Source organism: Paenibacillus sp. SEL3 (genome assembly GCF_054602585.1).
Map to the genome: position 1 here is coordinate 576,715 of NZ_CM137725.1, position 115,343 is coordinate 692,057.

Here is a 115,343-nt window from a genome sequence, read left to right on the forward strand (position 1 = left end):
ATCAAAAATATCGCCAAATCCGCCACCGAAGTCGGCACCACCACCGAAGCCGCCTCCCATGCCCTGGTTCGGGTCTACATGACCGTACTGGTCATATCTTGCCCGCTTCTGACCATCGCTGAGAACATCGTAAGCTTCTTTGACTTCTTTAAATTTAGTTTCCGCGTCCGCAGCCTTGTTCACGTCCGGATGATACTGACGCGCAAGCTTACGGTAAGCCTTTTTGACTTCATCATCCGAAGCGCCCTTCGCGACGCCCAGCACCTCATAATAATCACGCTTATCAGCCAATGTTCCACCCCCATGCCTACAACGTGTCTGCACTACATATAAAAGGAAAGCCAAAGGCACGGGATGACCCGGCTTTGACCTTCCCATCATTTCAAGGCAGTACAACCCGTAATATGCTTATTTATCTTGGAAATAACTGTTACCCTTCGGCTAATTGTTATTTATCAAGGCAGCTACGCTGCAATTACTATTCAGTATATCATAACGCATCGGTGTACCGTAAAGCTACCACTACCCGATCCGTAACTTAGTCTTTCTTCTGGTCTTCGTCAACAACTTCATAGTCCGCGTCAACCACATTGTCACGGCCTTTGCTGTCTGCTGCGCCGTCTTGGCCTTGTTGAGCCTGTGCTTCTTGAGCAGCTTGCTCATACAGCTTCACAGACAATTGCTGAACGATTTCAGTCAGTTCTTCAGTAGCCTTTTTGATATCTTCCAGGTTGTCGGTTTCCAGCGTTTTTTGCAGATTTTCTTTTGCTGCATTTGCTTTTTCGACTTCGCCTGCATCCGCTTTTTCGCCCAGATCTTTAATCGTTTTGTCTACAGAGTAGATCAGTTGATCCGCAGCGTTTTTCGCTTCTACCAAATCTTTGCGTTTTTTATCTTCTTCCGCATGCAACTCGGCATCCTTCATCATACGTTCTACTTCCTCGTCGCTCAAGCCGCTGGAAGATGTGATCGTAATCTTTTGGCTTTTGCCTGTGCCTTTATCTGTAGCGGATACGTTCACGATACCGTTCGCATCCAGATCAAAGGTAACTTCGATTTGTGGTACACCACGTGGTGCTGGAGGGATATCTCCCAATTGGAAACGACCCAATGTTTTGTTGCCTGCTGCCATTTCACGTTCACCTTGCAACACGTGAATTTCTACGCTAGGCTGATTGTCGGCATATGTCGAGAATACCTGCGATTTGCTCGTAGGGATCGTCGTGTTACGATCAATCATTTTAGTAAATACGCCGCCTGCAGTTTCAATACCGAGGGACAGTGGAGTTACGTCAAGGAGTACAACGTCTTTCACATCACCAGTCAGTACACCCGCTTGAACTGCCGCGCCCAAAGCTACCACTTCATCAGGGTTTACGCCTTTGTGAGGCTCTTTACCTGTCAGCTTTTTGATTGCTTCTTGTACAGCCGGAATACGTGTGGAACCGCCGACCAGAACGATTTTGTCGATGTCGCTAGCACTCATGCCTGCATCTTTCATCGCTTGACGAGTAGGTCCCAAAGTACGTTCTACCAGACCTTCAGACAATTCTTCAAATTTCGCACGAGTCAGGTTTAACTCCAAATGCTGTGGAACGCCATCAGCTACTGTGATAAACGGCAAAGAAATCGTCGTTGTCAGTACGCCAGACAGTTCTTTTTTCGCTTTTTCCGCTGCGTCTTTCAGACGTTGTACAGCAGCTTTATCTTTGCTCAGGTCGATGCCTTGATCTTTTTTGAACTCATTTACGAGGTAATCAATAATCACTTGGTCAAAGTCATCGCCACCCAGCTTGTTATCGCCGCTTGTTGCTTTAACTTCGAAGAAACCGTCGCCCAGTTCCAGAATGGATACGTCGAATGTACCGCCACCCAGGTCATATACCAGGATCGTTTGGTCTTCGGATTTTTCCATACCATATGCCAATGCAGCTGCTGTTGGCTCATTGACAATCCGCAGAACTTCCAGACCGGCAATTTTACCTGCATCCTTGGTTGCTTGACGTTGACCGTCATTGAAGTAAGCTGGAACAGTGATAACAGCTTGAGAAACGGTTTGTCCCAGGTAAGCTTCAGCATCGGATTTCAGCTTTTGCAAAATCATAGCGGAAATTTCCTGTGCGGAATATTCTTTGCCGTCGATGCTTTCTTTATGATTTGTACCCATGTGACGCTTGATGGACATGATTGTACGATCCGGGTTTGTAATTGCTTGGCGTTTTGCTGTTTCCCCTACAGTACGTTCTCCATCTTTTTTGAAACCAACAACGGAAGGGGTTGTGCGTGCGCCTTCCGGATTTGGAATAACGACTGCTTCGCCGCCCTCCATAACAGCCACACAAGAGTTGGTTGTACCTAAGTCAATACCGATTACTTTGCTCATCGGACAATTCCTCCTTCTGTATATACGAGGCCCGCAGGCCAGAATGGTTGAATCAAAATGATGTATTTCTAATGTCAGAATTTTGCAAAATTCGATTCCAGTCGCTCCAAAGTGCAATATTGTTCATTGAAAGTCGCTTATGGGATTTTTGCAAAATCCTCATGTATATTGAAAAAGCTACATGCTCACTTTTACCATCGCTGGACGAAGCACCTTGTCCTTCAGCATGTACCCTTTTTGTACCTCTTCAACAACAATGCCTTCCTCATGCTCTTCGCTCTCCACCTGCATAATAGCCTGATGGAAGTCAGGATTAAACGGTTGTCCCACCGAATTCATGGCCGTTACTCCCTCTGCCTGAAGCACACTCTCAAACTGGCGGAAAATCATTTCCACGCCTTTGCTGAATGACTCAGACTCCGCTCCTTGCGGTGCTGTTGCCAGCGCACGCTCGAAGTTATCCAAAACAGGCACTAACTCGGTAACCAGCTTCATAGATGCATATTTGGCAAGGTCTTCTTTTTCTTTCAGCGTACGACGGCGAAAATTATCAAAATCCGCCTGAGCGCGTAAAAACCGTTGCTGATGCTCTTCCGCCTGAGCGCGAAGCTTATTCAGCTCTGTTTCGCTTTCTTGGTCTTCCAGTGCCGCCGCTTCATTAACCGGCTCTTCCTGCTGGCTCGCTTCGGCGGCTTCCTCTGTGCTTACATTTTGTTGTTTTTCTTCTTGGAACGCTTGTTCTTCCTTCAAAATGTTTCACCTCCTTCAAGTCATAACTACCTTTACAAAAACACGCAACAATGCACCCGCGCAGGATACGAGCCGTATCCCGACGCGGAACATGTAGTACCGCAACCTATGCGGCTTTGTTCTATTTAAACCGCTGCGTTAGCATTGCGGTCAAATCCTTAGACAGGATACCCAAAATATTAATAACTCTCGCATATTCCATCCGTGTCGGACCCAGTATGCCTATAGTGCCCAACGCTTCTCCGTCTACTGCATACGTAGCAGTAATCAGGCTGCAATTGGCAAACGCCTCATGATCATTTTCAGTGCCGATGCGGACTTGAATTTCAGGTGCCCCGACAACAGGTGTCATTAGTTTAAGCAGCGTTGGTGTTTCCTCCAGCAGATCGAGAATATGTTTAACCTTTTCTACATCTTTAAATTCAGGTTGATTAAGCATGTTTGTCGCACCGCTCAAATACAAGCGCTGATCCGATTCATTATCCAGTGCTTTATCCAGCACCTTCATAGCGTCCTCAAAATGAGACACATGCTTCTCCATCTCCTGACCAAGTGCGGTGTAAAGGCGTGATTTAAGCTGATAAATCGGCACACCGACCAGCTTGCTGTTCAGTAAATTCACAACCTTCTCCATCTCGGAAATCGAAATTCCCGGTGGAATATCTACCGTTTTATTCTCCACCTGACCGGTATTGGTCACGATTATCGCCACAGCCGTCGTTTCGTTGAGCGGCAGTAGCTGAAAATGACGCAATGAAGTATGAAAAACCTCCGGCCCAAGCAGGATGGAAGTATAATTGGTCATATGGGACAAAATGCCTGACGCATGCTGGATCACTTGCTCCATTACATTCAGCTTTTCGGCATAAAAGGCTTTCAGTTCCCGCATTTCCATAGGCTTCAGTGTATTCAGTGGTACCAGATGGTCCACATAATAACGATAGCCTTTATGAGACGGGATGCGTCCCGCAGAAGTATGGGGTTGCTCCAGATAGCCCTGTTCCTCCAAATCCGACATTTCATTACGGATCGTGGCCGGGCTGAATCCGACATCCTGCCTTTTGGATATGCTGCGGGAACCCACTGGCTCAGCCGAACGAATGTAGTCATCAATAATCGCATTCAGAATGAGTCTCTGACGTTCGGTTAACAAGCGAATCCCCCCTTGTTGTTTATCCATAATAGCATGATTGTTAAATGGAATCATTAGCACTCGTTCGCGTTGAGTGCTAACCGATAATACAAAAATACCAAACCGACCTGATCATTGTCAAGTCAGATCAGTATTTTCAATAAACAAGATTTATCACAACAGTTTAGTTTACTGGAATGAATCCAGAACGTTTACACTTTTTCACGAAAAACCTCAATATCCAGCGTATAAAAACCGTATTTATGTATAGTGACACAGAAAATAGAAAAACTCGAGACTATGTCTCCATACCATTATAACTTCTTTGTCCTTGAGGAGGAATTAAATTTGAGAACTAATCGCCGCAACCTAGCCGCCTTGTATAAATATAAACACCGAGTTCCATTAGACGGCACTGCATATTTTTATAATGATACTGATTATCATAAGGACCATCCCATAAGAAGCCTGAAGGGAATACCTTCCGAGCTGGAGCCTCATCATCAATTCATTTGGTGGTTGCTCAAAACATATGAGAAATAAACCCGCATTAAACAATGTAGGCTGTATAATATACGCATGATTAGGTCCTGATGAAAAAAGAACTAACCTCATTATTGACAGGTCAGTTCAGTACTTTCAACACTGCGATTTCATCACAATTGTTTTGTTTACTACAGTGAATGCAGTCGGTCCATACCTTTTCAGGGAAAATCTCTTTGCTTACTACATCAAAACCGTTTTTTATAAAAAAGGAGACCTCGTAGGTCAATGCCATAATTTTAAGAATACGTTGCCGCCGTGCTTCTATCATAAGGCCCTCCACGAGCTTAGAGCCAATACCCATACCTTTGTGTCCCTCAGAGATGCCAAGGGAGCGAATCTCTACCAGGTCAGCGCCCAATTTGCATAAAGAACCACAACCAACAACTTCGCCGTCCACCTCTGCAACAATAAACAGCTCCAGTTGGCGCGTTAGCACTTCCCTCGAACGTGGCAGCATAATCCCCCGCTCTGCATAGCCGCTAATCATTTGATATAAAGGCTCCACATCCTCAGGAACCGCACTTCTGCACAATACATCTTTACACACTGAAGCCATCTTGCTCTCCTCCTACCGCTTGCCGCATATAATGAATAAATATACAACATCACGCATAGAATCGCAATACTCCATTTACCCTGCTGTGACAGAATGGTGTAATAAAATGATGGTCCCAGCTTACGAAGTTGAAACGCGCTGTATTGAAGCTACGACTTATGAATTTACCGTGATTGAACCAATAAACTCTGCAAATACATCATTTCCGAATAAAATGCCACGTTCACTCAAACGATAACCGTCCTCAATCGATTCGATTAACCCCGCATTGAGCATTTTTCCAAGAGGAGCAGTAAACGTATCCTCCAACGCCTGACCGAATTGAGCTTCAAAGCGAGACTTGGAAACGCCCTCTAGCATTCTCAAACCGACCATAAGAAAATCCTCCATAGCTTCCGCTACTGGCACCTCAAAGCTATCCAGACGTGGCAAACCATTACGACTAGCCTCCACATAAGGGTTAATGCCCTTAATGTTCATATGGCGCTCTCTGCCAACATATCCATGTGCCCCAGCTCCGAGACCGTAATAGTTCTCATTTCGCCAATAGGTCATGTTGTGCTTGCTCCCCAAGCCTGGTTTTGCGAAATTACTAATCTCATACTGTTCATAGCCCGCTTCTTTCATGCGACGCATGAGGAGTAAGTACATTTCCAGTTCGTCATCCTCATGTGGAAGCGGTAGCTGATTTTTCTGGTACAGCGTGTGGAAAAGCGTGTTTTCTTCAACCTTCAAACTGTAGATAGAGTAATGAGGAAGCTCCAGCTCTAGCGCTCTACTGACGCTTTCATGCAGCATCTCCACCGTTTGATTCGGCAAACCGAACATCAGGTCAATCGACAGGTTGTCCAAGCCAACCTTACGTGCGTTTTCCAAACTACGATATACGTCATCTGTACTGTGAATACGACCTATGCCTGTGAGTAGCTCATTCTGAAAAGCCTGTACTCCAAAGCTGAGTCGATTGACGCCGCCTTCTTTCATCACAGAGAGTTTTTCAAAATCAGTGGTGCCTGGGTTGGCTTCCATGGAGAACTCAATATCTTCCGCCCAATGCGGGAAGTAGGTTCGGACGCTCTTCAGGAAATATTCCATTTCTTTCGGATTTAGGGTAGTTGGTGTTCCACCCCCGACAAAAATGGTTTTAATCTCTCCTGGTGGGTGAAGCTTGACTGTATGTTCCATCTCCCGTTCCAGTGCATACAGATATTCCATAACAGGTTGATCCTTGAGCACATAAGAGTTGAAATCACAGTAAAAGCATTTATTCGTGCAAAAAGGTATATGCAGGTAAACCGCTTGAGGCGCGGATGAATGTTCATGTTTTTGTATGGATGCGGTCATGCCGATCCTCCTTGTCAATTCAGGGAATAGTGAAAAAATGCGCCGAGGTCTCGACAACCGCTTCGTGTTCCATTTGATCTTCTGATCGCTGTTACTCCAGATTCAAATGGACCACTCCGCTGCTGCCTACCACCATCGATCATTTTTTTGTGATATAGGTGTTGCAGTAAGAGTAAAGCAACTATAGAAGTACGCTAAGATACTGTTGCTATACTATTTTTGCAACCGAAATAACAAACACTCCATCTCTGGATAGCTTGCTCAAATAAATAACGTCCATTCTCCATGCACGGCAAATGCCCCATGAAAGAATGGACGAATACTTCAAACAACTTTACTCATCTATTTTCAGTACCGCCATAAATGCTTCCTGAGGTACTTCTACGTTACCGACCTGCTTCATACGCTTCTTGCCCTCTTTTTGCTTTTCAAGCAGCTTCCGTTTACGAGAAATATCGCCGCCATAACATTTGGCCAAGACGTTTTTACGCATCGCCTTAACGGTTTCACGCGCCACAACCTTTGTTCCTACAGATGCCTGGATCGGCACCTCAAACATTTGACGCGGAATTAGCTCGCGCAGCTTCTCACAGATAATACGTCCGCGATGATAAGCCCGATCTCTATGCACGATGAACGACAGCGCATCGACCTGCTCGCCATTCAACAAAATATCCATTTTCACCAGGTTGGACTGGCGATAGCCTGAAATCTCATAATCAAAGGAAGCATAACCTTTGGTACTTGATTTAAGCTGATCGAAGAAATCATATACGATTTCAGACAGTGGAATTTGATACGTAATGGTTACCCGTGTCGTATCCAGGTATTCCATATTTACGTACTCACCACGTTTGGTTTGACAAAGCTCCATCACCGTACCTACGTAATCATTAGGGACGATAATGCCTGCTTTTACATAGGGCTCTTCCACATGTTCAATCCGTCCGATTTCCGGATAATTCGATGGATTGTCGATCTGGATCGTTTCCCCATTCGTCAACTTTATGCGGTAAATAACACTTGGTGCCGTTGTAATCAGCGGAATGTTAAATTCACGTTCAATCCGTTCCTGGATAACGTCCATATGAAGCAGACCAAGGAAGCCGCAACGGAAGCCAAAACCCAACGCGCTTGATGTTTCCGGCTCAAAACTGAGCGAAGCATCGTTCAGTTGTAGCTTTTCAAGCGCCTCACGCAGATCGTTATACTCCGATGTTTCGATTGGATACAAGCCGCAATATACCATCGGATTAATTTTCCGATAACCTGGCATCGGTTCTAATGTTGGATTTTTTGCATCTGTCACCGTATCCCCGACACGCGTATCACCCACATGCTTGATACCGGCAACGATAAAGCCAACATCACCGATGTTCAGCTCGTCCACGATGTTCATACGCGGCATAAAAGCACCAACTTCAATAACCTCAAACGTTTTGTCAGTCGCCATCATTTTAATTTTCGAACCGGCTCGGATACTACCATCCACAACGCGAACATATACGATAACGCCTTTATAAGGATCATAGTGCGAATCGAAAATGAGTGCCTTGAGCGGATTATCCGGATTACCTTGCGGAGCAGGCACACTTCTGACCACCTGTTCCAAAATTTCTTTGATGCCGATTCCAGCTTTGGCTGAGGCATGTACGGTCTCGCTCGTATCCAAGCCGATAACATCCTCGATTTCCTGCTTTACCCGCTCAGGATCAGCACTTGGCAAATCAATCTTGTTAAGCACCGGCAAAATCTCCAGATTGTTGTCCAACGCCAAATATACGTTAGCCAACGTCTGTGCCTCGATTCCCTGCGCGGCGTCTACTACCAGCAAAGCACCTTCACAGGCTGCCAAACTACGGGATACCTCATACGTAAAATCGACATGTCCCGGTGTATCAATCAAATTCAAAATGTACTCTTCGCCGTCATCGGCCTTATAAGTGAGTCGCACTGCCTGGAGCTTGATCGTAATTCCGCGCTCCCGTTCCAGCTCCATCTGGTCAAGCACTTGCTCCTGCATTTCACGAGAAGTGAGTGCACCGGTATATTCTAGAATCCGGTCAGCCAGCGTGGATTTACCATGGTCTATATGTGCAATGATACTAAAGTTCCGAATTTTACGTTGTCTTGCCAAAATGTCAGTCATGCCTTACCCCCACACAATGCCTAGTGTCAATCAGCTTATTATAGCAGTTGTAAGGGGGGTCAGCAATATTTCTATTCTGTTACTCCATCAAATACAGATACGACCCATCGAATGCCCTGTCTCGACAGGTTTTGAAGCAACCCAGCTGTTTTGTCCGCCATGGTATCCACCGAGGCTTTCTGTCCCTTGACGGCTAGCAGTTCACGCGGTGTCTCCAGGCCCTGAGTATTGACATGTTGCGCAGTCGTCGAATACCATCTGGATGCTCCGAGCTCCGTCTGTTCCTCATTTTCTTCCCTTCCACCAGCTTCATTTATACTCGCTTCCGCTTTAGGCTCAGCCTTAACATTTCCATTAGTGCTATACGTACCGCTATATGCACGAGTGTTAGCTGCGGGTGTGTCCTCAATAATCGTCTGTTCATATCCAACTTTCTGTTGATTTACCGATTGAATCGTATTCCCTCCGTTCCATTCCGGCCCATACACTGAACGCAGACCAGATCCTGCCAGTTGCATACCAAGAAGAATACCTGCCCCCATAAGCAGTACAAATCCAAGTGCTTTCTTACGAAAATGTCCAGACATTACCTTCCCCCCTTACTGCTACCTCATTTAATTATCGCTGTTGCTCTTTTTTGTATCCGATACATTAGTGCCCGCTTTCTGAGCTTTCTGATCTTCCCAATACACTTCACCGATCATGTCCGCCAAAACGTCCGAGGTCCGTTTCAACTCCTCCTCGGTGTTATCAATACCCCCGATTTCAATTAAAATGCTATGCGAAGACAAGCTTTGATTGTATTCACCGTTGTTGCCTTTGCCACCATCTTTCCCCCATACACCACGTGATACGCCATGATACGATTTTTCCAGCTTTTCATGAATACGAGCAGCAAAGGCTTCATTTTCGCGCCAATTTTTGTTGTCATGTCCGATAATAAAATACACCTTGGCATAAGAAAGTCCATTAATGGTTGCTGTTGTTTTTCCATGACGTTGTGAATCCCGGTGGATATCAAGCAAATAAGTTAAACCTTTATTTCCTGCTAAAGCTTCCTTGACTGTTTCGCGTGAATATTTATAGGAATAGTTCCAATTGTAATTTTGAACTGTAGTAGCATAATCCTTGTTTACATGCAGTGTGGATATCCCCTGCTTTTCCAGCCTCTTCTTTACAAAGTCCCCTACCCTTGACACATTGGCCGATTTAGAACCTGAATTGGGATTGGAACTGGTTTTGCTAAGTAGTGGGTTATATGCTTCTCTGGGATGAGAATGGTAGATTAATATGCGCTTGTCCCCTTTGGCCGTATCACCTGGATGATCCTCACGTACCGGATCTGTTTCCGGTGTTGTCGGAATATTCGGCGTATTAGTCGGTGGGTTCTCAGATGCATCTGAGCCACCAGGAGCATCCGTCGTTCCCTGATCGGGCTGATAATCCGTAGGACCCTCTACCTTGATGTTCCCCGAACCCTTGCGCAGCAAGACAGGTGCTCCTGCAGACATGCCAGGAATCTCACGAGAAATGAGACTTTTGGGATCCTGCGGATTAATGCCTGTAAGCATCTGAAATACAAAAGGCGACCATTGTTCACCCGACAACGAAGATTGCTGCTTCTTTTGTGCCAAATGAGGTACTTCCATACCTAGCATATCCGCAAAAAAACCGCTGGACACCGAGCCTGCCAATCCTTTCATCGAAGAAACAGGAGATGTTTGTAGACGATTTTCTGCCAATCCCCCTAGCCCCAAAATGACAAATAAAAGCGCCGAGCCCATGATCAGCAGCACAAGCGTATGTCCCATCGCCAAAATTTCGATCCCTTTTCTTCTCCATCTTCCGACGTTCCAGGTCTGAATTTTTTTCATGTGAGCCTTGTCCTCCTTCGTCCCGTCGAAACCCGCTTTATATTTGGAACATAGGGTTCCTATCTGCTGCGGAAATCTCTTATATTTCAACTCTATGAACGGAGAACAATTACTAGAACACAAAAAATCTCTACCACAGGTATATCACCTCCCTTTTTGAAAGAGATTAGATTCCTGTTAAATAGAGACTTTTGTGTGAAATACGATTTTATCAACCCTTGATTAATGCGTATATGCGGCGACATTGCCAGGATCCACAGCTTCGTGCAGAGCAGCGTTCAATCCAGTAGCAATGATGTTCGCGATATCTTCAATAAATTCATCGATTTCTTTAGGAGTCACAATCAGATCATGTCCCAGCGGTTGCAGTACCTCTCTCACCAGCCCAAGTCTCTCAGGTTCTGAAATATCGTCCAGCATCCCCAGGATTGCTTTTGTAGAAGCCTTTTCTTTGGTAAAATGTGTTTTCATCAGTTCAATTACGTTATTGACAATGGTCGAAGCGTAGCATACCGTTGGAACGCCGATAGCGATACACGGAACACCCATAATATCCTTGGTGATACCGCGCCGCTTGTTGCCAATACCTGAACCCGGATGTATCCCGATATCGGCCACCTGAATGGTCGTATTGACACGCTCCAGTGAACGTGACGCCAGTGCGTCAATGGCAATAATCAGTTCTGGCTTTGTGCGATCCACGATGCCTTGAACAATTTCACTGGACTCAATCCCCGTAATACCCAGGACGCCCGGCGCAATTGCGCTCACATCCCGATAGCCCGGGTTGATTTGATCAGGTGTCAGTTCAAAAAATTGACGAGTCACCATCAAATTCTCAACGACAAGCGGACCCAGTGAATCGGGAGTGACGTTCCAGTTGCCCAGACCTACCACCAGTACCTTTGCCGTATTAGAAATCCCTATTTTTTGTATAAAATGCTCCATTTCTTTTGCAAATGCAATAGCTACACGTTGCTGGAGCCCCGTATCGCCTTCACGCAAGCCGGGTACTTCCAGTGTGACGTAATGCCCTTGTACCCGCCCAATACGGTTGGCTCCTTCTTCATTCAGTACATCCAACCGTGTGATTTTGATTCCGTTATCTTCCTCCACATTCTCATTTATGCCCGCCAGGGGTACAGGCTGATCCCGTTCAGCCAGTTCTCTTGCCTCTAATGCCAAATCCGTGCGTACCGCATACTTCTGCAAATCTAGATCCATCTTTTAAGCCTCCTTGGATACCATCTTTGACTATAGTGTGCGAGACACCCAACAGCTTTATGCATATCCATTTTCATCCTGTAATTCGCATCGCCTCAGAATGTTTTCTTATTGCAATTTGAGGTGTGGCATGCTAAAATATTTTAAGTTGTGAAACGTTTGTGTTCATAAGTAATGCCTTTACAGGAGGTGAATGTAATGCCAAACATCAAATCCGCTATCAAACGCGTTAAAACTAGCGACAAACGCCGTGCGTTGAACGCTTCCCAAAAATCCGCGCTTCGTACAGCAGTAAAAGCTGCCGATACAGCGTTGGTAGGTAACGAAGCTGAAACTGCTGCTGCTGCTTTCAAAGTAGCTTCCCAAAAGCTGGACAAGGCTGTAACTAAAGGTCTGATCCACAAAAATGCAGCTGCTCGCAAGAAATCTCGCTTGGCGAAAAAACTTAACGCTCTTACAGCTCAAGCGTAAGCAAGAGCTACTTTCATACGTTAATGAAAAAAACCTGACCAGCCTTGGCTGATCAGGTTTTTTTAGTTTATAACTTTTATTCGTTTACAGCATCAGCGTTCTGCGCTACATAAGTTGACTCTATTAGCAGCACATGAGTGGAATTAGATCGAAGCCCCCGCACCCATTTTCATCAAAAATAGCTCCAGTCCCAGTACCTTGTCAACGACACCTGTTTTCATATGATAATCCAGCTCGCCCAATTCGTAGAGAAGCTGACGCAGCTGCTCAGGGCGGAACCTCCGCGCTTGGTCCCCTGCAACTTTCACCCCATAAGGATGCAAACTAAGCTGACTCGCAATTTGTTGCTGGGAATAGCTTTGACCTGCCAGCTCTTTGACCTGCAACATAATACGGAACTGTCGCGTGATCAAAGCGGCAATCTTGATCGGTTCCTCTTTTTGCTTAAGCAACTCATAAAAAATACTGAGCGCCTTATCCAGCCGCAAATTAGCCAGATCCTCAACCATCGCAAATACGTTTTGCTCTGTGTTACGAGGCACCAGAGATTCTATATCAGCGGATGAAATCGTTCCCTGTGCTCCTGCGTATAAACACAGCTTGTCTATCTCGGCAGCCAAGGATTGCAGCCCAGTACCTGTGAATTGAATGAGGCTTTCAGCAGCTCCTGCAGCCAATTGCACTTCTCTTTCTCCTGCACGCTTATGGATCCAAGCCACAAGATCATCTCCACCCATTGGAGCAAAGGCAATAACCGAAGCATCACTTTTTAGCTTTTTGACAATCTTTTTCCGTTCATCCAACTTTTCAGCCTGAACCGTAAAAACGATGACGCTATAGTCAGTCGGGTTATCCATATAAGTCAACAGCGTCTCAAGCCGGTGCTCTATCTTGCCGCTATCTTTGCCTGCTGCAAATACACTGGTATCCCGTACAATAATCAGCTTCTTTGGTACCAGAAAAGGCGCTGTTTCCGCCTCCTCCACAACCACCTCAATTGGCGTTTCGGTTAAATCATAAGGAATGATGGCGAAGTCACGATGCTCCTCTTCCACCACTTTCTCTTTAAGCATCTCAACAAACTGCTTCATTTGGTATTTTTCACTACCGTATAGCAAATACACTGGCGAAATGTCGCCTTTGCGAATAGCCTTAGAGGCTGTTTTTACATCCATTTTCCGTTCCCCCCACCCACTGATCGTACCTGACATCCGAGCGGAAGGCAAGTCATGACACAAACGAAGGGACCCTACCTATAGGCAGGATCCCTTCACCACCATCTATATCAACACGGCAGCAGAAAGCTCTAGAAACTTTCGGCCGTCGGGATACGACGTCGGTTCATATAGTTTATTCCCTGTTTTTAAAAGTGTGTCAACTTACGGAAACTATTTTCCAGTGCTGCGCGGAACGGTGTACGTATATTTACTTGCAGTCCCATCCTGCTCCGTCTCATACATAAAGGTCTGGCTGTCTTCCGACCAGCTTCCTTTGACCCAGGCACCTTTTAGAGTACGGACTTCCAGTGTTGTTCGGTCTACACCGTTATCGGAAAGCTTATACACTTTCAGCTTTTTGCCCTCAATAGCCACCGCATAGCTACCATCAGGCGAGTTGAGCTGATCTGTAGAGGCAGATTGGGCACTATAGTTGGAAGCATTATTGTTGTCCGGAGAGACCAGTGAATTAGATACAAAGCCTTCTTTACGAACCGGGTCTTGTGACACGGATGATTGCTGATCATTAGAAGCTGCATTGCTGCTATCCGTTCCCAAGGCATTGCCCGAATCCTTGGTGATGCTTCTGGAAGTCGCTTCTTTCGACGTTTCATTTGACGCAATTCGATCCTGTACCTTCAAATCCTGACTAAGCGACGAGGATGAATCATTCGTACTTGTGTTACCATTATTATCGTCCTGAGCAGTACCCGTACCCGCTAAGGGTGCTTTTTCCATTTTCGGTTCCAACTGTTCATCAGGAGCAATCGTGGATTGATCAGATTTTTCCTGACTTAGCTGTTTGTCCTCAGATTTAGGAGCATCTCCAGCAGACGGATTTTCCTTTGTCACCTGACGATCCGTACGTAGCTGTCCCTGCCCTTCATCCTGACGAGAAGAATGTTCGGCTGGTGCAGACTTCGTCGAATCTTCCTCCCCAGCTCGCTGATCGTCACGTTTCCCAGCATCCCGTTTGGAAGAGTTCTTTTCATCGTCTGCATTAGTTGCACCTTGTTTGCTCAGGCCAGGATCTTTATCCGCAGGTGGCTGAGATGCATCCGTTTCTTGCCCCTGCTCTGACGGCTGCTTTGTAGAATCCGAACCAATGGCTGTATCATGTCCTCCACTGCCATTGGCTGTACCTGGAAGAGTTTCCGTCTGATTCTGCGGATTCGTCACTTCGGGCGACTGGGTAGTAAGTATGCCTTCCGCATCTTGTACTGTTTTAGGCTCGAAGTTAAATACTACAATCCCCAGTACAACAGCAGCGGCAGCCACGCCTATAGCAGCGCGCCCAGCCATTCGATTCCACCAAGGTATAGGCTGGGTACGTTGTCTAGGCACTGGTCCAGGCTCTACAGCCACAGGCTGCATTTCCTGAAGCGCACTTCCCTGCTCTTCACGTGCGCGGTCAATGGCATCAAGCTGAGGCAGGATGGAATCCACCAGGCTGAACGCCGGGGAAACCGCAGGCAATTCCTCCAGCTCGCGAGAGAGTGTCTGAAGAATAAGAAATTTTTCCGCACAGTCCGGGCAAGTCGCAATATGGTTCATTAATTGGGACGTCTCTTCTTCGCCCAGCTCATGATCCACATAACGCTGCATCCAATCCATCACCTCTTCCCCACACTTCATCCTGATACACCACCTTTCTGATATTCCTGAAGTAGCCCTTGCAATTGCTGTCTTGCACGATATAAGTATGACTTGACCGTATTTAGCGGCAAATCCAGAGAATCTGCAATCTCGTTATAGGAGAAATCCTGCAAATATCTTAAGACAATTACCGTCCGGTGGTGCTCCGGAAGCTGTTGTATAGCCTCACGAACATCCTGTGCCATGTAAGAGGTCAACACCTCGACCTCCACATTTTGGGGATCGTTGAATATCATGTCGTGCTCGTCAATGGAAACCGAGGGCTTCGTTCTTCTGAATTTGTCGATGCATATATTCGTTACAATGCGTTGGACCCAGGTTTTAAACTGCGCTTTTTCCTCATAAGAGTTAATTTTGGAATAGATCCGTATGAGGGCTTCTTGTGAAGCATCCATGGCGTCCTGCTCATTGTTTAGAATGTAATATGCCGTACGGTACACATGCTGTTCTATCTCTCTTAATAGGGTAATGAGAGCGTCGCGATCGCCCGATTGAGCGGCTCGAATGAGTCCCTGCTCTACCACAAAGGATCCCCCTCTCCCTGCAATATTACAGACGTATCCCTTTTACAAATTGTTGCAGGATAGACGTCTGACACTAATTTTATTTTTTCAACAAAAAAAATTATACCAAAAAGCCCAGAATCCCCAGCGTATCCTCCCTTAGAATAACAGAAAAAGGGAAGGTAGTCACCTTCCCTTAGCTCCTACTACATCTAAATGCTAGCCTATCGAGCTGCAAGATCATATTGTTACTTCTTGGAAATCAAAAAATCCGATATGCATTCTAATTAATAAGTCAGAGCAATCGGATCTTGAAAATAAAAATCTTCGATTGAGTATTGATATACTTTACCTGATTTAACGGCAGAAAGGTTCTTCACACGCTTTTAGATAAAATATCTTTTCCTTGGCTGCTCCATCACCTCTAATACCCAACATTAAATAAGAAGAGTAATTGTACCTTTATCACTTTCATATGTACGCGTGGCAGCTTCATCTCCAGTTGATGTGGTCTTGGCAGCAGCCGATTGACCGCTTTCCGTTGCAGTCTCACCCCCACTTGTAGCATTGCGCTCAATACCAGCATTAACGAAATGATGAACAAACAAGCTGAAGCTCTAAATTTAAAATAACTCACAATATTTCCCCTATTAATAATGATTCTCATTTTCATAACTCATTTGATTCTATCAAAGCTTACAGCTACTGTCCATGTAGATTGGATTCAAAGCAAACAACACACTCCTAAGAGTGAGCACCCGTTTTAGTGTGTTGTTGTATTCGTATCTGTTTTGTACTGTTTGCGTTGGTACCGCACACTCAGTTTTCCTTGCTGTGCTCGAATCTGTATCTCTCCCATCGTATCGGTTCGATATATAGCAGAATCAACTGCTGACAAACGTTCCAATACCGCTTCATTCGGATGTCCGTAAGTATTGGTCGCACCGACCGAAATGACAGATACTCTCGGTCGCCAGTAGGATAACCACTCTTCCGAGGTAGAATACTTGCTGCCGTGATGTGCTATTTTCATGACATCTATAGCATTCCTTGCCCCTCCCGTTGCTCCCTCATCTTTCAAACGGAATGAAGAAGGGGTTAATTCAGCAAGCAACAATGACTCTGCTGCATCATCCATATCTCCTGTGAACAAAAAGGAGGCTCCCTCCATCTCCAATATCATGGCAACAGAGTAATGATTTTGTTCCTTCATAACAGGCAGCTGTTCAGATTCGTTATCCGGTAGCGTAAACGGATAGAGAAAGCGGATTTTCGTAGCCTGGTCTGGTTCCCATTCCATGCTATGATGTGCCCCGTACAGCTTGATCTGCTTATCTAAAGCCGTGTTCAACAGCTTACGGAATGGAGCTTTATCTGTCAGGGTACCATTAAAAAACAAGGTAGATACGGGAATCTGGTCAAGCACAGCTTGTAATCCTCCGGCATGATCATGATCTCCGTGTGTTAAAATGACAGCATCTAGTCGATGCACACCTCGTTGCTTTAGTAAGGGTACAAGCGTATCTTTACCTACCTCGTAGGGATCTGCACGCTTGCGCCAAGCATTTTTCCCTGTTGCAAAGTCCATTGTCCCCCCGCCATCAACCAAGATATGTTTCCCGCCCGGCGTTGTGATTAAAATGCTGTCACCTTGGCCCACATCCAGATATTGAACAATTCCCGTATTCCCCTCACCAGGAGATTGGTAACCTGTATACAATATTCCAAGCCAAGCAATAACACTTAGAGCCAGTGCCAAATTACGATAACCATTCCACTGTCGACGCGCAAATCTCCCTGCTCCCTCAGGTTCAAGAGCCGTATGCAATATAGCCGCCCACTCTGAAGAAGCTGCTAATCCTGTATAGATAGTTGATGAATTGGGAGTAGAGTCCAAGACGGTAATGTCGTTCGTTTTTCTGCGGGATGTCAGCCACGTTGTGAGCCAGTACAAAACACTGTACAAAGCTACGTAATACGCTATGACCCACAGAATGGAGGAAGACGGCCAAATACTCACATAAGCATCATCCACATTCAGCCATTTTACTAGTAAAAAGGTCAAATCGTTCAATTGCTCTGCCGGCCAAGCAAAAATGCGAGCCCCATCCCCCCACAAAAAGGCAACTCCCATCGCCACCGTACCCAATGGAAGCACGATATATGTAATAAGGGGTACAAGCACAAAATTGGCCGCAAATGATAGCAGCGAAAATTGATTAAAGTAGAATACCGTCATTGGAAACGAAACAAGCTGTGCCGTAATTGTAATCGCAACTTCACCGCCGATCAGGAAAGGCCATTTGGCGAAAAACGGCTTCATAAGCGGCATATAAATGAGCAACCCACCTGTCACCAAAAAGGAAAGCTGAAAGCTGACGCTAAGTAGATAATATGGATTCCAAATCAGCATGAGCAGCGCAGATATACTTAGAATATTAAGTCCGTCTTTGAGCAACCCTCGTCGGGCTGCAAACAAGCCGATCATCGCCATAATTCCTGCCCTCACAACAGAGGGAGAAGCACCAGTCAGCAGGACATAAGCCGGAATGAGTATCATCACGACCGTAAGAGATGTCTCGCGGCTAACTCGTAACAGCCTGAGTAGATATAATAGTGTAGCTGCATATACTGCCACATGCATGCCCGATATTGCTAAAATATGCGTTAAACCAAGCTGCGTAAACTCGTTATAGGTTGCTGGGTCCAACTCATCTGTTACCCCAAGTACCATTCCTTTCATATATCCTGCGTGATGAAGCGATGTAAATGCCAGTTCCATTCTCTGTCCTAGCTGCTCCCTAAGCTGGTCATTCCACCTGAACAAAGTGTAGCGGTTCCATAGTGAAGCATCCTGCTTCTGTAACGAGGCTGCCCCATCGCCTTTGAAAAGCCAGTGGATTTCCTGTGTGTGCAGGTATTCACTGTAATCAAAGCCACCAAAGTTCCCCGCTTTTGCAGGAGCCTTTAAGGTGCCACGCAGTAGGATCGCATCTCCACGTTGCCATGCTGCCGCAAGTTGCTGTTCCTGCTTGGCAGCCAACTTGATATGAACAATGACCTGTTCAGAAATTGGTGCACGATTCTCGTCCTTGTTCGAATGATTTCCGAAGTGATTGATTGAAGTAACTCTCATCTCAAACTGTGTTCGATCACCATCTACCTGTACTTCAGAAGCGATAAACCCTGCTGCTTGAACAGGCATGTCTTCCACCATAGAAGACGATACATGAAGAGCATCGGGAATACTGCTAACATTATGCATATCATGCCAAAACCAATGAAATCCACCTCCGCTGAATACAAGCCAAAGTAATACCATATGCCGGATGGGGATTTTCATCAATAAAGCTATAAGCGGAAAGATCAGAGTAACCCCCGCCCAAAGCAACAAAAGCATACGTCCAGAATACAGACATGCTCCCGCACTTCCTGTAATCCAACAAACAGTAAGGGTCAATATAGGTCTAGTTAACACAAGCTTAGCTTGAATACGATCACCTTCCGGTAGCAAACATTGCTTTCTGTTCAAAAACACAAAACAAAAAGAACCTCTGACAAAATAGCATTCGTCAGAGGTTCTTCCTCGTTTACTATTTAATTCATAACATCCATCAGCGTTTCTTTTGGTGGATGATAGGTCTTCAGCATACGAAAAGCGATGCCCTTTTCCTCCATCATAGCACGAACCTTGTCGGCATCTTTGGGATAAGGTCGGTGGTATACAATCTCCACAATACCGCTGTTCGCCAACATATTGGCACACGTCCAGCATGGCTGGTCGGTGACATATACTGAAGAGCCTTCACGATCAATTCGGTCAGTAAACAGCAGCAGGTTCTGCTCTGCATGAATAGTGCGAATACAACGCTGCTTTTTAACCATTTCCTCGTGCCCATCACGGTGAACGACCTCATACTCCTCTGAAATCATACAGCCTGCCTCCGAACAGTCAGGCACCCCCGATGGTGCTCCATTATAGGCCGTCCCCAAGAGCTTTTTACCTTGTACAAGTACGGCTCCAACATGACGCCGCGCGCAGCGCGAACGGGTGGATACCATATAAGCGATATCCATGAAGTAGGTGTCCCAGTCCTTGCGTACATCTGCACTCATTTCCATCTCTCCCGTATAAACAAGTTAAAACGTAAACCATATCCGCTACCGCCGTTCTCAGGGTATAAACATTGTAATTATTACATAAGTTACAAGCTGACATACGGCTTCATTTTCGCCAACATTTTAGCTCCGATTCCTTTTACATGATCCAAATCATTCACACGTTTGAACGCCCCGTGCTGATTGCGGTAGTTCAAAATAGCCTCGGCTTTCTTAGACCCAACCCCTGGTAGCTCCATTAACTCGGCAGCAGTCGCCGTGTTGATGTTTACCTTTTTTTCGCCGGAAACGGGTGTAGTAACCGAATCACTTACCGTATTGGTCCTACTCGTCGTTGCACCACTCGAACTGACAATACCTGTGTCTGAGGTCGGATCCGCAACACCTGACTGCTTTACAGCACTCGAATTTCCCGCAATAGAGTTTCCGCTCACAGCAGCAGATACACCAGTAGATATCTGTACAGTATCACTTTTCACTTTGTAAGCGGCTTCGGCATTCCTACTGCGCTCAGCTTTGTCTGAAGGTTCTTTTACAGCAGGCTTTTCCTGGGCATAGTCACTGCTGCGCTGCGACTCATTTGGCTCTGAATCCATCGCCACAGCCTGCTCCACCTTATGGTTAAGTAAAGTCCACTCTTCTTGCGGCTCAGAACGCTGTCCTCCGGCAAATAAAATAAGTCCACTGCCGATTACAGCAAGCGTTATCGCTGTTCCTGTCCATACGCGTTTCATTTCCGTATCGTCCCCTACTCCACATGGATTCGGGAAATTGAGCCGACTGAAAACACCGCCTCTATCAAACAGAGCAAGTCTGTCCAATTCCCGTTTAGCCGGAGGGTGTAAACAACCTCCATACGGTCTCGCTGTGAGCATTTTTACAATAAAGTGATACGACCCCGGGCACGATCTAACATGCTCAGACATAAAATTCGTCATGTCGGCCAAGACCAGGCGCATACACTAAGAAGAATGACAGCTGACAGCACAGCGTCTATACCGCAAAGTATGAAAGGAGGACGTTGAACAATGAAAGTTGGATTTATCGGGACTGGCAGCATGGGAAGTCTGCTAATTGAGTCTTTTATTCATTCTAACGCACTCAAGCCGCAGCAAATATCAGCAAGTAATCGAACGCATTCCAAGGTAACCGAGCTAGCCCGTCGTTATCCAGGTTTGCATGCAGTCCAAAGCAACCGTGAAACGGCAGCGGAAAGCGATGTTCTGTTTATCTGTGTGAAGCCGCTGGAATCAAAAGCCGTAACGGATGAAATACGCAACGTCATTACAGAAGAGCAAATCGTCGTATCTATCACAAGCCCGGTGCAGATTCGTATTTTAGAGCATGCACTGAAAGCTAAAGTGTCCAAAATTATCCCCAGTATCACCCATCAAGTAGGCAGCGGAGCCTCACTATGCATCCATGGAAGCCGGATTACAGAGGAGGACCGCTTCCTTCTGGAAGAGCTTATGTCCCACATCAGCAGGCCGATTCGGGTTAAAGAATCTTATACTCGGATCACGTCGGATTTTTCGAGTTGTGGTCCTGCTTTCTTGGCCTTTTTTATGGACCAGTGGATTCAAGCCGCAGTTCAAGCTACAGGTATGGACCGTACGGAGCTATGCGCACTGGCCGGTGAAATGATCATCGGAACTGGAAAGCTGCTCACGGAAGGCGGGATGACACCAGCCGAGTTACAGGCCAGAGTAGCGGTTCCCGGAGGTATTACCGCCGAAGCTCTCGCACTGTTGGACATCAGCCTGCATAGTGTCTTTCCCGAGCTGATACAGGTAACGCACAACAAATATGAAGAGGACATGCAAAAGATAGATGTCTCCTTCGGCTTAAAGCCAATTAACCGGCAACAATATTAACCAGCTTACCTGGAACAGCAATTACCTTGCGGATCGTTTTGCCGGCCAGTGCCTGCTGAACATTGTCCAACGACACAGCGAATGCTTCCATCGCTTTAGCATCAAGATCCTTGGCAATCGTTGCACGCTGCACAATTTTACCATTCACTTGCACAACAATTTCCACTTCGGCGTCCACCGTCCATGCTTCATCATAAGCAGGCCAAGCCGCGTAGGTAATGCTATCATTGTGCCCCAGCAGCTGCCACAATTCCTCGGCCAGATGGGGTGCAAGCGGCGACAGCATTTGCACGAAGTTTTCCATTGCTGCACGCGGCAGAAGGTCTGCTTTATATGCATCGTTGGTGAAGATCATCAGCTGGCTGATCGCTGTATTGAAGCGCAGTGCATCCAGATCTTCGGTTACTTTTTTCAGCGTTTTATGCCAAGTACGATTGAACTCATCGCTACCGCCGTCATTTGTAATTTTATCGTTCAGGCTACCATCCTCGGAAACAAACAGGCGCCATACGCGGGACAGAAAACGATGTGCTCCCTCTACCCCATTCTCATTCCATGGCTTGGTCGCTTCCAGCGGCCCCATAAACATCTCATAAATACGCAGCGTATCGGCGCCAAACGTATTGACAATATCATCAGGATTAATGACATTACCGCGTGATTTACTCATTTTTTCATTGTTGTTGCCCAAAATCATACCCTGGTTGACCAGCTTATAAAAAGGCTCTTTCGTTTCCACTACGCCGATATCATACAATACCTTATGCCAGAAACGGGCATACAGCAAGTGAAGAACCGCATGTTCAGCTCCGCCAATATACAAATCAACAGGCATCCATTCACGTTGTTTCTCTTTGGATACAAGCTCTTTGTCATTTTTCGGATCAATAAAGCGCAGGTAATACCAGCAACTTCCTGCCCATTGCGGCATTGTATTCGTCTCGCGACGTGCTTTCATACCTGTCTCAGGATCAATGGTTTCCACCCAATCTGTTGCGTTCGCCAGCGGGGATTCACCTGTACCTGAAGGCTTAATATTGTCCATCTCCGGCAGTACGAGCGGAAGTTGGTCCTCAGGAACCGTTTTGATCGTTCCATCCTCCAGATGAATTACCGGAATCGGCTCGCCCCAATAGCGTTGACGGCTGAACAGCCAGTCACGCAGGCGGTAAGTGACTTTGCCGTGTCCTTTGCCCTCGGCTTCCAGCCATTCAATCATCTTCGGAATCGCTTCCTCGTTGGTAAGTCCATTCAGCGGGCCTGAATTCACGTGCGGTCCATCCTCAGTATATGGCTCATTAGCCACATCTCCACCTTGGACAACCTCAATGATATTCAATCCGAATTGCTTGGCAAATTCCCAGTCACGCGTATCGTGAGCAGGTACAGCCATAATCGCTCCAGTTCCGTAGCCTGCCAGTACATAGTCAGCAATCCAGATCGGCAGCTTTTCGCCGTTCACTGGGTTCACTGCATAAGCTCCTGTGAATACGCCTGTTTTATCCTTGGCCAGATCCGTACGCTCCAGATCGCTTTTACGAGCAGCTTGTTCACGGTACTGTTGTACAGCATCCTTTTGCTCAGGCGTAGTGATAATATCCACCAATCCCTGCTCTGGTGCCAGCACACAGTAGCTTGCGCCGAACAGTGTATCTGGGCGAGTTGTAAATACTGTGAGTTGCTCGTCATAGCCTTCAATTGGAAAACGAACCTCTGCCCCGGTAGACTTACCGATCCAGTTCCGTTGCATATCCTTAATACTCTCAGACCAATCCAGTTCCTCCAGATCATCCAGCAGACGATCCGCGTATTCCGTAATTTTCAGCATCCATTGACGCATTGGTTTACGGACGACCGGATGACCGCCACGCTCACTCTTACCGTCAATAACTTCTTCATTCGCCAGCACCGTTCCCAGCGCTGGGCACCAGTTCACAGGTACTTCAGCTACATATGCAAGGCCGCGCTTGTACAGCTGGATGAAGATCCATTGTGTCCATTTGTAATAATCAGGATCCGTCGTGCTGATTTCACGATCCCAGTCGTAGGAGAAGCCGAGCGATTTGATTTGACGGCGGAAGTTATTTACGTTTTTCACCGTAATTTCGCGTGGATGCTCCCCTGTATCCAGCGCATGCTGCTCCGCAGGCAGACCGAAGGCGTCCCAACCCATCGGATGCAGTACGTTGTAGCCGCGCATTCTTTTATAACGTGAAACAATATCCGTAGCTGTGTAGCCCTCCGGGTGGCCTACATGCAGGCCGGCTCCAGATGGGTACGGAAACATATCCAAAGCATAAAACTTCGGTTTGCCCGGCTCTTCCCCGGTGCGGAACGTCTTGTTCTCATCCCAATATTTCTGCCATTTTGGTTCAATACTTTGCGGTTGATAGCCGTGCTTCGGCTGTGTGTCTGTCATTGTCTTTTCCTCCTCAAACGGTATGCAACAAAAAAACCTCTGCATCCCGTAGCGTGTCAGCGCTAGGGACGAGAGGTTATATTCCCGTGGTACCACCCTAGTTAGCAGAAAGCGTTCTTCGCGTTCTACTCCCTTTGCACCTGATAACGGAGGTGATCCGATGCGGGTTAATAACAGGATACAAGCACCAGTATAGGGCGTTCCTGCGTTGGACGCATATCTCCGAGGCGAGTTCACTTTGTGCTGTCAACCGGCTTGCACCACCCGCCGGCTCTCTACATGTCCAGACAAAGCTACTATTCCTCATCAGCGATTGTTTAACCGTTAATAATGGCACTATTATATTGAAAACCGCGAAAAAAGTCAAATAAGGACTACCTTTGGTGTTAAGAACCCTCTCCATACTAAATTTTCATGACACATGCATACGAATGTTTTATAATAATTCCGAGTTAAATCGCTTCAAGCTGAGATGAGTTGAGATAAGAAAGGTGAGCTGAGACATGGCACAGATTAAAATTTACGGAATAAAAGAGACTCTATATCCAATCAAAAAGCAATTTTCAGAGGTGATTCATTCTGCTGTGGTGGATGCGTTCAAATATCCTCCTGACAAGAGGTTTCATCGTTTTTTCCCTATGGATCGGGAAGATTTTATATATGCCGATGGTCGCTCTGAGGCGTACACCATTATTGAAATCAGTATCTTTGAAGGCAGAACGACAGAAGCTAAGAAGCAACTCATTAGCCTGTTATTCCAAAGAATTAACGATCTTTTGGGTATTTCTCCACAGGATCTTGAGATTACTATATTTGAAACACCCAAACAGAACTGGGGCATTCGGGGTGTACCGGGTGATGAGCTTCAGTTGAACTATAAAGTGAATATATAAGTGCAAAAAGACGCCCTTCATGTCATCATGAAAAGCGTCTTTTTTTTCCCATATTCGTTCAATGAATCCATGCTATTTTACAGCAACATAAAACAGTCTCGCCGCGTCATCTTCTGCTTCTACCCATTCAAAATCCGCATATACCTTCACATCGCGAAAACCCGCTTTGGACAATTCTGCCTTCATCCAGTCTGGGTCATAGGCACGTTGTACATGTATTTCCTCGAAACGCTGGTATAGATCGCGTCCTTCATGTTCTGCTTTCGCAAAGATACTAAGATGATGCTCAATTTCACAACGGGGAGTGTCCAACGCACATGTCCAGATATATGAGATAGAGCGTTCGTCCAGTACGAAAGGCTGCTCTTCATCATAACGTAAAAACGTCTGGGGATGATGCACATCGAACAAAAAGGTTCCGCCAGGCTTCAGACCAGCATGCGTTCTGCGAAAAGTAGAAATGATATCTTCTTCCTCCAACAAGTAATTCAGACAATCGCAAAAAGAAATTACAGAATCCACAGGCTCGGGTAAAATCCATTCTCTCATATCCTGCTGTATCCAGCGAACGCTTCCCTCACGAAACAATCGCTGTCCCTGTGGAGTAGTTTCCATTTTGCGACGGGCTACTGCCAGCATGTCAGAGGATAAGTCGATTCCAGCCACTTCGAACCCTGAATTAACCAGGGGAATCGTAATTGAACCCGTTCCGCAGCCCAGCTCGGCCACCGTATGCGGCATCCCGTACTGATCCCAAGCCTGCCGTGCAAAGCGCAACCAGTCCGGGTACGGCATGTCCTGCATCAGCTCATCATACACATAGGCAAACTTCCGGTAAGAAGCCATTTTTTATTCCCCATTCCCGTCCTTCGGTTTCGGCATTTTCTCCACCAGGTAGGTCCAGTTTTCCTTTTGTGTAACCATTCCTTCCTTCATCAGCTTGCCCATCGCACGCTTGAAGGCGGATTTACTAATACCAAACCGTTGCTTGATAATATCGGGTGGTGTTGCATCGGAGTAAGGCATGCCGCCGCCCGGACGCTCTTTCAGAAAAGCAATCAACCGATCCGCATCCTCATCACGGCCCACTTCCTTGCGTGGCGACATTGCCAGATTGACCCGACCGTCTTCGCGAACAAGCGTGACCCGTACCTTAACCTCTTCGCCCAAGCGAAGCATCCGGTTGCGTTCTGAGGAGTGAATCATCCCAATCGCGCCAAAACCAAGCACCCCTCCGTCCACCAGAACGAATGTACCCATTTGAAGCGGCTTGTACACAGTCGCCTGCACCCACGTATTCAGCCACGAATCAGGGGCGTGGAAGCACAACGGAGCCAGTTCCTGTTCCCCTGCCAGCTTAGCCCGCAATCTGCCTTGCTTGTCATGCTCCATAATGGCATACACGTAGTCGCCCACCCGAGGATGCAAATCTCGGTTTTCTGGCAACTCACGAATTGGCAGCAAAAGCTGACGACCCAATCCCATCTCCAGGAAACAACCCAAACGCGGGTGCACATCGGCCACCTCAAGCTTAGCCATTTCGCCCAACGACAAGAACGGCTTTTTCATGGTTGCGGCCAAACGGTCCTCTGTATCGTGAAAAATAAATACCTCCAACCGTTCACCAACTTCAATTTCACGTGTCAGCTCCGTATAGTGCAGCAGCACATCCTGCTCACCAACAGTGAGAAAGTAGCCGAAAGGAGATACCTCACGATCCACCATAATGGTGACATAAGTACCGGCGATCAAACTCATACCTTTTCCACAACCTTAGCATCCGACCAGAGTCGTTCAATGTTGTAATATTCGCGCTCGTCGCGATGGAAGACATGCACTACGACATCCCCCAAATCCATTAGAACCCAACGGGCGGAATCCATTCCTTCGATTCCTTTGATAGTTACACCTTCATCATGAGCGCGTTTGCGAATTTCTGTTGCAATCGCCTGTACCTGTGTATCCGAATTACCGTGGCAGATGACAAAATAATCAGCTACTAGTGATATTCCCCGCAAATCCAGTGCGACAATATTCATTGCTTTTTTATCATTTGCGGCATCAACCGCTGTTTGCATTAATTGCTCATTAGTTAGGGTCATTCATGAACCTCCGTTTTTCTCTGTTTTAGTTGTTGAATCAAGTCATTGCGCGACAAGACTGTCAGTGGAAAAATAACCTTTTTCTTCTCCAGCAACAATGAAATTGTGGAGTCAAATCCAGCGACAAGGCCCTGCTCCAAGCTTTTCTTTGCCTGTTTACGGATATGCTCAACCCCGGGAAAATCCCGTCCCGGTTCGATGTAATCAGCGAGACACACGACTTTGTCCAGCAGGCTCATACCTACGCGTCCTGACGTATGCCAGCGGATCGCATTCCTTATTTCAGAATCATCCACTCCGTAATCTCTTGCTGCAACGCAGTATCCTACCTCTGAATGCCAGAGCTGCTTGTCATGTTCCAAAAGCTCCTGATCACATTCGGGATGACTGCGAATCACCTCTTCCATCTGTTGAACAGGCCAATATTTCGCTACATCATGCAAAATAGCCGCCAGTTCGGCCTTATCCGGATCTGCTCCATAGCGCTTTGCAAGCTCCACTGAGGTATGCATAACACCTAGTGTGTGCTTCCAGCGTTTTTCAGGCATTTGACCAGATACGGCTTCCATTAATTGCTCACGGCTGTACTTCATACAAACCGCCCCTTGTAATATAGTCATGCACTCGATCAGGCACAAGATAACGGATAGTGCGCCCTGCCGCAGCACGCTCTCGAATATCCGTGGACGAAATGTCCACCACTGGCATATCTGCCAACAGTACCTTGTCCTGCAAATAATGTGGCAACTCATCCATTGCAAGCTGGAATCCTGGTCGCCGAACACCAATAAAACAAATTCGCTGCGCCAGTTCCTCAATTCCCTGCCAATGAGGCAAGTAGTTCACCATATCCGCACCAATAATAAAATAAAAATCCACAGCAGAATGCAACTCCTGAAGCTCCTTGATCGTGTCAATGGTATAGGATACTCCCCCGCGAAGCACTTCAATATCCAGCACTTCAAAAGCAGGATGACCCGCCACCGCTTCACTCGTCATCTCCAGACGCTCTTTACCGCTCGCCCCCGCCTGATGCTTGTGCGGAGGAATATGAGAAGGCATAAACCATACTTGATCCAGCCCATAGGCATCTCTTGCCGCTTCTCCAGCCAGCAGATGTCCAATATGAATCGGGTCAAATGTACCACCCATAATACCGATTTTCATAATTTTCTCCCCGCATGTTATCCTCTAGGCAACTCAATTTCCTTATGGTCACGGGATTCTTTGTACAAAATAATAGTGCTCCCGATGATCTGTACAAGCTCAGAACCTGTCTCCGCGGCCAGTTCTTCCGCAATTTCATGCTTGTCGTCCAAACAGTTGTTCAAAATTTGTACTTTCATCAGCTCACGCTTTTCAATCGCATCGTTGATGTGACGCATAAGATGCTCATTCGTACCGTTTTTGCCTACTTGAAAAACCGGGTCCAAATGATGCGCCATTGAGCGCAGATATCTTTTTTGTTTACCTGTTAACATGTATATTTAACCCCTTCGTCGCCACATATGCAATGCAGCATTTCCATAATTTTAATGTACCCTCTTACTTACGACAGGCTACTCAGCACAGCCGCTCTCATTTGCTCTACAGCAGGGACTACCCCTGTAAAATACTCAAAAGCCACAGCCCCCTGGTACACGAACATGCCCAAGCCCCCATGTACAGTGCAGCCGCGCTGTTCACGGCTTTCCTGTAAAAGTCTCGTTTCCAACGGGTTGTAGATCAAATCACTCACAATGATTCCCTCCGGAATCAAGCTCGTTTCCAGTGGAAGTTCATCCGATAAAGGAGACATTCCCACCGAGGTTGTGTTAATCAACACATTCACTGTGGCGAGCACGCTCTTGGCATCCTCGTTGGAATAACCCCTCACTGGGATCGCTTCCGTCGTCCACTCTAATGCCAGTTGCTCAGCTTTGTCACGTGTTCGGTTCAAAATAATGACCGATTCCGGTTGCTCCTCCAACAGAGCATGAATCACGCCACGAGCAGCCCCTCCGGCTCCAAGCACAGCAATTCTTGCTCCCTTCAACTCGACAGAAGTCTCTTCTTTGAGGGAACGTACGTAGCCAATTCCGTCCGTGTTATACCCCTTAAGCCGTCCATTATCATTTACTATCGTATTGACAGCGCCAATGAGTCTGGCACCTTCATCAATCTCATCCAGATATCTCATAACCTCGACTTTATGGGGAATCGTCACATTGACTCCGCGGAAATGCAAAGCGCGAATCCCCTTCATGGCATCTTCCAGCTGATCCGATTTTACATGAAGAGGTACAAAATCTCCTTCAATCCCCGCTGCCTGCAAAGCTATTTTATGCATAAGAGGCGATTTGGAGTGCTTGATTGGATCACCCAATACGCCCAATAGTACAAGACCTTGTTCGGTCGCTTCAGACTCCCCGCTGTTCATCGTCGCTCTCCCCCATATTGCAAAATATTAGGCCGCACAAATATATGAATGGCGGCAGGAACCAGTACCTGTTCCTTGCCGCCCTATAACATGGTTACAGCAACGTTATATCAACGCAGGCCGCAAAAGCACACGGACTCCCCGAGGAGCATGAACCGCAATCAGAGCTCCGTTCTCGCTATTTACCCTAATCCATCCCAAACCGGAAATATAAATGTCCGATGGAGATTTGCGTGGCACGCGGAACTCATGTCTTGTCCATTCCGGCATCTCTGCCAATTGATCGCGTGTTGGCGGAGATAACAATTCCCCGGCATGATCAGCGAACAACTGATCAGCTCGCTCCAGCTTCGTGCGATGTATCTTAAGACCACCGTTAATGTAGCAGGTAAAAGATTGGTGCTGACCGTCGACAAAATCAAATCGGGCCATACCGCCGAAAAACAATGTTTGTCCGGCATCAAGCTGATACGCAGCAGGCTTCAGCGGCTTGTCCGGCATTATAGCGCTCAAGTCCTGACGGGAGACGATCTCACTGAATCGCCAAGGGTATACAATACCCGGAGTATCAATAATGTGCTTGCCGTCGTCGAGCGGAATATTCACCATATCGAGTGTAGTTCCCGGGTAACGGGACGTTGTGAGTTCCTGCTCCATATCGCTATAATCACGAATCAATCGGTTAATGAGCGTGGATTTACCCACATTTGTCGCTCCAACCACATATACATCGCGGTTACCACGGAGCTCAGATACCACATCCAAAAGACGGTCAAAGCCCTGATTTTTTTTAGCTGAGCACAGTACGATTTCTTCCGTGCGAAGCCCTTGCTCCTTCGCTTGCTTTTGTACCCAGTTACGTACCTTGTTCCAATTCGTTACCTTAGGCAGCAAATCGGTCTTGTTTACAGCCAGTATAACCGGATTAGAGCCTACAAAGCGTTGCAGACCGGAAATCAAGCTGCCTTCAAAATCAAAAATATCTACAATGTGGATAACGAGTGCATCCTTGTCGCCAATCTGGCTGAGCAGCTTCAAAAACTCATCTTGATCCACCGTCACTGAAGACGTCTCATTATAGTTTTTGATTCGGAAACAACGCTGACAGATGACAGGTTCGCGAGTAAGCAATTTTTCAGGAATAAATCCCGGAAGCTCCGAGCTAGTGGTCTGCACGGTTATACCGCAACCACTACATTTGACGGCAGTGCCGCCGTCAGGTCTTTCAGTCATTCTTCTTTTCCTCCTCAAGCCATAAGCCTTTCTTACGTAACCTTGTGAGCGCGATTCGCTCCAACCGCCGATTAAATCGAGTCATGACTCCTTCATCATGAATGGATATCGGTAGCACCAACACCGTATGCAACCCCAGTCGGTTACCTCCCAATACGTCCGTCAACATTTGGTCTCCGACCATAATAGTCTCTTCCGGAGTCAGCCCCATCATACGGATGGCTCTACGGAAAGACGAGTTGGAGGGCTTCCGTGCGGCATGTATAAATTCAATGTCCAAAGGCGTAGCAAACACGGATACACGGTCCATATTGTTGTTAGACACGATGACAAGCTTAAAACCCGCCTGTTTGACCTTCTCAAACCAGGCCACCAGCTCGGGAGTTGCATTCGGCGCTTTTGCGCCGACCAGCGTGTTATCCAGATCCGTAATAATGCCGCGATATCCTTGAGCATATAAGCCTTCAAGATCAATATCAAAGACGGTATTCACCCGTAATTTGGGCATCAGCATTTCAAACAACGTCGGTCACCTCAGTTTCATACGACAAACTATACCATATTACTATGGCTTAGTAAAAAGCTATCCGCAACAAACGGACAGCTTTTTCACTAAATATATAGCTAAAGATTAAAATAGACGTTTTATCCAGCCTTCTTTGTGTAACAGAGAGGCTTGCTTGCGAACCATATGCCAATCTTCTGCGGTTACGGATGAGGGACTATAACGCGCCTGTTCAAATCGTCCAAGCAGCTGATGTAAAATTGAAGCCTGTTCCGGTACTTCTAGCGACCATCTATCAACTGATTCCCTCAGTGTTTCGTGACTGGCGCGGACAAATCCCTTTCTTCGCATGTACCTTAACCAGTGCTCAGTTTCGACGACCACCTTTTCATCCGGGGTCAGCGGCTTACCTCTGCGTAAACGCAACAGGTAAAAGTGAATGTCTGCCCGATTACGCCAGACGATATAAGTAGCCCACAGCAGCAGAATTGATGCAGCAGAACCTATAATTACAGGATGAATTTTTGAACCTTCCTCCGGATTAGTCTGCGGGGTCTGCTCAGGCTGTTCCGGTTCAGACTGATCTTTAACCTCTGGGGCTTCTGGAGTCTTTGAATCCTCCTGTTCCGTAAGCAGCGGCATATCAAAGCCAGGCGTTGCTTCTACAGGAACCCAACCGTATTCACCTAAATATACTTCCGCCCAGGAATGAGCATCCGCATTTGTCACGGAGTAAGAGGACATATTTTCGTCACCTTCACCCGTTGTTGCATCATCTGAAAACGTCTGCTGACCAGGTGCATACCCTTTAACCCAACGGGCTGGAACCCCAACGGAGCGAGCCATCATGACTAATGAGGTGGAATAATAATCGCAATAGCCCTCCCGAATCTCAAACAGAAAGGCATCCACAAAATCTCTGCTTCTTTTCCGTGAGAGATCCGGATTGTTCGTATATGCATAATTTTGCTGCAAGTACTGCTGTAGTAATCCGACTTTTTCATATGGCGTTTTCGCCGTTGACGTTACGTTCTGAGCCAAATCACGAACCCGCTGTGGCAACTCATCTGGAATTTGTAGATAGGCTTCCTGTTTGTTTTTTCCGTACAACTCATTAAAAGTTTTTGTGCGTAGCTCTTTCTCAGGGATCACAGGAACATGCGATACCAGAGTATACGTTTTAGGATAAGCAGTTCTTCGGGAGGATGGATTCCAAAGCAGTTCCGCCTGTTCCGGCTTCCAACGTAACCCGTCTGCCCGTGAATCTCTGTCCACCGATTGAACACGCTGCACCGAATAAGCGCCAAATAGAACAGGATAGCTTTGGTCGTTTTGCATCGTAATGGTCTGAACGACCTGCTCAGTCGAATGCCGCGTTTCTTGTGTGTTTTCAAGCTCTGCGGTCATTGGAACATCATTTAACGTTTGATCATCGTTGCCCTTGTCACTCCAGCCTGTACCGGAATAGGTTCGTTTCGTTTCCCCCCGCCAATAGCTTCGTTGAGTGGTCGTGATGGTCATGACAGGAGAATAGTCAAAATTAAAACCTCCCCCCAACCGATTATCCTGGCGACTATAACCCGATGCAGTGTTCATCCGCTGATCCAGTGCCCCAGATCCATTGTTGATCCCGGCGGTAGTTGAGCTATTTCTCTGGGTCCACGCTGTATAGGGATCCGTCAAAGCGGGCTGTACCTCGGGCATATTGACACCAGCCATAATAATGAGCGCAAAAATGACCGCAATATTGGCTGCTATTTTATATGGATAGCGCCGAATATGCCTCCATCCTTGAGGATAATGCTGCCGAAAATACTGCAGATGCTGTGTCACCAGCCAACCCATACCAGCAAAGACGATCCAAGCAACCTCCTCCCACAGCACAGTTGGCGTGAAGGAATCAAGTACTGCCAGCGCGGCAATGTTAATACCCACAAAAACAAGAATCCGCTGCTTCGTTGTAACGATGAGCGGCACCATTTCAATAACTAGCCAAGCAATGAGGGAAAACCAAATATAAGGTGACATATTGGAAATAAACTGGTCCAGGCGATTGGCTACCCCTCCGAAGGGGATAATGATTGAATAAGACACCAATGTCCGATACAAAATAAAAAACAGCGCCGCCGCCTTAACAATAAATTCAATCCAGGGACGAACTGGTAGTACAATCTTCACCAGAGCCAGCATTGTAATGGTCATTAGTACGAGTGCTCTTGTCTCTTCCAACCACAATTCGGAAGCAAAAGAAACCCATTGCATGGCAATAATAATAATCCATAAAAATGTAAAAGCGGGGACCCAGGAACCCTTTAACGATTGTAACCAGCTCTTCATAGTGTCCCTCCCCCCATTACAGCCGGGAGCTCTTCAAGGCTCTCAACATCGTAGCCCTTAATTCCCCTTGCACGAAGCATGCTCATCCATTCTTCAGCTTCTCCCTCAGCAGAACCTTCTCCGATATAAACGTGGCACGGAGTCATCCCCCGGGTATCAGCCCAGCGAAGAAGCTCCATCGCCCGATAATCCTTCAGCGGACTAATCAGTATAAAATAACAGCCTTGCGGAAACTGGCGCACACTGCTTTCTACAGCGGATTTCAAGCTACCTTGTGAAGTGGTGTGTATGTCTACCAAGTGATGCATCATTCGTTGTCGTTCCATTGTCTGCTCACTTGGTTGAAAGACGGTGCCTTTCTCTCCAGCTGTGCACAATCCAACCCCCATTCGCTCCCGTCCACCATATTCCAGCAATGAAGCGGTAGAGGATACAGCTAGCTCAAACTGTTCGGCGTTCATATAATGCTTCATGTGTACGTCCAGCACAAGCATCGTTTTAGGAACGGTCTCATGCTCAAATTCCTTGGATTTCCAGCTACCTGTACGCGCCGTCGCATTCCAGTGGATGCGCGAAAACCGATCTCCATATACATAATCCCGTACACCGTTAATTTGTGTCGTTTCACGCCGCGTACGAGTTTGAACGGTCTGCGGTCCAGACATCCTTGAGCGACGGTCATTCATCTGCCAATACGGAATGAATACCGTTCGGGGCAGCACCCGAAATTCACCGCGTGCGTTCAAGCTGCCTTTGTGCTCCAACAGACCGAAGATGTCCTCACTCACACATTCCGTTTCCTCAAAGTGATAGCTTCCTCGCTCTAAAGCGGGAGTCTGAAATGTAAGCTGACCGCCCCCTTTTAGACTGGGAATGACACTATCCTCAAACGACCAGGACTCACCTGTATGTCGCTTAAGGACCTCACGGACAATGACATAGGGTAACGGAAGAAATCCAGGAATGCTGAGGCTCAGCTTTACATGCACCTGATCTCCTGCATGCAGCAGTTCTCCAAACTCCGAGCCTTGCGAAAGCTGCCTGGAGCCTTGCACACGGCGAACTCCGCTCAGACCAACGATCCATAAATAAACGATTAACAGCGTAACCATAGACAACAGCATGACCGACGTCTTGCCGCCCTGAAACAACAAATATAGCAGGCACACCACCCATATGACCATCAGAAGCCAGATGCGGCCTGACAGCCGGGGAAGCCTGCGCTTCCTTTTGACCATATTCATTCCCTAAGGACGCTCCATTCGTACGGGTACATGTACGTGCCGAAGGACAGCCTCCAGCACGGACTGGGCATTGGAACTATCCAGGCGCGCCTCGGGACGCAGCAACAAACGATGCGTTAGCACATAAGGTGCCAGCGCCTTCACATCATCAGGCAGCACATAGTAACGGTTGTCCAGAAAAGCGTATGCCTTCGCAGCCATTACAAAAGCAAGCGCCGCCCGGGGGCTAGCTCCCAGCAGCACAGATGGATGTTCTCTTGTCGCACGTACGATATCAAGTAAATAGGACGTCACTGCTTTGTCCATATAAATCCCTCTAATTTCCTGCTGGATGTCAGCAATCTGCTCCATATGAGCTACAGCCTCCAGACGATCTGCTGGCTGGCCTGCCTGATGATGGAGCAGCATGTTTCGCTCCGTCTCCATATCAGGATAACCCAAGCTGATTTTGAGCATAAAACGATCTAACTGTGCTTCCGGCAGCATATAAGTGCCTTCAAAATCAATCGGGTTTTGTGTCGCACACAACATAAAAGGATGAGGCAACATATGAGTGTCCCCATCCACCGTCACACTGCGTTCCTCCATAACCTCCAGCAGAGCTGACTGGGTTTTCGTCGTCGCTCGGTTAATTTCATCCGCCAGCAAAATATTAGTCATCACAGGACCCGGACGGAAATAAAAACGCTCGTCCCGTGGATGAAATATGGATACCCCTGTAATATCACTCGGGAGAATATCAGGATTACATTGAACACGGCGGTAATCACCGCGCATGGATTTGGCAAGAGCCTTGATCATTTGCGTTTTTCCCGTACCCGGAACATCCTCGATCAGAATGTGTCCACCCGCCAGCATAGCCGTAAGCAGTAATTTTATTTCAAAGGATTTACCTAATATACATGATTCCAGATTAGAACGGATTGCAGATACAATCTGCACAGATTCTTGACGTACGGGCATAGCTCTGTAAACCTCCTAGATAGCAACCTGTTTCCTATTATTGTACATGAAGGTAGGCACAGAGTACACTTAACCCCCTGCCCATATTATTCAAACTCCATCCTTCTTTCGATCTCTCATGTGCAGAACAATCAAAAACCCTTCGGTCATTAGATCCGAAGGGCACATGTATACAATTATTTATCTTACGATGTCAAATCTAAAGTACGCTGCTTTTATATGCTTCCTTTTGGACGAACAAACAAGCATGCCAGAAAAGAGAAAATAATCGCAGAGGAAATCCCTGCACTTGTCAGACTAAAAATCCCTGTAATGACACCCAACCATCCGTCCTTCTCCAATTCGGTTAATGCGCCGTGTACAAGTGAGTTACCAAAACTGGTAATTGGAATGGTCGCACCCGCCCCTGCAAATTTAATAAGCGGATCGTATATCCCAACAGCATCAGCAATTGCACCTGCAACTACCAACGTACTCATCGTATGTGCCGGCGTCATTTTGAACACATCCATCATCAACTGGCCCACGACACAAATGGCACCACCCACTAAAAAAGCCCATAGAAATATCATACTGTTCCTCCCGCCTCAAAAGCTACAGCATGTGCAACACAAGGAATGCTCTCACCCTGCTGTGTAGTCAAAGGAGATAATAACGCTCCAGTCGCCACCACCAGTACCTTTTGTAGCTCTCCTTTTTCGATCCGCTTCAACAAATGCCCGTAGGTTACAACAGCCGAGCAGCCACAACCACTGCCTCCTGAAATGACTTTCTTTTGCTTATTAATGTCGTAAATCAGTAAACCGCAATCATTAAAATCCGTCTGATTCATATCGAACCCATCTTTTTTGAGCAGCTCCTTGGCAATCGGTAGCCCTACTGAGGCTAAATCGCCCGTTACAATGAGATCATAGTAACCAGGGTCACGGCCAGTATCTCGAAAATGAGACAACAGCGTATCCGCAGCCGCGGGAGCCATGGCTCCACCCATATTAAAGGGGTCCTTAATGCCCATGTCCATTACACGTCCAATGGTAGCACAATCCACCACTGTCCCTGACTTGGCATGGCCCACTATTGCGGCGCCGGAGCCGGTAACAGTATACTGAGCCGTAGGGGGCTTCTGTGATCCGTATTCATTAGGATAGCGGAATTGTTTTTCCACAGTGCAATTATGGCTAGTCGTACCCGCCATCACGTAGTCACCGGCCTCTGAGTCCACAATAAGTGCGGCTAAGGCTAAGCTTTCCATGGATGTTGAGCATGCTCCAAAAACACCCAAATAGGGAATGGCCAGCTTGCTAGCCGAGAAGGAGCTACTGACAATCTGATTCATCAGATCACCACTAATAAAAAACTGCACTTCTTCTTTGTTCAAATTGGCATTAATTAGCGCCAGCTCTGTAGAGTGCTCAATCAATCTACGTTCCGCTTTTTCCCACGTTTTCTCGTTGATTTCTATATTGTCATAAATATAATCAAAATCTGTGGACAACGGCCCCTCTCCTTCATCCGGGCCCACAACAGTGGCACTTCCAATGATGCGCGGTCTCGATTCAAACTTCCAGGTTTGTCCTCCCTGTCTTCTCATAAGTGATTGCCTCCTACACCAAGGATGGCATATATAACGCCTATGATAAATGCAGCCACCACCCCGAATACGACAACCGAGCCTGCCAGTTTGAACATATTCGCGCCCACTCCGAGCACCAGTCCCTCAGAACGATATTCCAATGCAGCCGAACACATGGAGTTAGCAAAGCCTGTAATTGGCACAGCAGTTCCCGCTCCCGCCCATTGGGCAACCTTATCGTAAACCCCGATACAGGTTAATATGACCGCCAGCAAGATCATCATAGATGAGGTCGGCGGGGCGGCCTCCTTGGCTGATATGTGCAACCCTGCCATAAAAGCCTCCTGAATCGCCTGTCCAATCACACAGATCCCGCCTCCAACCAGAAAAGCGCGCACACAATTGGCAAATACTTTTCTCGAGGGCTCATGCTTTTGTGAAATATTCTGATAGTCCTTCTCATTTATGGACAGCGGCGACGTATTGGTACGAAAACCGCGCTGCCCGGATTTAGCCGGCATCATTCACCACCCCTTATCTGTAAGTTTTCGCGCTTGGCGGTTCGAATTGCTTGGGTCTTTTTCATTATGAGCTTTTTGGAGAAATGTTATGTCAGGAAAATGATATCGTGGACATTCCGTACAAATCCATTCATACTAAATACATGACGACCACTGGTTAATTAATAAGGAGTGAGGTATACATCATGGAATCAAAAACATTGGAATTGTTTAAAACCTTAACGGAGTTTCCTTCCATTCCTGGACATGAACGTGAGTTGCGGGCATGGGTTAAGGAACGGATATCCGGTTATACCGATGAAATCGTGCAAGATCGATTGGGCAGTCTTTTTGGGGTGCTACGCGGTCAAGAAAGTGGACCACGAGTAATGGTGGCAGGCCATCTGGATGAAGTCGGTTTTATCGTGAATGGTATTACGGAAAATGGAATGATTCGTTTTCAGCCGGTTGGAGGCTGGTGGAGCCAAGCCATCATGTCACAACGTCTTCAAGTATTGACTCCAAAAGGCCCAGTTATCGGTGTAGTTGGCTCTGTCTCGCCTCACTTGCTGGATGAATCGCAACGCAGCAAACCTATGGACATCAAGCATATGTATCTGGATATCGGCGTAGACAGCAGACAAGAAGCGCAAGATCTGGGGATCGTACCAGGAACAGCCATAGCACCAATCTGTGATTTTACACCACTGACAAATCCTAAAAAAATCATGGCTAAAGCGTGGGATAACCGCTACGGTGTAGGCTTGGCTATTGAACTGCTTGAAGCGTTACATAAAGAAAAAGACAAGCTTCCCAATACATTGTATGCGGGGGCCACTGTTCAAGAGGAAGTGGGACTGCGTGGTGCACGCACAGCGGCCAATCTGATTCAGCCCGATATTTTCTTTGCACTGGATTGCAGTGCAGCCAATGATATGGGCGGTGACCCGAATGCTTACGGACACCTCGGTAAAGGCGCACTGCTGCGGGTATTTGATCCGGGTATGATCACACATCGCGGGATTGTGGAATACGTGCAAGACATGGCGGAAACTCATAAAATCAAGTATCAATATTTCATCTCCACAGGGGGAACCGATGCGGGCCAAGTGCACTTGAGCGGAATTGGCGTGCCATCCACCGTCATAGGCATCTGTGGACGATACATCCATACTTCCTCGTCTATTATTCACACTGATGATTATGATGCAGCCAAAGAGCTGATCATCAAGCTGGTTCAAAACCTGGATCGTACAACGCTGAATACCATTATAGAACGAGCTTAAGGTGTAATAGAGAATCGCTATCTATAAAAAACAGTCAAGACACGTACAACGTGCATTGACTGTTTTTTTAATTTAATAGAAACAAAAGATAGAACATTTCAAATCAAATGCTTATAACGAAGCAAAGCAATCACTACAAGTACAGCAGTTAGAGCAATGCAGACGTTTTCTACCTTAGCTCCCTTCCGGGTTCCGGTACTCATCAATTTAAATCGCAGCTTCCATTTGAACGGCGGCAAAGGTTTAATTCCATTATTCGTCAAGGAATCTGCCAGTAAATGCAGCAAGTACGCCATACCTCCAGCCAGCCATATGCTGTCACCGTGCAAACGTGTTGTACCATAAAGCAGCGCAGTCCATGCGACTGTCCCGTATACCGTATGAGTTAACCCCCGGTGTGGGACTAGCGTACAAATGATCAGCAGACACCCAGCGATATAATTCCACGGTGCATATGATTCTCCATACCAGGCGAGGCCGATACCAATTAGAAAGATAATAACCTTGCGCATGGATCGTGAAGGCATAAAAGAAGCACTAATCATTAGCAAAGCCAGAACAAGATTCCATGGCGGCGGAGCCAAACGGGTGAAAAATACCCAACCAGCAGCCCCAATCATTAGAAGCTGTACGAATCTAAGCATTTTGGTTGGCAGCGCACGGCTCACGAGCATGGAGTTAGGCTCGTCAATATCCGGCAACAGTGAACCGACCACAGCAGCTGCCACGGCAGCCGGGGTCACTTCGTATCCACTTAGAGCTAATACCGACAGGGAGACCCCGGTTCCAATAATCAAATGGGCTCTTCCCATCATGGTGCAAAACATCCTTTCGTTGCAGCATACAACAGAGTTCAACATCACTCCATTTGAATCAGCATGATTCGATTGTATACGACAAACAAAAGGAGAACAATAGTTCGCTTATTCTATTTAAAAGACTTCATTCAAAAGTCCTAGTTTAATCGCTCTAAAGTATTTTACTGGCGGTGCATAGAAGACATTCTTCCTTATTATTAACCCCCTCCTCTGTCCTTACTCTCCACTCAGCCCTGTCCTGTGTTATAAGGATACATCTTCCTGAACTTATCGGCTGCCCTGCAAACTTTCTGCGAAAAAAGAGCACCGTTCAACCATTTCCCAAAAAAACAAGACATATGGCCTATGAGTAAGTTGACAAACATCTTCAATATTTTCTTTTTGCCTTAAAGTCCTATTGTACAATTTGAAATATTAGGTAATATAGTGTTTATATTTACTATATGAATCTATTAAATGAATAAGGAGGAAATGATTATGCAAAAAAAATCGACGTTCCGAAAGTTCAAAACCATCGGTCTGACATCGTTGTTAAGTCTTGTATTATTCGCCCTTCCCGCTTCAGCTGCTTGGAATGATACATACACAGGCTACGCCACATATACGGGATCAGGTTACTCTGGAGGGGCATTACTACTTGATCCCATCCCTTCGGATGCCAAAATCACAGCGCTTAACCGCACACAACTGAATTATAACGGAATCAAAGCTGCATTAGCTGGAGCCTATTTGGAAGTTCAAGGTCCCAAAGGGAAAACAACCGTATATGTAACTGATCTTTACCCCGAAGGTCCAAGTGGCGCACTCGATCTGTCCCCAAACGCGTTCAACCTGATTGGCAATCAATTAGACGGAAAAATTAATATTTCGTGGAAAGTTGTCAAGGCTCCGGTTAGTGGCAATGTCTCCTACCGTATTAAAGAAGGCAGCAGCCAATGGTGGGCAGCCATTCAAGTACGCAATCATAAATATCCGGTCTTGAAGATGGAAGTCCAACAAAACGGACAATGGCTCAATCTCGAAAAACAGGATTACAACCACTTTTTGGGTACCAACTTAGGAAAACAGCCTCTGAAAATAAGGATTACGGACATTCGTGGTGCCGTGCTCAACGATACCATCCCAGCTCTAGCGGAAAATGGCACAGGCCAAGCCTATATCGTTAAAGGTAACGTTCAATTTCCAGACTGATGAAGTACTGCCTCTCTTTGCTTACGTTATTTCAGGATCGATCCCCTAGGCTAATGGGAGTGTTTTACTTCTAGGCCATTTTCCCCGGGGAAACGGTTTTCCGTAAATCGGTAAAAGTTTCAAACCATGCAAAAAAAGCGCTGATCCAGGTAGGCCCAGCGCTTTTTCGTGGTTTCGGATTACGAACTTTCGTCAGGCCAAACAGGCCGGGTTGGCGACTTATTTCCTGAAATGACGCATTCCCGTCCGTTCGCCTTTATTCTTACTGGGCCGTTAAAATCAGCGGTCCGTCCGGCGTGACTGCGATCGTATGCTCATATTGCGCTGACAACTTGCCGTCGGCCGTCCTCGCCGTCCACTGATCGTCGTCGATCGTGATACGAAACGTACCTTCGTTGACCATTGGTTCAATCGTAAACACCATGCCTTCCTTTAACCGAATGCCTTTGCCGGCTACGCCGATATGCTCGTAGCTCGGCTCCTCATGCAGGCTCCGTCCAATCCCGTGGGCCAGCAGATCGCGTACGAGCGAAAACCCGTTCGCTTCTGCATGCTGTTGAATCGCCGACGTTATGTCGCCGAGCCGGCCCCCAGGGAGGGCCCGGGCGATCCCCAGTTCCAAGCATTCCTTTGTCACCTTCATTAATTTTTGCGCCTCCGGCCGGATATTGCCCACCGCATAGCACCAGCACGAATCGCCGAACCATCCGCCGTATTCCACGACGATGTCGAGCTTCAGCAAGTCGCCGTCCATAAGCATCTGGTTCGAAGGAATGCCGTGAGCCACCACATCATTGACCGAAATGCAGGTTTCGGCGGGGAAACCGTTGTACCCTTTCGTAAACTGCTTGCCACCCAGCTTGGTGATGTGTCTGGCAACAAAGTCATTGATTTCCCGGGTGGTGATCCCAGGCTCGATCAGTTTGGCCACCTCGCGGTAGCAGTCCGCAACGATTTGGCTCGCCGGCTTCATCTCTTCGATTTCCCTAGGTGATTTTAAAATAATCATCTTTGTTTGTTCGCTCCTTATCCATTCTATAATTTTAAAAGTCGGACGATATCCCTGGCCTCCTCGTGCAGCTTTCCGCGGCGAAGCGAAAGCGCGGCGCAACCGACCAAAGCGGCCAGCAGCATTTCCGCGCGCTGTAGCCGATACGACGGCTCCGTCGCGTTTTCGCCGGAAGCGGTAGACCCGCCCGCCACACACCCGGTTTCCAGCAGCGCGGCAAACGGCGCGAGCACCTCCCGGCGAAAGGCGGCCGAGAGCGGGACCGAGCGCGCTTCAGGCAGCGAGGCAAAGCCCTCACCGGCCAGCTTATGCAGCAGGTACAGGGCGTGGTCCTCCGCCCAAAGCTGCAGCAGCCGGACGCTGGCAGCGGCAACGGGGCCAAGCTCTGCGGCAGCCGAGATCCCAGTGTCCGCCGCATCAGCCAAGCCAAAATGCCCGCCCGCCGGCTCCTCCCCCGAAGCCGAAACGTGCGGGACCTCCGGCGGAACCTTCAGCGGAGCCTCTAACGAGGCCTCCAGCCATCCCCCGGCCCGCTCCAACGCATCCCATAGCAGATCGTAGAGCAAATTGCCCTTATTGCTGTAATAATGGTATACCGTGCCATAGCCGAGTCCCGCCTGCGCGGCCACATCGCGGATTTCCAGTAAAGGCCCCTTATTCAAAAATACATCGGCAGCGGCTTTCCGGATTTGCTCCAGACGCCGCAGTCGAATCTCTTCGTTTTGTTCCTTCGTGCGTGGACTCATCTCGTCCGTTCACCTCTTTTATTTTTGACCTACTATTATGTCAATATAAAACATTGGCATGCAAATAACAAGAGATTAGCTGGAGGATTTCCGGCTCAACCTAGAAATCGGTACTTGACCAACGGGTTAGCTGCTTAACGAAAAATCATTATTTTTCACAAAGAATCGGTTTGTTCACTGTCCTGTTCACAAGATCACACGTATAATGAATACATAAATAGGGTGTACTTTACAGCTACGTGCACACAGACAGGAGGCCTGTTCAAATGAGCAATTTCAAAAAGCATCATAAGCTTCACAGCAAATTGCTGGTCAGCATTACGTTATGTATTACGCTAACGTTGCTGGTATCCACCACTGTGTATTATTTTTACTATATTCGTGTGGAAAAGGAGCAGGCATTCGAGGCCAATCACAACAGCTTGACGTTGAGAAGCAGAGAGGTTATTAACATGACATCTATCGCTCAATCGTTGGCATTCCAAATGTATCGCAGCAGTACCCTATCCAAGTTGTTGTATTATCCCAAACCTAATGTATATGATGTAACCGCTGCCATGACCGAATTGAACAATTATCTTAACTCCATGCCGTATATCGAATCCATCTACGTGTTTAACCCTAAAAGCGGCACCTTCTACATTGCGTCTTCACAAGGTCAAAACGGGTTATTCAGCAAACATGAACTGGCTGATACAGATATCATTCGCGTACTGGATCATTATCAGGACTATAAACCCTTTACGCCTATTCCACGCACGTATCCGCTGCTGACTGCCTCAGACTCCAGAGCTGGAGTAGAGCAAGCAAGCCCAGATATCGCAGCCTATACGTATTTATGTTATGACGCAATTAACTCGAACGAAGCGATAAATTCGGCTGTGATTGTGAATGTGTCGGCGGGCTGGATGAACAAGGAAATGGCGGCGAATCCAATCTCAGGCGGGACCGCTTATATTTTAGACGATCAGGGCAGGCTGTTGTCTGGTACAACATTGACAGACGAAACTTTGAACGAAAAAGAGCAGCTATGGTTGCATACGAGAGTCAAAAAACAAGAAACAGGCTATTTTGTAGAAGACTTTCATGGTAAAAGATCACTCATTTCCTACACCTCCCCGGACGGACTAGGTTGGCAGTATATTAGTGTCACACCATATGAAAGCGTTATCAAAATGGCGAGTGTTATTCGTAATGCGATGTTACTGATAGCCGCCATCATTGCATTGGCAGGATTCGTGGCTTCGTGGCTGCTGTCCAAAATGCTGTATACGCCTATTGGCCAAATCGTTGTGCATATGAATTCACTGGAATCGGAGAAACGAAACAGTATGTACACGATCCGGCAAAACATTTTAAGAAATGTGATTCGGGGAATTCAAAATATCCCTGCCAGTGAAGAACCGGAACGATTGCGCGAGCTTGGGATTACGTTCCAGTTCGACAAAGACTACCGCCTTGTGCTGCTACGCATAGATGAATATACCCGATGGCAAAGCGAACGTGGACCTGATCTGCTACCCTATAAGTTTGCAATTATGAACATTGCTTCTGAAATATGCGGACAGACGTACCGGGTGGAGACTGTTGATATGGATGAGGACAGTGTACTGCTGATGCTTAACATTCTCGATCCCGCAGAACATACAGACACTGTACTACTAGAAACTTTATTACGCCAAATACGCGAAGCTTGCTTTGAATATTTGAAGCTGAGCGTTTCACTGACTTACAGTGCCATCACGAGTCAACCAGAACGGCTACATTTGCTGTACCGCCAGGTACAAGACGCATCTATGCACCGATTTTTTCAGGGACATGGCTGCATTATTAATGCGCAAAACACTACAGACGAAGATATCCAAAATACTTACGTATATCCAGCCGATAAAGAGAAAAAAATGCTGGATATGCTACTGTCTGGTCATACGGAGGATGCACACAGTATGATCAAAGAATTATTGATGCATATGGAAAAATATCCGTTTTCCTCTGTTCGAGAGGCGATATCCCGGCTCATCATGAGTGTGAATAATGCTGTTCGGCATATCAGTGAGCTCAATGGATTTGCTATAGAATCTAAACCTGAATTACCATCCGCAGATCGGTTAGAGACCTCTGAAAACCTTATTGATCATTATCAATTGGTCTTTGATCATATTCGCTCCAGTCTATCGGAAAAACGAAACACGAAACAGGAACGTTTGGTGCGACAAATTAATGAACGAATGGAGCAGGCCTATACGGATCCCAATTTTTGTCTCAATCAGATTGCGGAAGAGCTGGATATGTCGCCGATCTATGTCAGCAGGCTATATAAGCAACAGACCATGTCTACTATCGTGGACGTTATCCAACAACTCCGTATTCGCAAGGCCTGTGAGTTACTGGAACAGACCGACTGGTCCGTGGCTGACGTAGCAGAACAAACTGGATTTGCAAGCAGCTCTTATTTCCATCGCATGTTCAAACGTAGCTTGGGCGTAACACCGACAGATTTTCGCCGTTCTAGAGCAAATGCGCAATAAGTAAACTGACATAAAAAAAGCAAGCCTCCAACTTTCTGGAGACTTGCTTTTCTTCTTTATCACAATTCTTTAGGTTTTATTTAATCCCCTTCTCCTTTACATAAGCTTCCCATTGTTTTGTATATTCGGTTTGAATTTTCTCCAAACCAGCTTGGTTTGCCTTTTGCAAGAAGGTCTGCAAGCCTTGATCTACATTGTCGATCAGTCCAGCTTGGAGTGGATACAGATATTGCTTCTCAACCTGTTCTAGAGCTGCTTTTTCTGCTTGGTAGGTTGTGTAGTCCTCTGCAAAGCCGGTAAACAGGTCAGGCTTCTGAATTTTATCCAGCTCAGCAAAAATCTTTTTCACACGGTCAAAGCCTGAATCAAACAGCATATATTCCGGGTTACGCCAAGCCCAACTGTTCATACCTTCGCGTGAAAATCCATTAGAACTGCCGCTACCTATCATATGGTAGTAACCATCTTTGACTTCGTAGTTTTTGCCTTCAATACCATATTGCGTGAGCAAGTTATAGCGTTTGTCCGTCACAAGCTTTTCATAAAAAGCTAATGCGCGCGCCGGATTTGGGCTGCTTTTTGGAATTGCAAAGCCGTTATGAATCGGATGCACTGGAGTTGCATAACCTGTCGTCAAAGGGAATGGGTAATACTCGAGCTTCCAGTCCGGGTGAGATGCTTTGAGCTTAATGACCATATCATTAAACCGGGTTGGATTGTCACCGAAAATACTCGCTGCTTTACCAGAAGTCACTTGATCCTGAAGCGTATCTTTTACGTTTAATACATTTTTGGGAATGAATCCTTTATCGGCCCAGCGTTTGTAAGTATTCAGCTCTTCTTTTTGCTCATCCGAGCCCCAAAATTTATAAACCTCTGTTGGTTTTTCATATTTAATACCAATGCCATAAGGCAAGGCACCTATACTCTTCGTTACTAATTCGGTATATCGGTCATGTAGATTTCCCTTGATATCGCTGTTCAGAGATACGGTTTTCATATTTGGTTCATGCTGACGTATCCCATCCATATAAGCCTCGTAACTTTTGATATCTGTCGGTTTAGGCAAATTGTACTTCTCTCGTAAATCCTCACGCCATACAAAGCCGTTAGTGACATACTCTTTATACGTGCCAGGCACGGTATAAATTTTGCCTCCGATTTTAACTCCATCCCACATGTCCTGAGGCACAAATTTTTGCAGGGCAGGTGCGGCCTTAGGCAGCAGATCGTCTAGCGGCAGGAATGCGCCCTTCTTGGCATAGGCCTGATACTGCGTCCAATCTGCAGTGAATATCAGGTCGATAGGCTGACCCGAAGACAATAACAGCTTATATTTTTGATCCCAGTCTGTCCACGTCGTATAGTTAAATTTGACGGTGGCATTCAGATCTTTTTCCGCCAACTTATTAATCTCTGCCTCAATGGTAGACAGATCCTTAGGAGCATCACCCAGCATATAAAATTGCAGCTGCACTTTTTGGGATTTATCATCCTCTCCATTTGCTTTTTGTGCGCTGTTTCCGCTACCGCCTCCACATCCGGCTAATAGCGCCATGATGACCATTACTGCAATCAGGATGGACATGCGTTGTTTTCTTTTCTTTGTGAATGTCATGTGAATCCTCCCTTTGAAATGGTAGTCTGTTTAAATAAAACGCTTACAAAAAGTGCTGCTTTGATGGCATACCGTCAGCACGTTATGCCATCTCAGCCCGTTAGTGTCGCTTCAGCCTTTTACCGCGCCAATGGTCAGCCCCTTGACAAAGTAACGCTGAATGAACGGGTACAGCAGCAAAATGGGTCCAGTAACCACTATCGCCATTGCCATTTTCGTCGATTCTGTCGGCATATCACTGGAAAGGGATACGCCAGTACCTGCACCCATTTGAGCGATAAATTGAATGGAGTTAATTACATTATACAGATAATATTGCAACTGGTATTTATGCGGATCGTTAATAAAGAGTGAGGATGAGAACCAGTCATTCCAGTAAGCCAAGGCCAGAAACAGCCCCACAGTGGCAATACCCGGTGTGGATAAAGGCAGTACAATTCGATAGTAAATTTTAAAATCACCTGCACCATCTATTTTAGCGGACTCGAACAGCTCTTCCGGCATGGAAGAACGAATGAAGTTTTTCATTAAAATGATCAGAAACGGAGTCATCAATCCCGGAAAAATAAGCACTGTATACGTATCAAGCAATCCTAAATACTTCGTCAGCATAATGTACCAAGGTACCAACCCGCCCCCGAACAGCGTCGTAAAGTAAATATAGAAGGAAAACGCATTGCGGTATTTAAAATCTTTGCGTGCCAGCACATATCCTGCCATCGTCATCAGGAACAGGCCCAACGTCGTACCTACAACCGTGGTAAAAATCGTCACCCCGTACGCCCTTAACACCTCTTCAGGAAAGGTGAACACCGTCCGGTAACCTTCCAGTGAGAATTGCTGTGGTATAAAGTGATATCCATCCCTGATAATCGATTCATTACTGGTCAGTGAAGCCGAAATAATAAGTAGGAACGGGAGTAAACAAGCAATGGAAGCCATAATGATAATCACATAAGAGATAATTTTAAAAATTCGGGTGTATACATCCTCTTTGATCGCCATCCGTTTGGGTCCTCCTTTCTAGAATAAGGCATACTCGTCGTTCAACTTACGGATGATATAGTTCACGGTCATGATCAGTACAAAGCCGAACAATGATTGGTATACGCCTGCCGCCGAAGCCATACCCACATCAAAAGTCACTTTCAGCGATCGGTACACATAAGTGTCCAAAATATCCGTCGTACTGTACAGCACCCCATTGTTGCCGATTAACTGATAGAAAAGATCAAATTGTCCTTTCATAATACTACCAAGCGCAAACAACAGCAGCACAACGAATGTCGATTTAAGCATAGGAACGGTAATGTACCAGATTCGTTGAAAAATGTTGGCTCCATCCATTTTAGCTGCCTCATAATATTCGTCACTGATACCTGTAATCGCTGCTAGATAGATCACCATACTGTAGCCAAGATTTTTCCATAAATAGAACAGGATAATCAGGAAAATCCATACCCATGGTTTGTTGTATACATCCACGCGTTCACCACCAAGTTGCAGCAGCAGCGTATTCAGAAAACCATTATCATAATTAAATATGTTATACACGATGACACTTAGAATAACGAAAGAAACAAAATAAGGCAGGAACATCACAGATTGAGCGATCTTTTTAAAGTAGCGGCCTCGCAACTCATTCAACAAAATAGCGAGAACAATCGCTAAAACGTTACCAAGTAAAATAAACGCTGCGTTGTATCCGACCGTATTCAATGTCAGTTTTGTCAGCGTGCCGGATTGCCATAAAAAGCGAAAATTTTGGAGTCCGACAAACTTGGCATCAAACAGGCTGGTATTAAAGTCGAACTGGGTAAATGCATAATAAATACCCACCATAGGAATGTAGGAATTAATGAAGAAAAAAATTAAAGTGGGCAACAACATCAGAAATAATACTCGATTGCGGAACAGTTCATAGAAAAAACCGTGTTTTCTACCCGTTCCCAGCCTCTTACCGTTCAGGCGGGAATCCGCTGTAAGCATTGCAGAATTTTTGGGCATAGGCTGATTCAATGTGAGTCACTCCCCCTCTGTATACGTTGCCGACAGCAAGGTTTGTAGCACTGCCGCCGTATAACTATATTTTATGTAAACGCATTCAAAATAAAAAGTGAAGCCTCTCATTCTTCATGAACAAAGGAGTGTCCTGAGGAGTGAACAATTCGGATATTTGTGAAGTTTTATGTAATAAGAGGCGTCTGATCGACGCCTTAAACCCATTCACAAAGCATAATTGAACGTTTGAGGCCGTCCTTCACTATCATGTAGCTCGAAGCGCAGTTCACCGTCATTTTTGTTCTGACCCATAAACTTAATACCATCTTCCCTGAATCCGTTCAGTTGCTCAGGAGCTAATTGAAGCAACTCATACACCAACAATGACTGGTGGGTTTTAAGATTAATTAATATTAAAAAGCCCTCATCATTCGATCTGGCAAGAATAAACCCCTCGCCCATGCCTTCCACCGCAAAGCTGTCCTTCAAACGACCGGAAAGCTTCCCCATATTCCATATTTCTTTTACAGAACCATTAGCGTCAATCAGACGAACGGTCTGTCCATCGTTCATGACTGCTTTACCATTATAAAGCTTGATATTGTTGGCATTAAAATTCCAATAATGAGCCTTTGCCTGACGAAGTACCTTTCCTTTCTGGACGAACAGCGTATAAAAATCGTCATTAATCATGGGCTCGCCATACGCTTGCCATACCGTAACCAAATCTGCATCCTCCGTAACCTTGGTTGAAATGATTTTCGTCATGCCAAAATAATCTTCTTTCAATTTAATATTTGTTGGACTGAGCGCACGGATACGGCCGCCATCCTCTTTACGGTACAATACTCCGCTGCTTGCATCCAGCAAATAGCCCTTGCTTTCCTCCGATTCCCCAACCAACTGAGGATAGCTTATGCTAGCCATTCGTTCGTTTTTCTTCCATTCGAGCTTGCCTCCGACCACATCACTGATAAATGCCAGAGGAACATAAAGCGTTCCACGAATGCTACTGGCTGAAACGTCGTAAGTAACCTTCCTGTTATGTACAAAACCTATATTGGAGTTAGCCTTTATTCGACCGGAACCCAGACTGGCTATACCATTGGTAAGTGTAAGCGTCTGTGTTTTGGGGTCATAATCCGTGGCTATTCCTGGCAGAGCAGCATCTGTAATAGGAATCATGACCTGTCCCTTGTTTATGAATGACTCTCCTTTGGGAAACGACATCATATTTCCGTTAAAATAAACACGGACACTTGCAGTTCTCTGACCTTGCTTTATAGATGCAGAAGTTCCCGCTGCCTGAGCAAACTCTCCATCGTTCAGTCCGATTGCCACACTTGCCAATAAAACAAATGCAACTATTATCCGCTTGGCAGACTTATACCGTTTGACATTTTGAAGCTGGATCATGCTTGACCCCCTCCTTATAGATCAAATTCGTTTCAGCCGAACCCGTTTCATTCTTCCTAAAAATTCGCCGGACAGGTGTTAAAATCCTCTAAAAAAGGACCCTGCTACCTGCGCAGAGTCCTTGCTTGTACCATATCCTATTTTCAAGCTTGCCGTACTACTCTCACTCTGCGATTCACCAAATAAATGCTAAGCCCGATTAAGATCAACCCGATCAGCAGGAAAGCCGTAATCGCTTCGCCCAGCACCAACGAGCTGACAAACACCGAGATCACAGGCACCAAAAACGTATAAGACGCAACCTTGCTCGCATCCCCTGAATTAACAAGTGTGAAATACAGCAACCAGGAAAGTGAAATTCCCAGCACCGTGCCGAATATCAGCCCTGACACATACGGGACATTCCATACGATATCCGACCAGCTTTCCGTCACCGTTCCAGCTCCCGTCAGCACGATGCCTCCCAGTGTACATTGAAATGCAACCAGCCACAGCGAATCCACACGCTGGTTTACCTTTTTCACATATACCGTTCCCAATGCCCAGCTCACGGCTGTAATAATGGCGAGGATTACACCTGCCACAGCCACATGTCCTGAAAATCCGCCGACACTGACAGCCGCAACGCCCAAAAATCCGATGACCAATCCAAGCACTTTAAGTCTGGACATCGCTTCCCCTAGCCACATCCATGCAAAAATGCCGACCAGTACAGGCTGGAGATATACCAGCACAGAAAACAAGCCAGAGGGGACGTACATCAGTCCCACCGTTTGCAGACCATAAAACAATACCACGTTAAAAATACCTGAAATAGCATACACCCGCCAATTTTCTTTCCAACGAATGCGATTCCATCTCGGTACTAAAATCACTCCCAATAGCAGACCGCCCAGCAGTGTACGTAGTCCTGCAAACAATAGTGGAGGTGTGAATTCCAATGCAACTTTATAAATGGGCCAAGAAATGCCCCACAACACAACCAGTAGCGCGATCATCATCATCCGCTTGGCTGTCGTTAACTCTCCCATGACGCTATCGCTCCTCTATGAAAAAAATCACTAGACTTTATATACTACGCCTACAGAACAACTTTATCAAACAAAAAATATGTATTGGAAAGCTCCAACTTTCATGCCCGCTTGTTCATCGAGGTATGTCTTCGGACAGAGGAATCCAGTCAGTTGCCTATGTTACAATATACCAAAAAGACAGATAAAGCTTATAAGGATAGGAGGTTGTCTGCACTTGATTTATATCATCAAATTTTTGTACAGCTTTGTGCTCCCTCCCGGTTTGTTCATCCTCGTGATGGCAGGGCTCGTGATTTGGCTATGGAAAAGGGCACGTATACCTGCGGTCGTACTGCTTCTTGTCACATTGCTGCTGTATGTTTCCTCGACCAATCTGGCTGGAGATTTGTTAATCAGTAGCCTGGAAAAACAGTACCCACAGCCTCGTGCTATTCAAGGCGATGTCATTGTCGTACTTGGGGGCGGAGCCACAGAAGGAACCCCCGACATCAATGGACAAGGCAATTTGCTAGGATCGGCGGCCAATCGTCTGCTTACTGCGGCCAGATTGCACGAAGCAACAGGCTTACCCATTCTTTTCTCCGGCGGGCAAGTGTTTGGAGACAGTGGTAATGAGGCGAATATTGCACAAAGACAGTTACTGGGACTCGGTATTCCGGCAAAGGACATTCTGATCGAAAACCGTTCTTTGAACACACAGCAAAATGCCGTATATACATCGCAAATTTTAAAAAAACATCAACTCACTAGACCTGTTCTGGTGACCTCCGCTTTCCATATGCCCCGTGCTGCACTGGAATTTCAGCGTGCAGACATGCAGGTCGTAGCTTATCCTACCGACTATCTGGCAAGTGAAAAGCTGTCACTGTATGCTGGCAAACTCTCGCCGTCTGCTGGAGCCATGTCTACAACCGGAACAGCCCTCAAGGAATACTTGGGAATTCTTGCATTAAAGCTTAAATAATGTGATGTCTATATCATATAGCGGCATACAGCACAAACAAGCGTCTTACGCTCCGCAGGTATAAGCCTGTAAGCTAGCAAGGCGCTTGATTTACCATTACATATTCTAATCCAAGAAAATATCCGAAATTTGTTCTTCCGATATGACCTTAAAGCCTTCCTTTTTTAACAAAGCCGAGGTTACCCCATTACCAGCTATTTTACGATTTTCGAATGACCCATTATATATTGCTGCTGATCCGCAGGACGGGCTGTTTTCTTTTAAAACAACATGCGTTGCGTTAACCTCTCTGGCTATATTCAAGGCTTCGTACGCACCCCTAATGTACATATCGCTGACATCGTTGCCTGAAAACTCGACCACCTTGGCTGTGCCGTTCAGCACATCCTCGCCTGTCCCTCCAACAATCTCAGCAGGCTCTCTCGGAGTCACAAAGCCCCCCAAAAGCTCAGGACAGATTGTCACAGCTTTCTTTTCCTCTACCAACTTCTGAATATGTACATCCAGGCTATCCGTCCCGTTATATCGTACCTTCATGCCTGCCAAACACGAACTTACCAGAATCATTAGTTCCACCTCATATCCATTGTATTCCTATTAAGTAGTTAAAGTATAAACAAATTTCCTCGTAGAGTCATCGTACGAAAAATTTTGACTCGCCTCTACGTCCGCGTTCCGTAAGAGTGATATGTTTTGGCGTGTTTCTTCAGAGATCGCAAATGCATCAGGATTTCATTTTCTATACAACGGGCTGCAAATGTTGCCAGCTTGGTGCCTTTCCCGGTCTGAAAGCTTTCAATGTCCTTCACCAGGCCGATGGTACCGAAGGGTATGATATCCTCCAAATATTCATTGTTTTATTCATTTAAGGAAGGTGGAGCGTGTACTCATCCAGAATAACCTGATAAAACAAGCCGGAGGCGCATGTTGGGCAGCCTTCGGCTTATTTTTATATGTTGAGGTTCATCCTGCTCGTAAGTAAGATAATTTCACTCTTGCTATAAGTCATAATTTAAGATATATTATTAATTAAATGACCATTCATTTAATTAATAGAAATTTAGTTTAAAGAGAGGAGAATACATTTGGCAAGACCCATCAATGAAGAAAAAAGACTGGAGCGGCGTAAACGTATTCTAGAAGAAGCTGTTGTCCTGTTCGCAGAAAGTGGATATTCTAATACCACAACGGCGATCATTGCGCAGAGTGTGGGAGTGACTCCTGGAACCATTTTTCAATATTTCCCCAGCAAAGAAGCTTTATACTACGCTGCTGTCCTTGAGCCGCTTGCTGATATTCAGGCGAAATCACTTGCTTGTCTACAACAAGAGGGGACGCCGGGCGTATTGATTAAGAGCATGGTGGCAGAACAATTCAACCATATCTACTCCTATATAAATGAATTGCGACTTGTTCAATCTGTCTTAGGACAACGAGTAAAATTCCCCGAACTTACACAGAAGGTCCTTGAAAGTATAAAGGTAATGACAGATGCGATCGAATGCGTCTATGCCAAGGGGCAGTTAATGGGAGAATTCAACAAAAGCTTTTCTCCAGCAATGATCTCTCGTGCATATATCTCTTTCTTAAATGGAGTGGGCTTAACTCTTGGAGAAAGTATTATTCATCATCCCGAATGGGAAAATCTGAAAAGGCATGCCTTTTATTTGTTCGCACCCATACAACCTAAAGAAAAACTGGAGGATTCTAAATGAGTCAAGCATCATTACAACCCGATCTGACATTTAACGTTCGTGTGAAAAAACGAAAGAAAATTTTATGGAGCCTAGGGATCGTGCTTTTGCTTGTGACGGCTCTTGTATTTTTTATATCTTATAAAGTAGTAGACACCTTGTTGCACCATCCTAGAGACACTAATGTCAGCTACGGATTGAATATCGATAAAACTCCCTACGAAGAGGTCGAGTTCAAGAGTTTGAAAAATGATAATACGATTAGAGGTTCCTTCTTTCCTGCAAGTGGTCTTTCAGGTAAAGCAAGTAATAAAACAATTATTGTCGTCCATGGATATACGAGCAATCGTTTAGTCAAAGGGCGGACCCAAAAGTTAGTAGAGCACTTCGTTCCGAAAGGCTACAATGTATTGGCATTTGACCTCAGTTCACAAGGTAAGTCCGATGGTGATTTGATTACGCTGGGCCTCAATGAAAAATATGATTTGCTAGGAGCTGTAAGCTATTTAAAATCGAGAGACCATACGGGTGATAACATTGGAGTTATCGGTTTTTCAATGGGTGCTGCTACTTCTTTGCTAGCCGCAAGTGAAAGTGATGACATCAAAGCCGTAATTGCGGATAGTCCTTTTCGTAATGCTGGTCTATTTCTGAGAGAGGGTTTGCCCTTCTTTTCAGGTTTACCTGCGTTTCCATTCAGTTATACATCGACATGGATGGCAAATTGGGCCTTTAAGGTTGATCTTGATTCCATATCTCCTATGGATGCGGTAAAAAAGATGCAAGACAAGCCAGTTATGCTCATTCATGGTACTGGAGATCAGCAAATTAGTTATAAAAATACAGAAATTATTTACGAGTCCTTAAAAGATAACCCAAAAGCAGAAGTATGGTACCCGCAAAATACGGAGCACATCGATGCCATCAACCATTACCCCACTGAATATTTCAAAAGAGTAGATCACTTTTTGGATGAATATGTAGGGAATTAAATTCAATCCAAGAGAGCCAACTAGCTGAACGAGTAACCACACTTATAGGAAAATTCCCTAGCGCTTTTCAGCGTAAAGAAGCAAGTAATTGAATTATGAAAAAGACCTAAAAAGGCCCTGTAAAGGGCCTCAAGTGGGTTCATATATCTCCTTATCCATTACCCCTTCTGCTTGTAAAATTCATGGTACAGCTTCATTAATGCACGCTTTTCAATGCGGGACACATACGAACGCGAAATCCCCAGCTCTCTGGCGATTTCCCGCTGTGTACGTTCTTCACCTCCGGCTTCCAGGCCGAATCGACCAATAACTACTTCTTTTTCACGCTCATCTAAAATATCCAGGTTGCGATAGATTTTACTCTTCTCGATTTTGAGCTGTACTTTATCTACAATATCGTCCGCCTCGGTGCCGAGGATATCAATCAAAGTAATCTCGTTGCCTTCCTTATCAGTCCCTATAGGATCGTGAAGTGATACGTCTTTGCGTGTTTTTTTCAGGGATCGTAAATGCATCAGGATTTCATTTTCTATACAACGGGCTGCAAATGTTGCCAGCTTGGTGCCTTTCCCGGTCTGAAAGCTTTCGATAGCCTTGATCAGTCCGATGGTGCCGATGGATATAAGGTCCTCCAAATCTTCACCGGTGTTATCAAATTTTTTCACAATATGGGCCACCAGCCGTAGGTTATGCTCAATGAGTGTGTTACGGGAGTGTGCATTGCCTTCGGCAAACAGCTTTAGGTGTCGAGCTTCCTCTTTCTCAGTCAATGGCTGCGGAAAGGCGTTGTTTTTCACGTAGGAAACGAGTAGCGTCAATTCCTTGATGAACAGAGCGATAGCGCTAAATAGTCCGGGCACGGATGACACCTCCTGAGGTAGTTGCGAACTTACCGGCCTTTGTTACTTACCGGGCTTGTGATCTGTTTATTGTATGTAGGCAGGTGCCCATCCGTGCCTGTACTCCGAAAACTGCTCCGTAACAATTTGCCAGATATCTTTCTGGAGCAACCTCCAATACTTAATTCGAAACGTAGAGATCTCTTCGACACAAATCAACGCACTCTATATAGCCAGAGAGAAACCCGGGATAGCTTTACATTATTCATCACTTGGTTTCCCACTTTTTTTCAGCAGAGTATTAACTTCTTTCTAAATATGACAATGGGAGTGGAGAATAGACCATTGTATCTCCATCTTCATCACGTTTTAAAACAATAGCAAACTCAGCACCATTACTTTCATCACCTCTTGGCAACGGGAATATCATAGCCGGACAACGCAACTCATAATTATGAGGAAATTCTTTTCGAAAGTTCTCTAAAGCATAATTCAAAATCGCATCTATTTTGTCGGTAAGCACATTAAATCCGCCTATTACAAAATCATTGTATTCTTGGGAAGCGGTGTACTTCTCAAATAATTTTCTTTTATATTCCTCAACAGTACTAAAACAAACTTCCCAATCCAAAGGGAATATGCCATTTCCCAAATAATAAGTGTATATTTTCATATTCGATCCATTTCCTTTCTCGCACCTCATTTAGTTATTTATATTCTAAACATGCAACTCCCTGCCCGCAAATGAGTTTGCTATTATGATGTCAGACCGCTTAAACACTAGTATGCATTCCATGATCAAGGAATATATTCATAGAGAGTTTCATATAAATGATATATATCAACCTTTTCAACACATTCAAAAATTAAACTTAAGGAGGAATTTCAACATGGCAAAATTCAGTCAAAATCCAGACAACTATACTTTTTCCATGGATCCTGTTGTTATAGCAGAGGAAAATGTATCAACCAACGGAGATTCCAAAAATACTTTTCCGAAAAATGTTTTAATTGATAATAATCTCTATTGGGAAAGCAGCTTAAACGGTAAAGGTGGAGAAATCATCTTTAAATTAGATACAGGTAAGACGATCAATGATATTCTTTTAGCTCAGCCATCTTCTCGAGCTTTTATACTTTCATTTTCTTTTCACGGCTCTAGAGACGGAGAAAATTGGTTTAGGTTAGGTGAAGTCGAAACTTTGCCAACCACTGCAAAAACAACCTATCAATTTAGTAATGAGATTCCTTTTTCATATTATAAAATAACTGTACTTTCATCTGGAATGAGTAGTACAACCTCCTATTATGGTTTACGATATGTTCAACTAAGAACCGCACTCATTAATGGCGTTCCTGCCTACAGAGCATCTAGTCTAAACCCCGCTATTGCGGAATAAGTAAGTACACACAAAAAAGGGGCTGGCCAACGCCGCCCCTTGATTCATTCTATTTCATTTGAAGCATGTTATAAATCATCTCTGCTGCTTCTGCACGTGTGACCTCCTGCTTGGCACGGAAGCTACCATCTGGATATCCTTGTACTAAATTAATTTCGGTTAGACCAAGTACATCCTTTCTGGCCCACTCTACAATTTGAGAGGAATCTGAGTATGCACTGCTTTCTTGCTGTGGTATAGCTTTGATAATGTTATTCACCATTTTAGCCGCCTGCTCACGGTTAATGACACGATCTGGGCCAAACTCTCTATTACTAAACCCGCGAGCGACCTGATCTTTAATCGCCGTTTTGAGCAGATCCACGTACCACGCCGATGGATTGATATCCTCGAAGCCTAAAGTCACATCCGTTTCGAGCGGTAATTTCAAGGAACGGACCAGCATAGAAGTGAACTCCATACGCGTTACAGGTCTGTTCGGCTCAAATAGCGTGTGGGTTGTTCCCTTTACTACACCCAAATTGGCAAGCACATTTATTTTTTCTTTATTAAATATCCGATCAATGTCACTAAAATGATTTGGCTTCTTCTCAACGGTTGAATCTTGAATGTGCTCTGTTACTATCGGTTCCTTTATAACAGACTGAATCGGTTTTACACTCTCCGCTCCTCCTGCTCCGCCACCTACGTCCACAGTATTACCCGTTGTTTTTCCATTCGCTTGTTTTGCCTCATTGCGTTTTCCTTGACTATTTTCTGCCCAAAGTTGAACGGTATACAACTGCTTCTCTTTAAGTTGTCTCCAGATATAGCTTCGATCCTTACCACGATATAGCTCTGTTCCTCCTTCACTAGCGAGAACGAAAATATCATTTCTATGTTCTGACTCCCAATGGATGATAAACTCACTATTCGTTGTTTCCGTCTTCGAAAACGCAAATGCTGGAGACGGCAGCGTCTCCACTTCACCTTCTGTCTGCTTACCTTCACCACTTGTGTTCAATGGCTTGATGGTAATACGATACAATGTAGAACTATCCAGTCCATCTACTTTAAATTCATGGGTGGCCGTATGACCGATAAGCATCTCGTTTTGGTAGACATTGTAAGCATCTGCACCCGGAGCTTCTTTCCACGTAACAACCAAATCGGTATCTGTTACTTCTTTCACAGTCAATCTATTGTCTGATATCTGACCTGGCAAAGCGCGATACGTAAACGGAGCTATATTACCTGCCCCCGTTGTATTCACGGCCTGTATACCAAACGAGTAAATCATACCAGGCTGGATACCTGAAAGCTTAATATGGGCATCTCTGGTGTTAAAAACTTCCCCCGTATCTTTACGGGTTACAGTATATTGATAAACGCTCTTGATTTCATCCCAGCTCAGTGAAATCTGGCCAGCCTCAAGTTCTGTAACATTAACATTTTGTACTTCAGGAGGACGTGTCAGCAGCTCACCCAACGCTGGCTGGCTGAAACCACTACTGTTCCCACTGCTCACTTGAAAATCATAGTTTTTCCCACCTGTTAAACCAGATATAACCACACGTGGTTCCGTACTATAATAATCTTGACCGTTGATCGTCACCTTATATTGAGTTGCCCCATCAACCGGGGCCCATATCAATGTGGCATCGTGCTCGCGAACATCTACAGTTGCAAGTTGTACAGCCGAAATCGGTAGTGTTAATGCGTTGATAGAAGTATCTTTACCCGTACCACTTCGATTGTAGGCTCGTATTTTAATATTGGCAGACCTGCCCGCTGGCAAGCCCTCAAAAGTATAAGAATGAATACCACGCGCAACCCGCACCTTCGGTTCATCGTTAACATTCAAGATGTATCCTTCAGCCCCCTGCACATCCTGCCACTCAACACCGATAGCATACACATCCTTCGTCACACCCGATAATGTAGTTACTCGATCAGGTAAAGTGATGACTCCCAGATGAGCAAAGTCTCCGAATCCTGTTGCATTTTCAGCGGAAACATTATAACTATATTCTGTTCCCGCCTGAAGATCAGTATCGGTGAATTCTGTATACACATCGTTATAAACCGATACTTCGTCACGTTCTAGGGCATAGTAGGTGGCAGTGATTACAGAATTCCACTTCAAGTCGATTCCATCTTCTCTTACAGTTACATTTCGGAATCCATTCGGGCTGTCTGGTAGGCTTAGAAAAGATACATGCTTTGCTGCGCCCTCTCCAGTGTCATTAATAGCTGATACAGAAACATCGTAATATTGACCTGGCTTCATTCCCGTAATTGGATTATACACATCCTGTGTAACCGTATCCTTAAATATGATTTCCCCCGTTCTTACGTCTGCTGCTGTAATATTATATCTGTTAGCTGATGAAACTGGCGTAAAGTCAGCCATGATTTCTGTAGAATGACGAGAGACAGGTCGTAACTGGATATGATCAGGAGCATCAGGTAACGTTAATACACGGACTCGATTGGAATACGCATTGCCTCCTACATGATTACTAGAACGCATTTCATATTCGTATTGCCGTCCTCCTTGTAGCCCTCTATCTGTAAAAGAATTTGTCGGATGCGTAACATCCCAAACCTCATTAGTTGTTATATTTCGGACTGTATAGACGTAACCATCATCAAGGGCCGACGGGAGTGTCCACTGCAAATCAGCTTCTGTATTTCGTACGGATGTCGCAGAGAGCACAACCGACTGGGGCTGGTTTTGAATGCGTAGTGCACCGCTAACCGTTTCATAAATGTTACCCACCCTATCTTTGACCTTGGCATGAACATACCATTCACCTTCATTTGAAAGATCCATCTGGATTGTTGTGTCGGCTGCAGCATCCCAGTTTTCGGGTGAATCAGGGCTGTTCGTGATTTTATACTGCATTGTGGATGACTCAATCCCCGAATGCTGATCGGCATATCGTATCCTTACAGGAATATGAGTATCTTTCCATTCACGCGAATCCGGCGTCAGTTGGATCGTCGGTGGTTCCAAATCAATATAAGACACCGCGGACACCGGATCGCTTCGATTTCCAGCTGCATCTACAGCTTGTGCAGTCAATTGTATGACCCCCGAACCCTTTAATATTCCCGATGAACCAGACACATAAGCGCCAGAACCTAATTGATATTCATAATGTACTGCTGTAGTATCCGTCGCACCCGATAGAGCAAACTGAACTGGCTTATTGGTATATCGAGTAGGCATCGTCACCTCGGAAAACGTAACTTTTGGAGCCGTTGGCTTGGTTCGATCAATCATAACCGATTGAGTTACGATTGAACTAGACACATCAAGATTATTGATCGTCCGTGCTGATAATTCGTAAATTCCTTCTGCGCTTAATGTAAAAGTACCCTTGTAGGTCAACCACTCCCCAGATGGATTCAAGCGATACTGTGTCATCTTAATTCCATTTATAGGGTCACTTCCTGAATCAATGGTAATATTCACATCACGGTTCGTTGGGCCTGTTTCACTAGTCCGGATGACAGGAGCCGTCGGTCCCTTTTTATCAATAGTGACTTCTTTGCTTACTTCTCGGCTCACATTACCGACGCTGTCAATGGAGCGTGCATGTACCGTGCTTTTACCATCTTTATTCACATGAAACGCTTCACTATAATCCTGCCAATCCTGATTCACAACGCCTGTCATACGAAATTGAGTATGGGCTAGTCCAGAATAATCGTCTACACCCGATTGTAATGAAATCGTATAGTCATTACTATTCCCTGTTGCTTCTATGCTAGGGGGGAGTTGGTGGCATCTTGTCTATTCGGACATTCCCGGAAGAAAGGCCACTATACTGGTCATTCACATCCACTGTCCGGGCATAGATTGTATTTACACCATGGTCATAGACAGTGAAAGGCCCGGTGTATGGCTGAAATGCTCCTCCGTTCAGACTATATTCATAGTATTTTAATCCTTCAGGAGCCACATCTCCATCGATCCACACGGTTACAGGGTCTTTGGTCCACCCTGTAACAGCTTGTCCCTCTGCGTCTGCGTGAATCTGGGGTGGTTTAGGCATGAGGTCCGATTTGGGAATAACACGGACCCCAAACTTGGATATTTCATTACTTGTCTGTTGGTTAGTTCCCATCGCTCTGAAATAGCGAACATCCCTTAATGTAATTGAGTCGGTGATATCTATCCATTTTCCCTGGTAATAGCTATCAGCATAGAATTTCCTTACATTAATCCATGTATATAGATTCGTTCCGTTAGGCCTCCAACTGTCGCCTGCGGCGGCATTAGACGTATATATATCGGTATGATAAGACCCCTCAATATAAACAAAAATCTTGTAATCCGAAGCCTTAATAGATCTTCCAATATCAATAAAACGATTTGTCGGCTGTGTAGTCCCATCACATTTATACCTCGCCGAACCCGTGCCAGTGTATACTTCTGTTGCTCCTATCCCATTTCCTGACCAAGAACCCCAACTATCGCCTCCACCCGGCAAATTATTTTGGCAAAAAGGGCCCCCAATGATCTCCTGAGCAGCAGCGGATACCCTTTCCGGAAATATGGGAATCATCGTTAATAGTAGGACTACAGCCAAAAATCCATACACCCACTTCCTATACTTCCTTACCTTTCGCTTATTTTTTCGATACATACACTTCTCCTTACTTTATTTTATTTTCAAAGAGTTTTACAAACTCGCTTCGAGTAAAATAGAAAAAGCACCTCAAACGAAGGCGTTAATGCCTAGGTTTGAGGTGCTTCCTCTATATCACGAGTATGTTTTGAAGCTATTATACTTCGTTCCAAGCAGGATGTAAACAGAACCGACAAATTATTCAAGGGTGTTAATGAACTTGAACGCCTAAGCTCCGAAAAAATCCTCGCATATTCTGCATGTAAGAATCCTGAGTAGCGGAAGATTCCTTAAGAAGATTTTGCATGCTGTCCATAAAAGCAGAAGCTGATGTCGTATCCGCTTTGTCAAAGCGATTGTTTAACGGTGTGTTATTTAGCAACTCTGTATTCTGCCCCATACGTTCCTTGTATTTCTCAATCCAATCAGGATGTTGAGGAACCTTTTGCGCAAAATTTAACAGTTGGCCAAGCCCATTTCCTCCACCTTTAATATCATTCATGTACGCCGTATATTTTTGAGGATCGACCTGCTTCATCACTTCCGACAGCTTGACATAATCCTCAGGAGCACCTGACGGACGATCCATTGGAGTCGTGTAGCTAATATCTCCGGTCTCTGGATCAGTGGATCGTGTTAAAGCAATACTAGCAATCTGGTTCATGGTTTCGAGAAATTCTTTGGCCTTGTCGCCTTCCATGTAATGATCAGCAATATACTTGGATTGAGTAGCTCCCATCTCCAGCAGCACAGCTCGCTGACTCTCATCCGTTACTGTTCCGTCGACGATAAAATTAGATTGAATCATACTGTACACTGCATTAGACACTTCTTCTGGCTGACCTTCCAAAACCCGGTTTAATGAATCATTGATCTGTGTTGTACCAAAATACTTGGCAGCCTGTGATACAATAGCCCCTTCGGCCAACTGTCTACCAGCTTCACTGATCTCCACGGAGTCTTGAACTACCACTCTGGAGACCTGCTCTTCATGAAGCTGGGGTGGTGGAGCTTGCTTGCTTGTCGGATTGATCCGTAAACTACTTGCATTAAGAATCGCTTGCTGTGCTCTAAGAGGTCCAAAATTCATCCTATTTCCTCCTGTCATGTTTGTAACAGGCAATCTAAGGCGTATGTATAGTGTAATGTGACCCTGTTTCTATATATATCGGACAAAGCATATATGGAATGAATATATGCTTTGTCCCAAAAATGAACAAATATTGAAACGAACTACTTTTGTTTCAAATATAAAATACTCAAGCAACAAGTTACCTAAAGTCTTAGCTTAATACCCCGTCCATCAACCACCATAAATACTATAGGCAAAGTGATATACAATATCCGTGTCTATAATCGAAGTACCTGACACCTGAACGGCTACCCCTGATAGATCATAGTAGTGTGTAAAACTGATGGCTCCAGACAGGTATTCCGCTATACTTCCAGTGGAAGATGGCAGGGAAAGAGTCACACTAAAGGCTCCATTCTGGTCCGTATAAGCTGTGCCTGTACGAGTACGATTCCCGCTGCCTTCAGTCCAGTTCTGATTCAACCATGTCACATCAACAGGTGCATTTGCCACTGGATAACCATCAGTTGTCTTAACTACACCCTTCACGGTAAGGTTACTGCGTTGATTAACCCGATAATGACGACCATATGAGTAGTTCGGATAATCATTAGGGCCATTAGCAGAATCATAGCCGGTAATTTCAATTTTGCCAGCCCGAAGCACCGGCTTCAGTGTAATTGTGTACAAATGATTGGGTGAATACTGATTGGTTGTGTACACTCGCACATAGTAGGTTCCTGTATTTAAGCTAACATTATGGTTCGTTTGCGGCAAAAGCACCATTTGGTTTCCGGTAAGGACTCCGTAGACTTCCGCTTTGTAGCCATAACCGTCCGAAACACTGTCAAGCTTGACGTTCAAAGCGTCATAATTGCGGCTGGCTGGGATCGTAACTTGGTACCAGTCATTATCAATGCCTGAATGAATGGAGCGTGAATTAAGCGATGAACCGCCCGTACTAAAGGTAAAGTTGTAGGCATGGAAAGCACTCTCATCTGGTTCATATGCATCGTAGCTGGAACTTGTATCGACCGTTAGATAGAAAGGATCATTGATACTGGAACCTTTTTTGGCATGGACAGCAATCGCATATGCCTTTTCATTTCCAGAAGCGTTGCGGGTTCCTACGTTTTCAGGAAGTGAGGCAGCCCCCTGTTCATAATTGTTAAAATAAGTACCATAGGTGGATGCGTCAATGGCATTAGGATTAATGTCCCCTGTCGTCATATCAAACTCATATAAGTATAAATCATAGTCAAGCTGGGCTGAAAATGGACCATCCAACTGGGCCTGCAACAATTCACCAGGCTGCAAATAGATCGGATATAAAAATTGTGTACCTCCCTCTTGCGTAATCGTACCGGAATACGTAGCAGAAGAAGCTGTGGCTGAAGCAGCCATTGGGCTTTCTTTCAGCGTAGACATGGATTCCCTTTTCAATGAGGTTGTCTCTGATGTCTTGAAGTTGAGGTTTTCTTGCATGACATAAACCGAAGACGTAACGCTGTCTGGCTTGTCTGCCCGCGTTAGACGCTTAATTAAGTCTCTATTTTCAGTTGTTATCTGAATCTTGGATTCTGCCTTAATCGCTTGATCCGATGCAGCCTCCTTACTTTCACTCGCGTTCGCAGTCATTCCGAAAGCAAACAGAAGCATCATGCTTAACATCATTGCAATAGCCTTTTTGAACCTTTTCATACTGAAATCCCCTCTCAAATGGTTTAAGGAATTCCCGCTATCCCCGGATAAACCAGGGTGATTTCTAGGCTGCATGGCTCTATCATAAATCATCTTTGGTTATATTGGAATATATTATGCAAAACATTTTCTATTTGTAATCTATGAAAAAAAGACTATTTTCTTATCCTTGCTAAATAAACATGAAAAGTCGCTCTTTCAGAAATGGAAAGCCTCGGCTAACCCTTCAGAAAAAGCGACTCTCTCATGATCAAAATGACATTAAAGCATTTCTTAGTTTCTCAAGCTGTAAGCAAATAGATAAATAATGTCCGTCGCACTAATCGAAGTTCCATCGACCTGAGCGGCTACTCCTGTAAGATCATAATAGTGTGTGGAACCAATTTCACTTATATAATCTACATTTTTTCCTGTCGATTGCGGAAGAGAAAGGGTCACACTGAATTTACCGCTATCATCGGTGTACGTAGAAGCCGTTCTCGTACGGTTACCGCTATCCTCGCTAAATCTAGGATATTTATCTTTATCATAAAGTATTTCTGGTTTAAATGGTAGATATTTCTTTAGGTTTTTTCATTTGGAATCCCTTGTATCCAGTCGGTGCTTTGACCTGCGGGTTCCTTCAAACAATCATGGACATAGGCAGCGTGTCGATCGCTTGTAAGTATATTCAAATAATCTCCTGCCAGTAAAAGCATCTGTCCATCAGGGATTTTTTCATCCGACCCGCGCTTGACAGAAACAATGAGACAGTGAGCAGGCCACTGAAAATCCTTGATTTGTGTACCGTCCAAACGCGATCCCTGAAGAATAGGTACTTCAAGTATAACTTTGCTTGATGATTGCTCCGTTTCACCACTTGCCTTTCTTTGATGCAAAAAGCGCTCCAGCAGAACTTCATACACGGGATGAGAGCGAAACAGCTCGGCCGTCATGTAGGCAACGAGGCAGACAACACCTGTAGATAGCAGATTAGTGAAATTCCCTGTCATTTCGGTAATCAATATGATTCCAGTAATAGGAGCCTTCAAGCTCGCTGTAAGATAGCCTGCCATTGCCAAAATCAAGAAGCTACTTTCGCTAAGCACAGGCATTCCCCATAATCCATTTATGAACTTGCTATACATCACACCAATTAAGGCCCCGATCACGAGCATAGGTAAAAATATTCCACCAGGAGCAGAAGAACCGTAACTGAACATCGTGAATAAAAACTTAAGTATTAAAATAACAAGAAGAAATTTCAACGAAAAAGAATCCGTTATCAAATCGTTCACCAGGCCATTTCCGCCCCCAAGCAGTAATGGCATGCTTAATCCAAGCGCTCCAGACATTACAAAAGGGAGAATGGGTCTATATGGAGCAGGCAGCCAGGTCATTTTTAGATAGAAATCTTGAAAGGCATATATAGACTTATTGAAAACAACGCCCATAATACCCACAATAATGCCTAAAATAAGCAAATGAACGTACTGATTCAGCGGAACAGGCCCCACATTCATAAAATGAAAAACGGGACTCATTCCAAAAAACTCTTTGGATACAAAATCAGCCACCAGTGATGAAGCGAGTGACGCAATCAGGATAAGAGGCGAGAAATTCAAATGAATTTCTTCCAACGCAAAAATGACCCCTGCAATGGGTGCATTAAATGCCGCTGCCAGTCCAGCGCTTGCTCCGCAGGTGATCAGGATATTCTCTTCTGTTTTCGATTTACTCATCAAACGACTAAATCCCTGGGCAGTTAGAGCCCCGATTTGAATAGAAGGACCTTCTCTTCCCAAGGACAAACCGGAACCAATACTAATGGCACCCCCTAGAAATTTAGCTGTAAGAGCCTTCCACCAATTCATATTTAGCTTATTCTGTAGGACTGCCTTGACTTGGGGAATACCACTACCGGAAATCGCAGGCTGTTTTTTGACGGTCATTCCCGTTACCCACCCGACTATTACTAATATCACGAACCATAATGGGACAATCCACATATGGCGCAATTGATAGTGGTAAAATTCAAGAACACGCTCCAAAGACTCTTCCAACACAAATCGGAACAACACAACCACGCTACCAGATAACAAGCCAACCACTATGCCGCCTATCAAGAGACGGAATTTAAAATTAAACCAGGTCGCCAGTGTTTTTTGTGTATCATTTCTTTCCATTCACATAACCTACTTCACTTCAATTTTACAGATGGCTAATAGAATAATTCATTGTCACGTATCTCTGCAATAAATTACATCACAGGCTGAGCAATTGCCAGCTCTCCCTATAACGTTAACAGACCAAGCTTAGCCTCGGTCATACGCCCCCTGCAACTCTCCTAGCTAACCGCACTTTATATCACATCACGACAAAAAAGCTCCCTCACTCTAAGGGAGCTTTTCTGAATTGTGGGTCTGCAGACACGCTCCTGCTTAAGGAGCGACTATCCTCCGTATTAGCCTCAATAACAACAATAAAATTTCAATCCACGCTCCTACATAAGGAGCGACCTCTTAAAAAAATGGCTACTGTCCCCCGAATGCATGATTTCAATCCACGCTCCTACATAAGGAGCGACCAAGTTATACCAGAACAGTTTGCACGATTTGGTTATATTTCAATCCACGCTCCTACATAAGGAGCGACTTACAAAGCAGCGAGAACTATGCTACAATGTCAATTTCAATCCACGCTCCTACATAAGGAGCGACTTACAAAGCAGCGAGAACTATGCTACAATGTCAATTTCAATCCACGCTCCTACATAAGGAGCGACATGAGGTCATTCAGCACCTTATCAAATATTACAAATTTCAATCCACGCTCCTACATAAGGAGCGACTGCAGGATATTGGGTTTAACGGGGATACTGCTACGCCATTTCAATCCACGCTCCTACATAAGGAGCGACCGCACGTACTGAGATGCCTTGCTGTGTAAGGCTTCTCAGTACGTAAAGTGCGAATGTCCTTTTTGGACTCGCGTATATGGAAACAAATGGGCGTGAATCTCTGAAATCCCGCGTCCCGCTTGAGGTGCGAAGGAACCGGGATTTTTATGTGAGCTTGGGGTTCGCACCAGCTTTATTTATTATATTTTGCTACCTATATTCAACGCAACCCATACCGTATTTCTCTATATCCTTTTCAGCTTTTGGTTTCAATTGGGCGTAAAGGAGACACATTCCGTGGAAGTCCATTTTGCGGGCAAAAATAGAATGCGATAGCAATTTATGTTTCCAACTCAGCTCTCTCAATAGCCTGAACCAACGTCATAAAAGGGGCCTCCCGTTTATATTGAATAGCCTTTTGGCTTGTACCGCCCGCATCACACCATTCCCAATGGGTATGAATATCCACAGACTCCAGAAAATAAACAGACAAGGCCTCCACAGGATTCACTCCATACATATGTATAAATGTCTCGTCTGAAAGCTGATTATGTTGGAGATATTCATTTTTCATGGTGCAAAGAAGCTTGCAGATATCCTCCCTGTTTACATTAACGAGACGACTCACGAATGCATTGCGTCTTTCCACCGAGTTCAGTATGATTTGCATAGCATTGCGTATATGCCACGCATCAGGGCCGATCTGGAGCCTGTTAATTAAATCGTTTGCGGTCAGGTCAGGATTAAATGGGGCTGGCTCCAAAATGTATGTCCATGCATCGTTGTGTCCTTTTTCAAACACCTCGATAGCGTCAGAGACGTTTATACCAATGTTTTGCCACTTGCGATTGAGGGCATCCATAATATGATAGTAGTGTAGCTCAGTTTCTCCATGTTCAACTTCTTGCGTCCAAACCGGTCTCATGCGTACAATATCCTTGATTGCTTGCTCATTCGCTTTGAATTTCGTAGTCACTGTATCTTCCTCCTTTTGAAATCTGATAAAATGGAAATAGCAAAGCTAAGGGTATGTTGTAACATCCCTTTGTGTTTGAAAAAGTGAGTTCATTTTTATGACCTTGAGGTCATAAATAAAATATAACCTTGTGGTCATATTTTGTCAACATATATGGAGGCACTATGAATGTTAAAACTTAAAATCAAACTAAAAGAAGTGCTCAAAGAAAAAGGCATAACTCAAAAGCAATTAGAAGAACTATCAGGTGTATCACAAGCAAGAATTTCTAAACTAAGTAGTGGCGACCGACAAGAAGTGAACCTACTCATGCTTGAAAAAATCGCCCATGCCCTAGATATCAAAGACATATCCATACTGTTGCAATTTGAGGAAGAAAATAACTGATTATTGTACACTCGGTACACGCTAAAATTCAACACTCCACGAAGCCTGCATAATTATTGGGCTTCTCTTTTTCATTTCACGCAATTCCAATCGTACATCACCCCTATGCTTTGTTCCCCACATCTATATTTCTATCTTTCCATGACAAAGAAGGCTCACATCACTTTTATAGAGAGTCGAGCCTTTCTAAGTTTCAATTCATGCTCCCACACGAGGAGCGACAGCATGTGGTGAGAAGCCTTACTGCATAAGGCTTCTCACCGCATAAAGTGCGAATCTCATTTTTTAACTCAAAAAACGGAAGCAAATAGGCGTGAATTTCTAAAATCCCGCGCCCCACTTAAGGTCCGATGATCCGTTTTTTTATGTGCGCCTGGGGTTCGCACCGGATTAACTTTCCTGTTGCACTTATGTTAAAAGCAGATCAATCAACTTAATTTTGGCACTATTTTATCACAAAACCCCTACCATACTCTTATTTATACGATATAATCAAATAATATGGATAGTTCTTTTCGACTATCAAATGAATCGAATTACCCATAACATACATAAAAAAGGGGAATACAGATGAAAAAACTTAGCGTGTTTATGTTAGTATTATGTTGCTTCTCCATTTTGGCAGCCTGCTCTACCGATCCGGTTAAAAAAGATTTAATTACCTATGTGAATGATGGAATGCTTCCGTTAGCACAAGATGAAAAAACAGTAACTGAAAAATATGGATCCGTGACCGGTGATAACTTCACAGATGATGAAACACTATATAATACGTTACGAGACGAAATTATCCCACAATACACCAAATACCTTGATAAAGTTGAAGCAGTGAAGACGGAAACCTCTGAGGTGCGAGCTGTCCACGAAACCTACATCAAGGCGGTTAGCACTCAAAAGGAAGCATTCATTACGATGCTCGATGCGTTGGAAAAAGGGGATCTGAACTTAATTAATGAAAGTAACACCAAGCTAAGCGAGGGTAGAAAGCTATTCAGGGATTTTGGTGAACAGGTTAACACACTTGCCAAAGAGCATGATGTGACTTTGAATAAGAAATAAACAAAAAAAACTCCCATTATGGGAGTTTTCAGATTGTCGAGAAACCCCGTCATTTTGAGACGTGGGTTTCTTTTTCACATCATAATGCTCTGGTCTCTGGAGAAGCAGGGGGGGTTACCCCTGTTTCTCCAGGCGATCTAGGTGGATCGCCATCTTCTTCATGTTCTGCACGGATGCCGTCATAAGGGCTTGTTCCCTGACGTTTGGAAGACCGCGCAAACGGCAATAGCGAAACCCATGGAGCTCTTTGGCATCCGCTAAGCTTCGCTCAATCGTCTCTTTTCGTTTGCGGTACAGCTTTTTACCAGATGGGCTCAGCCGGTTGCTCCGTACCCACTCTTTGCTGTCTTCCCAGACATGCGAGTCACCACTTTGCGGTGGTTTCGAGACTGGGTACACTGACTTAGCAGTGGGCAATGCTGGCACTGAGCTGGGTCAGAGGCATACTGCCGGTATCCCTTTCGGTCCGTCGTTCGGTAGGGCAGTTCCTGTTGAGCTGGGCATCTATACACATTGCGTTTGGCATCGTATTCAAACTTCCATTTCGGAAACAGTCCTTGTCTGGGATGGAATCTTCGGTGAGCAATCACGGCAAAAATCTTTCGGTTCTGCAAACCTCGGCAAATCGGCGTTGTTAAATAACCTGAATCTAGTGCAACAGCTTCTACTTGAAAACCAAAACGTTCTCTTTGGCGATCCAAACGGGACAAATAGGGGACAGAATCATGTACATTTCCCGGCGTCACATGCACATCCGTAATCAGATTGTACTTCATATCCACCGTGCGGTGGTCCAGATAGAAGAAGCCTTCGGGCTTGCCATCACGGATCATATAGCCGCTGTCCGGGTCTGTTTTGCTCACTTTCATTTCTTTTTCTTCGTTCACTTCCTCTCGGGATTTTAAGGCTTTTTTCCGTGGTTTCTCCGGTCATCCTTCACCGCTTCGTTCAGCTCGTCCATATAGTCTTTAGTATTCTGCAACACTTGTTCTTTGGTGTACTGGTGCCTGTTAGCATTGGCTTTGACGTGTGTGGAATCGGTGACGAGAACACGCCCACCCACCATTCGGTGAGAGATCGCCTGCAGCACAATTTCATCGAAGATATCTTGAAAGATCGTGGTGTTTTTAAAGCGAGTGCGACGATTCCAGCTCATCGTCGTATGGTCCGGAACTTTATCCGTTAAGCCCAACCCCAGAAACCAACGATAAGCTAGGTTCGTCTGAATTTCTCGCTCGAGTTGCCGTTCTGAGCGAATGCCATAGAAATAACCGAGAAAGATCATTTTAAACAATACGGTAGGATCAATGGCAGGACGCCCGTTGTCTGCACAATACAGTGGTCGAACTTTATCATCGATAAACGAAAAATCGATATACTTATCTACTTTGCGGAGCAAGTGATCTTGAGGAACCAGATCTTCGATGGAAACAAATTCGTAGGATTGTTGTTTTTCGCGGTTGGAACGTAGCATATCAACACCATCCGTTCTACAATAGTTACCTATATTATACAACATTAACGCGGTGTCGTCTTAAACAAAATTAACATAAAATAGGCTGTCGAGACTTTCTCGACAGCCTGAAAACTCCCATTATGGGAGTTTTTTTGTTTATTTCAGGATTTTGCAAAATCCACACTTATGAATATTCGAAGCAAATTACCGCTTTACTTAATTCTTGGTCGTAAAATAAATAGACGGTATCCGCCCCACACGCTTGAAAATAATACCCGGTAATGGAACCGATATAGGTAAAAGTCTCACCATTGGGACGCTTAGGCACATGAAGCAGATTGGTTTGCTCGAACTGGAGCATCTCTTCCAGAGATTCATGATATTCCTTGATGTAACTTTGAGCCTTGTCAGACTGAAAAGCGATATCATCTAAAATTCCGTTAACTTCAGGGTAACTCAGCCCCCAACCACTGGATTGCTTTTCCTCAAAATCACGGGTGAGTTCTTCAACAGACTTTTTAGCCTCTCCAAAGGAGGAATATGGATAAATTTTATTATTTTCCAGGAAAAACGCTTTGCGAGCTTGGTAGTCTTGTTCATTATTCATATACACCTGTTCCAGTCCGCCCAACGCCATGACTTCTCTCTTCATACGTAGGTACGCTTTATCCCCGGTTGATTTCAGCGCTTCATAGGTAGCTTCCAATTGCTCCTTCTGATGAAGACTAAAATAATTCCAGTCTGCTTCGAATTTGTATTTGCCGTCAATTACATCGAATCCCAGCATATCTTGCTTGGTATATGAGGTATGAAAGTCCTGAGTATTTTCACCCACACAGCCTTCGTAGATTTCTTTTACGGAAACAAAATGCAGCCACTCATCTTGCTCCGGGAATAAAAACTGAAGATTTATCGAGCAAATCGGCAGAAAATGCTTGCGATGATGTTCAAGATCGCTGGCAAATACGTCCTCGTATGCTGGAAAACGTTTGATGAATCTCTCAGGTATGTTCATGGTAGTCCTCCTATATTGTATGGTTTTCCGGCAGCCTTCTAATCTGAAACGTTCCTTCCATGGAAATCACGCTATAGAGTTCATCAAATCCTTCTTCGTAGCTCGGAACCTCCAGTTTACTCATTACACTCTTAATACCAATCTCAGGAATATACTCTTTGCCTGTGCGCTGCTCATTACGCTTAATAGATTCTGCATAATCAGGTTCAAAGTAGTAGCCAATGATTTTAAATCCCTTGTTTTTACAAGCATCTATATATTTCTTTCGTTCTTCGACTGTTGGATTGGTATTGTCCACTACAAAACGCTGCATCGTTTCGATAGAGGCCTGAAGGTAAATATTTTCCCTATTTCGTGTTTTAAGCATATCCAGATTTATTCGCATATGTGTTTTGAAGAATTGTTCTTTATAAAAAGTCGACTTGCCCGAAGCCTGAATTCCTATAAAAATAACACACTCCAAATCTACACATCCTTGTCCAAGTATACATATTGGTTAATATAATCTCTATTCTGCGAAAAAATCGGTGTCTCATGATCAACATCCCACTTGCTTCTAACGGCTTCGCCTTTGTTGTATTGTTGTTTGGTAATGCAAATTCCCCGCTTTTGCCAGACCGGAAGGTCGTTCCAGTTTAGCCCTTTTTCCACAAAAAGCTTGTCTTGGAGCTGATTTCCGTTCAATCCTTCTAGTTCTGAATGCCTGAAATGGGCTTGAGCTACCATAGAAATGCTGTTTTTAGTAGCATCTTGTTGTCTCCATAGGAAGTAGTTTGTAACCTCATCCTGAGGCAAAACCCAAGCTCTCGCATCAAAAGTGGCTAAAGGCTGACCTGGGTAAACCTTTTGGATTTCCTCATTAAATTTGGCTGTAGCCAGAGAGGCAGATATGGACACCATCTTTTGAAGATTATTTTCAAACCAGGATTGCGTCGTTAATTTGTCATCATTCGTAAGAAGCAGTGAGATTTCATCGCTCTGATGATACACCAATTTACATCCCATAATGTTATAGGCCAAATATTTACACGTCTCCCATAATGCAAAAATTAGTTTCTCATCAAAAGGTTTCGTCATCCCACGCGTAAAGGTATGAAAATGCGCACCATCAATTCTGATGATTACTGGTAAACGGCGTGGTAGGCTTAATCTATAGGCATTTTCATATTCCTTCATCCTATTTCCAAAATCATTTTTTTTCATAAACTATGTAGGTTCCTTTCATGATCCGTGATTTACGTACGCAGTACAGGGCGATATGGGTTGCGGATAGCCAAGCTTTTCTTGAAGAAAAGCCCCCCCTCGTATGTGCAGGAGGACCGAGAACAGCAAAGGTTTAATCAGCTTCTTGCCGTCTTTTTTCTGTTGGTCGCTTGGGTTAGGACATCGTTAATTAAATCGAGGGTGAAGCCGAACTCTCCAACAATATGGATTCGATGTCGGTCCCGCTTTCTTTTTTATTTTGCAGTAATATTATCTTCAAATACAAAAACGGATATGGCTATATCTTCCTCCACTTTAATATCTGAAAAGAGGTGCAGCAGCCGAGAATCCATGTAATCCTCCAGTTCTTTATTGAAGTGTGTGGGATATATTTTTTGAACCATTTTGGTTCGGGCTGCATGCACCATCTCTTTCCCGGATTCTTCTTGTGCCAGAAACTTTTCGGATGGGGTTAAATTTCCATATAGCATCGTGATGGCCATATTATCTACAAAGGTTGTATGTATGCGCTCCGGGCCTTTCCCAAATAGCTCTTTACGTACTTTTCGAATAATTTCGTTAAAACCCGTTTCCCTTCTCATATCGCACCGCTCTCCTAAAATCTACTAAAATCCCTATTACTATTTCCATCATAACCGATTCCTATCATATAAAACAGAGACTAGCGAAAGTGATTTTTGGAACATGATTTTACGCAATTATAGGCGTTCATTAATTTTATTTAACATTCCCTCTAAAATTCGCTTCTCCTCTTCGGTCAGGGCCTGAACAATTTCGTCCTCCACCTTTTGAAAAGAGTCACTAAAAGCTTCAATCAATTCAATGGCTTTTGGTAAAACATAAATATTTTTTTGCCGCTCATTATTGGCCGGGATTTTGCGCTCGATGAATCCTTTTTGCTCAAGACCTTGAAGTATGCTTGTAATGCTGGCTCCGCGCAGATGAAACCGATCGGCAAGATCCTTCTGAATTAAATTATTTTCTTGATTCTCGTAGATATATCTAATCATTTTTCCTTGTTGAGCATTTAATCCCAACTCTTTTATGCTCTCGTCCGCTCTTTTCTTTAGCTTAAGACCGATAACCTGAAACAAATCCAGAAAAACCGTATCCTTTTGGGTTTTCATCATCGTACCTCCTCAAATTATTAGAAGTCTAATTGTCAGTAAATAAACTATATAAATCTCTAAACTGTTTGTCAAATGAAAATTAGTTTGTTGACAGTTATATAACTAACAGTTAGAATTCTAATTGTTTGAAGCTGAGCACTAAGGAGGAACGACATGAAGAATGTAACTCAAAGCTTTACGGTAGAAAAGGTTACAGCGATTACGAATGTACGTATTTTCGATGGAGAAAAAGTTATTGAGCCCAGAAATGTTATCATCCAGGGGGGAACTATTATTTCAGTAGGCGGAGACCTTCCGACGCATGCAACGATCATCGATGGGGAAAATGGGACATTATTACCCGGCCTGATTGATGCGCATGTTCACACTTCAATCGGAGGGTTAAGAGATGCTTTAAAATTCGGCGTCACGACAGAACTCGAAATGAACGGCAGTTTTACAGAAAGAGGGCGCAAAATCCAGTTGAAAAACGTGAATGATGCCGCTGAAGTCCGTTCTGCCGGCACAGCGATCACCGCTCCAGGTGGTCATCCGGATGAATTATTGCAGGATGAGGATGAAATTCCTGAGTTCGTATTAAAGGAATTGGAGAAGTTACCCAAGAAAGACCGGGAAGCTATGCTAGCCGCTTACGCTCACGATCACGAAAAAGTGCCCCAAGTGACGACAGTGGAAGAAGCGATCAAACATGTGCATACCCAAGTGGAGAGTGGCGCCGACTTTATTAAAATCATGATTGAAGAAGGGACGGTCTTGGGTGCCCCTGGACTGCCTATTTTAAGCGACGAAATTTTAAAAGCAGCTGTGGTAGAAGCCCATAAGTTCGATAAAATAGTCATAGCCCACGTCTTGACGGCTCATTCTTCGCAAACCGCCATCGATATTGGAGTCGACGGATTGGGTCACTTATTTCTCGACAGGCCCGAATACACATCTGAGTTGGTGAAATCCATAGCGGATTCAGGCGCATTTGTTATACCGTGCTTAGTATTGAACTCATCCATTCTGGGGAATCCAGCATCAGAATTGGCGAATGATTCACGTGTTTATTCCAAATTAAGTCCGGAATGGATCGATATTTTGAAATCAAGCTTCCATACTTTCCCGCAAGGCAATTTGGAGAATAGCTTTAAAAATGTGATGGATCTCCACCGTGCCGGTGTGGATATTCTGGTCGGGACGGATGTCGCTCCCGTTCCTGTTCCCAATCTTGGCGGCCTTGCTCATGGAGCCAGCGTTCATCATGAAATGCAATTGCTGGTTGAGGCCGGATTTACTCCCATAGAAGCGCTTCAGTCGGCTACCGCGAAACCGGCCCGTTGCTTTGGGCTTAACGATCGCGGCTGTATTGCCGAAGGTTCGCTCGCTGACCTTATACTAGTAAACGGTGATCCGACAACCAACATCTCTGATACTTTGTCGATCAAATCCGTATGGTTCAAAGGTGTGCAACAACTATGTTAATCGGAGCCTATCGAACAGGAACAACTTTCTAATCTCATTTATATGACTTCCATTTTTACTTTCCGAAGATAGCTTAATCTTGTTGCCAACGCAAAAACACCTCCAAGGTTATCTCCATATCTTACGACATGGGGTTTCACTTTGAAGGTGTTTTAATTGCAAGGAACATTGTAAAAACGTACAAACAGTGGTCCCAAATAATTTCGCCATGCTCTGTTTGTCATAAAATATACGGCTTACTCGTAGGCACCGATGTTCACAGCGGCTCCCTGTACTCTTGGCTTCCCGTCGATATCCAGTGTTCCAATTATGGCAAGGTCCGTGTTCCCGGCATCGATCGCAGATGACGAAGACTGCAAATGGAAGTCGCTGTTCGCGGCATTCGCGAATTTAGGATCGGCAAATAGAGAATGCGTATCGTTGCCGGTCCCCGATTTGTACGCGGAGAAACCCATATAACCCTTATTTTTCCAGATCCAATTCGCTTCCGAGCTTCCGCTCGGAGCAAAATATAAATTATAATCCACAACATTGCCGGAATTTTTGGTGTATCCATTGGAGATCAGCATATCCGTGGAGCTGGCCACGAAAATATTATTTTGGATCACGTTGTTTCGCGTATCATATTGAACCAAAAGCTGACCGCTTCCGTCCTCAAACGTATCGTTCTTGTATAGTGTATTGTTCACGATCTTGCAGTTTACCGTGGAGCCACGCTCCTCATTGTAACCGCCCATGGCAATGCCGGTCAGTCGGTTGTTATATATCACGTTGCTGCGGACCGTAATATTGCTGGTGGCTTTACCGGCGTGCTCGGAGGCAATTTCGACGCCGATATCGTTGTTGTAGCTGTAGTTCTGCTCAATAATACTGTCCTTGCCCCCATCTACATAAATGCCCCCGGCCGAGTTGTCATCGCTCTTGTAAGATGGGTTATTTTGAACTGAATTATTATACACCCGATTGCCCTTCACCAACCCGTTCCGCGCCTGATCATAAGTCGTATTCGGCGCGGTGCCCTCAAAGCCGATCAAATCAATCCCGATGTTGTCATCATCGTGAATGAGGTTGCCGGTCACCGCAAAGCCATCCACGTTGCCGTTTAAAACGAGCGATTCGCTGGAGCCCAGTACGAGATTATACAGCTCATTGCCGCTGATCGTAAGGTCGTGAATCGAAGCCGGAGCTTTCGTACCGTAAACAGCGATACCGTGAGCGTCCCGGCCCAGCCGATCTTTGCCGGTCGGAGTGACCGTGTTTTTGATGTCATGGATTTTATTGTTGGATAGATTAATGAAGCCGCCCGAACCGTGGACATAAATACCTACAGGCACCACGTTCTTGGAAGCAGTGGTAAAATTGCGGATTTCAAACCCCTGAACAGTAACGTAATTGACATCGGCCAGTTCGATCAGCCCTTCATTCCCGCTGACCGAAAGTCCGCTGCCATCAATAATGGCGGTCTCTGTCCCATAGTTGGTGAACACAATGGAACCTTGCGAAGCGGAGCCAGAGCGGGTAATCTTTACTTTCTGCTTGTACACGCCGCCCCGGACGTAAACCGTGCTGCCCGCAGGAGCCACGTCGGCCGCGTGCTGCAACGTCTTCCACGGCGCATCGTTCGTTCCGGCGTTAGAGTCGCTGCCGCTCGTGGCCACATAATATTCTGTACCGGCCGCGGAAGCGACGGGAGGTTGCACATTTCCGGCCCCCAGGCCAAGCCCGAAAACCACGGCTAAACCTACCAGAAACATTTGCCCGAATTTCTTCATGTTCCTCATCCCCCTTTGTTTTTCTTGTAAATTGCACCCTAATTCCACTAAATCTGGTTCTTTGGCATCGGCCATTAGTGCAACCTAATGCGCCATACCAAAGAACAGGAGGTCACCGTAATCGCTGTCGAAAGAAACAAGAAACCCTGCGTTTTAGTAATCGCAAGGTTTCTTGGTGATCAAAGCTGCTAACGTTGCCGCAGCTACCCTGTCGGCAGACTACGCATGTTCTTACTCCAAACGGACTAATCCTTTACCAGTCGATTAGAAAGCATCAACATGATAAAAGAGAATAAAATGATGACAGCTACCCAGCTCCAAGAGAGTGTCATATTTCCGACCTCGGACGCGGTGTAAATCGCTGTAGGCAGGGTTTGAGTCTGTTCAGGAATATTACCTGCAAGCATCAGCGTAGCACCAAATTCCCCTAACCCTCGGGCAAATCCGAGAATGTATCCTGAGATGAGCGGTCGGTAGGCAAGGGGCATCGTAATGTGGCGAAACACTTGCCATTCGTTGGCACCTTGCGCACGTGCAGCCTGCTCTACCTCCGGGTCTACAGCTTCAAAACCTGCTTTGATGGTGCGGTAAGCCAGTGGAAAAGCAACAACTACGGCCGCCACCACTGCAGCTCCCCACGTAAATACAATCGTCTGCTGGAACAGGCTTTCGAAGGCAGTGCCAATCCAGCTTTTCCTTCCCAGCAAGATGAGCAAAATAAAGCCGACAACAGTGGGAGGCAAAACGAGCGGAAGAAGTAGAACGGTCTCAATCACGCTGGTTCCCCTCCGCGACGTGCAGTTCGCCATCATCCGCGCTACCACAGTAGCTAATAAAAAGACGATGATGCTGGCGACGACAGCGACTTTAACAGATACGATAACCGGAGGAAGAAAAGCTGACCAATCCAATGGGACCCCCTCCTTTATCTGTAAATTCTATTTTCCCGTCATTTCTGTAGGGGCTGAAAATCCATCTTTACTGAACACACTCATAGCTTCATCTGTTCGTAGAAAATCAAGAAACTCTCCTGCTTCCTGGCTGTGTTTGGTTGCTTTTACAATGCCTTCAGGATACAGGATGGGTGCGTGCAATTCCTCGGGCACTTCCAGTGCTATGACCGTTTTATCGGATGATTTGGCATCCGTTAGATAGACGAGTCCTGCATCGGCGTTGCCTGTTTCAACATAATTTAATACCTGTCTTACGTCCTTGGCGAATACCATCTTAGGTTCCAGCTTGTCCCATAGCCCAGCCTTCGTTAACGATTCTTTAGAATATTGTCCGGCGGGAACGGTAGCAGGCTCCCCAACAGCCACTTTCAGGAAAGAAGAACCCATCAAGTCATTGAGCGTAATGCTTTTGTTATCTGTGCTTTTCGCCTTATCTTGCGGAATAACCACAACCAGTTTATTTTGAAGTAGCACGTTATCCTTTTCCACCAATGAAGCATCGGTTAATGCCTTCATTTGCTTCATGCCTGCCGAAATAAATACGTCAGCGGGTGCGCCTTGCTCAATTTGTTTTTGTAATGTACCAGATGAAGCGTAGTTAAAGGTAAGTTTGATATCTGGGTGCTTTTTCTCATACTGGCCCTTGAGCGTATTCAGACTATCTTGAAGACTCGCAGCGGCAGATACGACTAGTTCTGTCTTGGGTGCGGACTGTGCCGACTGTACAGCAGCCGGAGACGAACACCCAGCCAGAACCCATGCCAACAATCCAACGAACGTGAATATGTACCCAAATTTCTTTTTCAACTTGTTCTTCCCCTATCCTATAAATTCCAAAATGAGATAACAAAATGTGATAGTGAAAATAAGGAAGCATTGTACATCTCATAACGGGTCGAATCTATTGGGTCAACCCAAATATTTGTGATAAATTGATCTCGCCTCGGCGATGTCCTTCGTGCCATGAATTAAGACGCGACCATCCTGAAAAAGAACGATTCGATGCGTCCCGATAACAACGGATACCAGGTATGGATTATGCTCCACTTTGCCCCCCTGACGGGATAACAAACGTGCCGCTTCATTCAGATCACGTACAGCACCCGAAGCCGGGCGGATTTGAACCGTATCTCGTCCGCACAAGACAGCCGTTTTAGCCTGATGCTCCGATTGTAAAAAAGGATACACAGGGTGCTCACCACACGTTGGGCAATCGGCTTTCTTCATGGCGCTGATTTGAATCGCCTGATGCTGATTGTTCCACAGATCGAAAGAAATCAGCTTATTTTGCAAAGCCGAATCGTCCCCGGTGAGCAGCTTCAATGCCTCGGCGCTTTGATAAGCCGCCACCATCTGTACAGCCGGGCTAATCACACCGACCGTATCACAGGTTGCACCGCCGAGCGGTACGGTTCCGAGCAGGCAATGCAGGCACGGTGTCTGCCCCGGCACGATGGTAAAGGTTGTCCCATAACTACCTACACATGCCCCGTAAATCCAGGGTATTCGGTGCTTGACCGCATAATCGTTCATAAGCAAACGTGTATCGAAATTGTCAGTGGCATCTACGATGAGATCCACCCCTGCTGCGATATCGTCGATTTCCTCCAGCGAGACGTCCCGGACTAGCGCACGAATGTCCACGTCCGAATTGGTTTGCTGCAATCGCTTCTGCGCGGCCACTGCCTTGGGGATCTGATTACGGGCATCCGCTTCGTCATAGAGCTGTTGGCGCTGCAAATTACTCCAGTCTACATAATCACGGTCTACCAACGTCAGCCGTCCGATGCCCGCTCGCACCAGCATGTCAGCATTGGCAGTGCCCAGTGCGCCGGCCCCCACCATCAGCACGTGCTTACTACGGATATTTTGCTGGCCTGTCGGTCCAATTTTCGAGAATAATTCCTGTCTAGAATAACGGGCATGAGACGTATGCGCATGTGCAGCAACTTCTATTTTCTGGATCTTGTCCATTTCTGACATCGTTGATTTACGCCTCCATACTTATCCATTGATAGCTACAAGTTGATCAGACAAGCTAAAAGTTCAAATGTCCTCGCCCTTATTTGAAAGCTTTGGGGTACTTTGAGGGTTCCAGCCACCCAGCTGATGCCCCTTCCATTCTGAGCCGTCCTCCCACACTTCCTTTTTCCAAATCGGTACGATTTGCTTTAACCGTTCAATGGCATGGCGGCTGGCTTCATAGCAAGTATCGCGGTGTGCAGCTGAGACAGCAATCACCACACTCGTCTCTCCAATTCTTACCGTGCCAAGCCGATGTGTAATCGCAGTACGTGTGGAAGGCCAATGTTCTGTAATTTCGTCACCAATCTGCTTCATCGTGTTCATGGCCATCGGGACATACGCCTCATATTCAAGCAACACCGTTCGCTGACCTTGCGTAAATTCCCGAGTCGTACCATTAAAGGTCAGCGAGGCGCCATGAGAAGGGTCGAGTACCTTTGAGGTTACTTCATCGGCATCAATCGGGTCGTACGTAATGGCAAATAAACCACATTTTGAAACGACCGTCTCCATCCCGGATGCTGACTGATGAAGAGCAATTGCATCTGATGGAAGCACAAGTTCATTTGGAGAAGCCAGCTTTTTATGATGGGTAAAAAAAGAACCTGGCAGTTGTGAAGCCACTTCCGGGTACAGCTCATTCAGCCTTTTTCGAATGTCTGCAATGGTCACCGCTTCCTGTGAAAGTTCTACCGTGATCACATCACCAAGTTGCTCCGCCATATCTGCGAATAGTTGAATACGATATTGCATATGATCTGCCCCCTTGCACCTATTCTATCGAATTCACCTATCCTATTAAATAAAATCTACCCTCCTGAAACCGGAGGAATAATCGCAATCTCATCATGTATACTCACGAGGTCCTCAGGAGCGGCGTAGGCTTGATTTCTGGCAACAAAAGAACCCTGCAACTGAGCTGCTGATTCAGGGAAACGCTCGGATAGCAAGTCTTTTAATGCGGCAACGGTCATCGTTTTTTGCTCAGTAGGCACCATAATTATAGGCCCTCCCATCTGTTCCGCAAGTCCAGCAAATACTTGAATATGATAGTTCATTTAACATCCCCTCCTTTTCAGTACAGTGACTGCCCACCACATATGTACCAAGAAAAACCAACATGAATGAATACCTCGAAAGGTTTTATTCCATGCTGGTTAACTATGACGGTGTACATTGAAGATTATTATATTATATTTTAGATTCAACTAGTTCATCAATCCGTTCGGTATGCGTATATACATTCAGAGAACGACTGCGTATAAAGCCAACGGTCGTAATCCCCAGGTCCTCAGCCAACTCAAGTGCAAGCTCTGTGGGAGCTGACTTGGACAAAACAACTTCACAGCCAATCTTCGCAACCTTCAACAAAATTTCAGACGAAATGCGTCCGCTGAATACTATGATTTTGTCTTGTAATACAATATCATGTTTTAGGCAATGCCCATAGATTTTATCTAGCGCATTGTGTCGGCCGATATCTATTCTGGATAGGATCATCCCGTTTTTATCGCACAGCGCTGCATTATGAACACCACCGGTCTCCTGAAACGTAAGTGCCGAGTTTTGCATTAAATTCATCAAACGGAAACAATCGTCAAAAGACAGCGTAACATGGGTGTCATTCATTCTTTTTGCCACTTTGGCATCATTGATAAAATAAAAGCCCTGTCTACTTTTTCCGCAACAGGAGGTAATGTACCGTTTGGAATGAAAGTTTTGATAAAACTCATTCATTCGACGGGTTTTAATATGAACAAAGCCTTCTTTTTCCTGAACCCAAATATCTTCGATATCATCGTACCGTTGAATGACGCCTTCAGAGGCCAAAAAACCTACTGCCATATCCTCCACATACTCCGGTGTACAAACCATGGTAGCAAATTCCTGCTGATTGATTTTGATGGTCACCGGATGCTCCGTCACCACCGTGTCTTCAAAACGCTTGATCTGACCGTCACGATAACGGAAAATCTCACGTTTCACCTCAGCTGGCTTTTCCATGTGCTCCACTCCCTCATTTCTGACAGGCTGGCTCTCCGGCTCACCCGCCGATGTGTGACATTTCAATTTTAGACGTTGCTTGCTGTGTATGATTCAGTCGTTCCTCTGAATAACGATCGGTACGTTCTCTCCAAACACGCTCAATGTAAGCTCTAATCTCGTCATCGGACTGTTCGGAACGTAGCATCGCGCGAAGCTTGTACCCTTGAGAGGCAAACAGGCACGTGTACAAGGAGCCTTCAGCAGAAATTCTCGCTCGTGTACATGTGGAGCAGAAGGCGTCCGTAACAGACGAAATAATACCGATTTCCCCGTCTCTGTCCTGATACCTGTAGCGCGTCGCCACCTCACCTTTGTACTGGGGTGCGACAGGCTCTAACGGCATATGCTCGTGAATGGCTTCGATGATCTGCTGCTTGGAAACGACCTGATCCAATTTCCAGCCATTGGTGTTGCCTACATCCATAAACTCAACAAAACGTAAAATATGCTTTTTCTTTTGGAAATAGTCGGCCATGGGTACAATATCCTGATCGTTAAAGCCCTTTTGCACGACCATATTTATTTTCACCTGCATCCCTGCTTGATCCGCAGCCTCAATACCATCCAGCACCGCCTTTACGCTGCTTCTGCCCCCGTTCATTTGGCGGAATCGATCATCATCGAGCGAATCCAGACTAACCGTCACTCTCTTCAGTCCCGCCTCTCGCAGTGCTGCAGCATATTTAGGCAAAAATACGCCGTTTGTCGTCATTGCAATATCTTCAACCCCATCGAGTTGAGTTAACGAATGAATAAGCGAGGACAAATTTTTCCTCAGCAACGGCTCACCACCAGTAATACGCAGCTTCGTAACGCCCAGCGAGACAAAAATACGGGAAAGGCGTGTGATTTCCTCAAAGGTCAATATTTTTTCTTTTGGCAAAAACGGATAGTCATGGCCAAATATTTCTTCCGGCATACAATATCGGCACCGAAAATTACATCGGTCTATGACGGATATTCTTAAGTCCCGTAACGGACGATTCCATTGATCGTCGCTCCGGTTCGCCATCCTGTTCACCTCAATCCGTCTTCATTAATAAAACTCTTTACCCTTTAAATCGGAACGGTATTTCCATTCATTTTATACTGAACCAAAAAACCGGCATCACAACAACTTCTTCGCTTATGAATATCGAAGAATCTGCTAAATGCCGGTTAATTTATCTACATCAGGATTTTACGAATCCCACATCATGCGATATAGAAAAATCAAACTAACAAGCGCTGCGACAAATAAAATATACGCGATTCCCACGTACACTCCATTTACGATTGCTCTGAAATAGACTACATTCCTATTGTTAGCAATCCTGGAACGTTTGTCAATGATTTTTCGTTTTCTCAAACGATAATCATTATCAATTAAAAAAATAGTAATGTACCGTTGAACTATCTTAAATTTTACGTTATAGTTACACGAGATAACATGCAGAAAATGACATATCTAAGTTATTCAGAAGTTATTGATATACAGACGGTGCGTACTGTTTGTTATTAATACATATTCAAATGGCGGATTGGCCTCCAGGACCTAGAGCTTGGTCACTACTCCACCATAAACACAAGTGCTGGAACATGAGCACTTGTGTTTATGGTGGAGTTTTTTTATTCCTAATTTTTAAATTTAAAATCTGAAAGGAGCCTGAACCGTGACTGATAGTACGATCAAAATTACATTAAACGGACAGGAACTGAAAACGAAGAGCAGCGCAACGATTCTTGAAGTGATTAACGAAAACAATATCGCCCATCCCCAGCTGTGTTACGTTCCCGAAGTCGATCCGATCCGTACCTGTGACACATGTATCGTGGAAGTGGACGGAAAACTTATGCGTTCTTGCTCGACATTGGCTTCGGATGGAATGAATATTCATTTACATTCGGATCGCGCGAAAGCAGCTCAAACCGAGGCTATGGACCGATTGCTGGAAAATCATCTCCTCTACTGCACCGTATGTGATAATAACAACGGTAATTGTACTTTACATAATACAGCAGAGCTTATGGAAATTGAACATCAAAAATATCCATATCAACCGAAAGTTGACCCAACAGAAGTAGATATGTCTCATCCCTTCTACCGATATGACCCCAATCAATGTATTGCATGCGGCCAATGCGTAGAGGTATGCCAAAACCTTCAGGTTAATGAAACACTGTCCCTCGACTGGGAGGCTGAACGTCCTCGCGTCATATGGGATGACCGGGTTGCGATTAACGATTCCTCCTGCGTTAGCTGTGGTCAGTGTGTAACCGTCTGTCCATGTAATGCCTTGATGGAGAAATCTATGCTGGGAGAAGCAGGCTTCATGAGTGGCATGAGCAAGGATTTATTAAATCCGATGGTGGATTTAATAAAGGAAGTGGAACCGGGCTATAGTGGGATTTTTGCTATTTCCGAAGCCGAAGCAGCGATGCGCGAAACCCGTACGCAAAAAACGAAAACCATCTGTACGTTTTGCGGTGTAGGTTGCAGCTTTGAGGTTTGGACCAAAGGTCGCAAAATTTTGAAGGTACAACCTACCTCTGAAGGACCTGTTAACGGCATCTCGACATGCGTAAAAGGTAAATTTGGCTGGGATTTTGTGAACAGCGATCAGCGTCTGACCTCCCCTTTAATTCGTCAAGGTGACGAATTTGTGGAAGCAACCTGGGAAGAAGCACTGAGCCTGATGGCCAGTAAAATGGGAGCTATTCAAGAAACTTACGGTGGCGAAGCACTCGGCTTTATTTCTTCGTCCAAATTTACCAATGAAGAAAACTATTTGATGCAGAAGTTGGCTCGTCAGGTCTTCCAAACGAATAACGTCGATAATTGCTCACGGTATTGCCAATCTCCTGCGTCATGGGGGCTGCAATACACCGGAGGCATCGGTGGGGACAGCGGTACGATTAAAGATATTGCCAAAGCAGGTTTGGTCGTGCTGGTCGGTTGCGCGCCGGGAGAAGGACATCCGGTGCTGGCTACGCGTATCAAACGTGCGCATAAGCTGCACGGTCAAAAGTTAATCTCGGTCGACCTGCGCAAGCATGAAATGGCAGAACGCGCAGATCTGTTCATTCGTCCGAAGCAAGGTACTGATTATGTATGGTTATCCGCTGTAGCCAAATACATCATTGAGCAAAACTGGCATGATGCAAAATTCATTGAAAAGCATGTAAACTTCTATCCTGAATATTTGAAATTGCTAGAGCGATTCACCCTGGACTTTGCCGAACAGGAAACTGGTATTTCCAAAGAGACACTGATTCAGGTAGCGACTATGATTCACGAAGCCGACGGCACTGCCATTTGCTGGGGCATGGGTGTGACGCAAAACATCGCAGGCTCTTACACTTCGATTGCGATTGCCAACCTGCTGCTGGTGACTGGAAACTTTATGCGTCCGGGTGCAGGCGCATATCCGCTTCGCGGACATAACAATGTTCAGGGTGCTGCCGATATGGGTACGATGCCGGATATTTTCCCGGGCTATCAGCCCGTGACGAACGATGTCATTCGTGCCAAGTTTGAAGCAGCCTACGGCGTACAAATCCCAGGTCAACGCGGACTGGACAACATTCAGATGCTAGAAGCCATTGAAGCAGGTGAGCTCAAAGCGATGTATATCGCTGGAGAAGAGATGGCATGGGTGGATGCCGACTCCAACCATACCCAAGAAATGCTGGCGAATTTGGATTTCCTTGTCGTTCAAGATGTATTTCTGAGCAAGACAGCTGAATTCGCTGACGTTATTTTGCCAGCCGTACCTTCACTTGAAAAAGACGGAACCTTTACGAACACCGAACGTCGTGTCCAGCGTTTATACGAAGCACTCCGCCCTATGGGAGACAGTAAACCGGATTGGTGGATTTTCAGCCAATTTGCCAAGCATATGGGATTTGATTGGGATTACAGCCATCCAAGTGAAATTTTTGAGGAAATGGCGTCGCTCACTCCATTTTTCTCCCAATGTAATTATGACGTATTGGAAGGCTGGAACAGCTTCCACTGGGGGTCGCCGGATGGTAGCAATACACCGCTGCTGCACACCAACGGCTTTAACTTTCCAGATAAAAAAGCGCGTTTGGGACTTTTCGAATATGTACCCCCAAAAGAATACCCTGTTGAATTCGATCTGACCTTAAATAATGGTCGACTGCTCGAACAGTTTCATGAGGGAAATATGACGACCAAATCGGCAGGCATTCAGCTCAAACTCCCAAAAGTATTTGTGGAAGTGTCACCTGAATTGGCTGAGGAGCGCGGAATCCATAATGGATCGCTGGTTCGATTGGAATCTCCTTATGGTGCGGTCAAGCTACGAGTTCTGGTGACAGACCGGGTGCAAGGAACTGAAATTTATGTGCCGATGCACTCTACCAGCCATGATAGTGCGGTCAATCTGTTAACTGGTGGAGCATTCGATGTGGTCACTCGCACACCGGCCTATAAACAAGCCAAAGTAAGGATGCAAATTTTGGAGGTAGACGGTCAAAATCCATTACCACGTATCAATCCGCGTTACAAAAAGCGTCATCCGCAAAATGGGGTTGAAGTGGACCGTAAGTGGAATCGTCCCGGTTACGTCGATTTGGTGGATCAAAAATAAGGAGGTCGAACCGTGGCTAAGCCTATTTCAATTGTGAGAAAACGCATTTTGACAGAAGAAGAACGGCAAAAACAATCGCTAGATCAGCTTACTGCTGATCTGGCGGACAATGGGGCGGCACTGCAGAAGACGCTTGAAATCGTACGTGAGCTGCACGATAGTGGTCTTCTCGAAGCAGCCCAGTCTATGCTAAAGGCTAAAGAAAGCATCGCCAAAATCGCTGTAGGACAAGCGACGCGTAAGCCTGTGACGAACATCATCAATAATCTCATGGGAGCAGCCGGAATGCTGTCTGAGGTAGACCCCGAGCTGATGAAAAAGCTGACAAACAGCGTTACTAATGGCCTGAACGAAGCCAATGAACATCTAAAACAGAATAAAAAGACTCGTCTGCGCGATCTTATGAAGGCGATGAATGATCCAGATGTAAACCGTGCAATGGGATTTGGCATTCATTTTCTCAAAGGAGTGGGAAAAAGTTTGTCTGATAAATAACTCATAGAGTGTGAATGTGGAAGACTAGTAACAACAGACAATAAAAAGAGCTGGCTCCGAAAACGGGGGCAGCTCTTTTTATTTATTTTTTATCCACTTGCAATAGCGTCACCGTTTTAAGAGAAACAGCATCTTTTATTTGCTCCTCTGCGATGACCTTGAGCTTAAGCAAACTGGCAATCTTCGACGTATCCGGCTTGGAAAACAAGCGCCATAGCTGCGGATCAGGCAGTGAATCATACAGCTTTGTATGATCATATTCCTTGCGGTGCTGCTGTATAATCTTGACTCGGTAGTTGCCAATTTCCCAATCTGATACTTCCTGCTGTGCACAATGAGCGGTAATGTCATTACGCAAATTAGTCAGTTCACCTTCAATTTCTTTTTGCTTTTGCTTTAACTGGTAGTAGCGACGCACCTTGTTTTCCAATCCCATCACGCTCCTTGCTTACATATGTATGTTTGCAGAAGCGTTTTAGGACAAGTTTTGTGATGTTAGGATTGAAGGTATAACTGCAAAAGCATTTCTCGGGTAATGGAAAGATCCCTAAGTTGAGCCATCATCATCCAAACTTTATTTAGGTACATTCGTCCCTGGGTTTACAGGCCCTGCTCCTTGGGATTTCCCCTTACGCTTCATATAATTGGCCCAGTATGCCGTTAGAATAGGTACTAAAATCGAGGTCACAATGACTGAAGCGGCAACTAATGCCGTTGCAGATTGCGCAACAGGCAGGAACTCAGGCTTGATATTGGCGACAATGACTGGGTTCGCTACTGCTGCACCTGCTGTACTGGAAGCTGCGATCCCTGCTGTACCGTTGCCACCACCGATATATTTGTCCGTCAAAATTAGTGGAATACCTGTAACTAGAATGACAAAAATACCCAATAAAATACCAAGCATACCTGTCTGGACAATGACACTCAAGTCAATGGAACACCCAAGTGCAAAACCGAAAAATGGAATTAAGGCTTGCGTTGCGTTCCCAAAATACTTTCGGAAATCATGATCCAGATTGCCCAACATAAAGCCGATCAAAAATGGTAATACCGCCCCCACAAATGTCTGCGGTTCGAAAACGGCCAGTCCGGTGCTACCCAAAATAATCATGGTCACTAATGGACCCGATTCCAGTGACATCAGTACAAATGCTCCCGCCTCTTCCTTGGAGCCATACTGCTGCATAATGGAGGCGTATAACCCGCCGTTCGTCATATCCATAGCCGAGATCAGCGCCAGCACCGACAAACCTGCAAATAGCCCACTTTCTACACCCCCAACAGGCAGCAATCTGGATGCAATGATCGCCACTACCCACGCGACCGCGATTTTAGTCAATACGAGCGTTCCTGATTTACGCAATACAGTACCCGTCGCTCGCACATCTATAGAAGCCCCCATACAAAAAAACCACACTGCTAAAATGGGTACCGTACCTGTCATCAGCCCTTTGGTAAAAGATCCAAAATAGTCGCCTGCCCATGGAGTAAATGTATGAAAAAGCGCGCCAATAAACAGCGGCACCAGCATAATGCCCCCTGGAATTTTATCAATGTTTTGTTTGATTTTCATAACTTCGTTCAACCCTTTCGTTTTTGCCAATGCAAAAACAAGGCCGTGTCACTTGCGGCTCAAACCGAGCTCGGGAATCAGTCTCGCGAAGGTATCATGACTCTCCTTCAGTTGTCGCGCGAATGCGTCTGCATCCTGGACACGCAATCCCAACCCATGCTTACGCATTTCCTCCCTGAATTCCTCGTCTTTCGTTCCCTTGATCAGTGCATCCGTTAGCGTTTGAGCAACTGCATCCGGTGTATCCTTAGGCACAGCCAGCCCTCTCCAAGTGCCGATAAAATGTACACGCAGCCCAGTGGCTTGCTGTAGTGTCGGCACTTTTGGAAACGCTTCCGAAATAGTGTCTGACTGGATCGCCAGTATGCGAAGTTTCCCTTCGTCCACGTATTTCTTCACTTCTGCGGGACTGACGGGTACAGCATCCACAAATCCGCTCATTAAAGCGGAGACGGCTGGGCCTGCTCCCTCATAAGGGATATGGGTAAAGCGGACTCCACTTTTCTGTTCCAGCATTGCGGCAGCAAGGTGCCATATGCTCCCTGTGCCTGCATTCCCCATTTTAAGCTTGCCGGGATGGGCCTCAGCATCCTCCAGAAATGCCTCTGCTGTCTTCCATGGTGCATCCGCCCGGACCGTAATGGCGGAAGGGTCCATATTGGTTTGAAGCAGCGGCTTAAATCGCTCATAGGTAAGCGGTAGCAGTCCCAAATGAGGCAACGTAGTCAGCTCAGCGACCAGATACGTTACGGTATAACCGTCCGCCTGCGCCTCAGCCCCTTCCATCAGCCCGACAGAACCGCCTCCTCCCGTTCGATTAACGACGATGATCGGCTGACCGAGATGCTTTTCGGCGGCTTTCGCCAACGCTCTCGCGGTAATATCCGTACCGCCTCCGGCTGCATAAGGAACGACGAGGGTTATTGGCTTCGTAGGAAATATACGGCTGTGATCCTGCAAGGTGCGGTGATCCACATATTCACTGATACTCAAGGCAGAAAGCATAGCTACTCCCGCCGCAACCAGCACATATTTTTGCCATGGCTTTTTCTTCATTACGTTTCCTCTTCTCAAAAATGAACTGGGCCCGTCATGCGCCCGTTTTCACCTCCAACGTTTTCGGTCTTGTTGTTTGCGTTTACATGAAGTCAATGTACCGCAACGTGGAGGGCTACAGCTATCGCTTAATCTTCGTATTTATCTTCTATTTCGCCAAGTATCAACCTTTTGACCGATCTGCATATTCATTGGAAGATTTGCTGATTTGTCTGAATTTCCCTGGGGTCACTTGCTTATGCTTGCGGAATACCCGAATAAAGCTGTTCTCATTTCGGTATCCAACCTGCTCTGCAATTTCTCCGATTTTCAAATGGGTTTCACATAGTAATGTGCATGCCTTTTTTACGCGTAATCCAGTCAAATAATCGTAAACGGTGGTCCCTGTTTCTTCCTTGAACATACTGCTCACCGAGGACACGCTCATGTGAACATGATCCGCAATTTCCTGAAGCCCGATGTTCAAATGCAAATGATGTTCCATATATTCGATCATCTCTTGTACACGCACAAAATCTTTGGACTGAATACGTCCGTGCCATTTTTCTTCAATATCAGTCAACATAGTGACCAGCAATACCTCAATGTCTTGAAGGTCTAGCGTCAGAATCTGATTCCAGTGGTAATCAGCAAGCTGATCCGGCGGCGTCACACTCTGAGTGGCACACCATTTCAGCAAATCTTCCAGCAATTCATGAACAAACAAGTAGACCTGGACTGGGGATGTTCTGTGGAGTCGAAGTTCTTCTACCCAGTGGCTGATTAGCTTTACACTTGCACCCGGTTCCTGCGACTCCAGGGCATGAATTATTTCCACACGCCGATCGTCCAACAATGTTGAATCCTGAATTTGCTCCTTTGACTGTTCATCCACTGTATTATCCTTTTTCACACTTAGGCTGCTGTCCATATTCGTGTATGAACGTCCATACCCCTCATACAAACGCAAATTAAGGGCCTCTTTTCCTTTTATAAAAGATGCCCGTGCCTCTTGAATATCCGTGACCATATGACCAATCCCTATAGAAATGGTCAAAGGAAGATACTCACCGACAACCTGAATCAGTCTATCAACGCTTTTGTGAAGCAAAATACTCTCTTGGAGGGCAGTCTCCGAACCAACTTCAACTTCATTCGAACTCTCGCTGTACTGTAACAGCACAATAAAACCACTTTCCTCTTCCGGCGAGCATACTGCTTTCCAGTAAGGTTCGAGCATCTCTAGCAAAATATTGTTCAGCGCATACTTGAGCAGCATTTTATCCTCTTCTGGAAAGCTTGCAGCCCACGCAGAATATCGGTCGATGGACACGATTATGACAAACAAAGAATTACCGTCCCAATCGGAAAAATACTGTTCCCATTTCATACGCATTTCCTGTATGCCCATTCTACGCTGGATGACATCTTCCATATATTTGGAACGCAGCTCCGGCAGGCTTCGCTCTACCACCAATGATTTGCGATGAAACTCTCCAACCAGTTTGCTAATCACAGGTTCCAGGTCATACAATCCTCCTTGGCGCGTTCCCTTATTACCCGAATTCAATAGGCTATTAATTTTTTTCATGGGGCGAAAAGCTGCATAGTTGTAATAGTAAACTGCTGAGCACCCAGCCAGTATGGAGATAAAGGCCAGCCACAGCATCATATTGCGCGCCAGCTTTACATTTTTTAGCAGCTTGTCCATCGGAACGAGCGAGACTAGACGCCAGCCCGTTACATCAGAAAAGGTTTGGTTCGCCATATATTCCATATTCCCTATCTCCACATAAGCATAGGGGCTCACATCCAGCTCTTTCAAAACCCTGCCCATATCATTTAAGGGTAAGGACAATCTCAGCTTGGGATAGATCAACTCGCCCTCCAGATCATACACGTATTGCGAGTTGGATAAATGAATATATAGTTTGGAGAAAAAACGGTCGTAATCCAGATTGATTAGCACCGCACCCATGACCTGACCATTCTCTACTATGGGCCTGGCCAGCGAAAGCAGCTCTAACGTCCCCTGCTCACGATCGGTGCCGTACCATCTCCGCTTAATCAACAACGGTTTTTTTTGAATGTCCTGAATCCAGGGAACCCATGTGGCATCCGGTGCCTGCTTCCAATCAGGCATGTAACCATAATTGCTGGATACGAGAGCATGATTGTCCAAAGAAATCACTTCAACCGAATAAATTTCTTCGTGTGAAGAAAGGGTTTTCAAGTATTTCTGAAGCCGATCTATGACGGAGGCGTTATCTTCCAGCGATTTCCTATTCGTTTGGACACGTACAAAAGCCTCTACATCCGGATGATATGCTGCATCCAGCGCCTTGTTATCAGACTCACGAAAAGCCCGATTGGTTACATCCAGATTGATTTGCAATAATTCTATATTGGGTGTGTTCAGCTCGGTATCCAAACCTTCACGGTATCCTGAATACGATAGCAAGCCGATCACGCTAATCACGAGCGACACACACAAAGTGAGCAGTAGAATCAGTCTTGTCTGTTTATTTTTCAGTATCAATCGAAGCTTAAGTCGCAACATTCCCGTAACTTCATCCTTCCGGACTTCGTTGTCCATCTTCCTCTTGCCCATATACGTGGTGACATATTCTCCCTAAATCTATTTGACGTAAGAGTTGGAATTCCCTGCCTATGTAAATCAAACTTAATAAAACTTCATATGAGTACATCATTAAAATAAAAAAAGAAGAAGTCTCCCTGTGTTAGGTAGAACTTCTTCTTTGGCTGCTTATATTCATTATTCAGCAAAAACAGATACTCGCTTCACAGGTTTTAGCTTGTCTTTTCCACCTGAAAACGATCCAGTTCCCGCTGCATTTCCTCGCGAATCTGACGAAGCTCTTTTACCTTCTCAGCCGATTCCTCAAATGAACGCTTCTGCTCTACCGTGGAAGCTGTAATCTCTTCGCTGCCTGCGGCGGATTGCTGAGTGATTGCGCTGATATTTTCGATAGCTTGCTGCACCTGTACGCTCAATTCTCGCGATACATTCATGTCCGTTGATAGCTTGCTGACTTGGCCGGCAATTTGCTGCACTTTGCCACTAATCTCTGTAAACGATTCTCCGGTCGAGGAGGTTGCCTTCTCCTGCTCACGGAACAGCTCCTGACTTTGCGCCACAGAAGTCTTCACTTTATCCATAGCCTGCGTAATACCGTCAACTGCGGTATAAATTTTCTTTACAGCAGACTCTGATTGATTCGCCAGCTTTTTCACTTCATTGGCAACCACAGCAAAACCTTTTCCTGCTTCACCCGCACGTGCAGCCTCAATAGAAGCATTCAAGGACAACAGCGATGTTTGGCTCGCAATTTCGGATACGTATCCAGTCATGGTTGTAATCTCGGCTGCATTAGCTTCCAGCTCCTTGACTGTCTGCTCCACTTCGGACATGGCTGAACGATTTTCTGCAACAATACGCAGTTGATCGCTCATGACCCGCGTACCCTGCTCAATGACACGCAAAGCATCCTCACTATACGCGGTCGATTGAGTGGTCTCCAGCAGATTCGATTCAAACTTTTGCTGCATCTCGTCCACAACACCAACTGTCGACGACAGATCCTCAGCAATTTTCTGACTGCCTATCGCCAGTTCCTCTGTTGACGTGCTGACTTGTGTCACAATTTCCTTCATGGCCTCATTATGGTGATCAATATCCCGAGCCATCAGATCGACACGATTACCCGCCTGATCAATGGAGAGTACAATGCTGCGCAAGTTCCCGATCATTACCCGGAAAGATTCATTGAGCTCGTCCAGCTCATCGCGTCCCTTCGTTTGTGCGAGCTGAACGGTCAGATTCCCCTCGGCAATTTGCTTTGCGGCATCCGTTAACTTACGTGTTCTAAGGGCAAGCTGCCTGGAGGTGTATGTATTATATAGCCCAACTGCCACCAGAAGTAAAACTGCACCTGCTAAGGCCAATTGCCAAGTAAAACGAATGCTCTTGGTCAAATCTTCTGTGTATTGGTCATAACGTGCCTTGGTCAGCAGATCCAGCATAAAAACATCGTTCTGAATCCCCTGGGCGCGCATGGCCTCCCGCTTGGACTCCGGACTGTTTTGGGTACTCATTGCTTTCTCCGTTGCTACTTTCAATTGGCTGAATTTTGTTTTAATCGTATTCAGTCGTTTTTGCTGTTCTTCGGTCTGCATCATGCCCTGTGAAAGCAAAGCAATCGTCTTTTCAGACTGAGTCAGTTGATTTTGCACATCAGCTTTGTTGCTCTCTGTCATGGAAGCAGAATAATTTTGCAACGCCTGTCCCGACTGAATCAAATAGGCATTGAGCTGCTGTACATTCAACATAGCAGGAACCAAATTACTACTTTGCGAGTTAATACGAATTAATTCAAAAATGATATATGCCACTAAAGCCAGACAAGCGATCAAGGAAATCATCGCATTCAGCACCAGTTTACCTTGCAGTTTCATCAGCTTTCATCCTCCGTTTGCGAAAATTTATTGGGTGGGAACAGTAAGTGTGCCGGATTTGATTTTTTCCTTTAAATCATCCAACAACTTTTGCTGATCCGGACTCAGTGTCACGACACGAATAGGCGCTAAACCTACGCCATCTTCTGCAAGACCAAACACCATATCCTTCTCCGTAAATTTTCTTTGATGATCTGCAAAGCCTTTGACTGCTGTATAAATTGCAATGTCTACATTTTTAAACATCGAGGTCACTACCGCCTTTTCCGCAATAAAAAACTGGTCGCTATCGACCCCGATGGCTAATTTTTGCTGTTTTTGCGCTTCCTGTAGCGCACCTACGCCCGTGAGACCTGCGGCTGCAAAGATAACATCAATCTGATCCTGATTAATCATGTCATCTGCAATTTTCGTACCCAGTTCCGGCTTTCCAAAATCTCCTGCATACGTTGCAGTAACTTTGGCATTAGGCTTGACTGATTGCACCCCTGCGCGGTACCCAATTTCAAATTTTTTCAACAGAGGAGATTCCGCACCTCCAAGAAAACCCACCTGTTCGGTGCGACTCGTCAAACCGGCAACGACCCCAGCCATAAAACTGCCCTCTTCTGCTTTGAAGCTAATAGAGGCCACATTCGGTAAATCTGATTTCTCATCCACGATTAAAAATTTACGGTCTGGGTATTTTTTGGCAATGGATTCCATACTGTCCTTCACCATATAACCCAACCCAATGATTAAATCCGCTTTTTCTTGAGCAAGCTGCTCAAAAGCCGCATCATACGTCTTGGTCTCCGTTATTTCCCGGTATTCAAAAACAATCTTCCCCTCATCCCGTGCCTTGACCAAACCTCGAAAAGCCGCGTCGCTGTAAGATTGGTCACCCAGACCAATATCTGACAGTACGATTCCCACCTTAATGGGTTCGGCCTTGGTTTGTACGTCTGATTGCCCACATGCACTTACCAATAATGCAAAGATCGTGACAATGGGAATCCACCTAAAAGTTAATAATAGAGCTCGTTTCTTCATGACATATCACCTCAACATAAAATGCAAATCCCCAACATCTTTATATCGGTTATAAAAGCATATTTTTTCATAAGAGTTTCTGTAAATTCATTGTTAATAGAAGTGTGATAAGTGTGATGTCTTTGTTTATTATGTAAAAAATGTATATTTTGCTTTGTTTTTATTATACGAACTGTCCAAATTCATTTATTTTCGTTTATACCGGAAGAATAAAGTGTAATTTGGAAAACATAGGTACTTTGAAACCATCACCCTATTTCAATCTGAAAGGAGCAACATTTAAAATGGCTTCGACCCATTTAATTCCACAACCCAAAACATATGGTCCCTTAGGAAATCTGCCCTTGATCGATACACATGCCCCTGTCCAGTCTCTGGTTAAGCTTGCTAATGAGTACGGTCCCATCTTTCGCATGGATCTGCCTGAAGGAACGAACATTTATATTTCCGATCATAAGCTGGTGGCAGATGCTTGTGATGAATCCCGTTTCGATAAGCAGGTGTGGGCTCCCTTACAAAAAGTACGAGCTTTTGCTGGAGACGGACTATTCACAAGCTGGACTGAGGAACCGAACTGGCGCAAGGCCCACCAAATATTGCTACCAAGCTTTAGCCAGCGGGCTATGAAGGGTTACCACAATATGATGCTTGATCTTGCGGTTCAGCTGGTGCAGAAATGGTCTCGGCTCAATCCAGATGAAAGTGTAGAGGTACCGGAAGATATGACCCGGCTGACTTTGGATACCATCGGATTATGCGGCTTTAATTATCGTTTTAACAGCTTTTACCGCGACCAGCCCCATCCGTTCGTGACCAGTATGACACGCGCACTGGATGAAGCAATGGGTCAGTTGCAACGCCTCAATTTGCAAAACAAGCTGATGTTATCGAAGAAAAAACAGTTTAAACACGACATCGAAACGATGTTCTCTCTGGTGGACAGCATTATTCAAGAACGCAAAACCCTGGGCAACCAAGGTGAAGAGGATTTACTGGCGCGTATGCTGGAAGGCAAGGACCCGGAAACAGGTGAAACGCTGGATGATGAAAATATCCGTTATCAGATCATCACCTTCCTCATCGCCGGTCATGAAACGACCAGTGGGCTTTTATCCTTTGCCATTTACTATTTGCTTAAAAATCCACGAATGCTAACTAAAGCCTATGAAGAAGTGGATCGCGTGCTCACCGATTCGCTGCCTTCCTATACTCAGGTGCGTGAGCTCAAGTACATAAGGATGATACTGAATGAAGCTCTGCGGCTATGGCCGACAGCGCCCGCCTTCTCGCTCTTCGCCAAAGAAGATACACTGCTCGACGGAACCTATCCGCTTAAAAAGGGCGACAGTGTAAATGTACTCATCCCGAAACTGCACCGTGATACCGAGGCTTGGGGTGAAGATGTTGAGGAATTTAGACCAGAACGCTTTGGGGACCCATCCGCCATTCCACAAGATGCCTATAAACCGTTTGGCAACGGTCAACGGGCCTGTATTGGACAACAGTTTGCCTTACAGGAGGCCACCCTTGTGCTGGGTATGGTACTGAAACATTTTGAGCTGATTGATCATACTCATTATGAGTTGAAAGTCAAAGAGACGCTCACACTCAAGCCTGAGGGCTTCACCATTCAAGTACGACCGCGTAGCACACAGACTGCCGTCATGCTGCCGGGTGCCGCTCAAGAACTTCATGAACAGGAGGAACAAAAAGTTGCAGCTCCTCATGCCGAAAAACATGATACTTCTTTGCTGTCTTTGTACGGCTCGAATCTGGGTACAGCTGAGGGACTTGCGGGTGAACTAGCCGATTTAGGTCGGAATTGGGGTTTTAACAGTAGCATAGCAACTCTGAATGAACATGTGGACCATTTGCCTAAAGAAGGCGTGGTACTTATTACGACTGCATCTTATAACGGACATCCGCCGGATAATGCTGATGCCTTTGTAGAATGGTTGAAGCAGGTAGACGAGGGCCAACTGGCAGGCATAAGGTACGCTGTCTTTGGTTGCGGTGACCGGAATTGGGCCAGCACGTATCAGCGCATTCCAAGGATGATTGATGAGCTAATGGCTGCCAAAGGGGCAAAACGACTGTATGATCGGGGCGAGGGCGACGCCAGTGGTGACTTCGAGAAGGATTGGGAAGTCTGGAATCGCGGCCTATGGCCGGAATTGCTGAATGCTTTCGGCATAGAGCACAGTGATACAGAACCACAGGACACCAGCAGTCTGAGCATAGAGTTTGTAAGCGACGTACTTAGCGCTCCTCTGGCGGCCAACTATGAGGCAACTACTGCCGTTGTTACCGCGAATCGTGAATTGCACGCTGCTGAAAGTGAACGCAGTACACGGCATCTGGAGATCCAATTACCAACCGGATTGTCCTATCGCGAGGGTGATCATCTGGGTGTTTTGCCGCGTAATCCTGCTTCGTTGGCGAATAGAGTAATGCAACGCTTTAAGTTACAGGATCAAGACTACATCGTATTGAGAGGCAGTGACCGGGATGCGGCGCATCTCCCCTTAGATCGGCCTGTCAGCGTAGGAGATTTGCTCACTCTCAGTGTGGAACTGCAAGAACCGGCAACGAGAGCCCAGCTACGGCAACTAGCATCCTTTACAGTGTGTCCACCGCACAAGAAAGAAATCGAAGCTTTGCTAGAGGATGCTACCTTTGATCAAGAGATACGACAGAAGCACGTCACGATGCTGGATATTCTGGAGAAGTATCCAGCCTGCGAGCTGCCATTTGAAAACTTTATCTCGCTGTTACCTCCACTCAAGCCTAGGTACTACTCCATCTCAAGCTCTCCGCTTGAATCGGAGAATTCAGCGAGTATAACCGTGGGCGTCGTGCGTGGACCAGCCCGTAGCGGACAGGGCGAATACCTGGGAATTGCCTCCAACTATTTGGCGCAGCTCCAACCAGATGATCCAATTGTCATTTTTGTGCGTAAGCCTCAGTCGGGCTTCCGTTTGCCGGAAGATCCGACGGTGCCTGTCATCATGGTCGGTCCAGGTACTGGAGTGGCACCATTCCGCGGATTCCTCCAAACCCGCCATGTACTTAAAGAAAGAGGGGAACAGCTCGGCGAGGCTCACCTATACTATGGCTGCCGTAATCCTAAGCTTGACTATCTGTACAAGCAAGAGCTGCAAGCCTGGGAGCAGGAAGGAATCGTTACGCTTCATACAGCCTTTTCACGTCTGCCCGATCAACCCAAAAGATACGTGCAGCATGTCATGAAAGAAGATGCGGACACTCTGATTCACTTGCTTGATGAAGGAGCGCATCTATATGTATGCGGTGATGGTAGCCGGATGGCTCCCGATGTAGAAAACACCCTTTGTGCTGCTTACGCGGAAGCACACCATACCAGTAAAGAAGAAGCACAGCAATGGTTGGATCGTCTCCAACAGGAAAAACGCTATGCCAAGGATGTCTGGACAGGCATCTAATGATAACAGTATAAGAACAAGCACCATGTTAAAAAATAAAAGGGACTGATTACTGGCCTTCAAACTCGTCGCCAGTAGTTCAGTCCCTTTTATGATTATCTTTCACTCCATTTGGAAGCAATCACATCTACTTTACTTTCTAATAGGTCCATAACCTCCTCGCGGTGCCTAGCCTTGAATAAATCTATGATGTCGATCAAGTCGTTGCGATCTAATAATTTAACCCCGTTGACAGCAGCAAGTGTTTTACAAGATTCCGTATAACGGCCGGAGGTGATAACGATAGACTTGTCGGCCGCATAATAACGCATAGAGGTGTAAATTTCCTGTACTGCTCCCAAGCCCACCGGATGTTGTACGCCATAACGTTTGGCCTGTATGACAACTCTGACGCCTTCACGGTCTGTAAAAACCAGATCCGCTCCAAAATCCCGGCTACTGGTTGTTTTATAGATGTCCTTATAGCCAAGCGCGGATAATAACCGTTGCAAATAAAGCTCAAATTCCGAGCCATCCTCCATACGATCTATATCCTGAATTCCAATTTTGCGTGGGTCCAGATCACGTAAAATCCGATTTCTGCGACCACGTATCAGTCCTCTGATGATGAGCGCAAACAACACCAAAAGTACAATGAGTCCTATTCCTAATTCCTTGTATGCCAATAATTTTTCTAGCAACACCCAACTCTCCCTTTTCTACCGTAAGCGTAGCCGTATCATCCTTAACAGGGAACTCCCCTATGCACGCTGGCTCCCGTATTACATCTCTCTTATCACCATAACAATAGCCCCGCCAGATTCGACGGGGCTATCTTCGTCTTGCCTCAAAGCTATCTAAATTCCATACTCCGTATCATTATTCGCGATTCAGCAAAGATTCTCCGGCAATACCAGGCTGAGTCATTTGGTACGGGTCCAATATAATGTCCAACTCTTCCTCGGTCAGTACATTATACAGCAGGCACAGCTCGCGCACCGATTTCCCCGTCGTAATTGCTTCGCGGGCAATGCGTGATACTACCTCATATCCAAGGTGGGGATTGAGTGCTGTAATAATACCTACACTGTTCTCCACATATTCACGGCACCGCTCCACATTTGCTTCAATTCCTTCTACACAATGTATACGGAAAACGTGGAAGCCCTGCTTCATAATTTCCAGCGATTGCAGCAGATTGTAGACAAGCACAGGCTCCATCACGTTCAGCTCCAGCTGACCCGCCTCTGAAGCCAGGCAGATCGTATGATCATTACCAATGACCTGAAATGCAATTTGGTTAATGACCTCACACATCACCGGATTTACCTTGCCTGGCATAATGGATGACCCTGGCTGACGAGCAGGCAGACTCAGTTCTCCCAGACCTGCACGAGGTCCGGAAGCCATTAAGCGGATGTCATTTGCCACCTTAGACATATTCATCATACAAATTTTCAAGGCGGCAGACACTTCGGTATAAGCATCCGTATTTTGTGTGGCATCTACAAGATTTTCGTCAGCTTCCACAGGGAAGCCACTGACGTCTGCCAGTACCTCTGCAACACGCTGAATATAACGACGGTCTGCATTCAGGCCAGTACCCACCGCAGTTGCACCCATATTAATCGTTAGCAGGTGCTGCTTGGTCGCACGCACGCGTCCGATATCACGACCCAGCACACGCGCATAAGCCTGAAACTCCTGTCCTAATCGGATTGGCACTGCATCCTGCAAGTGGGTTCTACCCATCTTAATCACACTATCAAACTCATTGGCCTTGCGGGAAAATGCCTCCTGAAGCTCACTCATGGTATCCAACAGTTTATCAATCATGCTTAATACAGCCAAGTGTACGGCTGTAGGAAAAGCATCGTTCGTCGATTGCGCCATATTAACATGATTATTAGGACTGATCTCCTGATAATCTCCGCGTTGCTTGCCAATCAGCTCCAACGCGCGGTTCGCAATCACTTCATTTGTATTCATATTAATGGACGTGCCTGCGCCGCCCTGAATGGGATCGACGATGAAATGATCATGCAACTGTCCTTGTATAATCTCATCAGCAGCCTGAATAATGGCCTCTGCTTTGGGGCGGTGTAAACGGGTTAGTTCCATATTTACCGTCGCTGCTCCCTTTTTCACGATCGCCATGGCTTTAATCAACTCAGGGTGCAGTCGTTGGCCTGTAATTGGAAAATTTTCTTTTGCCCTCAGCGTTTGTACACCGTAATAGGCATCTAATGGTACTTCCTTGGTACCTAAAAAATCATGCTCCAACCTCATATTCTCTGATTCCTCCGCTGTGTTTGCTACGTTCTTCAATTCAGTACAGCCAAATTGACATAAAAAGACCTCTTCTGATCCCCTCTTCATTATACGTTCCGATTCCCGTGCTTTACCAGTCGAATAAACGCGGAAAAAGGTTATGTAATCCTATGACAAGTTATGATTACCCGTATATACCAGGGTTATTCGGCAAATGCTCCGCTATGACTGGAATACGGATTTAATGGCTTATAATAATATCGAGTGGCATGCAGTTGACCATCGGCTGATTGAGCGTAATCCGGAATAACACCAGCTTCCACGAACCCGATCGACTCGTATAGTCCATTGGAGGGATCACCCACCCGCGTATCTAGCACCAGTAACGTTCTACCCTGACTTAGTGCCTCTTCTTCCGCTGCCTTCATTAACTGACGTGCGATCCCAAGCCTGCGCCCGGACGGATGTACCATAAGCTTTGCAATTTCCGCACGATGAATAGCGTTAGCTTTTTGAGCCAAATGAAGCTGGACCGTCCCTACAGGTACTTCGTCCTTCTCGGCAATCCACAGAACTACGCCATCCTCAAGTACATTATTCCAATAAGCTGCTGCTTCCTGATAACCTAATGGAGGTAAGAAACCTATAGATGCACCGTCTGCAACCACGTCGATTAACAGTCGACTCAGTGAATCTGTCAGGGCTTCGTTCAGAGCTTGAACAGGGTAAACTCTCACTTCGTTAGACATTGTGATTCCTCCCGGTGAGTTCGATAACATACAATAAAGAAAGTAAACTATCTTTTTAGGATAGCTTACTTTCCATGGTACTTTGTTTACTACTTAATCACCCTTACTTCTATTACTGCTCTGCCATATAAAAGAACTCCCACAAATGACCATCCAAATCCTGAAAGCTCCATCCATACATAAAACCATGATCTTGAGGTTCATTCGAGGGCTGGCCGCCTGCTTCCAAAGCCTTGCGAACGATCTCGTTCACCTTTTCTCGGCTCTCCACCGATAGAGCAACAATCGCTTCTGTGCTTTTCGTGGCATCTGAAATTTCCTTTGTAGTGAACGCTTTAAAACGTTCTTCAACCAATAGCATGACAAAAATATGCTCACTAACAACCATGCAGGTTGCATGTTCATCAGTGAACTGAGCGTTAAATTCAAATCCAATTGTAGTGAAAAAATCAATGGAGTGCTGTAGGTTTTTAACTGGTAAATTCACAAAAATTTGTTTAGCTGTTACTCCCACGATGCTTCACCTCTTCATTCTACTTTATCATACGACTTCTCCACAAAAGATAACTTAACTACCTCACAAAGTCAATCAATCTGACATTTGCAATTAAACTAACAACTCTTACCTTGTCCCTTAGCTTGCTTTACACCAAGAATAGGCTTGTACAACAAAATGGCTTCAGATGTTTTTTCATCCTGATCCACTTGATCATCCACTCTTGGATTTAGAAGCTGTTCCCTTCCCCAATTTAGCCATGATTACGCTTACAAACATATCCTATATTTAAGATACCACAAATTAGCCAATTTAGTACTTAAATTATGTAAAAATGAATTCCTCTTGCCGTAGCGTAATCAGATCATATTATTGTAAACTTGTTCTAATACAGAAAAAGGTGGCACACACGCTATGGAGCATTTGCTTAACGATCAGGTCAAAAATATTCAAATCAGCGGCATCCGCAAAATCGCAAATAAAGTTGCCGCATTACCCGGAACGCTCTCCTTAACGATTGGACAGCCGGATTTCCCTACCCCTGCGCATATTATGGAAGCTGCCCATCGGGCGATTAACGAAGGACGCACCTCCTATACACCTAATCCGGGACTGCCGGAATTACGAGAAGCCGCAGCGGCGTTTGTAGCCCGTAAATACGGCCTAAATTACCGTGGACAGGATGAGGTTATCGTAACGAACGGAGCCAGTGAAGCGCTGGATATTACCTTACGCACGATTTTGTCACCCGGTGATGAAGTCATTCTACCCGTGCCAATCTACCCAGGGTACGAGCCATTGATCCGTTTGTCAGGCGGCATTCCTGTGTTTGCCGATACCCGCAGTAGCGGATTCAAGCTCACAGCCGAGGTGCTGGAGCCTTATCTGACCGAACGGACAAAAGCAGTCATTCTCGGATATCCTTCGAATCCGACCGGGCGAGTGATGAGCCGCGAAGAACTGGAAGCGGTCGCCGATTTACTGAAGGAGCGCGATCTGTTTATCATTTCGGACGAAATATACAGCGAACTGATTTACGATACCCCCCACGTGTCCATTGCAGCTCTTCCAGGTATGCGGGAGCGCACCATCGTCATTAACGGTCTGTCCAAATCACATTCCATGACGGGATGGCGTATTGGTTTTACACTTGCACCCGCTGAAATTACACAGCACATGGTCAAAGTCCATCAGTACAACGTGACCTGCGCTAGCTCAATTAGCCAATATGCAGCACTCGAAGCCCTGACCGTCGGGGTGGATGATGCACTTCCGATGCGCGAGGAGTACCGCCGACGTCGCGACTATGTACACGGAAGACTGACTGATATGGGAATTCCACTAGAGAAGCCTGAGGGAGCCTTTTATCTTTTCCCTTCCATCGCCCATTTTGGATTAAGCTCGATGGGTTTTACCTTGAAGCTGCTGGAAGAGCATGGAGTGGCTGTAGTACCTGGAGATGCCTTTTCTTCCTATGGCGAAGGATACGTTCGCTTGTCCTATGCTTACGGACAGGATGTGCTGGAGCAAGGATTGGATAAAATAGAGAAGTTTGTTAGAGGAATGGTGAGGGGTTAAGGTGGTTAGAGGCGCTACGCAGTCCATTTGATCTTCCGATCGCTGTTGCTGGGGGATTCTTGAATTGGATAAAACATTTATAGGTAAGAATCCCGCCACAAAAGCGAACGCTGCCGCTTCTCCAGATTCAAATGACCCGCTTCGCTCACTGCCCACCTTAAAGTCCCAAAATTCTCTAACGTGTGTGTGGAGCAGCAGGATAAAAGAATACTCACCGCTTTACACGGTGAGTAAACAGAATAGGCCTCTGAGGCACCCCTACGGGTGGCTCAGAGGCCTATTCTTCCACTACTCCCACGCGCTATCGGCGTAGGGATTCATGGGTGACTAGCTTTAAGCACGGTGCAGCGGAGGGGGCGGAATGGTACTGGACAAGCGAAGCGGTCGCCTTTAAATTCCGATTTCCACCTTTATGCGGTAATCATAAAAATCGGAATTTAACAGCGATGGTAAGCACCATCCGCCTCCGCAGCGACCTCTAAAGCGCAAACCTGAATCCTCACGCCACTCCCCTACTTTAAATGCATTTTGAATTGCAGGAACAATTCGTTGTAATGAGCGAGCATGCGCTTGCCCAGATTGTCGTACACTTCCAGCTTATCTGTAATGTCGGACGGAGGGTAAAAACGCTCGTCGCCAGAGATATCTTTAGGCAGCAATTTCTTTGCATCCTTGTTTGGCGTGGAGTATCCTACAAATTCGGCATTTTGAGCGGCTACATCGGGCTGCATCATGAAATTGATGAACTTATGGGCCGCATCCACATGGGTAGCGGTTTTTGGAATAACTATATTATCAAACCACAGGTTGGAACCTTCATCCGGCACGATGTAATCGAGCTTATCGTTCTCATCCATGATTTCAGACGCATCACCGGACCATACAACCCCGGCAGCAGCTTCCTCGTTTGCCAGCAGCATTTTAATCTCGTCACCAACAACCGCTTTGACATTGGGCGCTAATTTCTCCAACTTCGTCAAAGCCTGCTGCAAATGTGCCTCATTCGTATCATTCAAGGAGTAGTGGAGACTGTTCAGCGACATGCCCATAATCTCCCTAGCTCCATCAACCAGCAACAGGTTATTACGTAACTTCGGGTCCCACAGGCCATCCCAGCTATGAAAATCAATGCCTTTCGTCAGCTCCGGGTTAAACACAATCCCGACTGTACCCCAAAAATACGGAACCGAATATTGGTTATTCGGATCAAACGAAAGGTTTAGATAATGTGAATCTACATGCTTCAAATTCGGCAGCTTGCTATGGTCCAACGGGAGCAACAAGTGCTCCTGCTTCATTTTAGCCAAAGCATATTCCGAGGGAACCGCTACATCAAACGAAGTTCCTCCCTGCTCGATTTTCGTCAGCATCGCCTCATTGGAATCAAAGGTCTGATAAATGACAGTAATCCCCGTCTCCTTCTGAAACCGTTCCAACAACTCAGGGTCAATGTAGTCTCCCCAGTTGTACACCGTCAGTGTGTTGCCACCGGAGTAGCCTTGACTGGAATTCAGCCATGCCGCCACTCCCATCAGCCCAAACGAGATGATGAAAATCGACAGAAACACGCGCACAAGTGACTTCATCTAGGCACCCCCATTTCTGCCGCAGGCTCTTTTTTTCCATTACGATTCGCCTTGCGCATAATAAAGTAGTAACCCACCACCAGCAGCACAGTAAACAGGAAAATGAGCGTGGATAACGCATTGATGGACAAGGAAACCCCTTGACGGGCACGTGAGTATATTTCCACTGATAAGGTCGAATAGCCACTTCCTGTCACAAAAAAGGTTACCGCAAAATCATCCAGCGAGTACGTTAACGCCATAAAGAAGCCCGCATAAATCCCTGGCTTGATAAAGGGTAGAATTACCTTGGTCAGCACATCCATTCGGCTGGCACCCAAATCACGCGCGGCATCGACCAGAGATGGACTCATTTCCTGCAGCCGCGGCAAAATCATAATGACCGCAATCGGGACACTAAATGCAATATGGGATAATAAAACGGAGTAGAAACCCAGCTTAATCCCGACCATCGTGAACAAAATAAGGAAGGAAGCGCCAATAATGACGTCCGGGTTCACGATCAATACATTATTGAGCGATAGCAGCGTATTTTTGACTCGACGATTCTGCATCTGATGAATAGCCAGCGCACCCATGATGCCAATAATCGTAGCCAACGCAGATGACAGCAAAGCAATCACCAAGGTGTTAATGACAATAATGATCAAGCGAGTGTCGGCAAACACCTCTTTGTAATATTGGAGTGTAAAACCTTCAAACTCATGCATCGTCCCGCCACTATTGAAGGAATAGTACATCAAATACAAAATTGGTGCATACAACACGAGAAAAACAATCACCAAATAAATATTTCCGAATCGGTTTTTATTTACCATGCCGCACCCTCCGTTTCGTTCCCGAGGTGAGCAGCATAATGATCCCCATCGCCAAAATCAGGAACACGGCAACCGTAGAGCCCATACCCCAATCCTGAGTAACCAGAAAATGCTGCTCTATCGCCGTCCCCAGTGTAATCACACGGTTACCTGCAATCAGGCGGGTAATCATAAACAGCGATAACGCTGGAATAAACACAGCCATGCAACCGGATCGCACACCCGCAAGCGTTAACGGGAAAATAACCCTGCGAAACGCAGTCCACTTGGAGGCTCCCAAATCACGGGCTGCGTCCAGCAATGAAGGGTTTAACCCTTCCAACGCGTTATAGATGGGCAAAATCATAAAAGGCACAAAAATATAAACCGACACAAACACAAAGCTGGAGCTGGTAAATAATAATTGCTGACCTCCCAACCCAACCATACCTAACACCGCATTCACCGGACCATAGGTTCCGAAAATCCCAATAAAAGCATACGTTTTGAGTAACAGGTTAATCCATGTCGGCAAAATAATGAGCAACAGCCACAGTTGCTTATGCTTGGTGCGTGTGAGTAAATAGGCTGCCGGGTAAGCAACTAACAGTGAAAATACAGTGATCAGAAATGCATACCAAAACGAGCTAAGCGTCATGCTCAAATAAACAGGTGTCAGAAACTGAGCATAGTTGTTGAATGTGAGATGACCATCCACATCAAATAGTGAATAGTAAAACACAAGTACAACCGGAGCCGCCACAAACAGCACAATCCATAAATAATAAGGCAGCAGATACGCTGCTCTTGTATTACCGGACATGCTGATCCACCTCTTCATAGGCTTCCAGACGCCGATCAAATTCTTCCTCTGTTTCCCCGAACCGCATCACATGGATCGCTTCCGGGTCAAATCGCAGACCGATTTCACTGCCCAGCTCCGCCTTTTTGGTAGAATGCACGAGCCATTCCTGTCCCGAATCATCATAGCAGCTTATTTCATAGTGAACACCACGGAACAATTGGGTATCCACTTTTACACGCAGCTTGCCTTCAACAACACTCGTAATCTCCAGATCCTCCGGTCGGATCACGATTTCAATGGGCTCGTTCGGACGTAAGCCTCCGTCGACACATTCAAACTGTCGGCCGTTAAATTCCACTTGGTAATCCGCAATCATCCGTCCTGGGACAATATTGGATTCGCCGATGAAATCAGCAACAAACCGATTGATCGGCTCATCATAAATATCATTAGGCGTACCACTCTGCTCAATCTTACCTTTGTTCATGACAAAAATTTCGTCCGACATGGCCAGTGCTTCCTCCTGATCATGCGTAACGAAAATAAAGGTAATTCCAAGGCGCTGCTGCATTTCGCGCAAAATGTACTGCATTTCAGTACGCAGCTTTAAATCCAATGCAGACAACGGTTCATCCAACAAGAGAACGTCAGGCTCATTAACGATAGCCCGTGCGATGGCAACACGCTGACGCTGTCCTCCGGACATCTCAGAAATTTCCCGCTCGCCGTAGCCTTCCAGATTGACAAAGGACAACGCCTGTGTCACCTTCTCCTGGATGTCCTTTTTATTCATTTTTTTGATTCGCAAACCAAAGGCTACATTTTCAAACACATTCAGATGCGGAAATAGCGCATAATCTTGAAAAACCGTATTGACCTGCCGCTCATTGGCTGGAACACGATTAATGAGTTTTCCATTTAAATAAATAGAGCCTTCTGTCGGCTCCGCAAAACCTGCAATCATACGCAGAATCGTCGTTTTACCACAGCCGGAAGGCCCCAGCAGTGTATAAAATTTACCACGCTCAATTTCAAAGCTGACTTCCGCCAGCACTGGGGGATCGTTGTCATATTGCTTGGTCACCCGTTCAAATCGGATGATGGTTTGCTCTCCCATAACACCCTCCTTCAAAAATTCGACTTCATTCCATTTCATTCTTCTCATTAAACATAATTATTCAGGGCGCATCATTAGCCTTGAGACTTCCATGTAAAGTAGTCTGTCAGCACACGAATGGCTACACCAATCGCTTCTTCCGCAGGCTCCAGCTTCGCATGATGCAAACCATAAGGCGTATCAACGCCAAGCCAGAACATCAGACCGGGAATTCGCTCCAGAAAATACCCGAAGTCTTCTCCGGTCATCGCTTCTCCGCATTCAATAAGCTGCACATCCTGCCGGTTACTGACCCAGTTCATAAATTCCTCGGTCACCTGAGCTTCATTGTACACTTGCAAATAATTGGAGCCATAATGAATCTCGGCATGGCATTCAAACCCAGCTTCCACACCGCGCACCAGCGCTTCAATCCGCGATTTAACCAGCGCCATCGTATCGGCAGACAACGTTCGGATCGTACCTTCCAACCGGGCAGTTTCCGCGATAATATTTTGCTTCGTGCCTCCGCTAACCTTACCCACGGTAATGACCGCTGCATCGAGTGGATTCACATTACGGGCTACAACCGTCTGTAATTGTCCCACCAGTTGGCAAGCAGCCACTACCATATCATTCGCCTTGTGTGGATACGCAGCATGCCCGCCCGTACCCTTCAGGTCGATGAAAAGCTCCGACGTATTGGCAAATAGGATGCCCGGGCGAGTCGCAATGGTACCGACAGGATATTCAGGTGCAACATGCAGCGCGACAATTTCATCGGGTATCCAGTCTGCCAGCTCTGTGCTGTCACGCATAGGCAAGGCTCCGCCCGGCCCTTCTTCAGCCGGTTGAAACAACACAACCAGGTCATCCTTAATCGGATGGCTTGCAAAGTGAGTAACAATTCCCAATCCAATCGTCATATGTAAATCGTGTCCACAAGCATGCATATAGCCGGGATGGGTCGAACGGAAATCGTAACCTGTCTCTTCTTCAATCGGTAAACCATCCATATCACAACGATATCCATAGCGGCGTTCAGGAGCTGATCCATGAATGAACACTAACACGCCCGTACGCCATGTACGAATGTCCAACCGCTCCTGAGGGAGCGTTTCCAAATAATCCAGCAAATATTGTTGTGTTTTGTACTCCTCAAAACCCGGTTCGGGAATTTGGTGTAAATCTCTTCGTATTTGGACAAAAGAACGATAGTCGACCGTACTCATTGCTGCCACGCCTCCTCTTTATAGCTCATCAGCTCTTATCGGGCAAAAGAACAAAAGGACAAAAGCCCGGCGCAGCCGCCGAGCCTTGTCCGTTGTGCTTCGTCCCTAAGTTATGCTGTCAGTGCATCATGCTTCTGACAAGGAATCGTTCACCTTTGGTACATAAAAAACTTCTGCATTCTTACAGAACGCGCAGTTCTTTCAAAATCTCAGTTTTAGATTTGGTCTTATCGTCGACCTGTTTGATCACACGTGCAGGTGTACCCGCCACTACGGAGTATTCAGGCACATCTTCAGTTACAACCGCTCCGGCTGCAACAACTGCACCTTTACCAATGCGTACGCCTTCCAGTACAACCGAGTTCGCACCGATCAATACTTCGTCTTCTACGATAACAGGCTGTGCGGACGGTGGCTCAATGACACCCGCCAGGACAACGCCTGCACCGATGTGGCACATGTTGCCTACTTTAACACGACCGCCCAGCACAGCATTCATATCAATCATCGTGCCTTCACCAATGGTGACACCGATGTTAATCACTGCACCCATCATGATGACTGCGTTGTTACCGATGCCAACCATATCACGGATATATGCGCCTGGCTCAATGCGTGCATTAATGCCTTTCAGATCCAACATTGGAACAGCGGAGTTACGGCGATCATTTTCCACCACATAATCTTCTTCTTTAGCGTTTGCGCTATCCAGTACCGGCTTGATATCAGCCCAATCACCAAATACAACACCACTGTCTCCAGAAATAAAAGCTTGAACATTCTCGCCAAATGATGCGGAAGCCAAAGCTCCTTTTACATATACTTTAACAGGCGTCTTTTTCTTGCTGTTTTTAATCACGTTGATGACTTCTTGTGTATTCATTTCGATGGACATAGTAAATCTAACAACTCCTTCATCGCTTCATACGACTTCGCAAGCCGGAATGATCTTATTCTCTCATCCTTTATAGCACAAAAGTGCAGGTCTCGCAATTATAGATTAGACCCTTATAGCTCTAACCTAGCCCTTAAAATAACCATTTTCAGCGGCATGACTGCCTTAAATTCATGATTGTAAGCCGCCGATCATCCCGCATCAAAGTAGGGTTATTTATTAGCTTGCAGGCTCTCCAGCGATGTATAAATGTAGGATTGGAATCCTTCAGCAGGTTCACCTTGTGGAATGTTCACTTTCACGATGAAACCGCCTGTTTTATTTTCTACAACTATATATTGCTGTGTCATCTTCGAACTGCTCGCTTGTAAGAACAGACGGCTACTGGATAACGCTTCAGGTATGGCTGCTTTGTCCAGCTTTTGCACCTTACCGATGGAAGCTAGATCCTTTTCGCCTTCTTTTTGAAGTTCGTCCAGATTAAAATCGGAGGGTAGCTTCGTAATTTCAGCATAATAGTTATCATCTACAGCCAAGGCAACACGGTTTTGATCAGGAAACAGGGACATCGGATCAAACACATACAGCGAATATCCCTCTCCTTTTGCCAATGTTGCTGTCTGCTTTTCCTTTTTTCCTTCAAGGGTAAGCTCAAAAGCTTGAGTTTTCGAGCGTTCCCCACCTACTTGTTGACCAGAACTTCCGTTTTGATTGCTATCTGTTCCAGTCTCTGTCTTTTGTATTTTCATTAAAGTCAGTTGCTTCGCCGTCGCGTCGCCCTCTACTGCTTTTTCGGTGTATTCAAACGCTACTGTATCGCCTTCCTTAAGTCCAGCTATTACCGTGTCCAGTCCGTCCCCCAATTGGAAGGACTGGGCTTCGCCATTGGTTTCAATCTCTACCGTATGCGGGTCAGCAGCTCCATTGTATACACCTGTGCCTTTTTTAACCTCCGACTCAGCGATTGGCTCCGGTTTAACTTGCGGCTGCTGTTGCGTTTGCGGTTGGTCTGACCCTTGAGGTGCGGTGTTATGGGTTTGCGGTTTCGTTCCACAGGCTGACAGAGCCAGCACTGCCACTACAGTCAGTAGTATGATTGAAAATGTGTTTTGTTTTTTCATAAAATCCACCTCCACTATGATAGACGAGCTTGTGCAGCAAAAGTTCTACGCAGCATCTCACTTAAAATCCAAAATCCTACCTCCTGCTCCCGTTTATTATATTCTCAGGATTTTGCAAAATCCTAATACCACGGGAATGTTAGGTACGGTATAATGGGCTGTATTAACCTAATTTTCGAGATACCGCTTGGAAGGAACATAGACGTAATTATTTTCCCCCATACGGATGGAGCTGCCACGTGAATCAAGCACACAAACCGTCGTTTTCCTTTGAATTATTGTACATCATAGGTATTATCGCTATTTCGTTCTCCTCGATCTTCGTAAGATGGTCTGAAGCCGAGGTGTCCGTCATCGCTATGTACCGTTTGTACCTAACCAATCTGATCATGCTGCCTTTGGTCTGGAAGTACCGCACTGAGCTGTTTAGCCTGACCCGCAAGCAGTGGATGCTGATCCTCTGGTCCGGTATTGCGCTGGGGCTGCATTTTTTGCTCTGGATGGGCTCACTGCGACTGACCACCGTTGCAAGCTCTACCGTTATTATGACATTGGAGCCGATCCTTGTCATGCTCGGTTCATTTTTGTTTTTCCGGACGGGCACGAATCGCGCTATGCTCATCGGGATGGGTATGGCTTTTATCGGCTCGCTGGCCATCGGAGCTGGAGACTTCCATGTCTCAGGACAAGCCCTGCTCGGGGACGCACTGTCCTTCTTGGGTATGGTAGCCGTGTCCATCCATATGCTGATGGGCAAGCATCTGCGCGAGCATTTGAGCGCGTTTGTGTATAATTTTTGGGTTTTTGCCATCGCAGCCACATCACTTGCGCTGTATAATGTGGTCAATGCCATTCCTTTTACCGGATACGCTCCACGGGAATGGGGACTGTTCCTGCTGTTAGCCATTGTACCTACGCTGTTCGGACATTACCTATTTAACTGGCTGCTCAAATACATTAACGCCACTGCGGTGTCGATGGCGGTACTCGGCGAGCCCGTTATTTCTTCCTTGCTAGCTTGGGTGCTGCTCGGGGAAAGGTTGTCTACTTTACAATTTGGTGCAGGCTTTTTCATCCTGTTCGGGGTATGGATTTTTATCCGATACGGAACGGATTTTAAAAAGAAAGTTGTCCATCAAAGTGAGTTGCCCGACACTGAGCACCCCCTGAAGGCCAGCTCTTAACTTATTTACCCCATTTTCATAAACCATACTCAATGAATTAAATTCACTTCTAAAAAAAGGAAGGCGGAATTCTCTATGAAATCCATCGTATCCAAACGCTGGCTGCTAGCCCGATTGTATGAGCCGGACATGATCATCGCCGACTGCCGTTCCCTGCTCGGACAAGCCGGAGCTGGGCGGACTCAATTTAATGAAGACCATATTCCAGGGGCGGTTCATTTCGATTTGGAAGAAGACCTTACCGCTCCTCTTGCTGAGCATGGGGGTCGCCATCCCTTACCTGATGTGGATACACTTGCTGCACGTCTAAGTCGTGCCGGAATCAATGCTGCCTCGCGCATCGTCGCTTATGATGACCAAGGCGGTATGATGGCTTCCCGCTTCTGGTGGCTCCTGCGCTATCTCGGGCATGAGCAGGTATATGTGCTGGAAGAGGGCTACAGCGCTTGGAAAGAAGCGAAGTTCCCCGTTACGGTAGACCAGCCGATTCGCATTCCAAGTACATTCACACCAAATGTACAGCCACAAATGCTCACAAGTATGCAAGAGGTGCACCGTGTATCCGAAGATTCTGTTCCTGTTGGCTCCTATATCGGTTTTTCACCTATATTAATCGACTCCAGAGAGCGGCCTCGCTACCTGGGGCTGGAGGAGCCTATAGATCAAGCAGCGGGGCATATCCCCGGTGCAGTGAATTTCTTCTGGAAAGAGGTCTTAGACGAAAAGGGTACATTTAAAAGCGCAGAGCAGTTGAAACAGCATTTCTCAGACCTTGATCAGAACGCTGAGATCATCGTATATTGCGGATCAGGCGTATCCGCCTGTCCGAATGTACTGGCCCTGAATGAAGCTGGATTTAATAAGGTGCGTTTATATCCGGGAAGCTGGAGCGACTGGATCAGTTACGAGGAGAATCCGGTGGCGACCGGGGAGGAATAAAAAGTTTTCAGCGGATATACAGACTCTAAAGACAAATACACTGTCCTAAGCGACTAGGCTTAGGCAGTGTGTTTGCTTTTGGTCAAAAGTACACAAAAAGTCAACTTGAGCCGAGTGAAACAATAAAACGATGTAGTTGAAGTTGCTCGCTTCTTATAATAGCTATCCAATATTTTGAACAAATATATATCTTAATTCATATTCTTTCTGTCGTTTTTCAGCATATATCAGAGTTTCTCTTATGGAACCTGTTTCTAATATATTCAAGTCATTAAAATGTTCTATTAAATCTTCTTCAGTGAAGAAGTGAGCATATTTCCCTTTCTTGTATTCATATGTTCCTTCCTCAACTTTCCTACCCACACCATTATTAGAATCACGGTCAGAAAAACACGTAAAATACATCACTCCCTGTTCCTTCAAATGCATCACACAATTCTGTATCAATTTTTTTCGGTCTTCTAACAAAAATAAATGTAATAAATCATAACAATATATGCCGTCATACCTTTTGCTTGTACTAAACTCTAACACCGATTCTTGAATAAAATTCGTTCTTAAATCCCATTCTTTTGCTAGATTTATAGCTGAACTAGATATCTCAATTCCATCAACCTGAAAATAAGAAGAGAACGCCTTCGTATTT

General features: G+C 45.7%; 101 protein-coding genes, 4 pseudogenes, 1 CRISPR repeat array and 1 other annotated feature (2 of these 107 only partly in view). Of the genes and pseudogenes, 20 read left to right on the top strand and 85 right to left on the bottom strand.

What is annotated here, in order from left to right:
* The 4 genes from dnaJ to hrcA all read right to left on the bottom strand — a co-directional run.
* Positions 1 to 291, bottom strand: partial view of a molecular chaperone DnaJ gene (gene dnaJ, locus ACYCS5_RS02810; protein WP_029515355.1) — the beginning only. It extends 840 nt beyond the left edge of the window; the window shows 291 of its 1,131 coding nt (coding positions 1–291); its start codon is at positions 289 to 291; its stop codon lies beyond the left edge, outside the window.
* Between the two features lie 247 nt (positions 292 to 538).
* Complete coding sequence (gene dnaK, locus ACYCS5_RS02815) at positions 539 to 2,383, bottom strand: molecular chaperone DnaK (RefSeq protein ID WP_029515356.1); 1,845 nt, start codon at positions 2,381 to 2,383, stop codon at positions 539 to 541.
* A gap of 177 nt (positions 2,384 to 2,560) precedes the next feature.
* On the bottom strand, positions 2,561 to 3,133 hold the full coding sequence (grpE, locus tag ACYCS5_RS02820; protein WP_029515357.1) for a nucleotide exchange factor GrpE: 573 nt from the start codon (positions 3,131 to 3,133) through the stop codon (positions 2,561 to 2,563).
* Positions 3,134 to 3,254: 121 nt separating this feature from the next.
* Positions 3,255 to 4,286, bottom strand: coding sequence for a heat-inducible transcriptional repressor HrcA (gene hrcA / locus ACYCS5_RS02825; RefSeq protein ID WP_029515358.1), 1,032 nt, complete (start codon positions 4,284 to 4,286; stop codon positions 3,255 to 3,257).
* A gap of 327 nt (positions 4,287 to 4,613) precedes the next feature.
* Here hrcA and ACYCS5_RS02830 point away from each other — a divergent pair, with 327 nt between their 5' ends.
* Positions 4,614 to 4,808, top strand: a complete 195-nt coding sequence (locus ACYCS5_RS02830) for a hypothetical protein (protein WP_029515359.1) — start codon at positions 4,614 to 4,616, stop codon at positions 4,806 to 4,808.
* Between the two features lie 82 nt (positions 4,809 to 4,890).
* On the opposite strand, the gene ACYCS5_RS02835 is transcribed toward ACYCS5_RS02830, so the two are convergent.
* From ACYCS5_RS02835 to gpr, 6 genes are all read right to left on the bottom strand, one after another.
* A complete protein-coding gene (locus tag ACYCS5_RS02835) occupies positions 4,891 to 5,367 on the bottom strand; it encodes an N-acetyltransferase (RefSeq protein ID WP_459760761.1) in 477 nt (158 codons plus the stop codon).
* 156 nt (positions 5,368 to 5,523) lie between these two features.
* Positions 5,524 to 6,711, bottom strand: coding sequence for a radical SAM family heme chaperone HemW (gene hemW / locus ACYCS5_RS02840; protein ID WP_165148985.1), 1,188 nt, complete (start codon positions 6,709 to 6,711; stop codon positions 5,524 to 5,526).
* Positions 6,712 to 7,045: 334 nt separating this feature from the next.
* On the bottom strand, positions 7,046 to 8,860 hold the full coding sequence (lepA, locus tag ACYCS5_RS02845) for a translation elongation factor 4 (protein ID WP_029515362.1): 1,815 nt from the start codon (positions 8,858 to 8,860) through the stop codon (positions 7,046 to 7,048).
* Between the two features lie 71 nt (positions 8,861 to 8,931).
* Positions 8,932 to 9,447: a hypothetical protein gene (locus ACYCS5_RS02850; RefSeq protein ID WP_459760762.1), complete on the bottom strand. Its 516-nt coding sequence runs from the start codon at positions 9,445 to 9,447 to the stop codon at positions 8,932 to 8,934.
* A gap of 27 nt (positions 9,448 to 9,474) precedes the next feature.
* A complete protein-coding gene (locus ACYCS5_RS02855; protein WP_029515364.1) occupies positions 9,475 to 10,734 on the bottom strand; it encodes a stage II sporulation protein P in 1,260 nt (419 codons plus the stop codon).
* A gap of 222 nt (positions 10,735 to 10,956) precedes the next feature.
* Complete coding sequence (gpr, locus tag ACYCS5_RS02860) at positions 10,957 to 11,958, bottom strand: GPR endopeptidase (RefSeq protein WP_165148982.1); 1,002 nt, start codon at positions 11,956 to 11,958, stop codon at positions 10,957 to 10,959.
* Positions 11,959 to 12,156: 198 nt separating this feature from the next.
* Between gpr and rpsT the strand changes: the two genes are divergently transcribed.
* Complete coding sequence (rpsT, locus tag ACYCS5_RS02865) at positions 12,157 to 12,429, top strand: 30S ribosomal protein S20 (RefSeq protein ID WP_013311181.1); 273 nt, start codon at positions 12,157 to 12,159, stop codon at positions 12,427 to 12,429.
* Between the two features lie 143 nt (positions 12,430 to 12,572).
* Here rpsT and holA read toward each other — a convergent pair whose 3' ends face one another.
* The 8 genes from holA to ACYCS5_RS02905 all read right to left on the bottom strand — a co-directional run bounded on the left by holA (position 12,573) and on the right by ACYCS5_RS02905 (position 20,658).
* Complete coding sequence (gene holA, locus ACYCS5_RS02870; RefSeq protein WP_029515366.1) at positions 12,573 to 13,604, bottom strand: DNA polymerase III subunit delta; 1,032 nt, start codon at positions 13,602 to 13,604, stop codon at positions 12,573 to 12,575.
* Positions 13,605 to 13,817: 213 nt separating this feature from the next.
* On the bottom strand, positions 13,818 to 15,281 hold the full coding sequence (locus tag ACYCS5_RS02875) for an anti-sigma factor family protein (RefSeq protein ID WP_459760763.1): 1,464 nt from the start codon (positions 15,279 to 15,281) through the stop codon (positions 13,818 to 13,820).
* Complete coding sequence (locus ACYCS5_RS02880; protein WP_013311184.1) at positions 15,278 to 15,826, bottom strand: RNA polymerase sigma factor; 549 nt, start codon at positions 15,824 to 15,826, stop codon at positions 15,278 to 15,280. Before ACYCS5_RS02880 ends, ACYCS5_RS02875 begins: the two co-directional genes overlap by 4 nt.
* 403 nt (positions 15,827 to 16,229) lie before the next feature.
* The gene (locus tag ACYCS5_RS02885) at positions 16,230 to 16,442 is read right to left on the bottom strand and encodes a hypothetical protein (protein ID WP_069010454.1); all 213 of its coding nucleotides are present in this window, start codon (positions 16,440 to 16,442) and stop codon (positions 16,230 to 16,232) included.
* Between the two features lie 126 nt (positions 16,443 to 16,568).
* The gene (locus tag ACYCS5_RS02890; RefSeq protein WP_459761294.1) at positions 16,569 to 19,142 is read right to left on the bottom strand and encodes a ComEC/Rec2 family competence protein; all 2,574 of its coding nucleotides are present in this window, start codon (positions 19,140 to 19,142) and stop codon (positions 16,569 to 16,571) included.
* The gene (locus ACYCS5_RS02895; protein WP_459761364.1) at positions 19,072 to 19,224 is read right to left on the bottom strand and encodes a hypothetical protein; all 153 of its coding nucleotides are present in this window, start codon (positions 19,222 to 19,224) and stop codon (positions 19,072 to 19,074) included. The genes ACYCS5_RS02890 and ACYCS5_RS02895 overlap by 71 nt, the downstream gene beginning before the upstream one ends.
* A 178-nt stretch (positions 19,225 to 19,402) precedes the next feature.
* Positions 19,403 to 19,921, bottom strand: a complete 519-nt coding sequence (locus ACYCS5_RS02900) for a deoxycytidylate deaminase (protein WP_069010453.1) — start codon at positions 19,919 to 19,921, stop codon at positions 19,403 to 19,405.
* Between the two features lie 89 nt (positions 19,922 to 20,010).
* Positions 20,011 to 20,658, bottom strand: coding sequence for a ComEA family DNA-binding protein (locus tag ACYCS5_RS02905; RefSeq protein WP_340956169.1), 648 nt, complete (start codon positions 20,656 to 20,658; stop codon positions 20,011 to 20,013).
* Between the two features lie 294 nt (positions 20,659 to 20,952).
* Between ACYCS5_RS02905 and comER the strand changes: the two genes are divergently transcribed.
* Positions 20,953 to 21,798, top strand: coding sequence for a late competence protein ComER (comER, locus tag ACYCS5_RS02910; protein ID WP_340932695.1), 846 nt, complete (start codon positions 20,953 to 20,955; stop codon positions 21,796 to 21,798).
* Here the strand turns inward: comER and leuS are convergent.
* Positions 21,779 to 24,217, bottom strand: a complete 2,439-nt coding sequence (gene leuS / locus ACYCS5_RS02915; RefSeq protein WP_459760764.1) for a leucine--tRNA ligase — start codon at positions 24,215 to 24,217, stop codon at positions 21,779 to 21,781. The two genes, comER and leuS, sit on opposite strands and share 20 nt — an antisense overlap.
* A 61-nt stretch (positions 24,218 to 24,278) precedes the next feature.
* Positions 24,279 to 24,536: a binding site (T-box leader), on the bottom strand.
* A 184-nt stretch (positions 24,537 to 24,720) separates the two neighbouring features.
* Here leuS and ACYCS5_RS02920 point away from each other — a divergent pair.
* Positions 24,721 to 25,110: a tautomerase family protein gene (locus ACYCS5_RS02920; protein WP_459760765.1), complete on the top strand. Its 390-nt coding sequence runs from the start codon at positions 24,721 to 24,723 to the stop codon at positions 25,108 to 25,110.
* A gap of 72 nt (positions 25,111 to 25,182) precedes the next feature.
* Here the strand turns inward: ACYCS5_RS02920 and ACYCS5_RS02925 are convergent, their stop codons facing one another.
* The 15 genes from ACYCS5_RS02925 to spoVAC all read right to left on the bottom strand — a co-directional run bounded on the left by ACYCS5_RS02925 (position 25,183) and on the right by spoVAC (position 38,007).
* Positions 25,183 to 25,956 carry a class I SAM-dependent DNA methyltransferase gene (locus ACYCS5_RS02925; RefSeq protein WP_307347115.1) on the bottom strand — a complete coding sequence of 258 codons (774 nt, stop codon included), beginning with the start codon at positions 25,954 to 25,956 and terminating at the stop codon, positions 25,183 to 25,185.
* Between the two features lie 3 nt (positions 25,957 to 25,959).
* Positions 25,960 to 26,868, bottom strand: a complete 909-nt coding sequence (locus tag ACYCS5_RS02930) for a CvfB family protein (RefSeq protein WP_029515375.1) — start codon at positions 26,866 to 26,868, stop codon at positions 25,960 to 25,962.
* Positions 26,865 to 27,212 (bottom strand): ribosome silencing factor, encoded by a 348-nt coding sequence (gene rsfS, locus ACYCS5_RS02935; RefSeq protein WP_013311194.1) that lies wholly within the window; start codon positions 27,210 to 27,212, stop codon positions 26,865 to 26,867. The genes ACYCS5_RS02930 and rsfS overlap by 4 nt, the downstream gene beginning before the upstream one ends.
* Entirely contained in the window at positions 27,209 to 27,805 is a 597-nt protein-coding gene (yqeK, locus tag ACYCS5_RS02940; RefSeq protein WP_459760766.1) for a bis(5'-nucleosyl)-tetraphosphatase (symmetrical) YqeK, read from the bottom strand. Before yqeK ends, rsfS begins: the two co-directional genes overlap by 4 nt.
* Positions 27,789 to 28,379 (bottom strand): nicotinate-nucleotide adenylyltransferase, encoded by a 591-nt coding sequence (nadD, locus tag ACYCS5_RS02945; RefSeq protein WP_342426618.1) that lies wholly within the window; start codon positions 28,377 to 28,379, stop codon positions 27,789 to 27,791. The genes yqeK and nadD overlap by 17 nt, the downstream gene beginning before the upstream one ends.
* Before the next feature lie 17 nt (positions 28,380 to 28,396).
* A complete protein-coding gene (gene yhbY / locus ACYCS5_RS02950; RefSeq protein WP_013311197.1) occupies positions 28,397 to 28,693 on the bottom strand; it encodes a ribosome assembly RNA-binding protein YhbY in 297 nt (98 codons plus the stop codon).
* A gap of 68 nt (positions 28,694 to 28,761) precedes the next feature.
* Positions 28,762 to 29,631 (bottom strand): shikimate dehydrogenase, encoded by an 870-nt coding sequence (gene aroE, locus ACYCS5_RS02955; RefSeq protein ID WP_459760767.1) that lies wholly within the window; start codon positions 29,629 to 29,631, stop codon positions 28,762 to 28,764.
* 105 nt (positions 29,632 to 29,736) lie between these two features.
* Positions 29,737 to 30,864, bottom strand: a complete 1,128-nt coding sequence (gene yqeH, locus ACYCS5_RS02960; RefSeq protein WP_340956182.1) for a ribosome biogenesis GTPase YqeH — start codon at positions 30,862 to 30,864, stop codon at positions 29,737 to 29,739.
* Positions 30,857 to 31,387, bottom strand: a complete 531-nt coding sequence (locus tag ACYCS5_RS02965; protein ID WP_013311200.1) for a YqeG family HAD IIIA-type phosphatase — start codon at positions 31,385 to 31,387, stop codon at positions 30,857 to 30,859. The genes yqeH and ACYCS5_RS02965 overlap by 8 nt, the downstream gene beginning before the upstream one ends.
* A gap of 108 nt (positions 31,388 to 31,495) precedes the next feature.
* The gene (locus tag ACYCS5_RS02970) at positions 31,496 to 33,706 is read right to left on the bottom strand and encodes a transglutaminase TgpA family protein (protein ID WP_459760768.1); all 2,211 of its coding nucleotides are present in this window, start codon (positions 33,704 to 33,706) and stop codon (positions 31,496 to 31,498) included.
* Complete coding sequence (locus ACYCS5_RS02975) at positions 33,703 to 34,950, bottom strand: DUF58 domain-containing protein (RefSeq protein WP_165148951.1); 1,248 nt, start codon at positions 34,948 to 34,950, stop codon at positions 33,703 to 33,705. Before ACYCS5_RS02975 ends, ACYCS5_RS02970 begins: the two co-directional genes overlap by 4 nt.
* 3 nt (positions 34,951 to 34,953) lie before the next feature.
* The gene (locus ACYCS5_RS02980; protein WP_459760769.1) at positions 34,954 to 35,913 is read right to left on the bottom strand and encodes an AAA family ATPase; all 960 of its coding nucleotides are present in this window, start codon (positions 35,911 to 35,913) and stop codon (positions 34,954 to 34,956) included.
* Positions 35,914 to 36,128: 215 nt separating this feature from the next.
* Positions 36,129 to 36,485, bottom strand: a complete 357-nt coding sequence (gene spoVAE, locus ACYCS5_RS02985; RefSeq protein ID WP_013311204.1) for a stage V sporulation protein AE — start codon at positions 36,483 to 36,485, stop codon at positions 36,129 to 36,131.
* A complete protein-coding gene (spoVAD, locus tag ACYCS5_RS02990) occupies positions 36,482 to 37,504 on the bottom strand; it encodes a stage V sporulation protein AD (protein ID WP_165148945.1) in 1,023 nt (340 codons plus the stop codon). Before spoVAD ends, spoVAE begins: the two co-directional genes overlap by 4 nt.
* Positions 37,501 to 38,007 (bottom strand): stage V sporulation protein AC, encoded by a 507-nt coding sequence (gene spoVAC, locus ACYCS5_RS02995; RefSeq protein WP_165148942.1) that lies wholly within the window; start codon positions 38,005 to 38,007, stop codon positions 37,501 to 37,503. The genes spoVAD and spoVAC overlap by 4 nt, the downstream gene beginning before the upstream one ends.
* Before the next feature lie 185 nt (positions 38,008 to 38,192).
* Between spoVAC and ACYCS5_RS03000 the strand changes: the two genes are divergently transcribed.
* Positions 38,193 to 39,272, top strand: coding sequence for a M42 family metallopeptidase (locus ACYCS5_RS03000; RefSeq protein WP_165148939.1), 1,080 nt, complete (start codon positions 38,193 to 38,195; stop codon positions 39,270 to 39,272).
* Positions 39,273 to 39,370: 98 nt separating this feature from the next.
* Here the strand turns inward: ACYCS5_RS03000 and ACYCS5_RS03005 are convergent, their stop codons facing one another.
* The gene (locus ACYCS5_RS03005; RefSeq protein WP_209949476.1) at positions 39,371 to 40,087 is read right to left on the bottom strand and encodes a metal-dependent hydrolase; all 717 of its coding nucleotides are present in this window, start codon (positions 40,085 to 40,087) and stop codon (positions 39,371 to 39,373) included.
* A 480-nt stretch (positions 40,088 to 40,567) separates the two neighbouring features.
* On the opposite strand from ACYCS5_RS03005, the gene exlX reads away from it, so the two are divergent.
* Positions 40,568 to 41,281 carry an expansin ExlX gene (gene exlX / locus ACYCS5_RS03010; RefSeq protein WP_459760770.1) on the top strand — a complete coding sequence of 238 codons (714 nt, stop codon included), beginning with the start codon at positions 40,568 to 40,570 and terminating at the stop codon, positions 41,279 to 41,281.
* A gap of 262 nt (positions 41,282 to 41,543) precedes the next feature.
* Here the strand turns inward: exlX and map are convergent, their stop codons facing one another.
* Together map and ACYCS5_RS03020 are read right to left on the bottom strand one after the other, a co-directional pair.
* Entirely contained in the window at positions 41,544 to 42,290 is a 747-nt protein-coding gene (map, locus tag ACYCS5_RS03015; protein ID WP_165148933.1) for a type I methionyl aminopeptidase, read from the bottom strand.
* Between the two features lie 26 nt (positions 42,291 to 42,316).
* Positions 42,317 to 43,036 carry a TetR/AcrR family transcriptional regulator gene (locus tag ACYCS5_RS03020; RefSeq protein ID WP_459760771.1) on the bottom strand — a complete coding sequence of 240 codons (720 nt, stop codon included), beginning with the start codon at positions 43,034 to 43,036 and terminating at the stop codon, positions 42,317 to 42,319.
* 266 nt (positions 43,037 to 43,302) lie between these two features.
* On the opposite strand from ACYCS5_RS03020, the gene ACYCS5_RS03025 reads away from it, so the two are divergent.
* Positions 43,303 to 45,564: a helix-turn-helix domain-containing protein gene (locus ACYCS5_RS03025; protein ID WP_459760772.1), complete on the top strand. Its 2,262-nt coding sequence runs from the start codon at positions 43,303 to 43,305 to the stop codon at positions 45,562 to 45,564.
* A 76-nt stretch (positions 45,565 to 45,640) separates the two neighbouring features.
* Here the strand turns inward: ACYCS5_RS03025 and ACYCS5_RS03030 are convergent, their stop codons facing one another.
* From ACYCS5_RS03030 to ACYCS5_RS03050, 5 genes are all read right to left on the bottom strand, one after another.
* On the bottom strand, positions 45,641 to 47,182 hold the full coding sequence (locus ACYCS5_RS03030; RefSeq protein ID WP_029515391.1) for an extracellular solute-binding protein: 1,542 nt from the start codon (positions 47,180 to 47,182) through the stop codon (positions 45,641 to 45,643).
* A gap of 111 nt (positions 47,183 to 47,293) precedes the next feature.
* On the bottom strand, positions 47,294 to 48,187 hold the full coding sequence (locus ACYCS5_RS03035; RefSeq protein ID WP_459760773.1) for a carbohydrate ABC transporter permease: 894 nt from the start codon (positions 48,185 to 48,187) through the stop codon (positions 47,294 to 47,296).
* A gap of 18 nt (positions 48,188 to 48,205) precedes the next feature.
* The gene (locus ACYCS5_RS03040) at positions 48,206 to 49,201 is read right to left on the bottom strand and encodes an ABC transporter permease (RefSeq protein WP_069010440.1); all 996 of its coding nucleotides are present in this window, start codon (positions 49,199 to 49,201) and stop codon (positions 48,206 to 48,208) included.
* Between the two features lie 207 nt (positions 49,202 to 49,408).
* Positions 49,409 to 50,599 (bottom strand): copper amine oxidase N-terminal domain-containing protein, encoded by a 1,191-nt coding sequence (locus ACYCS5_RS03045; RefSeq protein ID WP_069010439.1) that lies wholly within the window; start codon positions 50,597 to 50,599, stop codon positions 49,409 to 49,411.
* Positions 50,600 to 50,742: 143 nt separating this feature from the next.
* Entirely contained in the window at positions 50,743 to 51,630 is an 888-nt protein-coding gene (locus tag ACYCS5_RS03050) for a DMT family transporter (protein WP_209949467.1), read from the bottom strand.
* A 217-nt stretch (positions 51,631 to 51,847) separates the two neighbouring features.
* Between ACYCS5_RS03050 and ACYCS5_RS03055 the strand changes: the two genes are divergently transcribed.
* Positions 51,848 to 52,597 (top strand): YdcF family protein, encoded by a 750-nt coding sequence (locus ACYCS5_RS03055; protein WP_459760774.1) that lies wholly within the window; start codon positions 51,848 to 51,850, stop codon positions 52,595 to 52,597.
* A gap of 105 nt (positions 52,598 to 52,702) precedes the next feature.
* On the opposite strand, the gene ACYCS5_RS03060 is transcribed toward ACYCS5_RS03055, so the two are convergent.
* Together ACYCS5_RS03060 and ACYCS5_RS03065 are read right to left on the bottom strand one after the other, a co-directional pair.
* Positions 52,703 to 53,164 (bottom strand): 2-thiouracil desulfurase family protein, encoded by a 462-nt coding sequence (locus ACYCS5_RS03060; protein WP_049816884.1) that lies wholly within the window; start codon positions 53,162 to 53,164, stop codon positions 52,703 to 52,705.
* Positions 53,165 to 53,289: 125 nt separating this feature from the next.
* Positions 53,290 to 53,448, bottom strand: a pseudogene (locus ACYCS5_RS03065) (sigma factor); the annotation flags it as partial.
* A gap of 234 nt (positions 53,449 to 53,682) precedes the next feature.
* Here ACYCS5_RS03065 and ACYCS5_RS03070 point away from each other — a divergent pair.
* Positions 53,683 to 54,312 (top strand): TetR/AcrR family transcriptional regulator, encoded by a 630-nt coding sequence (locus ACYCS5_RS03070; RefSeq protein ID WP_459760775.1) that lies wholly within the window; start codon positions 53,683 to 53,685, stop codon positions 54,310 to 54,312.
* Positions 54,309 to 55,283, top strand: a complete 975-nt coding sequence (locus tag ACYCS5_RS03075; RefSeq protein WP_165148906.1) for an alpha/beta hydrolase — start codon at positions 54,309 to 54,311, stop codon at positions 55,281 to 55,283. Before ACYCS5_RS03070 ends, ACYCS5_RS03075 begins: the two co-directional genes overlap by 4 nt.
* Positions 55,284 to 55,441: 158 nt before the next feature.
* Here the strand turns inward: ACYCS5_RS03075 and sigK are convergent, their stop codons facing one another.
* Entirely contained in the window at positions 55,442 to 56,143 is a 702-nt protein-coding gene (gene sigK, locus ACYCS5_RS03080; protein ID WP_013311218.1) for an RNA polymerase sporulation sigma factor SigK, read from the bottom strand.
* 280 nt (positions 56,144 to 56,423) lie between these two features.
* A complete protein-coding gene (locus tag ACYCS5_RS03085; RefSeq protein WP_318627832.1) occupies positions 56,424 to 56,774 on the bottom strand; it encodes a hypothetical protein in 351 nt (116 codons plus the stop codon).
* Between the two features lie 238 nt (positions 56,775 to 57,012).
* Between ACYCS5_RS03085 and ACYCS5_RS03090 the strand changes: the two genes are divergently transcribed.
* On the top strand, positions 57,013 to 57,522 hold the full coding sequence (locus ACYCS5_RS03090; protein WP_342434312.1) for a discoidin domain-containing protein: 510 nt from the start codon (positions 57,013 to 57,015) through the stop codon (positions 57,520 to 57,522).
* 49 nt (positions 57,523 to 57,571) lie between these two features.
* Here ACYCS5_RS03090 and ACYCS5_RS03095 read toward each other — a convergent pair whose 3' ends face one another.
* The 7 genes and pseudogenes from ACYCS5_RS03095 to ACYCS5_RS03125 form a co-directional block, all read right to left on the bottom strand.
* Positions 57,572 to 61,186, bottom strand: coding sequence for a fibronectin type III domain-containing protein (locus ACYCS5_RS03095; RefSeq protein WP_459760776.1), 3,615 nt, complete (start codon positions 61,184 to 61,186; stop codon positions 57,572 to 57,574).
* A gap of 91 nt (positions 61,187 to 61,277) precedes the next feature.
* Positions 61,278 to 62,102: a hypothetical protein gene (locus tag ACYCS5_RS03100; protein ID WP_459760777.1), complete on the bottom strand. Its 825-nt coding sequence runs from the start codon at positions 62,100 to 62,102 to the stop codon at positions 61,278 to 61,280.
* A gap of 250 nt (positions 62,103 to 62,352) precedes the next feature.
* Positions 62,353 to 63,231 carry a hypothetical protein gene (locus ACYCS5_RS03105; protein ID WP_459760778.1) on the bottom strand — a complete coding sequence of 293 codons (879 nt, stop codon included), beginning with the start codon at positions 63,229 to 63,231 and terminating at the stop codon, positions 62,353 to 62,355.
* A 213-nt stretch (positions 63,232 to 63,444) separates the two neighbouring features.
* Positions 63,445 to 64,914, bottom strand: a complete 1,470-nt coding sequence (locus tag ACYCS5_RS03110) for a transthyretin-like family protein (RefSeq protein WP_459760779.1) — start codon at positions 64,912 to 64,914, stop codon at positions 63,445 to 63,447.
* Between the two features lie 273 nt (positions 64,915 to 65,187).
* Positions 65,188 to 65,421, bottom strand: a pseudogene (locus ACYCS5_RS03115) (hypothetical protein); the annotation flags it as partial.
* A gap of 56 nt (positions 65,422 to 65,477) precedes the next feature.
* A complete protein-coding gene (locus ACYCS5_RS03120) occupies positions 65,478 to 67,079 on the bottom strand; it encodes a ClC family H(+)/Cl(-) exchange transporter (protein WP_165148891.1) in 1,602 nt (533 codons plus the stop codon).
* A gap of 301 nt (positions 67,080 to 67,380) precedes the next feature.
* A CRISPR array of direct repeats spans positions 67,381 to 67,813; the repeat unit is 32 nt; unit sequence ATTTCAATCCACGCTCCTACATAAGGAGCGAC.
* Between the two features lie 319 nt (positions 67,814 to 68,132).
* Entirely contained in the window at positions 68,133 to 68,768 is a 636-nt protein-coding gene (locus ACYCS5_RS03125) for a hypothetical protein (RefSeq protein WP_185156365.1), read from the bottom strand.
* Positions 68,769 to 68,936: 168 nt separating this feature from the next.
* Here ACYCS5_RS03125 and ACYCS5_RS03130 point away from each other — a divergent pair, with 168 nt between their 5' ends.
* Positions 68,937 to 69,155 (top strand): helix-turn-helix domain-containing protein, encoded by a 219-nt coding sequence (locus tag ACYCS5_RS03130; RefSeq protein ID WP_165148888.1) that lies wholly within the window; start codon positions 68,937 to 68,939, stop codon positions 69,153 to 69,155.
* A gap of 570 nt (positions 69,156 to 69,725) precedes the next feature.
* The gene (locus tag ACYCS5_RS03135; protein WP_459760780.1) at positions 69,726 to 70,214 is read left to right on the top strand and encodes a hypothetical protein; all 489 of its coding nucleotides are present in this window, start codon (positions 69,726 to 69,728) and stop codon (positions 70,212 to 70,214) included.
* Between the two features lie 114 nt (positions 70,215 to 70,328).
* Here ACYCS5_RS03135 and ACYCS5_RS03140 read toward each other — a convergent pair.
* The 6 genes and pseudogenes from ACYCS5_RS03140 to ACYCS5_RS03165 form a co-directional block, all read right to left on the bottom strand.
* Positions 70,329 to 71,688, bottom strand: a pseudogene (locus tag ACYCS5_RS03140) (IS1182 family transposase).
* Between the two features lie 166 nt (positions 71,689 to 71,854).
* The gene (locus ACYCS5_RS03145; protein ID WP_165149906.1) at positions 71,855 to 72,685 is read right to left on the bottom strand and encodes a siderophore biosynthesis protein; all 831 of its coding nucleotides are present in this window, start codon (positions 72,683 to 72,685) and stop codon (positions 71,855 to 71,857) included.
* Between the two features lie 10 nt (positions 72,686 to 72,695).
* The gene (locus tag ACYCS5_RS03150) at positions 72,696 to 73,148 is read right to left on the bottom strand and encodes an AAA family ATPase (RefSeq protein ID WP_165149904.1); all 453 of its coding nucleotides are present in this window, start codon (positions 73,146 to 73,148) and stop codon (positions 72,696 to 72,698) included.
* A gap of 2 nt (positions 73,149 to 73,150) precedes the next feature.
* Positions 73,151 to 73,888: a tRNA(His) guanylyltransferase Thg1 family protein gene (locus ACYCS5_RS03155; RefSeq protein ID WP_025718215.1), complete on the bottom strand. Its 738-nt coding sequence runs from the start codon at positions 73,886 to 73,888 to the stop codon at positions 73,151 to 73,153.
* 254 nt (positions 73,889 to 74,142) lie between these two features.
* Positions 74,143 to 74,490 (bottom strand): Na-translocating system protein MpsC family protein, encoded by a 348-nt coding sequence (locus ACYCS5_RS03160; protein WP_013311231.1) that lies wholly within the window; start codon positions 74,488 to 74,490, stop codon positions 74,143 to 74,145.
* Between the two features lie 117 nt (positions 74,491 to 74,607).
* Positions 74,608 to 75,036 (bottom strand): MarR family winged helix-turn-helix transcriptional regulator, encoded by a 429-nt coding sequence (locus tag ACYCS5_RS03165; RefSeq protein ID WP_039274520.1) that lies wholly within the window; start codon positions 75,034 to 75,036, stop codon positions 74,608 to 74,610.
* Positions 75,037 to 75,192: 156 nt separating this feature from the next.
* Between ACYCS5_RS03165 and ACYCS5_RS03170 the strand changes: the two genes are divergently transcribed.
* On the top strand, positions 75,193 to 76,503 hold the full coding sequence (locus tag ACYCS5_RS03170; RefSeq protein WP_165149902.1) for an amidohydrolase family protein: 1,311 nt from the start codon (positions 75,193 to 75,195) through the stop codon (positions 76,501 to 76,503).
* A 236-nt stretch (positions 76,504 to 76,739) separates the two neighbouring features.
* On the opposite strand, the gene ACYCS5_RS03175 is transcribed toward ACYCS5_RS03170, so the two are convergent.
* From ACYCS5_RS03175 to moaA, 8 genes are all read right to left on the bottom strand, one after another.
* Positions 76,740 to 78,275, bottom strand: a complete 1,536-nt coding sequence (locus ACYCS5_RS03175; protein ID WP_459760781.1) for a choice-of-anchor Q domain-containing protein — start codon at positions 78,273 to 78,275, stop codon at positions 76,740 to 76,742.
* A 245-nt stretch (positions 78,276 to 78,520) separates the two neighbouring features.
* On the bottom strand, positions 78,521 to 79,186 hold the full coding sequence (gene modB / locus ACYCS5_RS03180) for a molybdate ABC transporter permease subunit (protein WP_039274516.1): 666 nt from the start codon (positions 79,184 to 79,186) through the stop codon (positions 78,521 to 78,523).
* A 27-nt stretch (positions 79,187 to 79,213) separates the two neighbouring features.
* Positions 79,214 to 80,035 carry a molybdate ABC transporter substrate-binding protein gene (modA, locus tag ACYCS5_RS03185; protein ID WP_165149898.1) on the bottom strand — a complete coding sequence of 274 codons (822 nt, stop codon included), beginning with the start codon at positions 80,033 to 80,035 and terminating at the stop codon, positions 79,214 to 79,216.
* Positions 80,036 to 80,137: 102 nt separating this feature from the next.
* On the bottom strand, positions 80,138 to 81,211 hold the full coding sequence (locus ACYCS5_RS03190) for a thiazole biosynthesis adenylyltransferase ThiF (RefSeq protein WP_029515414.1): 1,074 nt from the start codon (positions 81,209 to 81,211) through the stop codon (positions 80,138 to 80,140).
* A gap of 63 nt (positions 81,212 to 81,274) precedes the next feature.
* Positions 81,275 to 82,006, bottom strand: coding sequence for a molybdenum cofactor biosynthesis protein (locus ACYCS5_RS03195; protein WP_459760782.1), 732 nt, complete (start codon positions 82,004 to 82,006; stop codon positions 81,275 to 81,277).
* Between the two features lie 56 nt (positions 82,007 to 82,062).
* Complete coding sequence (locus tag ACYCS5_RS03200; RefSeq protein ID WP_340885999.1) at positions 82,063 to 82,311, bottom strand: MoaD/ThiS family protein; 249 nt, start codon at positions 82,309 to 82,311, stop codon at positions 82,063 to 82,065.
* Between the two features lie 133 nt (positions 82,312 to 82,444).
* On the bottom strand, positions 82,445 to 83,257 hold the full coding sequence (fdhD, locus tag ACYCS5_RS03205; protein WP_039274507.1) for a formate dehydrogenase accessory sulfurtransferase FdhD: 813 nt from the start codon (positions 83,255 to 83,257) through the stop codon (positions 82,445 to 82,447).
* A 40-nt stretch (positions 83,258 to 83,297) separates the two neighbouring features.
* Positions 83,298 to 84,311 carry a GTP 3',8-cyclase MoaA gene (gene moaA / locus ACYCS5_RS03210; protein WP_039274505.1) on the bottom strand — a complete coding sequence of 338 codons (1,014 nt, stop codon included), beginning with the start codon at positions 84,309 to 84,311 and terminating at the stop codon, positions 83,298 to 83,300.
* Between the two features lie 640 nt (positions 84,312 to 84,951).
* Between moaA and fdhF the strand changes: the two genes are divergently transcribed.
* Together fdhF and ACYCS5_RS03220 are read left to right on the top strand one after the other, a co-directional pair.
* Entirely contained in the window at positions 84,952 to 87,894 is a 2,943-nt protein-coding gene (fdhF, locus tag ACYCS5_RS03215) for a formate dehydrogenase subunit alpha (RefSeq protein WP_459760783.1), read from the top strand.
* 12 nt (positions 87,895 to 87,906) lie between these two features.
* Entirely contained in the window at positions 87,907 to 88,389 is a 483-nt protein-coding gene (locus tag ACYCS5_RS03220) for a helical membrane plugin domain-containing protein (protein ID WP_039274499.1), read from the top strand.
* An 82-nt stretch (positions 88,390 to 88,471) separates the two neighbouring features.
* Here ACYCS5_RS03220 and ACYCS5_RS03225 read toward each other — a convergent pair whose 3' ends face one another.
* From ACYCS5_RS03225 to ACYCS5_RS03250, 6 genes and pseudogenes are all read right to left on the bottom strand, one after another.
* Positions 88,472 to 88,825 (bottom strand): hypothetical protein, encoded by a 354-nt coding sequence (locus ACYCS5_RS03225; RefSeq protein ID WP_274485675.1) that lies wholly within the window; start codon positions 88,823 to 88,825, stop codon positions 88,472 to 88,474.
* Positions 88,826 to 88,963: 138 nt separating this feature from the next.
* Positions 88,964 to 89,965 (bottom strand): 2-keto-3-deoxygluconate transporter, encoded by a 1,002-nt coding sequence (gene kdgT / locus ACYCS5_RS03230; RefSeq protein WP_459760784.1) that lies wholly within the window; start codon positions 89,963 to 89,965, stop codon positions 88,964 to 88,966.
* A gap of 48 nt (positions 89,966 to 90,013) precedes the next feature.
* Positions 90,014 to 91,021 carry a tripartite tricarboxylate transporter substrate binding protein gene (locus tag ACYCS5_RS03235; protein WP_341071030.1) on the bottom strand — a complete coding sequence of 336 codons (1,008 nt, stop codon included), beginning with the start codon at positions 91,019 to 91,021 and terminating at the stop codon, positions 90,014 to 90,016.
* Positions 91,022 to 91,149: 128 nt separating this feature from the next.
* A pseudogene (locus ACYCS5_RS03240) lies at positions 91,150 to 93,596 on the bottom strand (AraC family transcriptional regulator).
* A 215-nt stretch (positions 93,597 to 93,811) separates the two neighbouring features.
* Entirely contained in the window at positions 93,812 to 95,476 is a 1,665-nt protein-coding gene (locus tag ACYCS5_RS03245; RefSeq protein ID WP_029515425.1) for a methyl-accepting chemotaxis protein, read from the bottom strand.
* 27 nt (positions 95,477 to 95,503) lie between these two features.
* Positions 95,504 to 96,508 carry a BMP family lipoprotein gene (locus ACYCS5_RS03250; protein WP_029515426.1) on the bottom strand — a complete coding sequence of 335 codons (1,005 nt, stop codon included), beginning with the start codon at positions 96,506 to 96,508 and terminating at the stop codon, positions 95,504 to 95,506.
* A gap of 284 nt (positions 96,509 to 96,792) precedes the next feature.
* Between ACYCS5_RS03250 and ACYCS5_RS03255 the strand changes: the two genes are divergently transcribed.
* The gene (locus tag ACYCS5_RS03255) at positions 96,793 to 99,969 is read left to right on the top strand and encodes a bifunctional cytochrome P450/NADPH--P450 reductase (protein ID WP_342425051.1); all 3,177 of its coding nucleotides are present in this window, start codon (positions 96,793 to 96,795) and stop codon (positions 99,967 to 99,969) included.
* A 95-nt stretch (positions 99,970 to 100,064) separates the two neighbouring features.
* On the opposite strand, the gene ACYCS5_RS03260 is transcribed toward ACYCS5_RS03255, so the two are convergent.
* The 4 genes from ACYCS5_RS03260 to ACYCS5_RS03275 form a co-directional block, all read right to left on the bottom strand.
* The gene (locus ACYCS5_RS03260; RefSeq protein WP_029515428.1) at positions 100,065 to 100,652 is read right to left on the bottom strand and encodes a restriction endonuclease; all 588 of its coding nucleotides are present in this window, start codon (positions 100,650 to 100,652) and stop codon (positions 100,065 to 100,067) included.
* Positions 100,653 to 100,827: 175 nt separating this feature from the next.
* Positions 100,828 to 102,237, bottom strand: coding sequence for an aspartate ammonia-lyase (gene aspA / locus ACYCS5_RS03265; RefSeq protein ID WP_029515429.1), 1,410 nt, complete (start codon positions 102,235 to 102,237; stop codon positions 100,828 to 100,830).
* Positions 102,238 to 102,422: 185 nt separating this feature from the next.
* Entirely contained in the window at positions 102,423 to 102,968 is a 546-nt protein-coding gene (locus tag ACYCS5_RS03270) for a GNAT family N-acetyltransferase (RefSeq protein ID WP_069010415.1), read from the bottom strand.
* Between the two features lie 112 nt (positions 102,969 to 103,080).
* Positions 103,081 to 103,482 (bottom strand): VOC family protein, encoded by a 402-nt coding sequence (locus ACYCS5_RS03275; protein ID WP_029515431.1) that lies wholly within the window; start codon positions 103,480 to 103,482, stop codon positions 103,081 to 103,083.
* A gap of 396 nt (positions 103,483 to 103,878) precedes the next feature.
* Between ACYCS5_RS03275 and ACYCS5_RS03280 the strand changes: the two genes are divergently transcribed.
* Entirely contained in the window at positions 103,879 to 105,042 is a 1,164-nt protein-coding gene (locus ACYCS5_RS03280; protein WP_459760785.1) for an aminotransferase A, read from the top strand.
* A 512-nt stretch (positions 105,043 to 105,554) separates the two neighbouring features.
* Here the strand turns inward: ACYCS5_RS03280 and ACYCS5_RS03285 are convergent.
* The 7 genes from ACYCS5_RS03285 to ACYCS5_RS03315 form a co-directional block, all read right to left on the bottom strand.
* Positions 105,555 to 106,628, bottom strand: a complete 1,074-nt coding sequence (locus ACYCS5_RS03285) for an ABC transporter substrate-binding protein (RefSeq protein WP_029515433.1) — start codon at positions 106,626 to 106,628, stop codon at positions 105,555 to 105,557.
* Positions 106,625 to 107,446, bottom strand: coding sequence for an ABC transporter permease (locus tag ACYCS5_RS03290; RefSeq protein ID WP_013311255.1), 822 nt, complete (start codon positions 107,444 to 107,446; stop codon positions 106,625 to 106,627). Before ACYCS5_RS03290 ends, ACYCS5_RS03285 begins: the two co-directional genes overlap by 4 nt.
* Complete coding sequence (locus tag ACYCS5_RS03295; protein WP_023989586.1) at positions 107,436 to 108,248, bottom strand: ABC transporter permease; 813 nt, start codon at positions 108,246 to 108,248, stop codon at positions 107,436 to 107,438. The genes ACYCS5_RS03290 and ACYCS5_RS03295 overlap by 11 nt, the downstream gene beginning before the upstream one ends.
* Positions 108,238 to 109,347: an ABC transporter ATP-binding protein gene (locus ACYCS5_RS03300; protein WP_459760786.1), complete on the bottom strand. Its 1,110-nt coding sequence runs from the start codon at positions 109,345 to 109,347 to the stop codon at positions 108,238 to 108,240. Before ACYCS5_RS03300 ends, ACYCS5_RS03295 begins: the two co-directional genes overlap by 11 nt.
* A gap of 74 nt (positions 109,348 to 109,421) precedes the next feature.
* The gene (locus ACYCS5_RS03305) at positions 109,422 to 110,558 is read right to left on the bottom strand and encodes an N-acetyldiaminopimelate deacetylase (protein WP_209950162.1); all 1,137 of its coding nucleotides are present in this window, start codon (positions 110,556 to 110,558) and stop codon (positions 109,422 to 109,424) included.
* Positions 110,559 to 110,739: 181 nt separating this feature from the next.
* Positions 110,740 to 111,453: a 2,3,4,5-tetrahydropyridine-2,6-dicarboxylate N-acetyltransferase gene (gene dapD / locus ACYCS5_RS03310; protein ID WP_029515436.1), complete on the bottom strand. Its 714-nt coding sequence runs from the start codon at positions 111,451 to 111,453 to the stop codon at positions 110,740 to 110,742.
* Positions 111,454 to 111,665: 212 nt separating this feature from the next.
* Positions 111,666 to 112,574: a hypothetical protein gene (locus ACYCS5_RS03315; protein WP_459760787.1), complete on the bottom strand. Its 909-nt coding sequence runs from the start codon at positions 112,572 to 112,574 to the stop codon at positions 111,666 to 111,668.
* A gap of 239 nt (positions 112,575 to 112,813) precedes the next feature.
* Here ACYCS5_RS03315 and ACYCS5_RS03320 point away from each other — a divergent pair, with 239 nt between their 5' ends.
* A complete protein-coding gene (locus tag ACYCS5_RS03320) occupies positions 112,814 to 113,758 on the top strand; it encodes a DMT family transporter (protein WP_318627380.1) in 945 nt (314 codons plus the stop codon).
* Between the two features lie 75 nt (positions 113,759 to 113,833).
* Positions 113,834 to 114,697 (top strand): sulfurtransferase, encoded by an 864-nt coding sequence (locus ACYCS5_RS03325; protein ID WP_459760788.1) that lies wholly within the window; start codon positions 113,834 to 113,836, stop codon positions 114,695 to 114,697.
* A 162-nt stretch (positions 114,698 to 114,859) separates the two neighbouring features.
* Here the strand turns inward: ACYCS5_RS03325 and ACYCS5_RS03330 are convergent, their stop codons facing one another.
* On the bottom strand, positions 114,860 to 115,343 hold the 3' portion of the coding sequence (locus ACYCS5_RS03330; protein WP_459760789.1) for a methyltransferase domain-containing protein. Its footprint extends 143 nt past the window's final position; only the last 484 of its 627 coding nucleotides appear in the window; the start codon falls outside the window, past its right edge; the stop codon is at positions 114,860 to 114,862.

What these genes read in the sequence shown, in the direction of transcription:
- dnaK (WP_029515356.1), bottom strand. Translation starts at nt 2,383, where the DNA reads ATGAGCAAAGTAATCGGTATTGACTTAGGTACAACCAACTCTTGTGTG.
- ACYCS5_RS02835 (WP_459760761.1), bottom strand. Translation starts at nt 5,367, where the DNA reads ATGGCTTCAGTGTGTAAAGATGTATTGTGCAGAAGTGCGGTTCCTGAG.
- hemW (WP_165148985.1), bottom strand. Translation starts at nt 6,711, where the DNA reads ATGACCGCATCCATACAAAAACATGAACATTCATCCGCGCCTCAAGCG.
- lepA (WP_029515362.1), bottom strand. Translation starts at nt 8,860, where the DNA reads ATGACTGACATTTTGGCAAGACAACGTAAAATTCGGAACTTTAGTATC.
- ACYCS5_RS02850 (WP_459760762.1), bottom strand. Translation starts at nt 9,447, where the DNA reads ATGTCTGGACATTTTCGTAAGAAAGCACTTGGATTTGTACTGCTTATG.
- ACYCS5_RS02855 (WP_029515364.1), bottom strand. Translation starts at nt 10,734, where the DNA reads ATGAAAAAAATTCAGACCTGGAACGTCGGAAGATGGAGAAGAAAAGGG.
- gpr (WP_165148982.1), bottom strand. Translation starts at nt 11,958, where the DNA reads ATGGATCTAGATTTGCAGAAGTATGCGGTACGCACGGATTTGGCATTA.
- rpsT (WP_013311181.1), top strand. Translation starts at nt 12,157, where the DNA reads ATGCCAAACATCAAATCCGCTATCAAACGCGTTAAAACTAGCGACAAA.
- holA (WP_029515366.1), bottom strand. Translation starts at nt 13,604, where the DNA reads ATGGATGTAAAAACAGCCTCTAAGGCTATTCGCAAAGGCGACATTTCG.
- ACYCS5_RS02875 (WP_459760763.1), bottom strand. Translation starts at nt 15,281, where the DNA reads ATGAAGTGTGGGGAAGAGGTGATGGATTGGATGCAGCGTTATGTGGAT.
- ACYCS5_RS02895 (WP_459761364.1), bottom strand. Translation starts at nt 19,224, where the DNA reads ATGTCTGTATTCTGGACGTATGCTTTTGTTGCTTTGGGCGGGGGTTAC.
- ACYCS5_RS02900 (WP_069010453.1), bottom strand. Translation starts at nt 19,921, where the DNA reads ATGAGTGCAGATGTACGCAAGGACTGGGACACCTACTTCATGGATATC.
- ACYCS5_RS02905 (WP_340956169.1), bottom strand. Translation starts at nt 20,658, where the DNA reads ATGAAACGCGTATGGACAGGAACAGCGATAACGCTTGCTGTAATCGGC.
- comER (WP_340932695.1), top strand. Translation starts at nt 20,953, where the DNA reads ATGAAAGTTGGATTTATCGGGACTGGCAGCATGGGAAGTCTGCTAATT.
- leuS (WP_459760764.1), bottom strand. Translation starts at nt 24,217, where the DNA reads ATGACAGACACACAGCCGAAGCACGGCTATCAACCGCAAAGTATTGAA.
- ACYCS5_RS02920 (WP_459760765.1), top strand. Translation starts at nt 24,721, where the DNA reads ATGGCACAGATTAAAATTTACGGAATAAAAGAGACTCTATATCCAATC.
- ACYCS5_RS02925 (WP_307347115.1), bottom strand. Translation starts at nt 25,956, where the DNA reads ATGGCTTCTTACCGGAAGTTTGCCTATGTGTATGATGAGCTGATGCAG.
- ACYCS5_RS02930 (WP_029515375.1), bottom strand. Translation starts at nt 26,868, where the DNA reads ATGAGTTTGATCGCCGGTACTTATGTCACCATTATGGTGGATCGTGAG.
- rsfS (WP_013311194.1), bottom strand. Translation starts at nt 27,212, where the DNA reads ATGACCCTAACTAATGAGCAATTAATGCAAACAGCGGTTGATGCCGCA.
- yqeK (WP_459760766.1), bottom strand. Translation starts at nt 27,805, where the DNA reads ATGAAGTACAGCCGTGAGCAATTAATGGAAGCCGTATCTGGTCAAATG.
- nadD (WP_342426618.1), bottom strand. Translation starts at nt 28,379, where the DNA reads ATGAAAATCGGTATTATGGGTGGTACATTTGACCCGATTCATATTGGA.
- yhbY (WP_013311197.1), bottom strand. Translation starts at nt 28,693, where the DNA reads ATGTTAACAGGTAAACAAAAAAGATATCTGCGCTCAATGGCGCATCAT.
- aroE (WP_459760767.1), bottom strand. Translation starts at nt 29,631, where the DNA reads ATGAACAGCGGGGAGTCTGAAGCGACCGAACAAGGTCTTGTACTATTG.
- yqeH (WP_340956182.1), bottom strand. Translation starts at nt 30,864, where the DNA reads ATGACTGAAAGACCTGACGGCGGCACTGCCGTCAAATGTAGTGGTTGC.
- ACYCS5_RS02970 (WP_459760768.1), bottom strand. Translation starts at nt 33,706, where the DNA reads ATGAAGAGCTGGTTACAATCGTTAAAGGGTTCCTGGGTCCCCGCTTTT.
- ACYCS5_RS02975 (WP_165148951.1), bottom strand. Translation starts at nt 34,950, where the DNA reads ATGAATATGGTCAAAAGGAAGCGCAGGCTTCCCCGGCTGTCAGGCCGC.
- ACYCS5_RS02980 (WP_459760769.1), bottom strand. Translation starts at nt 35,913, where the DNA reads ATGCCCGTACGTCAAGAATCTGTGCAGATTGTATCTGCAATCCGTTCT.
- spoVAE (WP_013311204.1), bottom strand. Translation starts at nt 36,485, where the DNA reads ATGATATTTCTATGGGCTTTTTTAGTGGGTGGTGCCATTTGTGTCGTG.
- spoVAD (WP_165148945.1), bottom strand. Translation starts at nt 37,504, where the DNA reads ATGAGAAGACAGGGAGGACAAACCTGGAAGTTTGAATCGAGACCGCGC.
- spoVAC (WP_165148942.1), bottom strand. Translation starts at nt 38,007, where the DNA reads ATGCCGGCTAAATCCGGGCAGCGCGGTTTTCGTACCAATACGTCGCCG.
- ACYCS5_RS03000 (WP_165148939.1), top strand. Translation starts at nt 38,193, where the DNA reads ATGGAATCAAAAACATTGGAATTGTTTAAAACCTTAACGGAGTTTCCT.
- ACYCS5_RS03005 (WP_209949476.1), bottom strand. Translation starts at nt 40,087, where the DNA reads ATGATGGGAAGAGCCCATTTGATTATTGGAACCGGGGTCTCCCTGTCG.
- exlX (WP_459760770.1), top strand. Translation starts at nt 40,568, where the DNA reads ATGCAAAAAAAATCGACGTTCCGAAAGTTCAAAACCATCGGTCTGACA.
- map (WP_165148933.1), bottom strand. Translation starts at nt 42,290, where the DNA reads ATGATTATTTTAAAATCACCTAGGGAAATCGAAGAGATGAAGCCGGCG.
- ACYCS5_RS03020 (WP_459760771.1), bottom strand. Translation starts at nt 43,036, where the DNA reads ATGAGTCCACGCACGAAGGAACAAAACGAAGAGATTCGACTGCGGCGT.
- ACYCS5_RS03025 (WP_459760772.1), top strand. Translation starts at nt 43,303, where the DNA reads ATGAGCAATTTCAAAAAGCATCATAAGCTTCACAGCAAATTGCTGGTC.
- ACYCS5_RS03030 (WP_029515391.1), bottom strand. Translation starts at nt 47,182, where the DNA reads ATGACATTCACAAAGAAAAGAAAACAACGCATGTCCATCCTGATTGCA.
- ACYCS5_RS03035 (WP_459760773.1), bottom strand. Translation starts at nt 48,187, where the DNA reads ATGGCGATCAAAGAGGATGTATACACCCGAATTTTTAAAATTATCTCT.
- ACYCS5_RS03045 (WP_069010439.1), bottom strand. Translation starts at nt 50,599, where the DNA reads ATGATCCAGCTTCAAAATGTCAAACGGTATAAGTCTGCCAAGCGGATA.
- ACYCS5_RS03050 (WP_209949467.1), bottom strand. Translation starts at nt 51,630, where the DNA reads ATGGGAGAGTTAACGACAGCCAAGCGGATGATGATGATCGCGCTACTG.
- ACYCS5_RS03060 (WP_049816884.1), bottom strand. Translation starts at nt 53,164, where the DNA reads ATGATTCTGGTAAGTTCGTGTTTGGCAGGCATGAAGGTACGATATAAC.
- ACYCS5_RS03075 (WP_165148906.1), top strand. Translation starts at nt 54,309, where the DNA reads ATGAGTCAAGCATCATTACAACCCGATCTGACATTTAACGTTCGTGTG.
- ACYCS5_RS03090 (WP_342434312.1), top strand. Translation starts at nt 57,013, where the DNA reads ATGGCAAAATTCAGTCAAAATCCAGACAACTATACTTTTTCCATGGAT.
- ACYCS5_RS03095 (WP_459760776.1), bottom strand. Translation starts at nt 61,186, where the DNA reads ATGACAGGCGTTGTGAATCAGGATTGGCAGGATTATAGTGAAGCGTTT.
- ACYCS5_RS03105 (WP_459760778.1), bottom strand. Translation starts at nt 63,231, where the DNA reads ATGAATTTTGGACCTCTTAGAGCACAGCAAGCGATTCTTAATGCAAGT.
- ACYCS5_RS03110 (WP_459760779.1), bottom strand. Translation starts at nt 64,914, where the DNA reads ATGAAAAGGTTCAAAAAGGCTATTGCAATGATGTTAAGCATGATGCTT.
- ACYCS5_RS03120 (WP_165148891.1), bottom strand. Translation starts at nt 67,079, where the DNA reads ATGGAAAGAAATGATACACAAAAAACACTGGCGACCTGGTTTAATTTT.
- ACYCS5_RS03130 (WP_165148888.1), top strand. Translation starts at nt 68,937, where the DNA reads ATGTTAAAACTTAAAATCAAACTAAAAGAAGTGCTCAAAGAAAAAGGC.
- ACYCS5_RS03135 (WP_459760780.1), top strand. Translation starts at nt 69,726, where the DNA reads ATGAAAAAACTTAGCGTGTTTATGTTAGTATTATGTTGCTTCTCCATT.
- ACYCS5_RS03145 (WP_165149906.1), bottom strand. Translation starts at nt 72,685, where the DNA reads ATGAACATACCTGAGAGATTCATCAAACGTTTTCCAGCATACGAGGAC.
- ACYCS5_RS03155 (WP_025718215.1), bottom strand. Translation starts at nt 73,888, where the DNA reads ATGAAAAAAAATGATTTTGGAAATAGGATGAAGGAATATGAAAATGCC.
- ACYCS5_RS03160 (WP_013311231.1), bottom strand. Translation starts at nt 74,490, where the DNA reads ATGAGAAGGGAAACGGGTTTTAACGAAATTATTCGAAAAGTACGTAAA.
- ACYCS5_RS03165 (WP_039274520.1), bottom strand. Translation starts at nt 75,036, where the DNA reads ATGAAAACCCAAAAGGATACGGTTTTTCTGGATTTGTTTCAGGTTATC.
- ACYCS5_RS03170 (WP_165149902.1), top strand. Translation starts at nt 75,193, where the DNA reads ATGAAGAATGTAACTCAAAGCTTTACGGTAGAAAAGGTTACAGCGATT.
- ACYCS5_RS03175 (WP_459760781.1), bottom strand. Translation starts at nt 78,275, where the DNA reads ATGAAGAAATTCGGGCAAATGTTTCTGGTAGGTTTAGCCGTGGTTTTC.
- ACYCS5_RS03190 (WP_029515414.1), bottom strand. Translation starts at nt 81,211, where the DNA reads ATGTCAGAAATGGACAAGATCCAGAAAATAGAAGTTGCTGCACATGCG.
- ACYCS5_RS03195 (WP_459760782.1), bottom strand. Translation starts at nt 82,006, where the DNA reads ATGCAATATCGTATTCAACTATTCGCAGATATGGCGGAGCAACTTGGT.
- ACYCS5_RS03200 (WP_340885999.1), bottom strand. Translation starts at nt 82,311, where the DNA reads ATGAACTATCATATTCAAGTATTTGCTGGACTTGCGGAACAGATGGGA.
- fdhD (WP_039274507.1), bottom strand. Translation starts at nt 83,257, where the DNA reads ATGGAAAAGCCAGCTGAGGTGAAACGTGAGATTTTCCGTTATCGTGAC.
- moaA (WP_039274505.1), bottom strand. Translation starts at nt 84,311, where the DNA reads ATGGCGAACCGGAGCGACGATCAATGGAATCGTCCGTTACGGGACTTA.
- ACYCS5_RS03225 (WP_274485675.1), bottom strand. Translation starts at nt 88,825, where the DNA reads ATGGGATTGGAAAACAAGGTGCGTCGCTACTACCAGTTAAAGCAAAAG.
- kdgT (WP_459760784.1), bottom strand. Translation starts at nt 89,965, where the DNA reads ATGAAAATCAAACAAAACATTGATAAAATTCCAGGGGGCATTATGCTG.
- ACYCS5_RS03235 (WP_341071030.1), bottom strand. Translation starts at nt 91,021, where the DNA reads ATGAAGAAAAAGCCATGGCAAAAATATGTGCTGGTTGCGGCGGGAGTA.
- ACYCS5_RS03245 (WP_029515425.1), bottom strand. Translation starts at nt 95,476, where the DNA reads ATGAAACTGCAAGGTAAACTGGTGCTGAATGCGATGATTTCCTTGATC.
- ACYCS5_RS03250 (WP_029515426.1), bottom strand. Translation starts at nt 96,508, where the DNA reads ATGAAGAAACGAGCTCTATTATTAACTTTTAGGTGGATTCCCATTGTC.
- ACYCS5_RS03255 (WP_342425051.1), top strand. Translation starts at nt 96,793, where the DNA reads ATGGCTTCGACCCATTTAATTCCACAACCCAAAACATATGGTCCCTTA.
- aspA (WP_029515429.1), bottom strand. Translation starts at nt 102,237, where the DNA reads ATGAGGTTGGAGCATGATTTTTTAGGTACCAAGGAAGTACCATTAGAT.
- ACYCS5_RS03270 (WP_069010415.1), bottom strand. Translation starts at nt 102,968, where the DNA reads ATGTCTAACGAAGTGAGAGTTTACCCTGTTCAAGCTCTGAACGAAGCC.
- ACYCS5_RS03280 (WP_459760785.1), top strand. Translation starts at nt 103,879, where the DNA reads ATGGAGCATTTGCTTAACGATCAGGTCAAAAATATTCAAATCAGCGGC.
- ACYCS5_RS03285 (WP_029515433.1), bottom strand. Translation starts at nt 106,628, where the DNA reads ATGAAGTCACTTGTGCGCGTGTTTCTGTCGATTTTCATCATCTCGTTT.
- ACYCS5_RS03290 (WP_013311255.1), bottom strand. Translation starts at nt 107,446, where the DNA reads ATGGTAAATAAAAACCGATTCGGAAATATTTATTTGGTGATTGTTTTT.
- ACYCS5_RS03295 (WP_023989586.1), bottom strand. Translation starts at nt 108,248, where the DNA reads ATGTCCGGTAATACAAGAGCAGCGTATCTGCTGCCTTATTATTTATGG.
- ACYCS5_RS03300 (WP_459760786.1), bottom strand. Translation starts at nt 109,347, where the DNA reads ATGGGAGAGCAAACCATCATCCGATTTGAACGGGTGACCAAGCAATAT.
- ACYCS5_RS03305 (WP_209950162.1), bottom strand. Translation starts at nt 110,558, where the DNA reads ATGAGTACGGTCGACTATCGTTCTTTTGTCCAAATACGAAGAGATTTA.
- dapD (WP_029515436.1), bottom strand. Translation starts at nt 111,453, where the DNA reads ATGTCCATCGAAATGAATACACAAGAAGTCATCAACGTGATTAAAAAC.
- ACYCS5_RS03315 (WP_459760787.1), bottom strand. Translation starts at nt 112,574, where the DNA reads ATGAAAAAACAAAACACATTTTCAATCATACTACTGACTGTAGTGGCA.
- ACYCS5_RS03325 (WP_459760788.1), top strand. Translation starts at nt 113,834, where the DNA reads ATGAAATCCATCGTATCCAAACGCTGGCTGCTAGCCCGATTGTATGAG.